The sequence below is a fragment of the Bradyrhizobium sp. genome (assembly GCF_016219575.1).
Classification (GTDB): Bacteria; Pseudomonadota; Alphaproteobacteria; order Rhizobiales; family Xanthobacteraceae; genus Bradyrhizobium.
Genome location: NZ_JACRMG010000008.1, coordinates 1 through 101,617, shown reverse-complemented (window position 1 = coordinate 101,617; position 101,617 = coordinate 1). Strand labels below are relative to the sequence as shown.

The following is a 101,617-nucleotide window of genomic DNA, read 5'->3' as shown; positions in this document are numbered from 1 at the left end:
ACCGTCTGCAATTCTCTCGCTGTCCCTTCGGAAGCCGGCCTGGCGGTCGCGCACTCCGGTCCGAATCTTGTCTGTATCCATTCATCGCAACCTCCTTGGCTGAAGTGTTGCGACGACCGGTTGAATCCGCCCAGTACGCCGGGGCCCGTCGGCTCAATCGCCGACGTCCCTGCGTACTGGATGCCCCGCTTTCGCGGGGCATGACGAGAGGAAAGAGGAAGACCATGAACGCGCCGCTCAAGCACACGGACGAAGCCGCCACCACTTTCGTGCGCCGTCACATTGGCCCCTCCCCGCGCGACATCGACGCGATGCTGGAGACGGTGGGCGCCAACAGCCTGACCGCACTGATGGACGAGACTCTGCCGGCCTCGATCCGGCAGAAGTCGCCGCTCGATCTCGGCCGCGCGCTCGGCGAGACCGAGGCGCTGGCGCATATGAGCGAGCTGGCGGCACAGAATGCGATGTTCACCTCGCTGATCGGCCAAGGCTATTCCGGCACGATCCTGCCTGCGGTGATCCAGCGCAACATCCTGGAGAACCCGGCCTGGTACACGGCCTACACGCCCTACCAGCCCGAGATCAGCCAGGGCCGGCTGGAAGCGCTGTTCAACTTCCAGACCATGATCTGCGACCTCACCGGGCTCGACGTCGCCAACGCCTCGCTGCTGGATGAGGCGACCGCCGCGGCGGAAGCGATGGCGCTCGCGGAGCGCCACTCGCAGGTAAAGGCGAAAGCATTCTTCGTCGACAGCGAGGTTCATCCGCAGACGCTCGCGGTGCTGCGCACCCGCGCCGAGCCGCTGGGCTGGCACCTGATCGTCGGCGATCCCCTCACCGATCTCGACAAGGCCGACGTGCTCGGCGGCCTGCTGCAATATCCGGGCACCAGCGGCGCGGTTCGCGACCTGCGTCCGGCCATCGCCACATTGCGCGCCAAGGGCGCGCTGGCGATCGTTGCCGCCGACCTGCTGGCGCTGACGCTGCTCGCTTCGCCCGGCGAGCTCGGCGCCGATATCGCGATCGGTTCGGCGCAGCGCTTCGGCGTGCCGATGGGGTATGGCGGACCGCACGCGGCCTATATGGCGGTGCGCGACGCACTGAAGCGCTCGCTGCCCGGCCGCATCGTCGGCCTCTCCGTGGATTCGCGCGGGGCGCCGGCCTACCGGCTGGCGCTGCAGACCCGCGAGCAGCACATCCGCCGCGAGAAGGCGACCTCCAACATCTGCACCGCGCAGGTGCTGCTCGCCGTGATCGCCTCGATGTACGCGGTCTATCACGGCCCGGCCGGGCTGACGCATATCGCGCGCGGCGTGCACCGCCGCGCCGCGGTGCTGGCGGCGGGACTGCGCAAGCTCGGCTTTGCGCCAAGGCACGAGGCCTTCTTCGACACGCTGACGGTCGACGCCGGCGGCAGGCAGGACGAGATCGTCGCCCGCGCGGCTTCCGAAAAGATCAATCTGCGCATCGGCGGCGGCGCGCTCGGCATTGCCGTGGACGAGACGACGACGGCGGGGATCGTCGAAGCGGTGTGGCGCGCCTTCGGCGGCACGTTCTCCTATGACGAGATCGAGGCGCAGGCGAGCGACGCATTGCCCGCCGAGTTGAAGCGGACGGGCGCGTTCCTGACCCATCCGGTCTTCCATGCGCATCGCTCGGAGACCGAGCTGTTGCGCTACATGCGCAAGCTCAGCGACCGCGACCTCGCGCTCGACCGCGCCATGATCCCGCTCGGCTCCTGCACCATGAAGCTGAACGCGACCACGGAGATGATCCCGCTGACCTGGCCGGAATTCGCCAGCCTGCATCCCTTTGCGCCGGCGGACCAGGCGAAGGGCTACCACGCGCTGTTCGCGCGGCTGGAAAAATGGCTCGCCGACATCACCGGCTATGACGCGGTGTCGCTGCAGCCGAATTCCGGCGCGCAGGGCGAATATGCCGGCCTGCTGGCGATCCGCGGCTATCACATGGCGCGCGGCGAAGGCCATCGCAGGATCTGCCTGATCCCCTCCTCCGCGCACGGCACCAATCCGGCCTCCGCCGCGATGGTCGGCATGGAGGTCGTGGTGGTCGCCTGCGATTCGCGGGGCGACGTCGACGTCAACGATTTGCGCGCCAAGGCGGAGAAGCATTCGAGAAATCTCGCGGCGATCATGATCACCTATCCCTCGACGCATGGCGTGTTCGAGGAGCACATTCGCGATATCTGCGACATTGTGCATGCGCATGGCGGCCAGGTGTATCTCGACGGCGCCAATCTCAACGCGCAGGTTGGCCTGTCGCGGCCCGGCGACTACGGCGCCGACGTCAGCCATCTCAACCTGCACAAGACGTTCTGCATCCCGCATGGCGGCGGCGGTCCGGGCATGGGGCCGATCGGCGTGAGGAAGCACCTCGCGCCTTTCCTGCCCGGTCACCCCGCAACCGACGGCGCGACGGCGCATCCGGTGGGGCCGGTGTCGGCGGCGCCATTCGGCTCGGCGTCGATCCTGACGATCTCCTACATCTACATCCTGATGATGGGCGGCGAGGGATTGAAGCGCGCCACGGAGATTGCGATCCTCAACGCCAACTACATCGCCGCGCGATTGCAGCCGCATTTTCCGGTGCTCTACCGCAACGCGCGCGGGCGGGTGGCGCATGAATGCATCGTCGATCCCCGTCCGCTGAAGGCGACCAGCGGCGTCACCGTCGACGACATCGCCAAGCGCCTGATCGATTTCGGCTTCCATGCGCCGACCATGAGCTTCCCGGTGCCGGGCACGCTGATGATCGAGCCGACCGAATCGGAATCGAAGGCGGAGATCGACCGCTTCTGCGACGCCATGATCGCGATCCGGCTGGAGATAGCCGAGATCGAGGCGGGACGATGGAAGGTCGAGGCTTCGCCGCTGCGCCACGCGCCGCACACGGTGCACGACATCGCCGACGATGCCTGGAACCGGGCCTACAGCCGGATCGAGGGATGTTTCCCGGCCGGCTCCTCGCGCACGGACAAGTACTGGTCGCCCGTCGGCCGCGTCGATAACGTCTATGGCGACCGTAATCTGGTGTGCTCGTGCCCGCCGGTGGCGGATTACGCGGAAGCCGCGGAGTGAAGTCAGGGCGCCACGAGCCTCCGGTTAGCTGAGTCCCAGCGCCAAAGGCAGTCGTTTGTCAATTCGGTGCCGCCCCACCAACGGTGGATGGGGTTGTGCCGGCCGAAATCGTCGGCGCCAGCAAGAATCGCGTTGCCGAGATCGGTCAATGCGAGCGTGCTGTTCTCGTAGCGCGTGAGGCGCTCGTTTGAGACGTGCATCGCGCCATCGAACGGGCCCTCGGTGAGACCCGAAACGGCGGGCTGCGCGCTGCGCGCCAAGCCGTCGAGCAAATTGCCCGCTTCCCAAAAGCCATATGTGATGCGTTCGTTGGGCCTCTCGTACTTGGGAAATAGGTCGTAGGGGTGCACGTAGCCAGATGCTAGCAGTTCCAGCATTCGCATTTCCGTCGCGCCAAGACCGGTCGTGCGGCCGGGCAGCTCTTCAAGAAGCGCGATTATCGTGTTGCGAAGTTGCGGAAGCGGACTCAAGTCTTGTGAAAGCAGGTTGAACCATTCGACAGGCGTTGGCGCACGCCACGCCGCCCAGGCAGTGGCTGCGAGTGCGAGGTCATCGGCATGGATAGACACGGCACGCGGTCGCTGCGCGATCCAATCCTCGGGGCGGTGATTATCGATCCGTGCGCTTTGGACCAACCGCAATCTGGAAGTAACGCTCGTATGAAACCTCAAGTGATCGAGCAGCCAGATTAGTTGTAATTGAGTGTTTGGCGCAGGATCGGCCCAGAGTTCGATTGCGTCAAAGCCCTCGCAGAACTCGATCAAACCAAGATTGCGTATCTCAGTCGCCGTCAGAGACCGTCCTTCCAGGCCTTCGGTCCAATGTTCGAAGACGCGCTTCGCCGGTCGCTGCGAAAACAGTGTCTTGAGACTGTCGTTCGACTTCAACTTTCCCCAGACGAAGTTACACCTGAACGCAACGACGCAATCGACAACGTCAGCGCACTTGTGTGCTCCCTCGGCAAGGTAATCAAATGTCAGGATCAAACGGGCCATAGCGCTTCCTTCACCCGCCATACTCACAAACAAAAACAAAACGGGCGCCGGAGACGTCGGCAACTCAACGTCCTCGGCGCCCGCCTGCCGTCATATCAAATCAGCGATCACTCCTCCGCCGGCTCCTCGCCGTCGGCGTCGGCTTCGCGTTCGCCGGCGAGAATCTGCTCGGCGATCAGGCCGGAGTTCTGGCGGATCGCGGTCTCGATCTTGGCGGACATGTCGGGGTTGGCCTTGAGGAAAGCCTTTGCGTTCTCGCGGCCCTGGCCGAGGCGCTGGCTGTCATAGGAGAACCAGGCGCCGGATTTTTCGACGATGCCGGCCTTGACGCCGAGGTCGAGGATCTCGCCCATCTTGGAAACGCCCTCGCCATACATGATGTCGAATTCGACCTGCTTGAAGGGCGGCGCCAGCTTGTTCTTCACAACCTTGACGCGGGTGGTGTTGCCGACCACCTCGTCGCGCTCCTTGATGGCACCGATGCGGCGGATGTCGAGGCGGACGGAGGCGTAAAATTTCAGCGCATTGCCGCCGGTGGTGGTTTCCGGCGAGCCGTACATCACGCCGATCTTCATGCGGATCTGGTTGATGAAGATCACCATGGTGTGGGACTTGTTGATCGAGGCGGTGAGCTTGCGCAGCGCCTGGCTCATCAGGCGGGCCTGCAGGCCCGGAAGCGCATCGCCCATCTCGCCCTCGAGCTCGGCCTTCGGCACCAGGGCTGCGACCGAATCCACCACCAGCACGTCGACCGCGCCGGAGCGCACCAGCGTGTCGCAGATTTCCAGCGCCTGCTCGCCGGTATCCGGCTGCGAGATCAGCAGCTCGTCGATGTTGACGCCGAGCTTGCGGGCATAGACGGGATCGAGCGCGTGCTCGGCGTCGATGAAGGCACAGATACCGCCCTTCTTCTGCCCTTCGGCGACGCAATGCAGCGCCAGCGTGGTTTTCCCTGAGGATTCCGGCCCGTAAATCTCGACCACGCGGCCCTTGGGCAGGCCGCCGACGCCGAGCGCAATATCCAGTCCGAGCGAGCCGGAAGAGATCGTCTCGATGTCCATCGAGCGATCGTTCTTGCCGAGCTTCATCACCGAGCCCTTGCCGAACTGCCGCTCGATCTGGGAGAGCGCAGCGGACAGCGCCTTCGACTTATCCATGGAAGAACCTTCAACGATACGCAGGGCCGGGACGGACATGGGCAGAGCTCCTTATGGCGGGATTCGGGCGGGACAAACAGCTGAGAATCGAGAACTTTTGGTTGTGGACGATCCGTACCACATTTGTTCTCTGTTCGCAATATGTTCTTTCTGTCCGGCCGCCGTCCACCCCCTCGCCGGCCGTCAAAATGGTTAGCGGTCCCTTTACGTAGAGGTTGGCGGCCCCTTTTGGTTCTCAGTCTGCGCCAGATCATTTTTTTCAGGCAGGACCGGCCTCAACCTGTCGCGATGACGCGGCGCGACTGGATGCACGTACTATCCTTGGTGGCCACGCTGGCCCTGGCCGTCGGCGCGATCTGCATCATGATGTTCGCGATGTGAGGCTGCGCGTTCACCGCGAACGCGCCGAGAAGTGGCGTAGAGCGGCATGCGCTCTCGTTCTCACGGCGCGGTTTCGCCTGAGTTCTGCAATCTCGTCGGCCCACTTCCTTGAAGAGGGCGCAGGGAAAGCCGGGTGCCGGCGGCACCCGCATCACCGTGTGCGAGATGTAGGCTTATGTCGCGCTCTCCCCGGGGAACGGCCTTTCTTGCCCCCGTTGCCTCGCCAGCACAGGCCGGCGGGGATAGACGCCAGGGTCGCGGCGCCAGGACCACACGATTTCGCCGTACGCTGCGGCGTTTTCGTCAGGTGAAGAACACCCGACGCTGCAGCGTCCATCGCAACCCGCACCAACGTTCCGTGACGACCGCGAAGCGTCCCCTCATGGTGGCGCGGGATGGGGCGGATATACTTCCGATTTGCGGAATAGTCAAGAAAACATTCGATTTAATCGAATTTTTCCTGGAAGCCGCTGATACCGCTCGCCGATTTCCGTTTTTCCGACCGGATCGGGCGAGCCCGACGCACGCGTCGGTGTGATCATGGCAGATCATCATTCCGTCAAACCTGCATGGCATCCTTCCTGCTTCTTCCGGGGCGGACGGAGGATGCATGAAAGAGGATCTGACCATCGTCGCTGCCGGCATCGTGGCCACGGGCCTGGCGATGTGGAGCGTTTGGGGCAATCCGCCCAAACATGGGGCACCCAGCGTGCTGGTGGTGCAGCGGCTGGACGCCGATCCCGACCTCAAGGCCGTCAGCGCGCGCAGCCCCTACATGCGCTCCGAGCGCTGAAACCGGCCGGATTGATGCCTTTTCAGCCCCTTTTCAATCCCTTGCCGACCCCTCGCCTACGTAAACATCCTTAGTTGCGGGGTGTTGCGCCCGGCTCGTATTTGGGGGAAATGAGCCGTCATATTATCTTCAAATGTCCGCGCACCGGCATGAACGTGCAGCACAGGCTGGACGAGGTTCCTGCCGACAAGGCCGAGGACGCCTACAGATCGGTCAATTGCCCGGCCTGCACGCTGACGCATTTCATCCATCGCAGGACCGGCAAGCTGCTCGGCGAGGCGTGAGCCCGGCCCTCGCCTGTCGCGGTCTGCCGGCTTGCGCTTCCTGCAACACCCTGCGACCAGGCCATCCGAGGACAAGAGCGCGCGAGCGCCTGACGTCGTATAGGCAGCGCGTGCGACACCGTTTCCCCGCACCTTGCCTAAAGTAGATGTTGCGTCGTCTGATAATACTACCTAAGCGAGTATTATCGGAAGATGTGAATGATTCACAAGGGCATCGAATTCACCGTCGTGGCGGCGGAAGCTCCGGGAATCTGGCGCTGGCAATTCACCATCAATGGCGAGACCAGGGGCGGCCGGACCGAAGCCCGGCTGGAACTGCTGGCGATCCGCCGGGTCAGGCTCAGGATCGACCGGGCGCTGAAACAGGCGCGCCGCCACGCCGATGACCCTGCGCCTTGAGCGGAGTTCTCCCCGCTAGAGCGTTTTCAAGCGAAGTGATACCGGTACGCGTGAAGAAAACGCGTCAAATCAAGAATCTAGAGCTTCGGTTCTGATTCAATCAGAACCGAAAATGGTCTAGTCGGCGCTGGCGAGCCGGCGCATGGTGAACTCGATCGCTCCGTCCGGCAGCTCGCGCCAGCGCTCGACCGAGCTCATATAGGCTTCCTTCGGGTAGCGGTTGAGAAAATCCCGCGCCCTCACGCGCGCCGCCTCGCGCGGCAGCGTAAAGGTCTCGCGCACGAAGCCGTCATCGGCCCGGCGGCGGCCAGCCATTCGGCTTGCGAGATCGCGCGGGCGAACCGCCATGCCGGGAACTCCGAAAAACAGGGATACGACAGGCTGAATATAGGGCTCGGAAAACCGCTTGCCGAGTCAGTTCGAGGTGCTGCCGGTCTTGGTCTTCGGCTTGGCGGGCGCGGCGGCCTTCGGCGCCTCGGTGCCGCGCACATTGCCCCAGGGGTCGCTGGAGGCCTTGGTTTCCGGAATCTTGCGCAGCGATTCCTTGTAGGCCTTTTCCCTGAGCGCCTCGGCTTCCCGCTCCTCCGGCGTCATGGACTTGAGTTCGGGGAACAAGTTGACGTTGGGCGTCTGCATCTGCGCGGCCGCAGGCCCGGCCAGCGCCACCACCACGCCCACCAACACGGCGCCAAGAATCCTCATCGCAAGTCCTCTCGTTTTCCGGCCCCAAGATACGGCCTTATAGCGGGACTTTTCAAGCAGTTGCGCTGTTCCCTTTGGCCCTGCGGCCCCTACAATGCGCTTCACAATCAGGCGAGGAAACATGCAGCAACAACACGGAGCCGAATTCGGCATCGCCGAGGCGCGGCGCATCCTGGGCGAGGTCTTTGCGCCCTGGGTTCTGGATCTCGGTCTTTCCGTCGAGGATTTCTTCTTCGAGCCGCCCGCAGGGGTGGCCGACTGGCAGCCCGGCGCGGTGCTGCGCATGCCCTTCTCGGAACGGATCTGCCGCCACGGCGGCGTCATCTCGGGCCAGGCGCTGATGGCCTTCGCCGACACCGCGATGGTGATCGCCAATCTCGCGGCCAACCGCGGCTACCGGCAGATGACCACGGTGGACCAGACCACCCATTTCATGCGCGCGGCCGCGGGCAGCGACGTGCTGGCGGATGCGCGCATCGTCCGCCTCGGCCGCACCATGAGCTTCGGGCGTGTGACGCTGAGCAGCGCTGCCGACAACAAGCCGGTGGCGATGGTCTCCAGCGCCTTCGCGCTGCTGGGCTAGGAGCGGCGCCCGCCTCCCGGACCATCATCGTAAACGAAGGCTGAAGGCGCAGCCCGGCCTGCCGAAGACCGGATTCAATCGTCCGTAATCCGGCAAGCCTTATCCTCGGGACCGTCGAGAGCTGTTTCGGATTTGCGACGATGATCGAGAAACGCGCCGCTCAGCGCCACAAGGTATTGAAGGGCGGGATTGTCGCCATCGACGGCGGCAGCATTCCCTGCACCGTGCGCAACCTGTCGACGGCCGGTGCGGCCGCCGACTTCACCCAGCGCGTGGACCTGCCGCCGACATTCACGCTTCTGATCGAGTGCGACCGGTTCGCGCGCCGCTGCCGCCCGGTATGGAGCAACGAGCGGCGCGTCGGCATGGCGTTCTGCTAGCGGAGCAACGACGCGAGGCGTTCGCGCGCGCGTCAGTAACCCCGCATGCGGCCCTGGCCATAGCTGCCACCGCCGCCGTAGTTTCCGCCGCCACCGTAGCTGCCGCCGTCGCGGTGACCGCCGCCACCGTAGCCGCCACCGCCGATGCCGACGCCGATTCCGATGGAGACCGGAGGCGGCCCCTGCTCGTACACCACGGTCGGCGGCGGACGGCGGACGACCACGACCTCGTCGACCTCGCGCACGGGCTTCGGCTTGCCGGCGCGCTTGGGCGGATCGTCGACCTTCTTGTTCGGAGTGACGTCGACCTTCTTCTGCTGCGGCTGCAACTGCGGCGCGGGCTGCGGGCCGCACGGACACATGTTGAGCGAGGCGTTCTGCACGGGGGTTGCGACCGCCGCCACGAATTCCGGACGGTAGCGCAGCCGCTCGATCATCTTGCGCGCGGTAATCGTGAGATCGCTGGCGGGATATTGCGCAAGGAAGGCGCTGTAGCCGGCCGCCGTGTTGATCAGCACGGCCCTGTTCCAGGCCACCATGCGGCGATGGCGGTCGAGCCAGTCCTTCGCCTGCAGGCCGCGCGTGGTGCCCGCATACATCACGGCGAAGGCTTCATAGGCTTCGTCGGAGCCGTCGGCCACGATGATCTCGTTGGCGGCCTCGACCGGCTTGCCCTTCAGCTCGCGCGTCCATTCCTGCACCGTCTTCTTCGCCGCGGCGAGCTTCGGGCCCGGCGTGGCGGGACCGATGAACTTGAAATCCTCCGTCAGCGACGAGGAATCCCACGGCGTCTGCCGGCCGTCGGTGGCCCTGTTCACGGCGACGCGCACGCGCTTGAAGGTTTCCTCGATCGGGATGTTCGGCTGCTTCGCCGCTTCCAGCAGCGCCGTCGTGTACGGGCTGTTGACGCCGTTGCCGTCCTCGGCGACCGCGCCGGGCGAGGTCGAGAACGACAGGAAGGTGCCGGGCACGCCGACCTTGGCATCGACGATTGCAAGGCCGCTGCCGGCGCTCTTGCCGAGTTCGGGGAACGGATTGTTGCGGCAGGAATCCAGCAACAGGAAACGCATCCTGCTCGGCACTGACGTCAGCGTGTTGAGGATGTCGTTGAGGCGCACCGCCTGCATCGGGATGTCGGCTTCGCGCTTCGGATCGATGTCGGTCGGGATCAGGAAGTTCTCGCCGTCGACCTGGATACCGTGACCGGCATAGAAAACAAGTGCGACGGTGTCGGGCCCCTTGGCCGCCACCTTGCCGGCAAAATCGGAGACCGCCGAGCGCATCTGGTTCTGCGTCAGGTCGGCGGCCGACGACACTTCAAAACCGGAGTCGGTGAGAAGCTGCGTCATCGCCCTGGCGTCGTTGCCGGGATTGGGCAGCGCCGGAACCGACTTGTAGGCGGATTGACCGATCACCAGCGCCATGCGGCTCTCGGCCCAGGCCGGAACCGACGTCAACAGGATCGTGGCTGGAATGATGACTTTGAAAAGCGAACGGCAAAACCCTCGACGAAAAGACATGGAGCGAAAAGACATGGGGTCGACCTCCCGGCATTGCAGGCTGCCGATTGGTCATGGCCCCGAATGGAAAGGTTCAACTGTGCGCCAGATCACGCAGGCGCGCCGCCACGCTGATTTGTCGCAGCTTCCGATCTTGCGGGGAACGCGCGGTCACTTCGACTTCTTCGCCGGTTCCGCCGGGCGCGCGCCGCTCCAGGGATCGTATTTCTCCTTGGGCTCGGGAATGCGGTCGAGCGCGGCCTTGTAGGCCTTCTCGTCGATCTCCGGCTTCTTCTCTTCTTTCTTCTCCTGCGGATTCGGCCGCTTGGCCTGCGCCAGCGTCTGCTGCGGCAATGCCGCCAATGCGCCGATCGCCAGCGCCACCGTGAAGATATTCGTCAGCCGCATGTCCCGCGCCCTGTTCCCATCGCCATTCCATTACCCAAAACGATAGCCGCTTGGTACCGCCTTCAGCAATTGTTGATCGACAATTGCGCCCCGGGGTTGCGCAAATTGACGGCAGAACGCCTAAATGTGGGTTCCGCGTGGGGACGAAGCGGGGTGGGATGCGGCGGATCATTGCAAGGGGTGCGTTGATGGCAGGCGCCGCGCTGGCGCTGTCCGCCTGCGGCTTTGCCGACATGCGCTCGCCGCTGCCGGAATTCATGCGAGCCAAGGCCTCCGATCCCGTCGCGCCGGAGCCGGCGCCTGATATCAGGCGGCTAATGCGCGAAAACCTGGAACAGGTCTTCACCTCGGCCTCGCAGCCGTCGCGCGTCCGCGTCTCCGCGCCACGGCGCGAACCGTCCGGCCCGAACTGGACCGCCTGCGTGAGAGCCGACCTCAATTCGGTGATGGGCAAACCGCTGGGTGCGCAGACCTACCGGCTCACGGTCGGCAACAACGCGATCGTCGATCGCCGCCGCGTCGAGGACGACGACAACTGCGCCTCCGAAACCTACGAGCCGATCTAGTTCCCGGAAAAATCCTGCCGGATTCGTTTTTCCTGGGAACCAATCGGTTCGGCAGCGCTTGCCGTGCCGAGGGCAGTTTCGGTTTCTGCAGGAGGACAAATGAGGACATTCGCAATCGCATTGCTGGCTGGCGCGGCAGCGCTGTCTGCGGGTAGCGCCCGGGCATCGGACGTTTACGTTTCGAGCGAATATGCCAATCCGTATCCGGTGCAGCAGGTCCGGCTCGTCTGCGACACCGACGGCAACTGTTATCGCAGCCGCAGCGGAGCCAGGGTGGTCGTGCGCGATTCCTACAATTACTATCAGCCGCGCGAGCGCTACTACGAGCGTCGCACCTACCATCGCCACTATGACGACACCCCGCGCGCGGGCGTCGGCATCCACGCGCCCGGCGTCAGCGTGGGCGTCGGCGTCGGCAGCGACCGCTGGTAAGCCGATAGCAACGGAAGCGCCGGGCCCTGCCCGGCGCTTTCTCCTTGCTTCGAGCTACAGGCAGCGCGTCGCTGCGCGTTCGGGGCAAAGTTTCAGCGCATTCGACAGCGTGAACAGGAAGCGCGCGCTTCGCGTCGAATTGTCCGGCGCGCGGTAGCCGAGCGGAACGGCGACGCCGAGATCGGCCTGCAGGTCGCCGACGAGGAACAGGCGCACGCCGCCGCCCGCCGAGGTCAGCGCGGTGCCGTCCCACGGACGCAGGCCGTCCCACCACACGAGCCCGCTGTCGACGAAGCTGTAGAGCTGGAAGCCGCTCCAGTACTGGTAGTTCAGCTTGCGGTCGTAGCGCAGCTCCAGCGAGCCGGCGATGCCGTTGTCGCCGCTGATCTCGGCCGCACCGTAGCCGCGGCCGAAGGCCAGGCCGCCGAGATAGAATTGCTGCGACAGATACATCGGACCCGAAGCCACCTGGCCGGCGGAAGCGAGCTTCACCGAGAACGAATCGTTGATCGTCTGGTAGCGCGTGAACCAGAAATTCAGCGCCGAGAATTTCGGCGAGGCGCCCCACACCGAGGTCCAGGCATCGCTCTTGTCGGAAGCGCCGAGCACGTCGAGGCCCTGCCGCCAGTTCACGGTGAGATAGTTGGTGCCGCCGAAACTGTCCTGCAGGCGATAATCCGCGTTCAGGCTGACGGTGCGGATGGCGTCATAGTACCAGGGCCCGAAGAAGTCGCGCTCCGACACGTTGGAAAAACCCGCAGCCAATGTCAGCGTCAGGGTCTGCTTCTGCGACTGCAGCGGAATGATGCTGGCGCGCAGCTCGAACGCCTCCGTCTTGGTGTTGTCGGAAAAAAGCCTGCGCCAGTCGCCGGGCCAGACCTCGCTGTAGAGGCCGGAGGCGCCGATGCGCAGGCCGTCGATGCCGACAGGCGTGTCGTAGGACAGCCGCGCAAAGCGCAGCTGGCGCGGGTCGCCGGGCGTGGTGGAGAGATTGAGCGCGAGCGTGTCGCCCGGCGCGATCAGGGAATTGTAGGCCGCGGTCGCATAGCTCTGCCACGGCCCCACCGCGGACGAGCCGAGATTGTCGACGCCGAGAAACGCATAGACATGCCAGGTCTTGACAGAGAGCACGAGGCGGAAATGTCCGCTCGCCGTGCCGATCTCCTCGAGCTGGGTGTCGGTGATGCGCACGCCGGGCCGCGCGTTGACCATCATCAACTGGCGCTCCAGCGTTACGAACCGCGACGGATGTTCTGCCAGGACGGGATGGAGCAGCGCACGGATGCCGAACTGCCCGGCGCCGTCGCCTTTCAGCTCGACATCGGTGATTGCACCTTCGATGACCTGGATGCGGACCGAGCCGCCTGCAATGTCCTGCGGCGGCACGATGGCGCGGCTGAGGTGAAAGCCGGCCGCGCGGTAGATGTCGCCGATCCCGGTCGCGATCTTCGCGAGGTCGGCCTGCGACACCTTCTTGCCGATAAAGGGGTGCCATGCCCCGGCGAGCTGGGCAGGCGCGATCGCGTTTGCACCGGTTAACGAAATGTTAAGCAGCACGAACAGCGGTGTCGGATCGGCTGCTGCCTCCGATCGTGCGACACGCGGTACCGCGACGCCGCGCCGGCCATCGGAGCCCTGTTCAGATTCCTGCGCTTCAAAACGCCGCTCCGTCTGCCGGACATCGAAGCCGGGCGAACCGCCTTGCTGGGCGTGCGCCGATACCGAAAGAGCGAACAGGCCGAGCACAAAAGCGAACGCAGCTCCGTAGTTCCACGGAGACGACGCAGCTCGATCCTCATTGATCCTCAGGCCCATGATTCTTAATAGTTTTTTATGGTCAATGAACCGTTAAAGACTCGCGCGCCAAAAGGCAGTTCCAACTCACTCAATTTTGAAACTTTCCTCCTAGGCTGAACCTCGAATTTTCAGGCTGAGGGAAAGTGTCATGCGTAACGCAATCGGAATTTCTCGTGCCTTCGCGACCGCGATTGCCATGGTCGTCGCGTCGACCGCCTTCGCTGCCGATGACGGCACCTGGTCGGTGAAGAAGTCTTCCGGCGACGTCTGGATGGGCAGTACATCGGGTGTGCAGCAGGCCTCGGTGAAAACCGACGAGGTGCTCAAGCCGGGCGACACCATCCGCACCGGACGCAACGGCCGCGTGCTTCTCGCCCGCGGCGAGGAGAGCATCCTGATTGCGCCGAACACGGTGGTCGCCCTGCCCCAGGAAAAGAAGGAAGGACTGTCGACCACCATCAAGCAGCAGGCGGGCTCGATCCTGCTCGAGGTCGAGAAGAAGAATGTCAGGCATTTCGAGGTCGAGACCCCCTACCTCGCCGCCGTCGTCAAGGGCACGCAGTTCCGCGTCACGGTGAACGCCTCCGGCGCGACCGTCGACGTCGTCCGCGGCCAGGTCGAGGTTGCCGACTTCAAGACGGGCCAGATTGCGCAGATCATGCCCGGCCAGCACGCCACCGCATTCTCGCACGGCAATGCCGGCCTCTCGCTCGGCGGCGCCGGCACGCTGCAGCCGATCCAGCATGGCCAGCCGCGCGCTTCCACCATCGATCGCGTGCCCGTGCCGCGCAACGGCCTCTCCGCACCCAACAAGCCCGGCTCGGCATCGCTGCAGCCGCATCGCCACGGAGCCGGCGCACCCAAGCCCGGCGTGACGCGGATTTCGTCCTCGCTCGGCGAGGTGAAGGTGAACGTCCACCGCGTGACGCATGGACTTGCGCGCAATTCCGGCGCAGCGCCGGGCATGCGAAGCGCCGCCAATCGCGATACCGCAACCGTGTGGGGCTCCGGCGATAGCGGATCGAACGGCAGTACCGGCCAGAGTTCCGGCAACGGCAACGGCGGCGGCGCAGCCGGCGCAGCCGCATCGTCCGTGTCGTCGACCGTTGCGGCCGTCGTGGGCTCCGGCACCGGCGGCGGCAATGGCAATGGCAATGGCAATGGCAACAACGGCAACGGAAACGGCAATAACGGAAACAACGGCAACCACGGCAACGGCAATAACGGCAACGGAAACGGCCGCAAGAAGTAGCAGAGGACGCGCGGCGAACTGAACTCGCCGCACGGGGGACGGGGGACAAGGTGAAGAACTATCGACCGCACATCTTGGTCGCAGTCGTGCTGGCGATCGCACTCCTGACCAACTGGCCGGGCACGGTGCGCAACGTGCTGGCCGATCTGCGCTTCGCATGGCAGTCGCGTGCGGCGACCGGCGATGTCGTCGTGATCGCCATCGATGCCCCCTCGATCGAGCGGATCGGCGTCTGGCCCTGGCCGCGCCGGCTTCATGCCGAACTTCTGCAGCGGCTCGATGCCGCCGGGATCAACGACGTCGCCTTCGACGTCGATTTCTCCACACCTTCGGATCCGGCGTCCGACCGCGCCTTCGTCGAGGCGTTGCGCGGCGCCGGCGGATCGACCGTGCTGCCCGCCTTCAAGCAGCCTGGCGCCGACGGCACCACCTATTTCAATCGCCCGCTGCCGCAGTTCCGCGACCAGGCCTGGACGGCGGTCGTCAACGTCGCGGTCGAGCCGGACGGGCTGGTGCGCCGCTATACTTTCGGCCAGAAACTCGACGCCGAATTCCTGCCCTCGATGGGCGCCGTGCTCGCCGGGCAGTTCGACGCCAACAGCCCCTCCTTCCTGATCGACTTCAGCATCCGCTCCGCGACGATCCCGAAAGTTTCCTTCATCGACGTGCTGCGCGGCGACGAGGCGACGCTGAAGCGGCTGAAGGGCAGGAAGGTCATCGTCGGCGGCACCGCGCTCGAGCTCGGCGACCGCTTCTCCACGCCGAATGGCGGCATCGTCGCCGGACCGGTGCTGCAGGCGGTTGCGGCCGAATCGATCCTGCAGGGCCGCGTGCTGCACTGGACCTCCGCTACCGTGACTTCTGCCGGCCTGTTGCTGCTGGCGCTGGCGATGTTCCTGACCTGGCGCCGCTTCTCTGCCGGCGCGCGCGCAGCGGCTCTCGTCGTCTCAGCGGTTGCAATCGAGGCGGCCGGCTTCGTGCTGCAGGCCAATTACCCGCTCGTACTCGACACCGCGCTGTTCCACATCGCCATCGTAGTCTACATCACTGCCGTCGCGCTCGACGAAATCGACATCCGCGCCCTGCTCGGTCGCGTCGCCGAGAGCCGTTTCCAGCGCATCGCGATGTCGCTCGGCGACGGGCTGATCTGCACCGACGCCAACTACCTGATCACGGTCTGGAACACCGGCGCGGACGCAATGTTCGGCTATCGCGCCGAGGACATGATCGGAAAGCCGTTCGAGGCGATCTGCGCCGGCAGCGGCAACGCATTGTCGATCAGCGAAGCCGCCCGTCATTCGCCCGGCACCGTCATCGAGTTCGACGGCCGGCGCAGCAACGGCGAGGTATTCCCGGTCGAAGCCAGCTTCTCCGGCTGGCAAGGCACCGAAGGCTATCAATATGGCGCGATCCTGCGCGACATCTCCGTGCGCAAGCGCGAGGCGGAGAGGATCCGCTATCTCGCCGAGCACGATACGCTGACGGGACTGGCCAACCGGAATACGCTCGATGCCAGGCTGGCGGCGATGATTGCGCGCGCCGAAGCCGAAGGCGGCGAGCTTGCGCTGCTGGTGGTCGGCCTCGACGGGTTCCAGCGGATCAACGACACGCTGGGCCATGCCAATGGCGACCTGGTGCTGCGCGCGGTCGCCGAGCGGCTGAAGCTGCATGTCGGCAGCAACGCCATTGTTGCGCGCCTCTCCGGCGACGAATTCGCCCTGGCGTACTGCTGCGCCGACATGGCCGAAAGTGTAGCCGCCCTTGCGGAGCGCATTCGCCGTGCCTTCGACGAGCCGGTGCAGGCAGCGACGCGGCCGTATCGCGTCAAGGTCTCGATCGGGGCCGCGGTGTATCCCGCCGGCGGCCGCACCGCGGATGAACTGCTCAGCAACAGCCACATTGCCTTCTACCGCGCCAAGGCAATCAAGCGCGGCGGCTATGTCGCCTTCGAGAACTCGATCCGGCAGGAACTGGAGCAGCGTCTGACGCTGGAACACGAACTGGCGCATGCCGCCGAACGCGGCGAATTCGAGCTGTTCTACCAGCCGCAGGTGCATCTCGGCGACATCGGGCTGGTCGGCGCCGAGGCGCTGATCCGCTGGCATCATCCGGTGCGCGGCCTGATCCCGCCCGGCGAATTCATGTCCGTCGTCAACAGCTCGGGAATTTCGGATCGCATCGCCGATTGGGTGTTGCAGACGGCCTGCCGGCAGGCGCGCGCCTGGGAACGCGCAGGCCACCCCCTGCGCGTCGGCATCAACCTGTCGCCGTCACAGTTGCAATCCGGCGACCTCGCAAGGACTGTCGCCGAGGTGCTGGCGGCGACCGGCGTCACGCCGTCGCTGATCGAACTGGAAGTCACCGAAGACATCCTGCTCACCGACGAGCAGCGCGTGCTCGATACCTTCCTGCGCATCCAGAAGCTCGGCGTGCGCCTGGTGTTCGACGATTTCGGCACGGGATTTGCGAGCCTGAGCTACCTGAAGAAATTCCCGCTCGACGGGCTCAAGATCGACCGCTCCTTCGTGCGCGACCTGCTGACCGATTCCGACGACGCCGCCATCGTCTCCTCGACCATCTCCCTCGGCAAGCAGCTCGGGCTTTCCGTGATCGCCGAAGGCATCGAGAACCGCGCCACCGCGGAACTGCTCGCGACCATGGGCTGCGAGGAAGGCCAGGGCTATTTCTTCGGCAAGCCGATGCCGGTCGCGGCGCTGGAAGAGCAGTTCGAGCAGTTCATGGCGGCGAAGCGAACGCCCGAAAAGGCCATCGCCTAAAGCACAGGCTCAGGCGGCGGCGCTCAGCTGCTTCTCGAACTGTTCGAACGCGGCGATCGCACCGGCGGCGTACATCAGCGAGGGACCGCCGCCCATGTAGACGGCCATGCCGAGCGCCTCCTCGACCTCCTGGCGCGTGGCACCCAGCTTGACGAGAGCCTCGGCATGAAAGCCGATGCAACCGTCGCAATGCGCGGCGACGCCGATCGCGAGCGCGATCAGCTCCTTGGTCTTCTTGTCCAGCGCGCCGTCGCGGGTCGCAGCCTGCGCCATCGCGGAGAAGCCCTGCATGGTGTCGGGGATGTCCTTGCGCAGCTTGCGCAGGTTGGCGGTGATTTCCTTGCAGATTTCCGGGTAATTCTTGTCCATCGTCTTCCTCTTCATGTGGTTCCGGTGTCGGCGGGTTGCGGCTCGGCAGGCGCACGCAGTGCTATGTAGATGGCCGGGATCACGAGCACGGTCAGCAGCGTCGACGAGGCGAGGCCGAACAGCAGCGAGATCGCGAGTCCCTGGAAGATCGGATCGAGCAGGATGGTCGCAGCGCCGATCATGGCAGCCAATGCCGTCAGCAGGATCGGCTTGAAGCGCACCGCGCCGGCCTCGAGCACGATCTCGCGCAGCGACCGGCCTTCCGCGCCGCTGTGGCGGATGAAGTCCACGAGCAGGATCGAATTGCGCACGATGATGCCGGCCAGCGCGATGAACCCGATCATCGAGGTCGCGGTGAACGGCGCTCCCAGCAGCCAGTGACCGATCAGGATGCCGATCAGGGTCAGCGGGATCGGCGTCAGGATCACCAGCGGCAGGCGGAAGCTGCCGAACTGCGCTACCACAAGCACATAGATGCCGAGGATTGCCGCGCCGAAGGCCGCGCCCATGTCGCGGAACGTCACGTAGGTGATTTCCCATTCGCCGTCCCACAGCAGCGTCGGACGCGACTCGTCGGCGGGCTGTCCATGCAGGCCGATCGCGGGCTTCGGCAGCTTGCCCCAATCATGGGCGTCGATGCGGTCGGCGACCGCCAGCATGCCGTACAGCGGCGCTTCGTAACGGCCGGCCAATTCCGCCATCACCATGTCGGCGAAGCGGCCGTCGCGGCGGAAGATCGCCGGCGTGCCGTCTTCCATGGTGGCCTTCACCACCTGGCCCAGTTCCACGACGGTCCTGCTTCCCGGCAGCGTGTTGGCCGGCACGGGCGTCGAGGCCAGTGCCTCGTCCCAGACCAGGCCCCGCTTCGGCAGGCGCACCGCGATCTCGATCGGATTGCGGTCCTCGCCGCGGTGCGAGTAGCCGATCGAGATGCCGCCGAACAGCGCCTGGATGGTATCGTAGACGTCGCGCTGCTCGACACCGAAGAATTCCAGCCGCTCCTGGTCGATCGACAGCCGCAGCCGCGGCCGCTTCTCGCCGATGGAATCGTCGATGTCGACGATGAAGGGCACTTCGGCAAATATCTTCTTCAGCTCGCCCGTGACGGCACGGCGCGTCGCGGCATCGGGACCGTAGATCTCGGCGAGCAGCGTCGCCAGCACCGGCGGCCCTGGCGGCACCTCGACCACCTTGATACTGGTGCCGGCCGGCACGTCGAGCGCCTTCAGCCGCTGCCGCAGGTCGAGCGCGATGTCGTGGCTCGCGCGCTTGCGTTCGCCGCGCGGTGCGAGGTTGACCTGCACTTCGCCCAATTCGGGCCGTTCGCGCAGATAATAATGCCGCACCAAGCCGTTGAAATTGAACGGCGCCGGCGTACCGGCATAGGATTGCAGCGACGTGACCTCCGGCAATTGCCGCGCGATCTCAGCGGCCGCGAACAGCGTGCGCTCGGTAGCCTCGAGGCTTGCGCCCTCCGGCAAATCGACCACGACCGCGATTTCGGACTTGTTGTCGAATGGCAGCAGCTTGACCGTGACCGATTTCGTCGCAAACAGCGTCATCGACAGCAACGTGGCAATGCCGACGCCGAGCAGGAATATCCAGGACGACCGCTTGCTGCTGACAATCGGGCTTGCGACACGCCGGTACAGGCGGCCGAGAATACCTTCGTCGTGGCCGTGCGCGGCGTGCGCGGCAGCCGGCGCACCCTTCGGCGCCAGGCGCAGCATCAGCCACGGCGCCACCACGACGGCGACGAAGAAAGAGAACAGCATCGCCGCCGAGGCGTTCGCCGGGATCGGGGCCATATAGGGGCCCATCAATCCCGACACGAACAACATCGGCAACAGTGCCGCGACCACCGTGAGCGTGGCGACGATGGTGGGGTTGCCGACTTCCGCGACCGCCTCGATGGTGGCCTGCAGGCGCGGCCTGGCGTCGCGCATGGCCCAGTGCCGTGCGATGTTCTCGACCACGACGATGGCGTCGTCGACGAGGATGCCGATCGAGAAGATCAGCGCGAACAGGCTGACGCGGTTGATGGTGTAGCCCATCAGGTTGGCCGCGAACATCGTCAGCAGGATCGTCGTCGGGATCACCACGAAGGTCACGACCGCCTCGCGCCAGCCGATCGCAATCGCGATCAGCACGACGATCGAGATCGTCGCCAGGCCGAGATGGAACAGCAGTTCGTTCGCCTTCTCGTTGGCGGTCTCGCCATAGTCGCGGGTGACCGTGACCTGGACGTCGTCGGGAATCAGGCGGGATTTCAGCCCCTGGAGTCGCTGTGCGATATCGGCCGAGACCACGACGGCATTGGCGCCGGCGCGCTTGGCCAAAGCGAGACTCACCGCGGGCGCCCGCGCCCATTGTCCTTTCGCCTCGCGCGCGTCGTTCCAGACCCGGTGCTCGGTCGCGCTCGGGCCGATCACGACCGAGGCGACATCCTTGACGTAGACCGGCCGGCCGTCACGGGTGGAGATCAACAAGAGGCCGATGTCGGGAACGCCGCCGAGCGTCTGACCCGCGGCGACGTTGCGCACCGTGCCGGCATCGCGGACCCGGCCCGCCAGGAAGGAACGGTTGGCGTCCCTGACCTTGCCGACCAGCTGCTGCAGCGTGACGCCGAACAGCGCCAGCTTCTCCGGGTCCGGCTCGACCCTGATCTGCTGAGCGCTTCCGCCGGAAATATAGGTGAGCCCGATGCTGTCCACCTTCATCAGTTCGGAACGCAGCTTGTCGGCAAGCTCGAACAAATCCTTGTCGGTCCAGCGCTCCGCCGCTTCCGGCTTCGGCGACAGCGTCAGGACCGTCACGGCGACATCGTTGATGCCGCGGCCGACGATCAGGGGCTCCGGAATGCCGACGGGGATGCGGTCGAGATTGGCGCGAATCTTCTCGTGAACGCGAAGGATCGCGTCCTCGGCCTTGGTGCCGACCAAGAAGCGCGCGGTCACCATCGCGCGGTCGTCTTCGGTCTGGCTGTAGACGTGCTCGACGCCGTCGATCCCCTTGACGATGGACTCCAGCGGCTTGGTGACGAGCTCGACCGCGTCGGGTCCGCGCAGCCCGTCGGCGTTGACGCGGATATCGACCATGGGAACGCTGATCTGCGGCTCCTCCTCGCGCGGGATCACGACGACGGCGATGAGGCCGACGGCAAGCGCAGCGAGCAGGAACAACGGCGTCAGCGGCGAGGCGATCGTCGCCCGGGTGAGCCGGCCGGAAATTCCGAGATTCATGGCCGCACCAATTGGTCGCCGGCCCCAATGCCCGACAGGATCTCGAGCCCGTCCGGAAGCGAGGGCGACGGCAGTTCGCGGCCGCGCTGCACCGGGACATCGATGGTCCGGCCTGGCTGCACCAGGCTGACATAGTCGATTCCAAACCGGGTCTTCACATAACCGGCGGGAATCACGAAGGCCGGTCGCGAGCCGCCGGAAACCCACACCCGCAGCCGGTCGCCAACGAAATATTCGCCGAGCCCCTCGACGCTCGCGTCCGCAATCACCCTGCCCTCCTCGATCTGCGGATAGACGAGATCGATGACGCCCCATTTGGGGGAATTCTCGCCGAGCTCGGCGCCATCGACACGAATCCGGTCGCCGGTCTTCAGGAAGCGCGCGTGCCGCTCGGGCACCCGCAGCCGCAATTTGAAATTCTGCTGTGCAACGGTGACGACGGGATCGCCCGGCAGGACGACGGAACCGACGGTGACCAGCTTCTTCAAGACCCGCCCGTCGGACGGCGCCAGCACCTGGCCCTCGCTGAGTTGCTGGTTGACGACCGCGCGCTCGGCGGTCTTCGCGCGCAGGCCGTTCTCAGCGACGTTCAGCGCCGTGCGCGCCTCGTCGAGCTTGACGCGCGGCAGCGTACCGCGCTCGACCAGCCCCTCGATGCGCGTGAAGTCGATCTGCGCCTGGTTTGCCTGCGCATGCAGCGCCTCGATCTGCGCGTCCAGCGACTTCATCTGCAGCACCAACTTCTCGTCGCCGATCGCCGCGATCGCCTGCCCCCGTGTCACGCGGTCGCCTTCCCGGACATTGAGCTGGACAACGGTGCCGCCGATACGCCCGCGTGCCGGCACCACGCTGATGCTCTCGACCGTCGCGAACACCGCCTTTTCGTCGGCAATTTGTTGCCGCTCCACGGTCAGCGTCTCGGCGGCGGCGGCAACACCCGAAGGCAGGCCGGCGGCCGCGAGAGCCGCCTGCAATGCCAGGAACCTTACGAAGCGTGCAGTCATGGGAACCTTTCCACCGCGTGGGGCGGCGCCAGATCGGCATTTCATTGGCATTGCCGCAGCCGGCGTTGATCTCGCTCAACACGCCGCTGCGCGGGCGCCAATAGGTTTACTTTGTCCTTGCGGACTTCGGGGCGCAGAACACCTGATAGAGAGTCTTCAGGATCTCGCGCGCGGGCTCGCTGGCGATCGAATAGTAGATCGTCTGCGCATCCCGCCGCGCCGACACCAGGCCATCCTTGCGAAGGAGCGCCAGATGCTGCGACACGGTGGAATCCCGCAGATTCAGGAAGGCGGCCAGTTCGCCGACCGACCGTTCGCCGTCGATCAGCTGGCAGATGATCAGGAGCCGGTGCCGGTTGGAGAGCGCCTTGAGAAGATCGCTCGCCTGATCGGCCGCCCGCTCCATGATGTCGCTATTTATTTTCATACTTGCGTATATACGATAGTTCGCATATATAGTCAAGCACTGCATGACAGACTCAACATCGCCAGGATCGAGGAAGTCAGGACCGGCACATGAGCGAGACGCACCAGATCGTTTGCGGGCATTGCGGGCGGATCAACCGCCTGCCGGCCGCGCGTGCGCCGCAGGGCGCGCGCTGCGGCGCCTGCCACCAGCCGATCTTTACCGGACACCCCCTGGAGGTCGATGAGGAAGGTTTTGGACGCCACGTCGCCAACAGCGATATTCCGCTTCTCGTCGACATATGGGCGCCGTGGTGCGGTCCGTGCCGCGCGATGGCGCCGATGTTCGAGCGCGCGGCTCGGCAGCTCGAGCCGAACGTCCGGTTGCTGAAACTCAATTCCGATTCCGCTCCTGCCCTGTCCTCGCGGCTCGGCATCAGCGGCATACCCACCCTGCTCCTGATGCGCGGCGGCAAGGAGATCGCCCGGCATGCCGGCGCGATGGACGCCCGCAACATCGTCGCGTGGACCGAAGCAGGCCTGTCCCGATCGTAGTCATCCAACCCACAAGGAGTCTCCCATGAATGTCGATAAAGCCGTTCTCGCCTTTGCAGGATTTGTCGTCCTGCTCGGCCTCTCGCTCGGTTACTATGTCAACGCCTACTGGTACCTGCTGACGGCGTTTGCCGGGCTCAACATGTTCCAGGCATCGTTCACGGGCTTCTGTCCGGCGGCGATGGTCTTCAAGAAGCTCGGGCTGCGCGACGGTTGCGCGTTCAACTGAGTGGCGCGGGGGTCGCGAGACCCCCTCGTCAGACAAGGATTTGTCCATGAGTTATCATTTTTCGAAGACCGTCAGCCTGCCGTTCGACAAGGCGGTTGAGGCCACTACTGCGTCGCTGAAAAACCACGGCTTTGGCGTGCTCACCCAGATCGACGTCAAGGACACCCTGAACAAGAAGATCGGGGTTGACTTCCGGCCGTATCTCATACTCGGCGCCTGCAACCCCAGGCTTGCACATGAGGCGCTTGCGCTCGAGGACAAGATCGGGACCATGCTGCCCTGCAACGTGGTGGTTCAGCAGCACGAAGGAGGAGCCGTCGAGATCTCGGCGGTCGACCCGGTTGCGTCGATGAGCGCGATCGAGAACCCGAGACTCGGCGCCGTTGCCGGCAAGGTCCGCGAACTGCTCAAGCAGGTCGTCGCTGAAATCGCCTGAGCAGACGGGCACCGGTTGCGGGAGATAACCCATGAGCGACGACACCTTCATCGAAGGCCCACTCTATGCGCCTCGCGCCAAGGTCTATCCGCAGGCCGTGCACGGCAGGTTCCGCCGCATCAAGTGGACGATCCTCTGCATCACGCTCGGGATCTACTACCTGCTGCCCTTCGTTCGCTGGGACCGCGGGCCCGGCTTGCCGGGTCAGGCCGTCCTGATCGATTTCCCGCACCGGCGCTTCTACTTCTTCTTCGTCGAGCTGTGGCCGCAGGAGGTCTATTACCTCACGGGCCTGCTCATTCTCGCGGCCATGATGCTGTTCCTGATGAACGCCGTGGCGGGCCGCATCTGGTGCGGCTACATGTGCCCGCAGACGGTCTGGACCGACCTGTTCTACGCGGTGGAGCGCTGGGTCGAAGGCGACCGGCGCGAGCGGATCATGAGCGACAAGCGCGGCTGGACGTTCAAGCACATCCGCCAGGTCGCGCTCAAGCACTTCCTCTGGCTCATGATCGCCTGGTGGACCGGCGGGGCATGGGTGCTCTATTTCGCCGACGCCCCGACGCTGGTGAAGGAGCTTGCGACCTTCCAGGCGCCCTTCATCGCCTATCTCTGGATCGGAATCCTCACCGCCACGACTTACGTCTTCGCCGGCCATGCCCGCGAGCAGATGTGCATCTACATGTGCCCGTGGCCGCGCATCCAGGCTGCGCTCACCGATGAATGGGCGCTCAACGTCACCTACAAGCTCGACCGCGGCGAACCGCGCATGTCGGTGAAGAAGGCCGAGCATGCGCGCGCCCACGGCGAGACGGTCGGCGACTGCGTCGATTGTCATCAATGCATCAACGTCTGTCCGACCGGCGTCGACATCCGCGACGGCATTCAGCTCGGCTGCATCCAGTGCGGCCTGTGCATCGATGCCTGCGATACCGTCATGAAGCAGATCGATCGTCCCACCGGACTGATCGGCTACGACACCGACGTCAACATGCAGCGGCGGCGCGAGGGCAAGGCCCCGCTCTACCGGCCGGTCCGCCCGCGCACCATCCTCTATGCCGTCGCCATCGCCATCGTCGGCGGCGTCATGCTGTATTCGCTGCTCACCAGAAGCACGATGGGCATCAACGCCCTGCATGAGCGCAACCCGCTGTTCGTCCAGCTGAGCGATGGCGGTATCCGCAACGATTACACCGTCCGTCTGCTCAACAAGGGCGCGGAGAGATCCTTCGCGATCGACGTCTCCGGACTGCAGGGCGCGCAGGTCCAGATTGCCGGCGTTCCGCGCCGGCCCGACGGCAAGTTGATCGTCGATGTCGGCCTGGACCAGACCCGCGAAGTCCGCCTGTCGGTGCAGGTCGATCCGGCCGCGATTCCGCAGAAGACCGTGGATATCGAAATCAGGGCGACCGACGTCGTTACCGGCCAGACTGCGACCGCGCGCGACCATTTCGTGCCTGGCGGGCGTTAGGCGGCCAATGCCGGTGCCGGCAATGTCCGGCGCCGGGAGGCCTCCCCGACGCGGTGATGCCTAACGAGCGGTTAACATTACCGCTCGATATCGATGGGGTTCCTCCCGGGTTTCTCCAAACTTTTCCGGTAGCTTCACGCCATCAGCGCTGACAAGACGGACGACAGGGGTCAACGACGTCCGCCCGTCGCGCACGGGGATTTTTTGGACGTGGCCGATATCGCCGATACAGCCCTGGTTCACCGCGCATCGAAGCGGGATGCCGCGACGGTGCGCGCCGCGCCGGCGCCGCTCGCAACCGTCAACGCCGATGCCTGGCGCATGCTCGCCGATCGCGCCATCGAGCCGAACGGCTATTACCTGCCCGACTGGGAGCTGGCGGTCGACGCATCCGCGCGCGGCCGCAGCAATGCTTCCGTGATTTGCGCCTGGCGCGATGCCCGCCTGACCGGTCTCCTGCCCGTCATTTCGGCCTGGCGCGCCTGGAAGATTCCGTTGCCGGCGCTGGTCAGCGCCGATCCCTATGGCACGCTGTGCACGCCGCTGCTCGATCGCGAGCTGGCCGAGCCTGCCGCGCTCGAAATCATGAGCCAGGCGCGCGCCGCCGGCGCCCATGCGCTGATTCTTCGCGCGGCGGCGCTCGATGGCCCCGCCATGAAGGCCTTCCGCGAGGAACTGCGCCGCGACGGCTTGCGTCCGGTCCTGCTGCAGTCGCATCTGCGTGCATCGCTGGATGCCACGCGCGACGCCGACGAATTGCTGCAGGAAGCGCTCGGCGCCAAGAAGCTGAAGGAGCTGCGCCGTCAGCGCAACCGGCTCGCCGACCACGGCGCGGTGCATTTCGACATTGCGCGCACGCCCGAGGACGTCGCCTCCGCGGTCGAGACGTTCCTGCAACTCGAAGCCAGCGGCTGGAAAGCCCAGCGCGGCACCGCGCTGGCGCAGGACCCGGGCGACGCCGCCTTCATCCGCCGCGCCACGGTGACGCTGGCCGCCCACGGCCAGTGCGAGATCGTCACGCTGCGCGCCGCCGACACGCCGGTTGCCGCCGGCATCGTGCTGCGCCACCGGGACCGCGCCTTCTTCTTCAAGCTCGGCGTCGACGAGCGCTTTGCGAAATTTTCGCCGGGCGTGCAGCTCACGCTGGAGCTGACGCGGCATCTCTGCGCCGATCCCGCCATCCGCTTCGCCGATTCCACCGCCGCGCCCGACCACCCCATGATCAATCCGATCTGGCGCGGACGCCTCGCCATCGGCGACGTGCTCATTCCGCTGCGGCGCCACGATCCCGTCGTTCCGCTGATTCGCGCCGCACTGGCGCTGCGCCAGGCGATTCGCGAGCCGGCCCGCCGCGCCGTTCGTTTCCTCCGGCAATGCCGGGAAAGCCGTCAGGAGAAGTCCGCATGAACACGACCACGGCGGTTGCCCCCGTCATCACCGCTTCCAACGACGCGCTGCGCCGCGACTTTCCGCTGAGGCCGTTCGCGATCCGCCACAAGCTTTCCGGCCATCCGCTGCTGACGCTGCCGCGCATTGCGCAGCTGGCGGCCGAGCTGCCGCGCGACCTCATCGAATACAATTCCGGCAAGGTCGCAATCAGCCAGGATCCGGACGCGATCCCCTCCGTCGATCTCGATCCGGTCGAGGTGGTGAAGCGCATCGAGACCGCCGGCGCCTGGATGGTGCTCAAGCGCGTGGAGAATTCGCCGGAATATCGCAGACTGCTGGAAGACACGCTGCTGTCGGTCGCCCGCGCCCGCGGCTTCAACAGCCTTCTCGATGCCGGCTTCGAGCAGGTCGAGGGATTCCTGTTCGTGTCCTCGCCGAATTCGACGACGCCGTTCCACCTCGACAGCGAGGACAATTTCTTCGTCCACATCCACGGCGAAAAGTTTTTCACCATCTACGACAACACCGACCGCGCCGTCGTCGACGACGACGAGATCGAGCGCTCGATGACCAAGCACCGCAACCTGAAATTCGACGAGCGCTTCGCGCCGCGCGCCACCGAATTCCATCTTTTCGCGGGCGAAGGCTGCTACGTGCCCTATCAGTGGCCGCACTGGGTGCGCACCGCCGGCACCTATTCGATCTCGATGGCGATCACCTGGAAGACGCGCGAGGTCCGCCGCAACAACGATCTGCACTTCTTCAATTCGTGGCTGCGCGGCATCGGCCTGCCGCAGAAGCCGCCGGGCCGGCAGCCGGCGCTGGACGCGCTGAAGCTCGCGCTCTATCGCACCGTTGCGACCGCAATCAGGCCGCTGAGAAGCTCCATGGCGATGCGCAAGGTGCTGCGCCGCATCGCGCTCGGCAAGAAGGCGAATTATTATCTGAAGGGGGCGTGAGCCCTACTCCGCCGCCTGCGCGTTGATCTCCGCCGAGACCTGACGGATCGCCCGCGCGAGCTGCTCGGCCGGCTGCGCGCCCGACACCGCGTATTTCTGCGCGAACACGAAGGTCGGCACGCCGGAAATGCCCTTGTCGGAGGCTTCCTGCGCCCAGGAGGAGATCAGCGCTACGTCTTCATCGGTGGCAAGGCGCCTGCGCACGTCCTCGGCATCGAGGCCGACATCGGCTGCCGCCTGCACCAGCACATTGGCGTCGGTGAGGTCGCCGCCGTCGCGGAAATAGAGCTCCATCAGGCGCTGCTTCATCTCGGCGGCCTTGCCCTGCTGATCGGCCCAGTGGATCAGCCGGTGGCAGTCGATGGTGTTGGGCTGGCGCTTGACCAGCTCGGGGCGATAGCTCAGCCCCTCCTCGCTTGCGGCCTGCACGACGCGGCCGGCGATGCCCTTGTAGGCCTCGACCGAGCCGAACTTGGCGGTGAGATATTCGTCGCGGCTGATGCCCTCGCGCGGCACCCAGGAATTGAGGAAGAACGGCCGCCAGCGCACTTCGACGGGCACATCGGGCACCAGCGCCAGCGCATCCTCGATGCGGCGCTTGCCGATGTAGCACCAGGGACAGACCACGTCGGAGACGATGTCGAGCTTCAGCGGCTTCAGGTCGCTCATGGCATTCTCCTGGACTTCTCCCGGCTGGAATGGAGCGCTGAACATAGCCCGATCCCGCGGCGGGACAAGGGCGGGGGCCGCATGGCCCACCCAACATAACCTCCGCGGTTATTGCGGGATTCGCGGAGCCGCCATAGCAATCGACCGACGAACGCCCAGCGGAGACGCCCATGACCGCCATTTTCAAGCCCGAAGGCCCCCTGTTCCGTGCTACCGAGCAGGCGGGAGGACCGTGGTCGCCGGACATGCTGCAAGGCAGCGCCACCACCGGACTGATGACGCGCGAGGTGGAGCGGCTGGCCAATGCCAGCGGCTTCGCGGTGCGCCGCCTCACCTTCGATCTCTGGCGGCCGGCAGGATTGCGCGCGTTCGGCGTGGCGAGCGAGATGCTGCGCGACGGCCGCAAGGCCAAGACGCTGCAGGTGCGGCTGATGGACGGCGACACCGAAATCGGCCGCTGCACGGCGCTCTTGACCGCGCAGGGCGGCGAGTCGCCCGCCGACCCCTTCGGCAAGACCGCGGCCGCCGATGCGCCGCCCGAGAGCGGCACGCCGCCGCCGGGCTTCGCGCAACGCTGGAGCAAATATTTCCAGAACGTCTCGGTGCGCCTGATCGAGGGCGCGCTGGAGAAGCCCGGCCCCGCGGCGGCATGGATGCGGCTCGACGTGCCCATGGTCGAGGGCGAGGCCAACACGCCGCTGTTGCAGGCGGTGCAGGCTGCGGATTTCTCCAGCGGCGTCGCGCAGATCGTCGACATGCGCGAATGGACCTTCATCAATCCCGAGATCAGCCTGTATTTCTTCCGGCCGCCCGAGGGCGAGTGGATCCTGATCCGCTCACGGACGCGAGTCGGCGCCAATGGCGCAGGGCTGACCACGGCGACGCTGAGCGACCGCCAGGGACCGTTCGCGGAAGTGATGCAGGCGATGAGCTTCGAGCGGCGCGAGGCGCAGGCTCAGGCGTCGTGAGCCGCTTCTTCGAGAACGGCCTGCGACGCATCGTCCGCCGGCATGAACATCTCCACGCGCAGTTCCTGCAACGTGATGTCCTGCGGCGTGCCGAGCGTGAGCACCGTGCCGATCAGGCCCACCGCGATGTCGCCCTTGCGCAGGCGCACCTCGCACAGCGGACCCGGCGTCTCGTTCTCGTCGAACTGGGCCGCCGGCAGATCGGGCAGCTTCAACAGCTCGCGCCAGGTCGATTGCAGCGCAAGATCGAGCGGCGCCGCCATCGCCTCGTGCCGCGCGCGCATCAGCAGCGCGGCGGCGACTTTCGGCCAGTTCTCGACATAGGGGCGCAACTCGTCCGGCGCGAGAAACATCCGCATGTGGTTGAGCGGGCGCTGCATGCGCGCCTCGCCCAGCAGCATCGTCATCAGCCGCGCCGCCGCGGCATTGGCCTGCAGCACGTTCCAGCGCCGATCGGTGACGATGGCGGGAAACGGCTCGTGTCGCTTCAACAGGAGATCGATCGCGCGCTTTGCGTCTGCGACCTCGGGCGCGGCCAGATCGCGCTCGCCATACTGCCGCGCAAAGCCGCCGGCCTCGAGCAGCGCGTTGCGGTCGCGCAGCGATAGATCAAGCGCGCCGGCCAGTTGCAGTAGGATATCGCGGCTGCCGACGGCCTTGCCGGTTTCGACGAAGCTCAGATGCTTGATCGAGATGCCGGCCTCGAAAGCAAGATCGGCCTGACTCATGGCGCGGCGGGTGCGCCAGCCGCGCAGGAGATCGCCGACGGGATTGCCGTGCGATTCGGATTTGGAGAGGCGCCTGTCCATGCGCGGATTATGCGAAAGCGCAACGCTGCTGTAAACGCGTCACTTTGCTGGAGCATGATCTCCGCGCAAACGCTTCGCGTTTGTCGCAGGGAAGACCGGTCTCCACTTCTCCGGATCGTGCTCAATCGCGCGGCTGCATCTCCTTCAGCCGCCGGGCGGTCAGTTCGTCCGCGGGGAAGAACGTCTCCAGCGCGAGCTCCGACAGCGTGACGTCGACGGGCGTGCCGAACACCATGGTGGTGGAAATGAAACTCAGCACCTCGCCCTGGTGACGGAGCTTGAAGGGGATCGCGACATTGTCCGCTGACACCGGCCCCGAACGCGCGGGCAGCGGATAGCTGCGCAGATCATTGTAGAGCCTGATCAGTTCGGGATCGGCGGTCGCCTCGCACTGGCGATGCAGCCGCTCCAGCAGATGCGCGGCCCATTCGCCGAGATTGACGGTGCGCGGGGCAAGCCCCTCGGGATGGAAGGCCAGCCGCAGGATATTGAAGGGCGGGCTGAGCAGCTTTGGCGGCACGCCTTCCAGGATCGGCGCCAGCATCCGGTTGGCCGCCACCAGATTCCAGTGCCGGTCATAGGCCAGCGCCGGGTTCGGCTCATGCGCCTTCAGGACGAGGTCGATCGCCTCGCGCGCCGACTTCAGCGCGGGATCGTCGAGCGCGCGTTGCGGGAAGGCCGGCGCAAAGCCGGCGGCGACGAGAAGCACGTTGCGTTCGCGCAGGGGCACGTCCAGTCGCTCCGCCAGTTTGAGCACCATATCGCGCGACGGCGCCGAGCGGCCGGTTTCCACGAAGCTCAGATGCCGCGCGGAAATCTCGGCTTCGCCGGCGAGGTCGAGCTGGCTCAGATGACGGCGCTGCCGCCATTCGCGCAGGTGCTCGCCAACGTGAAGCGGTCTTGCCGGTTCGGCCCGCGCCGCAGATGCATGTGCGTTCATGGTGGAAACCTACCATGCGAAATCAGCGCATTCCATTACGTGCGAGGTAATCGAAACGGCGCGGCCGGGCCGTCATCCTGGCCAACAAAGGCTTTCCACCTCCCCCACCCCCGAAAGCACAAGGAGAACTGCCATGATCAACCCGTCCTCGTTCCTGCGCCGCGCCCTGATTGCGGATGCCATCTTCAGCGGCGTCGCCGCGCTGGGTTTTGCCCTCGGCGCCGGCGCCTTCGCCCCGCTGTTCAACCTGCCCGAGATTTTCCTGCGTGAAGTCGGCCTGTTCCTGATCACCTATGCCGCCTTCGTCGGCTGGCTCGGCTCGAGGCAGACCCCGATGAAGGCGCTGGTGCTGGTGGTGATCGCAGGCAACGCCGCCTGGACACTCGGCAGCATTGCGCTGTTGTTCTCCGGCGCCGTCTCGCCCAATGCGCTCGGTATGGCCATGGTGGTGGCGCAGGCGATCGCCACCGGCGTGTTCGCCGAGCTGCAATTTATCGGCCTGCGCAAGAGCGGCGACACGGTCGCGGCGTAAGCCCGACCACGCTCGCCTAATGCGCCTGGCCGGCAACATCGGCGCGAAAACACGCATGAGCACTCGCAATTTTCCTTGCCAAGAGGCCTTGCGGCATCGCTTCATTTGCCACCGCAATTGCGCGGCTAGAACATCTTGGGGGAATCGTCATGAATCTCAGCGCGCCGACCCTTCCTGTCTTTATTGTCTCGGTCATCCTCGCCGTCATCGCCCTGCTGGTCCACTATGCCGGAGTGTCCATTCCATGGGCCAGCAAGCATGCGTTCGAGGTGCTGCTGATCGGCTACGCCGCCCTGTTCGCTGGAAATATCTTCAAGGGGATCTAGGCGATCGCTGCGGCGAGACGCCAGCATTGCCCGCATACGACACCATCCGGCGCCCCTGTTGAGCGCCGGACCGGTGTTGGGTTCAGGCTGAGGCGCGCTGCACGCGACCCTGCCCGTCGCTCGCGCGCACGGGGATCTGCGGCTGCACGGCATGGATCTTGTGCGATCCGTGTCCGTTCAGATGCGCGCCGTTCAGCGTCTTGCGCCCGGCCTGCTTGCGCTTGAGCTGGGCGTCCTTCTGCGCCTTTTCGCGCGCCTTCCGCGCCAGCTTCTCTTTTTCCTTCGCGAGCTTCTCGGCGGCCTTGCGCGCCTTCTTCTCGGCCTTTGCCTTCAGGCGCTGCTTCTCCGCCCTCGCCTCGGCGCGCTTCTTCGCACGCTTCTTCACGCAGGCGTCGCACTTGCAGCCGATCGGCTTCAGGTATTCCTTGAAGTAGTCGGTGCCGTAGTCGTAGTTGATCTCCTCGCCGGCCTCGATGTTCTTGATGGCGCGGATGAAGACCTTGCGCTTGCGCGGTTTGACGTCGGATTCCGCATTCGGCTTGCAGGCATGGTTGATGTAGCGGGCGATGTTCTCCCGCACCGAGCCGTCGATGGTCCAGCGGTTGGTCAGCTGGAACAGGTACTTGTTCTCGATCGCATCGTCCTTTTTCTTGTTGCAATCGAGCAGCGGCCCGAAATAGCGGATGATCCGGGTGCCCTTCTTGATCGGCCTGGTGGCGAAGAGGCCGAGCCCGGTGGCGGAGCGGCCGATGCGGTAGGGTTTATTCGACGAAATGGCAGGCATGATCGACTGAAAAACGCTTGTGCTGTCAGGTGTGTCGCGAAGCCACCCTTCTAGAACGATTCCGCTTCGCTGTCAGGTGTTTCCCGCATTGCGATTGAACCGTCCCCAGATTGCGAGCGTCTTACGGCATGAAACCCTGCAATGACGGGCCGGCCGATGCGGTGCATTCCCTCGACTGTCACAATTCTGGTCACCGCGCTGACGCTGCTTGCCGCCAGCGCTGCCCTGATTTTGCAATCGAATGCCGAAACAATCGGCAGCAGCTACACCTCGACCGCGCCCAGGGATTGCCGCGTCAGGAGCGCCGGCAATGGCGTCGACGACAGCACCGTCCGGGTCTGCCCGGGCAAGAACGGCCTGATCGTGCTGATTGCCGAGGATGATTTGCGCGAGACCGTCTCGGTCGGGCGCAACCGCCTCGGCGCCTCCCGGGAACCGGCGGCGCAGACCTGGTTCGGCCCGTTCAATTCGACCACCAATACGGTCGAATGGCGCGCCGCCAACGGCAGGCCCTATGCGACCATCCAGCGCTGGCACATCGCCGACAATGCCGACCCCGACAAGGACGGCCGGCCCATCGCCAAGCAGATGCTGGCGGTGACGCGGCTGTCGCCGGGCCCGGTCTGCCATGTCGCCTATGTCGACGTGGCCGCCAATCCCGACGCCAACGAACTGGCCCGCAGGGCGGCCGACGAACTCGCCCGCCAGTTCAAATGCGGCCAGGACAAGGTGAAGACCGTCGGCAACAGCGGCCGCGCGGTGGAGCTGGCGAGCCGCTGACTCTCTTTGACACGCCGGTGCTTCGCACCGGCTATGCCCCGACATGCCGGCGCTTCGCGCCTTCTATGCCGGCGGCCGCGGACCGGGGCTTTTCAGCATGGCCTCGAACAGCTGGTCCATCGTGGTGCCCTTGGGCAGCCGCCGCAGGATGTCGGACATGCGGTTGTCGAGCAGCAGCATGGTGAAGCCATGCACCATCGACCAGGCACGCGCGACCGCGCCGGCCTGTTGCAGCGACAGCGCCTCCGCCGCGATTTGTTCCTGGCGGCTGGCGCCGACCCCGCGGGCAAGGCCGGCGAATGCGGCGCTGGCGGCCTCGTGCAGCGCCGGCCGCTCCATGTCGAGCCGTTCGGTGCGGAACATTAGCCCGTACATGCCGGGATGGGCCTGCGCATAGGCGATGTAGGCCTTTGCGCTCGCCATCCCCTTCTCCTGCGGCGTGCCGGAAGCGTTCGCCGCCATCATCGCCGCGTTGAATTGCCGGTAGCCGATCGCTGCGAGTTCGCTGAGCAGCCCGGTGAGATCGCCGAAATGATGGGTTGGCGCGGCATGCGACACGCCCGCCTCGCGCGCCACCGCGCGCAATGTGAGGCCCGGCAGTCCGTCGCGTTCGAGCACTTTTTCCGCCGCCTGCAACAGCGCCTCGCGCAACGCGCCGTGGTGATAGGGCGAATCCCTGTCTGCGCGGTTGCGCCGCACCGCCTGTCTCACCGCCGCGGGCTTCGCTACACCGCGGGCGAGAGGACGATTCGCCTTGTTTTGACTTGGTTTTCTTGCCATGCGAATCCTTATATGTCGCAATTTTGACAGTGTAAAGATTTTACTTGACGAAAGCTGGCATGCGCACTACTCATATCTTTACGATGTAAAGATAAAGTGCTCAGGGAGTAGGCCATGCACGACCAGGTGACATCAAACGCGGCGCGGACCAATCTGGCGCCGATCCCGATGGAATGCGACGCGCCGTTTCTAAAGATCACCGGCGAGTTGCCGCGCGAGCTAAACGGCACGCTTTATCGCAATGGCCCCAATCCGCAATTCGACTCCCCCGGCGCGCACTGGTTCGTCGGCGACGGCATGCTGCACGCCTTCCATCTCGAGGACGGCCGCGCCAGCTACCGCAACCGCTGGGTCCGCACTCCCAAATGGCAGGCCGAGCACGATGCCGGCCGCGCGCTGTTCGGCGGTTTCGGCCGCAAGCTGCCGGGCACGCCCGCCGATGTCACCAATGACGGCGGCGTCGCCAACACCAACATCATCTTCCATGCCGGCCGCCTGCTGGCGCTCGAGGAAGGCCACATGCCGACCGAGATCGAGCCGGGCACGCTGAACCGGCGCGGCTATTGCGACTATAGCGGCGCCATCCAGGGCTCCTTCACCGCGCATCCCAAGATCGATCCGGTCACCGGCGAGATGGTGTTCTTCGGCTACAACGCCGCCGGCCCGCTGACGCCGACGCTGTCCTTCGGCTCGGTTTCCTCTGCCGGTACGGTCACGCGCTTCGACCGGTTCGACGCGCCCTATGCCAGCATGGTGCACGACTTCATCGTCACCGAGAACCACATGCTGTTCCCGATCCTGCCCATCACCGGCAGCATGGAGCGCGCCATGCGCGGCAAGGCGCCTTACGCCTGGGAGCCCGAGAAAGGCGCCTATGTCGGCGTGATGAAGCGAAACGGGGCGGCCAAGGACATCGTCTGGTTCCGCGCCGAGACCTGCTACGTCTTCCACATCATGAACGCCTGGGAAGAAGGCAACCGCATCATCGCCGATGTCATGCAGTACGAGGAGGCGCCGCTGTTCAACCATCCCGACGGCACGCCGACGGACCCGGTAAAGTCGCGCGCCCGCTATTGCCGCTGGACCTTCGACCTCGCCGGCAATACCGACCGCTTCACGCAAACCTATCTTGACGATGGCCTGACCGGCGAATTCCCGCGCGTCGACGATCGCCGTGCCGGATTGACGACCAGGCACGGCTGGTACGCCTGCGCCAATCCGGATCTGCCGATGTTCGGTGCGCTGTCGGGCATCGTCCATGTCGACGGCAGGGGCAAACGGCTCGGCAACTACCTGCTGCCGGCCGGCGATACCCTCTCCGAGCCGGTCTTCGTCGAGCGCGGCAAGGATGCGGCCGAGGGCGACGGCTGGCTGCTCGCGGTGGTCTGGCGCGCGCGAGAGAACCGCAGCGACCTTGCGGTGTTCAACGCACAGGATGTCGAGAGCGGCCCCGCGGCGCTGGTGCATCTCGGCCACCGCGTGCCCGACGGTTTCCATGGCAACTGGGTCGGCGCGATCTGACGCTCATCCACAGCCGCCCGTTATTGCGCCCTTTCCCCTTGTGGGAGAGGGCAAGAAGGACATCAGCCGCAAGTGCGCTTGGGTGAGGGGTTAGCTCAGCGGAAAGATTCTCGCGTGGATCGAGACCCCTCATCCGGCAGCCTTCGGCTGCCACCTTCTCCCACAAGGGGAGAAGGGGCAATGCTGCGCGCATCGCTGAACCGATGACGCATTGAGGGGAGCACACCATGCACGCGCCGTCCGTCACCGCCTTCTATCTCGCGATCCTCGCCCTCATCTACGCCGTGCTCGCCTTGCAGGTGGCGCGGTTGCGCCGGAACAATCGCGTGCTGTTCGGCGATGCCGACAACAGGCAACTGCGCAGCGCGATCCGCGTGCATGCGAACTTCATCGAATATGTGCCGATCATCGCCCTGCTAATTGCCTTGCTGGAAATGTCCGGCATGCCGGCGGGCCGCGTGCACCTCCTGATGGGCGGGCTGCTGCTCACCCGGCTGCTGCATCCGCTCGGCATGTATGCGCGGCCGGGCACCTGGCAGTTCAACGCCGGCCGGGTCTGCGGCATCCTGCTGACCATCGCCGTTCTGGTTTCCGCAGGGGTCGCCAGCGTGTCGCGCTTCTGGCCGTTCTGAACTCCCTTCTGCAACTCATTGCAAGACTATCGCTTTTCTGCATTCGATCATCTTATTTTGACAGTGTAAAGATTTCGCTTGACGATTTCCCTTCGTGTCCATAATGTATCTTTACGGTGTAAAGATTGCCTTGAGAGGCTGCCATGACGGTCTTCCTGATCCTCGCCCCCTACGGCGCGTTCGCCCTGCTGATGCTGGTGACCTCGGCCGCAATCAGCCTGTTCGTGTCCGCCGCGATCTGCGTTGCGGTGATCGGCTTCGATATCTGCCGCGGCCGCTCGATCAAGATCCTCGGCACCGGCTCGGTTCTCACTTTTGGCGCCACCGGCCTCTACGTCACGCTGGTCGATCCCGCCCTGAGCGCGTCCGCCGTGCGCTTTGCAGTCGATACCGGCATTTTCCTGGTGTCGCTGTTCTCGATCCTGATCCGCTACCCCTTCACGCTGCAATATGCGCTGGAAGCTGCCGACGCCGAGACGGCAAAGCTGCCCGGCTTCATCCGCTCCAACTATGTAATCACGGCGGCGTGGGCCGCGGCCATGGCCCTGATGATGATCGGCAACGCTGCGATGATCTACGTGCCGTGGCTGCCGTTCTGGGGCGGGCTGCTGGTTGCCTTTGCCGCCCGCAACTGCGCGATCTACTTCACCAACTGGTACCCGCAGCATCTCCGGGCGAAGTACGGCACGCCGCCGCCCGGTGCGCTGCCCCGCTCGCAGTGACGACGAGACCGTGCCGGATTGCTTTCCCGGCCCGGACCGCCTATCCAGCCCGCCTCGACGCGGGCCTCGAAAAATCAGGGTGTAGGGAAACACACGATGAAAGACGTATTCCGCCGGCTCGGCTCCGACTTCCTCTCCACCATCGTCTTCCTGGTGATCTATCTCGCCACCGACAACGTGATCCTGGCGACAGCCGTCGCCATCGTCGGCGCCATCGGCCAGGTGATCTGGTCGCGCATCAAGGGCCAGACGCTGGGTTACATGACCTGGGCCAGCCTTGGCCTGGTGATCGTGCTCGGCGGCGCCACCCTGCTCACCCATGACCCGCGCTTCGTGCTGGCGAAACCCGCAATCGGTCACGCCGCGATCGGCCTCATCATGCTCAAGCGCGGCTGGATGCTGCGCTACATGCCGCCGATCGTCAGCGAGACCATTCCGGAATACGTCACCTTCGCGGGCTACGCCTGGGCGGGACTGTGCTTCATGCTCGCCGCCGGCACCGTCGGCGTCGCCATGACCGGCGACATGAAGCTGTGGACCTTCTATGTGACGGTGGTGCTGGTCGGGGCCAAGCTCGCCGCATTCGCGATCCAGTATGTCGCCTTCCGCCTCTTGGTCGGCAGCCGCCTGCGCGCTGCCGCCCGCGCTTGATTCACGGCGTATCGAATTGACGCGTCAACAAATCGCGTCAAAGACCGTTGGGCTGCGCGATGTGATAGGATATAACCGCGCAACTGGAACACAAATTCGGGAGACCTTAATGGCCGTGGACGGAAACTGGAACATCACCCTCTCGACGCCGATGGGCGAGCGCAAGACGACGCTCACCGTCAAGACGTCGGGCGGCGCGCTCAACGGCACCCAGGGCGCCGACGGCAACTCGACCGAGATTTTCGAGGGCACGGCGAACGGCGACGACGTCGCCTGGAAGGTGTCCATCACCAACCCGATGCCGCTGACGCTGGCCTTCAGCGGCAAGGTCTCCGGCGACACCATGTCGGGCGAAGCCAGCATCGGCCCGATGGGCAGCTTCCCCTTCACGGGATCGCGGGCGTAAGCGCGCACGCGCCACATCCCAAGGCGTCATCACCGGGCTTGACCCGGTGATCCACGTCTTACTTTCCCTTAAAGCACTACAAAGACGTGGATGGCCGGGACGGGCCCGGCCATGACGAGGCATTGGCGGCCGGGCTCTGCCCGGCCATTTCATTTCGGCCGGCTGGGCACGATCGCGATCGGATTGAAGGTGTAGACCGCCTCGCCGTTCTGGTTATAGGCGGTCCATTTCACTCGGGCGACGCCGTGCGGCTTCGAGCGCGATGGCACCAGTTCCACCAGCTCCCCTTCGAGATGAATGGCGTCGCCGGGCCGCACCGGCTTCAGCCAGCGCAGTTCGTCGACGCCGGCGCCGAACAGCGGATGCGGCCCGAACGGCTTGCAGCTTGCGGCAAGCCGCATGGCGATCGCCGCCGTGTGCCATCCCGATGCGGCGAGGCCTCCGAGGATGGACTTCTTCGCCGCCTCCTCGTCGAGATGAAACGGCTGCGGGTCGTATTCCCGGGCAAAGCGGAAGATGTCGTCCTTCGACACCGTCACCGCCTCGCTCCTGAAGCGCATGCCGACCTTCAGGTCCTCGAACCACTCGACCATGCTGCCCTCGTTCCGGATTGAAGGGCGACCTAGCCCCACTGAGTCACTGGCCCCTCATGGTGAGGAGCGCGAAGCGCGTCTCGAACCATGAGGCCCGCCTTTGGCCTGCATCCTTCGAGACGCCCGCTCTGCGGGCTCCTCAGGATGAGGAGTTGGAGCGCTTACGCCGCTGCAGGATTAGCCCAGGTTCAATTCCCTAAAGAAGTCGTTGCCCTTGTCGTCGACGATGATGAAGGCCGGGAAATCCACCACCTCGATGCGCCAGATCGCTTCCATGCCGAGCTCGGGATATTCCACCACCTCGACCTTCTTGATGCAGTGCTCGGCGAGATTGGCCGCGGCTCCGCCGATCGAGCCGAGATAGAAGCCGCCATATTTCTTGCAGGCCTCGCGCACCGCGGGCGCGCGGTTGCCCTTGGCCACCATCACCATCGAGCCGCCGGCGGCCTGGAACTGATCGACGAAGGAATCCATGCGCCCCGCCGTGGTCGGGCCGAACGCACCCGAAGCATAACCTTCCGGCGTCTTGGCGGGACCCGCGTAATAGACCGGGTGGTTCTTGAAATAATCCGGCAGCGGCTCGCCCTTCTCCAGCCGCTCGCGCAGCTTGGAATGCGCGGAGTCGCGCGCCACGACCATGGTGCCGGTCATCGAGACCCGCGTCTTGATCGGATATTTCGACAGCGTCGCCAGGATTTCCTGCATCGGCTTGTTGAGGTCGATCTTGACGACATCGCCGCCCAGCGTCTGCTCCACCGCCGGCAGGTATTGCGCCGGGTTGTGCTCGAGCTCCTCGAGATAGACGCCGTCCCTGGTGATCTTGCCGAGCACCTGGCGGTCTGCCGAACAGGACACCCCGAGCCCGATCGGCAACGAGGCACCGTGGCGCGGCATGCGGATCACGCGCACGTCGTGGCAGAAGTATTTTCCGCCGAACTGCGCGCCCACACCGAGGCTTTGCGTCATCTTCAAGATTTCTTGCTCCATCTCGAGATCGCGGAAAGCGTTGCCATCTGCGGAGCCCTGGGTCGGCAGCGCGTCGAGGTAGCGTGCGGAAGCAAGCTTCACCGTCTTCATGCACAGTTCGGCCGAAGTGCCGCCGATCACGATCGCGAGGTGATAGGGCGGACACGCGGCAGTGCCCAGCGTCAGCACCTTCTCCTTCAGGAAGGCGAGCAGGCGATCCTTGGTCAGCACCGACGGCGTCGCCTGATAGAGAAAGCTCTTGTTGGCGGACCCGCCGCCCTTGGCCATGAACATGAACTTGTAGGCGTCGTCACCCTCGGCGTAGATCTCGCATTGCGCCGGCATGTTGTTGGCGGTGTTCTTCTCCTCGTACATCGACAGCGGCGCTACCTGCGAGTAGCGCAGGTTACGACGCAGATAGGCGTCGCGGGCGCCTTGCGACAGCGCGGCCTCGTCGTCGCCGTCGGTGATGACGTTGCAGCCCTTCTTGCCCATGATGATCGCGGTGCCGGTGTCCTGGCACATCGGCAGCACGCCGCCGGCCGCGATATTGGCGTTCTTCAGGAAGTCGAAGGCGACGAACTTGTCGTTGTCGCTGGCCTCCTTGTCGTCGAGGATGGCGCGGAGCTGCTTTAGATGCCCCGGCCGCAGATAATGATTGATCTCGCCGAAGGCCGCTTCCGACAGCGCCCGCAGCGCCTCGCGCGAGACCACCACCATGTCGCGGCCCAGCACCTTCTCGACCCGCACGCCCTCGCTCGTCACCTTCTTGTAGGGCGTCTCGTCCTTGCCCAGCGGGAACAAAGGGGTGTGCTTGTACGGCGGTACGGGCTTTTGCTGATCGGGAAAGGCGGTCGGGGCGTTCATGGCGAGTTCTCGGGGTTTTGGGACCGGGGCGGCCGCGGCGGCTGGCCCGGAGATAGAGCCGTTCTAAGCACTTTTCGGCCAAAGGGAAGGTTTTCAATGGCAAGGCGGCCATTCGTGGACCGTTACTTTCGTCGGTTTCCGCGCTAGAGAAGCCTGCCTTGCGCCCACCCTTTTCCCACGCTTCAATAGGCCCAAAGGGGCAATTGCACATGACATCACGACGACCGTTTCGCCGATCGATCTTCCTTGCCGCGGCCATTGCCTTGTTCGCCGCATTCGCCACCTCCCCCGCCCGCGCCGACCGCTGCGACGACAGCGCCAAGCAGCTGGCCAACCTGATCGACAAGCTGAAGGTCAACTTCAAGGCCGCCAACACCGTCTACATGACGCACCCGCAGGCCAAGGAACTGTCGGTGGCCTGCCGCGGCGACAAGTTCGCCATCGAGCTCTACGCCAAGGGCGACCGCAAGCCGAAGCCGGAATTCTTCGCCCTGGTGGGCGCCATGGCCGCGGCCGTATTCTCCATTCCCAAGGACGATGCCATGACCGGCTCCTCGCGCTGCCTCAAGCGCATGGGCCTGCTGCGCGGCGACAAGGTCACCATGCGCTTCCGCCGCCTCAACATGGAATGCCAGCGCAACAAGACCGAGGCCTGGATCGCCATCACCCGCGGCAAGGACGAGTGACCGCTCTGCCATACTGACGACACGACGCAGGTGCGCTATCGTCCGGTGCCGGGATTACGGTGAGGAGAAGCGATGGCCGACAGCAAGACGTTTACCGGGGGATGCCATTGCGGGCAGGTGCGGTTCGAATGCACCAGCGATCTCGCCATGGTCACCGCCTGCAACTGCTCGATCTGCACCAAGAAGGGCCTGCACTTCACCTTCATCCCGCCCAAGAGCTTCCAGCTCCGCGCCGGCGAGGAGAATTTGAAGGAATATCTCTTCAACAAGCACGCCATCCGTCACCAGCTCTGCCTGGACTGCGGCGTCGAGGTGTTCGCGCGCGGCACCAAGCCCGACGGAACCGAGGTGGTGGCGGTGAACGTCAGCTGCTTCGACAGCGTCGATCTGTCCAAGATCAAGATGACGCTGGTGGATGGGCGAAGCAGGTGATTCATCAACGTCGTTCCGGGCGATGCGCAGCATCGAACCCGGAACCTCGAGATTCCGGGTTCACGCTTCGCGTGCCCCGGAATGACAGCGATTACCCATCCAGCTCCTTGTACCTGCGGAAGATCCCCTGCTCGTTGAAGGGAATGCGGCGGTCGCTGGCGAGATAGGCCTTGATGTTCGGCCGTGCCGCGACGCGGTCGTGCAGTTCGACCAGGCGCGGCACCTCGCGCTCGAACGCCTTCATCCGCCTGGGGAAGGCATAGCGCAGTCCGGCGACGAGCTGGAACAGCGAGAGGTCGACATAGCTCGCCCTGCGCCCGGTGATGTAGGCACTGCCGCCCTGCTCCATCAGGCCCTCGAAATAGCCGAGATATTTCGGCACCCGCTCCTTCCAGAATTCTTCCGTTCGCTTCTTCGCCGGCGCCCGCTGATCCTCGTAGTAGAGCGAGGGGCCGAGCGGATGATGGGTGTCATGTATCTCCAGCACGAAGTCGGCAACGGTGAGCTGAAGCTGGTGCAGCCACAGTTTGCCGGCTTCCGCCTTCGGCGCCAGTCCGTGGCGGCTGCCGAGATAGAGCAGGATGTTCGCGGTCTGCGCGATCACGAGCTTTCCAGCCTTCAGGAACGGCGGCGCAAAGGGCGGCGTGCCCTTCTTCGCCTCCATCATCCGCATCATCGCCGACATGCCGCCGCCGTGGCGGGCGGCGTCGTCATAGGCGGCCCCGGCATCTTCCAGCGCAAGCCGGACATATTCGCCGCGTCCCTGGATCATCGGCCAGTAATAGAGCGCATATTTCATGGGCGTCTTCCCGCTTTCACAGCGTTAACAAACCGACAACAGGCGCAGCCGAGGCCGCCGGTTCCTTTGCGGTTCCCTGGCCGCATTCAATCAATTTCAACGCTAACTGGCAAAGGGGCGGCATTATTTCAGCTTGTATCCACCCCACCGCACAACCGATTAACCGCGCCCGCGTAGCTTTCCCCGACCAGGGGGAAGCGTGTCATGCGTGAGGCCGCCACTTACGCCTTCATCTATCACCAGCTGCTGGTGGTGCTGGCCGGTGCCGTCTGCCTGTTCGGCACCTGGGTCGGCATGCGCCATTTCGCCCGCGCCCGCGCCACCGAGGGGACCACCCGGGCCGGCTGGCTGTTCATGGCCTCCGTCGGCACTGGTGCGGCGCTGTGGGCCGCAACCTTCATCTCCATTCTCGCACTCGACCCGCAGCTTGCCAGCGGCTTCGAGCCGGTCGCCACCGGCGTCATGCTGGTCATCGCTATCGTCTCCTGCCTGATCGGGTTCGAGATCGGCAGCCGGCATTTCACGCTGGCGCCGGAAGCCGGCGGCCTCGTCATGGGCGTCGGCATCCTCGCCATGCATTTCGTCGCGGCAAGGGGTTGGCATGTCGCGGGCACCGTCAGCTGGAACGCCTACGGCCTTGTCCTCACCTTCCTGTTCGGCCTTGGCCTCAGCGCGCTCGCCGTCAACCGCGCCAATCGCCCGGTGACGCGCTGGTGCCGCCATGGCGCGGCGATCGTGCTCGCCTTCATGGTGTGCACCCTGCACTACACAATGATCGCCTCCGCCACCGTCACGCCGGACGCCGCGGCGACGTTGCCGTCCTGGCTGATCCCGGCGCCGACGCTCGCCATTGCCGTGGTCGGCGCGGTGCTGCTGGTGATGGGCTCGGGCTTTTCCACCTATGTCATCGACCTGCGCTCGCGCACGGAATCCGCCGACCGCATCCACCAGCTCTCCTTCAACGACGGCATGACCGGCCTGCCGAACCGCATTGCCTTCAACGAGCGGCTCGCCTTCGATGCCGCGGAAGCGCACGAGAAGGCGCACAAGCTCGCCGCGTTTTCCATCGACATCGACGGCTTCAAGGACGTCAACGATTTGTTCGGCCACGCCGCCGGCGACCTGCTGTTGATCGAGGCGGCGCACCGGATGCGCGGCGTGCTGGCGACGGGCGAATTTCTGGCGCGACAGAGCGGCGACGAATTTCTGGGCCTGCAGATGTCGGGCAACCATCCGCAGGACGCACAAGCCTTTGCCGAGCGCATCGCGGCGGTGTTCGCAACACCCTTCATGGTGCAGGAGCAGGCGGTCACCCTCACCGCCTCGATCGGCTACTCGATCTTCCCGACCGACACGCCCGAGCGCGACCATGCGCTGAGCAACGCCAAGCTCGCCATGTATCGCGGCAAGAGCAGGCAGCGCGGGCTGATCACGCGCTATCATCAGCAGATGGACGACAAGGCCCGCGCCCGCCGCGCGCTGGCACGCGACCTGCAGGGCGCAACCGAGCGCGGCGAGCTGCTGCTGCATTACCAGCTGCAGACCTCGCTGCACGACGGAAGAATCTGCGGCGCCGAGGCGCTGATGCGCTGGCATCATCCGAAGCGCGGCATGATCTCGCCGGCCGAATTCATTCCGCTCGCCGAGGAGACCGAGGCCATATCGGGCATGGGCGAATGGGCGCTGCGCAGCGCCTGCCGCGACGCCGCCGAGGGCAGGATTCCAGGCACCGTCGCCGTCAACCTGTCGCCGCTGCAATTCGAGCGCGACGATCTCGCCGAAACCATCCACGCCATCCTGCTCGAAACCGGCCTGTCGCCGAAGCGGCTCGAGGTGGAAGTGACGGAATCCACCGTGATGTCGGACCAGACCCGCGGCCTGCACATCCTGCGCAAATTGAAATCGATGGGCATTTCGGTGGCGATGGACGATTTCGGCACCGGCTATTCGTCGCTGGCGACGCTGCATGCCTTCCCGTTCGACAAGATCAAGCTCGACCAATCATTCGTGAAACGCCTGCCGGAAGATGCCGCGGCCGCCGCCATCGTGCGCACGGTGCTGGCGCTAGGCACAAGCCTCGGCATTCCCGTGTTGGCCGAGGGCATCGAGACCGAGGCGCAGTGGCAATTCCTCGCCCGCGAAGGCTGCGCCAAGGGTCAGGGCTATCTGTTCGCAAAACCGCAAAGCCTCGCGCAACTGCCGGCGGCGATCGCCGCCGCCGGACGTTTCGTGCGCGAGGAGGAACCGATGCTGTTCGACGCGCCGCGGCTGGCGGCAGCCGGTTAGTTCGCCGCGAAGCAATAGAACAGGCCGTCTCCGCCGGTGCTCTTGAGGTCGGCCTGCGAGCAACCGCCGTCCGGCCCGCGCGAGGGGTGCGACGCGTTCCAGGATTTCGAGGCGTCGTCATCGCGCAAGCCCATGCGGTCGGAATGGCCGACCATGGCCGCGCCCTGCGTGCTGCTCGTCCAGTTCTTGCACGTGCGGTCGTCGCCAGCGGCAAAGGCCGTGCCGTCCGGCTGCGATCCCGTCAACACGTCGTGCCGGTTCGGCGTATCGCCACGGCCGTTGATCACTTCGCCCTTCTCGGAAAGCACGGTCTGCTTGGTCAGATTGTTGGCCGCGCTGTGCAGGTCGGCGACGTCCTTGGCAACGACGGCGCCCTTGGCGTTCTGCCACGGCCCCTTGCCGATGCGGTCCTTGGCGTTGACTGCCGGCTGGCCGTCGGCCGCCTGCGTCGAGAGATAAGCGCGCCACGTCTTACCGCCGGCGCCCGCGGCCTGCGCCAGCGACTGGCAATGCCGGTCGGCGCCGGCAATGCCGCCGAGATCGCCGCCCTTGCCGGGGCCGTTGCTGGTCAGGAAGAAACTGGTGTCGGGCGATTGCGCCGAAACCGGCGGCGCCGCGACGATGGCGAGGGCGAAACAGACCGGCGAGACGAGTTTAGCGAACACACGCATGGAGTTCCTCCGCATTGTTCTTGTTGAACTGCAACCGGATCAACCCGGCACAGGCATCATTATTCCGCCTTCGCAACACAACGGCGAGGGCGCAAAACAAAAGCGCCGCGGCATCGGCCGCGGCGCTTTGCATTGTTCCGGTGTTGCGATCAGTTGGTCTGCTGGATCGCCGAGAGTTCCCAGTTGCCGCCGCGGTGCCGGACGAAGGTCCAGACCTCGGTGGCCTCGGCCGGCTGGTCGCTGCCGGCAATCATCTGACCATTGTTGTCGAAGGTCTTGTCGACCAGCGCGAAGCGCAGCGCCACCGTGGCGTAGTCGGCATCGCCCTCGCGCCAGGCTTCCGCGAGGTCGCCCTGCAACAGCTTGACGTTGCTGACCTTGTTGTGGGCGTTGCGCGCCTTGTTATCGGCGAGGTCGCGGGCGAAGTAGGACGCCATTTCCGGGGTCGTCAGCCGCTCGAGCTTGCCGACGTCCTCGTCCGACCAGGCGGCCTGGACTTCGCCGAGCAGTCGCTCGAACGCCTCATAGTCCTCCGGCTTGATCTCGAGCGGCGGGGCGCTCGAGCCGAGGCCGAAGCCCATGGCGCTGCGATAGTTGGCCTGCTGGGCCGGCGCGGGTGCGGGAGGCGCGCCCGTGCTGGCATAGGCCGGCGCGTTGCGGCGCTGCCACCACGACATCGCCAGCCGAACCACCAGGATGATCAGGCCGATCTGCAGGATCAGGCCGAGGATCGAGGCGAAGCCGCCGAGGCCGGAGAACAGGCCGCCGCCGAACAGCATGCCGAGCAGGCCGGCGCCGAGGAAGCCCGCGGCGAGACCGCCGAGCATGCCCATGCCTGGCTTGTTGAAGAAGCCGCCGCCGGTCGCCGCCGGGGCGCTCGGGCTGCCCGGCTGGGTCATGGTGCGGTTCATCGGTTGCGCCGTGCCCGGCGCCGTGGTCGTGGACGGAGGCGCGGAATAGGTTTTTGAGCCACGCGATCCCGAGCTGGAACCGCCGCCGACGCGGGCGTCAGCGTAGGAAGCTGCGATCACGGTGGGCAGTGCCAACGAAAGAACGACGGCGATCGCCTTGATCAAGCCGCGCGGACGCTGGGTGAATTTCATAGGAGTTTCCTTTGGATTCCCCGGCATGGGGAAAGCGCCCTTAAGATGGGCAGGGTTGCCTAAAAGTGAAGCCAATAAAGGGAACCGCGGCTGCGGCCCTCGGTCGCGGGGATGCGACAATTGCGCAGCATTATCCGGTATTTCCCGGATGCCGCCGCCTGCCCTACGACGCCGTCATCGTCTCCTTAACGGCCGCCACCAGTTGCGCCAGCGTGAAGGGCTTTGGCAGGAAGGCGAACTGTTGGTTTTCCGGCAGGCTCTTCTCAAAGGCGTCTTCCGCATAGCCCGACACGAAGATGATCCTCAGGTTCGGGTTCTTGGCGCGCATCTCCTTCAGCATGGTCGGGCCGTCCATCTCCGGCATCACCACGTCGGAGACCACGAGGTCCACCATGCCGTCCTTCTCGGCCAGCGCCTCGATCGCCTCGACGCCATTGGCCGCCTCGATCACGCTGTAGCCGCGCGAGCGCAGGCCCCGGGCATTGAGCGAGCGCAGGCCGTCCTCATCCTCGACCAGCAGGATGGTGCCCTGTCCCGTGAGATCGGGCTTCGGTTTTGCAGCCTCCGCCGCCGCGCCATTCGCTGCCTGCGGTTCGGGCTGCGCTTCCAGCTCGGGGCGATGCCGCGGCAGGAAGATGTGGAACGCGGTGCCCTTGCCGGCCTCGGAGTCGACATAGACGAAGCCGCCGGTCTGCTTGACGATCCCGTACACGGTGGAGAGGCCAAGGCCGGTGCCCTTGCCGACTTCCTTGGTCGAGAAGAACGGCTCGAAGATCTTTTCGATGATATCGGGCGGAATGCCGGTACCGGTGTCCATCATGTCGATGCGGACGTAATCCGCCACGGGCATGCCCTTGTAGGAGAGCTGCGCGGATTCATCGGCGCTGACATTGCCGGTCTTGACCGTCAGCGTGCCGCCGTCCGGCATGGCGTCGCGCGCGTTGACCGCGAGGTTGACGATCACCTGCTCGAACTGGGAGACGTCGACCTTGACCGGCCAGAGGTCGCGGCCGTGCACGAGGTCGAGCTTGACCTTCTCGCCGATCAGCCGGCGCAGCAGCATGGTGAGGTCGGAAAGCGCGTCGCCGAGATCGAGCACCTGCGGCCGCAGCGTCTGGCGGCGCGAGAACGCAAGCAGCTGCCGTACCAGCGTCGCGGCGCGGGTGGCGTTCTGCTTGATCTGCATGATGTCCTGGAACGACGGATCGGTCGGCTTGTGCGCGTTGAGCAGGAAGTCGTTGGCCATCATGATGGCCGAGAGCACGTTGTTGAAGTCGTGCGCGATGCCGCCGGCGAGCTGGCCGACCATCTCCATCTTCTGCGACTGGTTGATCTGGTTTTCCAGCGCGCGGCGCTCGGTGGTCTCCAGCAGGTAGACGATCGCAGCCTCGGTCTCGCGCTCGTCCCGCTCCACCGAGGTCACGAAGAACTGGCCCCAGCGCTCCCTCGTGCCGTCGAGCATCGCCTCGACGGGAGCGATGTCGCCCTGCCCTTCGGCGGCCTGGTTGATCGCGGCGATCAAGAGCCCGCGGTCGCGCGCGTTGACGGCACGGAAGATCGATTTCGAGGCAGCGCCGTCGCCGCCCAGGCTCTGCGCCAGCTTGGCGAAGCGCGCATTGGCGCGCACCACCGTGCCGCCGCGGTCGACGGTGGCGATCGCCATCGGCGTGTGGTCGAAGAAGCGCATGAATTGCACTTCGGCGGCGCGCTGCGGATCGGAATGCTCGTCGCGGGCGCGGCTGATCACCAGCGTGCGCGAGGCGCCCGGCGTGCCGTCGGCGCCGAAGGCAAGCTTGTGATAGAGCCGCACCGGCATGGTCTTGCCGTTGCGCATGCGCAGATCGATGTCGAAGACCTCGGTCTTTACTTCCCCCGGCGCCGGCACGATCGAGGTGAGCAGCGAGGCACCGTCGCCGGAAACGATGTCGGTGAGCTTCAACCCGCCCGAGCCGATTTCCGCGAGGTCGTGATCGAGCCAGTTCGCCAGCGTCGCATTGACATAGGCGATCTCGCCGGCGGGATTGACCGAGAAGAAGCCGCAGGGCGCGTGATCGAGATATTCGATGGCGTGCTGCAATTCCTGGAACACGTCCTCCTGCCGCTCGCGGTCGCGGGTGATGTCCGCGATCGACCATACCGCATATCTCGCAGCGCGCTTGACGTCGCCGAGGGGACGGACCCGCATGCGCAACCAGCGGCCCTGTCCGCCGTCGGTGCCGGCAATGCGGACCTCTTCCTGCTGGCGCTTTCCTTCACGCGCAGCCTTGAGAAGCCGGAAAACCGCCTCGGACACATCGGGATTGCCGATGAAGACGCGCTCGACGGGACGGACGTCCTGCGGGCTGGTGGCACCCGTTAGCGTCAGATAGGCCGCATTGGAATAGACCACATGCCCGCGCGGATCGGTGACCGCGAGCCCGTCATAGGCGTGGTCAGCGATGCGGCTGATGATGGGATTGTCGGCGTTGCGGTCGGCGAAGCGGATGATCCCGGCGGCAAAGGCGAACAGGTTGAACAACCCGACCATCGCGAGCACCGCGAGGATGCCGAGGATATAAGGCTGGGCATTGACGCGGCCGAGCGTCATCAGGGCCACCGCAACCCCGACCAGGGCAGCCGCCACCAGCAGCACCAAGATGATGCTGCCGCGCCGCGCCGGCTCATGGACGGCAACCGGCTCGGGCGGGGATTCGTTATGGGTCTCGGCGGACATATAAAGAGACACGGCCTGGCGCTTTTCGCTGATTCATTGAGTGCCTGAATCGGACCGGTAAACGCAAGCCCGTCAGGCAGTTATTCGGTGTTTTACCGGCACAATACCGTCTACGCGCATGATCCCGAAAAGTGGGAGCCGGTTTTCGGAAAAGATCATGCGCAAACAAAAAGTTAGATCGAGATGATGATTCGAAGAAACATCAGCTCGACCCCGCCTCAAGGCCGCGAGGAAAAGCCGCGCTTGAGCCGCATCACGAAGCCGATGATCTCGGCCACCGCATGATAGTGCTCGACCGGAATCTCCTCGTCGATGTCGACGGTGGCATAGAGCGAGCGGGCCAGCGGCACGTTCTCGACGATCGGGATGTCATGCTGCTTGGCGATTTCCCGGATCTTGAACGCGACATTGTCGACGCCCTTGGCGACGCAGACGGGCGCCGCCATGCCGCGGTCGTAGGCCAGCGCCACCGAATAGTGGGTCGGGTTGGTGATGACCACGCTGGCCTTGGGAACCGAGGCCATCATCCGCTTCTTCATCCGCTCCTGACGCAATTGCCGGAGGCGGCCCTTGATGTGCGGATCGCCTTCGGACTGCTTGTACTCCTCCTTGATCTCCTGCAGCGTCATCTTCTGCCGCTCGAACCACTGCCGGTACTGGAAGAAGTAGTCGGCGACCGCGACCGCCGCGAGCATGGCGACGACGGCACCGAGCAGATGCAAGGTCAGGCCCGTGGTCACGCCCATCAGCGCGGCCGGATCGAAATACACCATGGCTTCCAGCCGATGGCGCTCCGGCCACAGCACCAGCGTCATGACCGTGCCCAGCGCCACCAGCTTGAAAAGCCCCTTGGCGAAATTGGCCACCGCCTGCTTGCCGAAAATCCGCTTGAAGCCGGCGCCGGGCGAAATCTTGCTGAATTTCGGCTTGAGTGACTCGGTCGACCACACCAGGCGATGCTGGATCATGTTGCCGGCGATGGCAGCCAGCATCAGCATCAGGAAGGGAACACCGATCGCGGCGATCAGCGCGTACTCGATGTGCGCCAGCAGCGCCAGCAGCCCCGGCCCGTCGGTGCGGATCATCCAGGAATTGGCGACCAGATTTCGCATCGGCGCGAGAATGCCGGCGCCCATCGATCCCGAGAAGGTCGTCAGCACCAGCGTCGCGCCGCCGATGATGAACCAGGTGTTGACTTCCTGGCTCTTGACGACGTCGCCCTTCTCGAGCGCATCTTCGAGACGTTTTTGGGTAGGGTCCTCTGAGCGTTCGGTATCGTCCTCCGCCATCGGTCACCTCACCTGACGGGCGTGAGCTGCTGCATCACGCCGGTGAAGTAATCGAGGAAGGCACCCATCAGCGCCGATATCACCAGGGCGAGGATGAGGAAGCCCGCGAGGATCGACAGGGGAACGCCGACGAAATAGACCTGCATCTGCGGCATCAGCCGCGCCAGAATGCCGAGACCGATGTTGAAGACGAGACCGAACACCAGGAACGGCGCCGAGAGCTGCATGCCGATCTTGAACGCCCCGGCAAAGGCGCGCGTGGCCAGCGCAGCCACGTCGCCGCTCGGAAAGACCTGGCCGGGCGAGAAGATGCGGTAGCTCTCGTTCAGCGCCGCAATGACCAGGTGATGGCTGTCGGTGGCAAACAGCAGCGTCAGCCCGAGGATGGTGAGGAAGTTGCCGATCAGAAGCCCTTGCTGGCCCTGCGTCGGATCGATCGCGGTAACGAAGCCCAGTCCCAGTTGCTGCGCGATCACCGAGCCCGCCACCTGCAGCGCCGACAAGGTCACGCGCGCGGTCGCGCCCAGCACGATGCCGACGATGATCTCGTGCAGCATCAGCACCATGAGCGGCGTCAGCGAACTCATGTCGACCTGGTAGGCCGTGCGGTGCAGCGGCAGGATGATCAGCGTGAGCAGCAGCGCGATGGAGAGCTTGATACGCGTCGGGATATTGGTCTCGCCGAAACCCGGCAACAGCATCACCATCGCGCCGATGCGGGCAAACACCAGCATGAAGGTCGCGGCGAGCGCGGGCAGGACCGAGATGTCGACACGCATGACTCATGGACAGTGCATCATCCGCCGATGATTCGCGACGATATCCGCATCATGTGGCCGTGCATGGAATCGGCCATGAACGGCAGCGCCAGCAGGAGCGTCACGAAGATCGCGAGGATCTTCGGCACGTAGATCAGCGTCTGTTCCTGGATCTGGGTCAGCGCCTGGAACAGCGACACCACGACGCCGACCACGAGGCCGACCACCATCAAGGGCGACGACACCACCACGATGGTCCAGATCGCATCGCGCGCGACGTCGAGGGTTTCGGGGCCGGTCATTTCAAGCTTCCTTCCGCAATCCGCGTATCAACTGCATCGTCATTGCGAGGAGCGACAGCGACGAAGCAATCCATCCTTCAAGCCGCAGCATGGATTGCTTCGCTTCGCTCGCAATGACGGAACCGGCCATTCCTCAGTTTCCGTCAGATCGGCATCCGCATGATGTCTTCATACGACTGGATCACGCGGTCGCGCACCGAGACCAGGGTGGAGACCGCGACGTCGGTTTCCGCCACCGCCGTCACCACGTCCATCACATTGGCCTTGCCGGAGACCATCGCCATGGACTGCGCGTCGGACTTCTTGCCGGCATCGACGACGCTGCCGATGGCGTCCTTGAGCAGCGCGCTGAAGGACGGACCGCCGCCGGTCTCGGCTCCCTTCGCGGCGCCGGCGCCGGACTGGTCGATGATCTTGGCGAGACTGGCATAGGCGTTGGCGGCAACTGTCGGTGAAGCCATGTTTCAAACTTTCCTGTTCAGGCCTTGAGGATGTCGAGGGTGCGCTGGATCATCCGGCGCGTCGCGCTGATGATGTTGAGGTTCGCCTCGTAGGATCGCTGCGCCTCGCGCATGTCGGTCATTTCGACCAGCGGATTGACGTTGGGATACTTGACGTTGCCGGCCGCATCCGCCGCCGGATTGCCCGGCTCGTTCTTGACGCGGAACGCCGTCTGGTCGGTGCGCACCCGGCCGAGCGACACGGTCTTGGCATCGAGCGAGCGGTCGAGCGCGGAGGTGAAGCTCGGTATCTTGCGCCGGTACGGCTCGCCGCCCGATGTCAGCGCCGTCGAATCGGCGTTGGCGATGTTTTCCGAGATCAGGCGCATGCGGCCGGCCTGCGCGCGCAGGCCGGACGTGGCGATGCTCATCGATCTCGCGAAGTCGCTGGCGTCATTTGACATGGTGCGCTCCCTTTATCCCCGCGCCTCAGCGCTTGCCGATCGCGGTCTTGATGAGGCCGAGGCTGCGGCTGTAGAGCGAAGTCGCCGCCGCATAGTCCATCTGGTTGGCGGAGACCTTCAGCATCTGGTCCTCGAGGTTGACGGCATTGCCGGCGGGCCGAGTCAGGAACCCGCTCTTGCCGCCGTCATGCTTGAAGCTCGGCCCCGCATCGGAGGAGCCCAAGTGGCTGGCGCTGGTCCGCGCCATGGCCAGTGTCGCCGTGCCGGCGACGCTTCCGCCCTTCTGGTCGAACTGGGGTTCGACCAGGTCGCGCGGCCGGAAGTTCGGCGTCGAGGAATTGGAGATGTTCTCGGCGAGCACCCGCTGCCGCTCCTGGTGCCACTGCATCTTGGTGCGCAGCGCAGAGAGCATCGGCAAATCGTTAATGGCCATCGGCCTCTCGCTCCCCCGTTGCCCCAAGGCGGGACGCCCGAGGTAGGCAGAATTTGCCGCCGCTATGGTTAACAACCGGTTAAGAATCGGCCGGCAGGCGGGCGCAAAACGCCTGACTCCGCAGAGTTGCACCAAAGCAAGCGCATTTTCGCCACGAAAGCTGCGTTAACCAGCAATGGGCAATGCGCGCACGCGGATCAGAAGTCGTTTTGGTTCAAGCGATTCTTGGTCTATTAATTGAGCGGGCGGCAGGTTTTTGCCGTGGGGAATTAAGGAATAAGGCTGATCTCGGGCGTTGCTTTTGCCCGGTGCGGCTCGCTTTAGTTGTCCGCGTCGGTCGAGACCGGAGCTTGTGAAAGGCCAGTTGGCCGGGGACATCCATGTCGTCAAACTACCTGTTAGGTTTCCTCATCTTCGTCGGCGTCCTGGCGCTGATCGGTGGCGCCGCCTGGCTCGTCCGCCAATTTGCCAGCAACCGCCTCGGCGCCAGCACCGGCCGCGGACGGATGCCGCGGCTCGCCGTGATCGATGCCGCCGCCGTCGACGGCCGGCGCCGCCTCGTGCTGGTCCGCCGCGACAATATCGAACATCTGCTGATGATCGGCGGTCCCAGCGACATCGTGGTGGAGACCAACATCGTCCGCGCCATGCCGCAGCGCGACCAGATTCCGCAGCGCCCGGGTGCCGGCGAAGCGCCGCCGCGAATCGCGCCCTTGCCCGACACCGCCTGGGAAGGCGAGCCGGTCCGGACCGAGATGTTCGAGCATGTCGAGCCGCAGATGCCCGAACCGCCGCCGCGTCCGCCGCGCCCCTCCTTTGCCGACGAGGCCCGCCGCCGCGCGCCTGTGCCGCCGCCCCCGCCGCCGATGGAGCGACCTTCCGATCCGCTGGCCGGCTTCGCGCCCGAAGCGATGGGCCGCAGCGAGCCGCGCGCCGAACCGCTGCCGCCGCGCATGCCGCGTGGCGAACCGCCCATGCCGCGCAGCGAACCCATGCCGCGCAGCGAACCGATGTCGCGCAGCGAACCCATGATGCCGCGTCCCTCGCGTTCGCCCGAGCCGCCCAAGGCGCCGGTGCGCGAACGCGCCGCCGCGCCACCCCCGCCGCCGCCTCCTGCACCGCCGGCTTCCTCGGCCGACCAGAATCTCGCCGAAATGGCGCAGCGGCTCGAAGCGGCGCTGCGCCGGCCGGCAAGCGACAACGTCGCCCCGCCCGTGCAGCCGGAAGCGCCGCCCGCGCGGCCGTCGCGCAGCGAGGCCCCCTCGCCGGCGCCGCAAAAGACCAGCTTTGAAAATCTCGAAGACGAGATGGCGTCCCTGCTGGGACGGCCAAAGAATTCTACGTGAGGATCGCGGCCCTTCCGCGTAGAGTTTTTTCCCTTCCTGTTCTGATAGTCGCCGCCGGATCGCTGGCCGAGCCGGCGCTCGCGCAGGATATCAGCATCAATTTCGGCCAGGGTGGCGGCGGCGTCACCGAGCGCGCGATCCAGCTGATCGCGCTGCTGACGATCCTTTCCGTCGCCCCCTCCATCCTGATCATGATGACGTCGTTCACGCGCATCGTGGTGGTGCTGTCGCTCTTGCGCACGGCGCTGGGCACCGCGACTGCGCCGCCGAACTCGGTCATCATTGCGCTCGCAATGTTCCTCACCGCCTTCGTGATGGGGCCGGTGCTGCAAAAGTCCTATGACGACGGCATCAAGCCGCTGATCGCCAACCAGATCGGCGTCGAGGACGCGTTGCAGCGCGCTTCCGGCCCGCTGCGCATCTTCATGCAGAAGAACGTGCGCGAGAAGGACCTGAAACTGTTCATGGACATGTCGGGCGAGGCGCCGCCCGCGACGCCGGAAGACATGTCCCTGCGCATCCTGGTGCCGGCCTTCATGATCTCGGAGCTCAAGCGCGCCTTCGAGATCGGCTTTCTGCTGTTCCTGCCCTTCCTGATCATCGACCTCGTCGTCGCCTCGGTCCTGATGTCGATGGGCATGATGATGCTGCCGCCGGTCGTGGTGTCCTTGCCGTTCAAGCTGATCTTCTTCGTGCTGGTCGACGGCTGGTCGCTGGTCGCCGGGAGCCTGGTGCAGAGCTACGGCGGCGGGTAGACCGGACGCCAGGGCCTGGGACATAAAATCGCGAAAACAACCCCATGCAAAGTAGGGGCCCGCCGGCACACGGAACGGCTGGATCAGGCTGCGCGCTTCACTAAGATGCGGTGGACTTCATTTGGAGCCCGCGTCATGTCGCAGCCATTCGACCGATCCGCAGAAGACCTTGGCAACTCCATCCACCTCGAGCACGTCAACGTGCAGGTGCCGGACCAGCGGCCGGCCACGCTGTTCTACATCGCCGGGCTCGGATTGACCCGTGATCCCTATCTGATGGTGTCCGACAGCAACATGTGGGTGAATGTCGGCAGGAGCCAGTTCCATCTGCCGAGCGGCAAGGCGCAGGTGCTGCGCGGCCATACCGCGCTGGTCATCCCCGACCGCAAGGCCCTGCTCGGCCGGCTGACGTCCGTTGCGCCGAAGCTCGATGGCACCGCCTTCGCATTCCGCGAGCACAACGATTATGTCGAGGCGACCTGTCCCTGGGGCAACCGGCTACGCATCTACGAGCCCGATGCCGCGCGCTTCGGACCCATTGCGCTCGGCATTCCCCATGTCGAATTCGAGGTGCCGCCGGGGACCGCGAAGGGCATTGCGGCCTTCTATCCGCAGGTCATGGGCATACCGGCTTCGGTTGCGAACGGCGATGGCACCGTCGCGCGGGTGAAGGTGGGGAAGGAGCAGTATCTGCAATTCCGCGAGACCGATCGGGCGCACCCGGATTTCGACGGCCACCACGTGCAGATCTATATCGCTGATTTTTCCGGCCCTTACCGGCGCCTGCTCGAGCGCGGTCTGATCACGCGCGAGGACAACCAGTATCAGTACCGCTTTTGCGACATCGTCGACCCCGCCGACGGCAGGCGGCTCTTCACCGTCGAACACGAGGTGCGCAGCGCTACGCACCCGATGTACATGCGGCCGCTGGTCAACCGCAATCCGGCGCAGACCAACCGCACCTACGCCCATGGCCATGAACAAACGGCCTGGGCGATGGAGGTGGAACCGTATTGACGAGCAATAAGGGAACCGCGCCAACCGCGGCGGCAGATGGCGGCGGCTCAGGAGACCGCCGCGCTCACCGACGCTTCGTTGCCGGCCGGATCGCGCCCGCGTTGGGTGCGGCGGCGCAAATTACGCCGCGCCCAGATCCAGAGGCCCGTGGTCAGTAACGTCAGGAGCGCAACCGACGTGACGACATTGAGCGTGCCGCCGATCGTTGCCGACCAGTTTCCCTCATGGATCAGTCGTGGCCAGTTGCGGGGCAGCGCTTTCGTGCCGTCAGGCGTCACCGCATAGGCGCGAAGCTCGCCGCCGTCATAGATGCGCGCCATCGTGCCTCTGCCCCGGAGGCGGATCGACATAACGTTTGCGAGGTCGTGGGAATTTGCGACGATCTGCACCGCATCGACCATCGGCATCGGCCGGCCGCTCCCCTGCGCCATGCCACCCTGAAAGGTCAGGCCGAATGCCAGGCACAGGCCGGTCAATGGGCTCGCCAGGACGAGCGGAAGCGTGAACCAGGCCGCCCCCTTGTGCCAGCCGGACAGGGTGTTGCGCAGGCGCGGCAGTCCCATCAGGACGCCGATGCTCATGATTGCGACCAGCGCGATCGTCGATGATGTCACCAGCCAGGATTGCCCAAGCAGCTTTTCGTGCGTGACACGCGCCCACAGGAACAGCCCGGCCACAGCCGAAGGCGTAGCCACCGGCTCCCCGCTTGCGATCGACAGCGTACCGGCGCGTCGAAGCGTCAGGGTCTGCTCTGCGCTGTTGATCGAAATTCCCGTCGTCCTGCCTTCCGGATCATGGCGCTTGATGAGTTCGACAACCCGCGTCGCGTCGACGGATTGTGGCTTGATGCCGGCATGCTGCGCCATCGGCTCGAAGGAGAGAATCGTGCCGGTTACGATCAATGCAAGCAGCGGCAATGCAAAGATCAGCGTGGTCCAGCGGTGCAGCTTCAGAAGAATTGGCTTCGTCATCTGGTCCTCCGGCGCCGGCAGACACTGCACGCCGCCGCATCATGAGACAAATGACGGTTTGTCCATCTGGAAGATTCCGCGTTGACCGGGATCAAGTGCGACTGACGCGGCTTGGCTTGGTGGCCGCACGGTGAAGCTCACGCGGGCTGCGCGTCGCGCGCGCCGACATGCAACAGCTTCGCAATCTCAGGCCGGCAGGCGCCGCAATTGGTTCCGGCCTTCAGCCGCTTGCCGATCGCTTCAACAGAGTCTGCACCCTTGAGCGCTTCCGTGGCGATCTGGTTGCGGCCGACGCCGAAGCAGGCACAGACGACCGGCCCGATATCCTCGCGGGCATCGCTCGGCTGGCCCGCGAGCAGCGACATCCGCGCCGCCGGCGACAGCGGATCCTCCGCAAACAGGCTCGACAGCCAGGAGCGCGAGACCAGCCTGTGGTCGGGCGCGACGAACACGCACCCCTCCAGCGTGCCGTTCCGGACGGCGGCATAGCGATAACGCCCTGCCCCGGGATCGCGATAGGCGATCCATTCGATCTCGTCCTCGACCAGACCGAGTTGCTCGCGCGCCCAGTCGCGCCAGCTATCCGGCCGCTCGTCGAAGGCGAGTTCCATACGGAAGTAACGCTCCAGCCGCCCGCGCACCCAATAGCCGCCGGCCGGCGGCTCGATCTCCCGCCGGCTCAGGATGAAGACATGCCATTTCGGCAAATATGGCTCGGCCCGCACCGGCGTGTGTTTCAGTTCCGGCTGGCCGGAAATCGGATCGGTAGCGGGATTGACCAGCGCGTTGATGCGCGCCTCGCCGGCATATTCGCCGCTCCAGTGCATCGGCACGAACACGCAGCCGCGCCGCTGTTCCGGCATGACGGCGACGCGCGCCACCATCGCGCCATATGCCGACGTCAACCGCACCAGCGCGCCATTGTCGAGTCCCTCGCGGCGTGCGTCCTCGGGATGGAATTCGGCGCAGGGTTCGAACGTGTGCAGCATCAGCCGCGGCGACCGCGCAGTGCGCGTCATGGTGTGCCAGTGGTCGCGGATGCGGCCGGTGTTGAGCGCCAGCGGATAGTCGCGGCTGGTCGCATTCTTCGGCGCACGCGGCGCGACCGGCACGAAGCGCGCACGGCGGTCCGGCGTGAAGAACCCGCCGGCTTCGAACAGCCGCGGCGCACCGGTCGGAAACTCAGGCGTCACCGGCCACTGCACGGGCGCCAGCGCGTCATAGGCACGGTCCTGGATGGTTGCGAGCGCCGAGATGTCGAAGTCGCGGCTGCCTTCGTTCTCGAAGCCGGAGAGCCTGGCGTGCTCGCGGAAGATCTCCGCGACGTTGGCGTAATCGAAGCCGGAAAATCCCATCCGCTGCGCGACGTCGCAGATGATCTTCCAGTCCGCGCGCGCCGCGCCGGGCGCCGGCAGGAACGGACGCTGGCGCGAGATGCGCCGTTCGGAATTGGTGACGGTGCCGTCCTTCTCGCCCCAGGTCAGCGCCGGCAGCAGCACGCGGGCGTGCCGCGTGGTCTCGGTATAGCGCAGCGCATCCGACACCACGACGAGATCGCAGGCATCGAGCGCGGCGCGCGCGCGGTCGGCATCGGGCAGGCTCACCAGCGGATTGGTCGACATGATCCAGACCGCCTTGATGCGGCCGTCCGCGATCGCGTCGAACATGTCGACCGCCTTGAGCCCCGCCTTCGCGGCGACAACAGGCGACTGCCAGAAGCGCTGCACGATGTCGCGGTGAACCGGGTTGTCGATTTCCATGTGGGCGGCGAGCTGGTTGGCGAGCCCGCCGACCTCGCGTCCGCCCATCGCGTTGGGCTGGCCGGTGAGCGAGAACGGCCCCATGCCCGGATGGCCGATCCGGCCGGTGAAGAGATGGCAGTTGATGATGGCGTTGACCTTGTCGACGCCGCTGGAGGACTGGTTGATGCCCTGCGAATAGAGCGTGACCGTGCGCTCGGTCCTGATGAACCAGTCGAAGAAGCGTTCGACCGCGCCCTCGGCAAGTCCGCATATCTCCGCAGTCTCTGCCACCGTCTGCTCGCCGGCCGAAGCCAGGGCCGCGTCCATGCCCGAGGTGAAAGCGCGCACGAACGTGCCGTCGATGGCGTTGGCGCGCTTCAGCGCCGCCAGCAGGCCGTTGAACAGCACCGCATCGCTGCCGGGACGCAGCGGTAGATGCAGGTCGGCGCCTTCGCAGGTCGCGGTGCGGCGCGGGTCGATCACCACGACGCGGCAGGCCGGATTCTTCTCCTTCGCCGCCACCATGCGCTGGTACAGCACGGGATGGCACCAGGCCGCGTTGGAGCCGACCAGGATCAGGAGATCGGCCAGCTCCAGATCCTCATAACAGCCCGGCACCGTGTCGCTGCCGAACGCCCGCTTGTGGCCGGCGACGCTGGAGGCCATGCACAGCCGCGAATTGGTGTCGATATTGGCGGTGCCGACAAAACCCTTCGCGAGCTTGTTGACGACGTAATAATCTTCGGTCAGCAGCTGCCCGGAGACGTAGAAGGCAACCGAATCCGGTCCGTGCTCGCGGATGGTCCTGGCAAAGCCTTCCGCGACCAGATCGAGCGCGGCATCCCAGCTCGTCTCCTGCCCGTCGACGACGGGCGCAAGCAACCGCCCGTCGAGATCGACGGTATCGGCCAGGGCCGAACCTTTCGAGCACAGCCGGCCGAAATTGGCGGGATGCGTGGGATCGCCGGTGACGCTGACGTTGCCTTCCCTGTCCCGGCCGGCGATCACGCCGCAGCCGACACCGCAATAGGGGCACGAGGTCTTGACCGGCATATCCCCTCACCCGGTCAGGCGGCAGCGGTCTGGCGAACCGACAGCCACACGATGCCGTTCTCCACCTTGGCCGGATGGGAATGCGTGCAGCCCTCGTCGGGTGCGACCGCCTGGCCGCTTTCGAGCTCGATGACGAAGTTGTGCAACGGACAGGTCACGCGCTTGTTGTGCACGATGCCCTGCGACAGCGGCCCGCCCTTGTGCGGGCAGCGGTCGTCGAGCGCGAACACCTCGTCACTCTCGGTGCGGAACACCGCGATGTTGCCGCCTGCCGTGCGTACCACGCGCGAGCCGAGGCGCGGAATGTCCTTCAGTGCGCCGATTTCGATCCAGTTGCTCATGCGGGCTCCATTTCGGCCAGTTCGGCCATCGGCTTGAACTCGTTGCTGTCGACGCCGCGTCGCGCACGTGCCGCCCACGGGTCGTCCTGCGCGAATTGCTGCGAATAGGCAAAGCGGTCATAAAGCGCCTTGCGGTTGGCGAGATCGTCGACGACGGCTTTGCGGATCTGATCGAGCCCGACGCGGTCGCACCATTTGTACATGCGCTCCAGGTACCAGCCCTGCTCGCGGTAGAGCTGGGTCAGCGCGCCGATGACCGCGATCGTCTCCTCCTCGGTCGCGACCTTGCAGAGGTACTCGGTGCCCTTGATATGCAGGCCGGCAGCGCCGGCGAAATGGATCTCGTAGCCGGAGTCGACGCAGACAACGCCGACGTCCTTGCAGGTCGCCTCCGCGCAGTTGCGCGGGCAGCCGGAGACGGCGAGCTTCACCTTGGCCGGCGTCCACGAGCCCCACATGAACTTCTCGATCTTGACGCCGAGCCCGGTGGAATCCTGGGTGCCGAACCGGCACCATTCGGAACCGACGCAGGTTTTCACCGTGCGCAGGCCCTTGGCATAGGCGTGGCCGGAGACCAGGCCGGCGTCGTTGAGATCGGCCCACACCGCCGGCAAATCCTCCTTCTTGACGCCGAGCAGGTCGATGCGCTGGCCGCCGGTGACCTTCACCGTCGGAATGCTGAACTTGTCGGCGACGTCGGCAATGGCGCGAAGCTCGTTCGGCGTGGTTACCCCACCCCACATCCGCGGCACCACGGAGTACGTGCCGTCCTTCTGGATGTTGGCATGGACGCGCTCGTTGATATAACGCGACTGCTGGTCGTCCTTGTATTCGCCAGGCCAGGTCGAGAGCAGATAGTAGTTCAGCGCCGGGCGGCAGGAGTGGCAGCCGTTCGGCGTCTTCCACTCCATGAACTTCATGACTTCGGGAATGGTCTTCAGCGACTGCTCGACGATGACGCGGCGGACGTCGTCATGGCTGTGATCGGTGCATTTGCAGAGCGGCTTGACCTTCGGCGCGGCGGAATAGTCGCCGCCGAGGGTGAAGGCCAGCACCTGCTCGACGAGGCCGGTGCAGGAGCCGCAGGACGAGGACGCCTTGGTATGGGCGCGCACGTCGTCCAGCGTGAACAACTTCTTCTCGGCGATCGCCTTGACGATGGTGCCCTTGCAGACGCCGTTGCAGCCGCAGATTTCCGTGGCATCGCTCATGGCGGCGACCGAATTCTGGCCGGCATGGCCGCCATCGCCGAGATTGGCGGCGCCGAACACCAGCCGCTCGCGCATCGCCGAGACATCGGTGCCGTCGCGCAGATGCTGGAAATACCAAGGGCCGTCGACGGTGTCGCCATAGAGCACGGCGCCGACGATCTTCTTGTCTTTCAGGATGATGCGCTTGTAGACGCCGCGGTTGGCGTCCTGCAGCACGATCTCCTCCTTGTCCGGACCGGGCGCGAAATCGCCGGCCGAGAACAGGTCGATGCCGGTCACCTTCAGCTTGGTGGACGTGACCGAGCCGTCATAGGTGGCAAAGCCCTTCATCGCGAGATGGTTGGCGCAGACCTTGGCCTGGTCGAACAGCGGCGCCACCAGCCCGTAGCACTGGCGGCGGTGCTGCACGCATTCGCCGACCGCATAGATGCGGCCGTCATAGGTCTGCATGGTGTCGGAGACCACGATGCCGCGCTCGCAATAGAGGCCCGCCTTCTTGGCCAGATCGATATTGGGCTTGATGCCGACCGCCATCACGACAATGTCGGCGGGCAGCTCGGTGCCGTCCTTGAAGCGCACGCCGGTGACGTGATCCTCGCCGAGGATCGCTTCGGTCTGCGCCGGCATCTTGAACACCAGGCCGCGCTCTTCCAGCGACTTGCGCAGGAGACCACCGGCCACCGCATCGAGCTGGCGCTCCATCAGCGTGTCCAGCAGATGCACGACGGTGACGTTCATGCCGCGCTTCATCAGGCCGTTGGCGGCTTCGAGGCCGAGCAGGCCGCCACCGATCACCACGGCGTTGCGGCGGGAAGTCGAGGCCGCAACCATGTGCTCGACGTCCTGGATGTCGCGGAAGCCGATGACGCCCTTCAGCTTGTTGCCGGGGATCGGCAGCACGATCGGGTTGGAGCCGGTGGCGATCAGCAGGCGGTCGTAGGGAACGCGCGCACCATCTGACGTGACGACCTCGCAGGAGCGGCGGTCGATCATCGTGATGGTTTCGCCCTTGCGCAGCGTGATGCCGTTGTCTTCGTACCACTGCTCGGTGTTGAGCATGATGTCGTCGACGGTCTTCTCGCCGGCCAGCACGGGCGAGAGCAGAATGCGGTTGTAGTTGCCGTAGGGCTCGGCGCCGAACACGGTGATTTCGTAGAGATCGGGCGCGCGCTCCAGCAGCGTCTCGACGGTGCGGATGCCGGCCATGCCGTTACCGATCACCACCAGTTTCTGCTTCGCTAGTCTCTCGAGCATGGTCTGCCTTTCAAATTCCGACGGCTCCGCGCGACGACGCTGTCGTCGCACCGGTGACGAGTTGCATTCAGATGTTGTGAAGCCCGTCCGCGGGCGAAGGGAGCGTCGGCAGTGACGATCTCTGGACCCAAATATTCAAAAGCCGTGCCAGTCCTGCGGCAACAATTTTATCAGTTAAATCAATATCTTGCAGAATAGCCGTAGAATCACTGCCGGAACGCCTTTGGAAGCACCGCACAAAATTTCGCCCCGCCCGACCATCTCTTGTGCAGTCTGCGCGCACGCCTGCGCGTTAACCGAAATTAACCGCGCGAGCGCTGCGCGTGCTCCGCACGCAATGCCGCGCTCAAAAAAGCACCACGCTGCGCATTTCAGTGGCGCGACTTGCCGATGCGCCGCGCAATGCGTGCGCCTTGGGCATCGCATGCCGCCTGCAACGCCTTGCGACCATTGAAAAAGCACAGTGCTCAATGATGTGGCACGGCTCTTGCTAACTTCTGCACGACCGAGAGCGCCTCAAAGACGAGCCGACTCTCCTAATCATCAAAATCGATCCATCTGTGCTGTTCACTGTGCCATGCATAGTGGCGGCCAAGACGCGAGGCTGCCTGCAATGAAGTTTGCCGAGTTCAAGAAGGCGGGCCACTGGCCGACGCTGCTGGCTGCGTTCCTGTACTTCGACATCAGTTTCATGGCCTGGGTCGCGCTCGGTCCGCTGATGATCTACATCGCGCGCGACATGAATCTTGCCGTCAACGAGAAGTTCACCCTCGTTGCGATCCCGGTACTGGCCGGCGCGGTGCTGCGCGTGCCCATGGGCATCCTCGCCGATCTGATCGGCGCCAAGCGCACCGGCATCATCGCGCAAGCGCTCGTCATCGTCGCCACCGCCTGGGTCTGGTACTTCGGCCTTCCGACCAAGGATGCGATCATCGTGTTCGGCCTCGTGCTCGGCATCGGCGGGGCGTCCTTTGCCGTGGCGCTGCCGCAGGCGAGCCGCTGGTATCCGCCGCAATATCAGGGCATCGTCATGGGCATTGCAGGTGCCGGCAACATGGGCGTGGTCATCGACACGCTGCTCGCGCCCGTCATCGCCGAGACCTGGGGTTGGCAGGCCGTGTTTGCCGCGCTGCTCGTTCCGATGGTCATCATCCTTGCCTTTTATATCGGCGCCGCCAAGGACGCGCCGGGCGAACGCAAGCCGGTGTCGCTTGCCGCCTATGGCGCGCTGCTGCGCGACCCCGACAGCCGCTGGTTCTGTTTCTTCTACTTCATCACCTTCGGCGGCTTCGTCGGGCTCGCCAACGCGCTGCCGCTGTATTTCACGGTGCAGTATCACGTCTCCGGCGTCGCCGCCGGCCTCCTGGTCGCGCTGATCGTCGCCTTCGGCTCCGGCTTCCGGCCCGTCGGCGGCTTCATCGCCGACCGCATCGGCGGCATCCGCTCGCTCTCGATCCTGTTTGCCGTGGTGGTGGCGGCCTATGCCGTCATCGCCTTCATGCCGGAGGGACCGGCCTCGCCCGTACAGGGCGGCTGGTCGCTCACATCGATGCCGAAGATCGCCTGGGTCTCGGTGCTCCTGTTCTCGATCGGCGTGCTCGCGCTCGGCATGGGCAACGGCGCCGTGTTCCAGCTCATCCCGCTGCGCTTCCGCAACGAGATCGGCCTGATGACGGGCCTCGTCGGCTGCGCCGGCGGCATCGGCGGCTTCTTCCTGGCGCAGACGCTCGGCCTTGCGAAGGGATGGACCGGCGGATTCGGCGCGGGCTTCCTGTTCTTCGCCGTGCTGGCATTGCTTGGCTTCGTCGGACTTGCCATGGTCAAGGTCCGGTGGCGCACCACATGGGGAGCGGTCTCGGGAGCGCGGGTCTGACGCCCGCGCCGGGACCGGACAGGCCTTGCAGCAGATAACGATCGGTTCGCAGCGCAATCTCGGGGTTCGCGTCGGCTTCGTCAGCGAGACCGGCAAACGCCCCGCCAACGAAGATTATGTCGGCGCCTGCCTCGGCCAGGCGAGGCTGAGCAACCGCGACGTCGTCGCCGCCGTTGCCGACGGCGTCGGCGGCTACCGCGGCGGGCGCGAGGCTGCCGAGATCGCGGTGCGCTGTTTCATCGACGCCTATTATTCCCTGCCGGAGACGATGGGCGTGCGCCGCCGCGCCGCGCGCGCGCTGGAGGCCGCCAACAGCTGGATTTACGCGCAAGGCCACAACGACGAGCAGCTCGCCGGCATGAGCTGCGCGTTCTCCTCCGCGATCCTGTCGCGCCGCCTCTGCCATGTCATCCACATCGGCGACACCCGGGTCTACCGCCTCAGCGAAGGCCGGCTGGAGCGGCTGACCAAGGACCACATCGCCGGCCGCGGCGACCTTGCCCATGCGCTCAACCGCGCCATCGGTTTCGAGGATTTCGCCCGCTTCGACTACACGACCATCGGCTTGCGGCAGCACGACCGCATCCTGATCTGCAGCGACGGCGTGCACGGCTGGCTTTCCGACCACCGCCTGCAGGCCCTGCTCGGGGAGCGCACCTCGCCGGACGATTCCGCGCGCGCTTTGGTCGATGCGGCGCTCGATGCCGGCAGCAGCGACAACATGACGGCGCTGGTGCTCGACGTGCTCGACCTGCCGCCCGCCGACCGCGACGAGCTCACCCATTCGATCGCCACACTGCCGATCCTGGAATTGCCCTCGACCGGCGACGTGGTCGACGATTTTGCGCTCGGCGACGTGCTGTCCGACGGGCGCTACAGCCGCTTGTTCAAGGCAGTCGACCGCCGCCAGGGCCGGGACGTCGTGCTGAAATTCCCGCATCCGCGCGTGGCGAGCGAGGGCTCCTACCGCCTCGCCTTCGTCCGCGAAGCCTGGGTTGCCGCGCGCGTGCGCAGCCTGTGGATCGGCGAGATCATCGACGTGCCGGACGAGCGCCAGACCAGGCTTTATTCGGTGATGCCGTTCTACGAGGGCGAGACGCTGGAGCAGCGCCTCAAGCGCCCGCCGCAGCTGTCGCTCTCCGAAGGCACGAGCATCGCCACAAAACTTTCGCGCGCGGTGGCGACGCTGCACCGCGCCGGCATCATCCATCGCGACATCAAGCCGGACAACGTCATCCTGCTCGGGAACGGCGGACTGCGGCTGGTCGATCTCGGCGTGGCGCGCGTGCCGCTGCTCGAGGACTTTCCGGCCGAGGACATCCCGGGCACCGCGAGCTACATGGCGCCCGAACTGTTCGCAGGCCAAGCCGGCGACGAATTCTCCGATCTCTTTGCGCTCGGCGTCACGGTCTACCGCATGTTCGCCGCCGCCTATCCCTTCGGCGAGATCGAGCCGTTCTCGCGGCCGCGCTTCGGCAAGCCCGCGCCGCTGTCGCGCTACCGCCCCGACCTGCCGGCGTGGCTCGATGCCGTGATCGGCAAGGCGCTCGCGGTCGATCGCACCCAGCGCTTCGGCGACGTCATCGAATTCGCCCACGAACTGGAAAACGGCGCGACGTGGGCAAAGCCGGCAGCCAGCAACAGGCCCGCGCTCTACGACCGCAACCCGCTGCTGTTCTGGAAGCTGCTTTCCGCGGGCCTGATCGTGCTCGTCATCGTGCTGCTGGCGTGGCGATGACGGCTTTGCTCTGGCGGGGGCTGCCCATCGCTGCCAGCCGGAGTTGCATCGGCGATGCCAGCCGTCCCCCGCCGGAAGGCGGGATTGACTAGTATCGAACGCCCCTCCCATAATCCCCTGACATTGCGCATGTGCGGCAACGCACCAATGAAGCACGCGAATGATCGCGATCATTCGCTGACAATAAAGTGCACTGCGGGGTAACGGGCTTGTCGGCATCGCGACGTCCCATGTTCGGCGAGCAGCAGCGCTTCATGCTGCTCCTCATCGCTCCGGCAGCGCTGCTGATGCTGCTGTTCCAGGTGCTGCCGATCGTCATCGGCGCCAATGCCAGCTTTCGCGACTGGGCGCTCTACAATCCCAAGAAGACCTGGGTCGGCCTTGCGCATTATCACTCCGTGATCACGGATCCGGCGTTCCTCTACGTCGTGCTGCCCAACACCTTCATCTTCATGGTCGTCAGCGTGCTCGGCGCGCTGGTGACCGGGCTGGCCCTGGCGCTGCTGCTCAACCGCCCCTTCCCCGCGCAAAAGATCGTGCAGACCATCCTGCTGGTGCCGCTGATGGTGGCGCCGGTGGTTGCCGCGATCATGATCCGCTGGATCTTCAACGACCAGTTCGGCATTGCCAATGTGGTGCTGGAAGCAATCGGCCTCGACGGCCAGCCCTGGCTGGTGCAGCGCTGGAGCGCCTTTTCCATCATCGTGCTGACCGACATCTGGCTGTGGACGCCCTGGTTCACGCTGTTGCTGCTCGCCGGCTTGCAAAGCCTGCCCAGGGAACCCTTCGAGGCCGCCGCCATCGACGGCACTTCGGCCTGGCGCGTGTTCCGCTATCTCACGCTGCCGATGCTGCGGCCGGTGATCGTCGTCTGCGTGGTGATCCGCGCCATCGACGCCTTCCGCACCTTCGACATCGTCTGGACGCTGACCGGCGGCGGCCCCGGTCGTTCGACCGAGTTGTTCAGCCTCTATGCCTATGTGCTCGCCTTCCTCAATCTCGATCTCGGCCGCGGCTCGGCGGCGGCCATCGTCGGCGGGCTGATCATCCTCGTGCTCGGCGTGGTGATGTACCGCCTCGTCGACCGCATCGCGAGGGCGTAAGTCCATGCCGATGGTGACGCGCCCCGAATTCTTGCCCGGCCTGCCGAACTGGAGCCGCAGGACTTTCCTTGCGCTCGCGCTTGCCGCGATCTGCTTTGCCTTCGCCTTTCCGGTGCTGTGGCTGATCCTCACCTCGCTGCGGCCGGAATCCGGCGTCTACTACGTCCATCGCGGCACCGAATTCACCCTCGGCAATTTCAAGGACGTGCTGGGGCAAGAGCGCATCGTCGAAGCCTTCATCAACAGCGCCGTGATCTCGACGCTGGCGACCGTCTTTTCGCTGCTGGTGACGGTGTCGAGCGGCTACATGCTGTCGCGCTTCACCGGACCGGCGTCGCGCATCTGGTTCGGCACCATCTACGTATTCCGCTGCGTGCCCTATATCTCCTGGGTGCTGCCGCTCTACTTCGTGGTGCAGAGCTGGGGCATCTACGACACCTATGTCGGGCTGCTGCTGCCGCACATCGCCGTGCACATCTGCTTCTTCTCGTGGCTGATGAAGGGCTTTTTCGACGGCATCGATCCCTCGATGGAATATGCCGCCATGATCGACGGCTGCAGCCGCTGGGGCGCCTTCATCCGCGTCGCCATCCCCTCCGCGCTGCCCGCGATCTCGGCGCTCGCTGTGCTGTGCTGGCTGTTCACCTGGAACGAATTCCTGTTCGCGCTGATCCTGACCGGCAACCGCGTGCCCGTGATCACGGTCGTGATGGCGCAGTTCGTCACCGAAATGGGACTGCACTGGAACCTGATGGCGGCGACCGCCGTGATGGCGCTGCTGCCGGCCTTCCTGGTCGCGCTGTTCGGCCAGAAATACGTGATCCGGGGTTTGCGTATCTGACCAAGAGAGAGAGAGAGACGAAGACCGAGCAAACGACGATAACGAGGGAGTTGAGCCATGCAGGCAATGGCAAGATGGACGTTGGCGGCGGCAGCCGCCATGTTGGTCACGACTGCACAAGCGCAGGTGAAGGAATTGCGGATCGGCTACCAGCCGAGCCCGATCCAGGACTTGTCGATCGCCATGTTCGAGACCTGGGGCGCCAAGAACGGCGTCAAGATCGTCAAGGTACCGAACTCCTACGGCGTCTATGTCGAGAAGATGACGGCGTCGCTGACTTCCAACTCCGACCAGTACGACGTGATCTGGCACAATGACGACTGGGGCCAGACCTGGGCGCATCTGCTCGAGCCGATGGACGACGTCGACGCCAACAAATATGCCTCCAAGTGGAGCATGGCGCCGGTCGTGTTCGCCAATGCGCAGGGCCAGAACACCGTCGTGCCGATGGGCCAGACCTTCAGCGTGTTCTTCTACCGCGCCGACCTGGTCAAGCCTGAGGAAGTGCCGAAGACGCTGGATGAGCTCGTCACCCTGAGCAAGAAGCTGCAGGCCGACGGCAAGGTGAAGTTCGGCTATGTCGCCGGCATGTCGATGAACCACTCCTGGTTCAGCTGGTTCTGGTCGATGTGGGCCAACAATTGCGACGTACTGATGCCGGCCTACGAGCGCGACAACAAGAAGCTCGCCGCCGCCGGCTGGAAGTCGGGCCTGACCGAGCCCTGCATGCAGAAGAACGTCGAGTACTGGTGGGATGCGATCAACACCCACAAGATCGTGCCGCGCGGCATGCCCGCCTATGACCGCAACGAAGCCAATGCCATCTTCATGGCCGGCGATGCCGCGTTCACCGTCGCCGACACGCTGTGGTGGGGCACGTTCAACGACCCCAACAAGTCGAAGATCGCCGGCAAGGTCGCCGCCGCGCGCTTCCCGCTCGGACCGGACCGGCAGAAGCCGTTCGGCTGGGACGACATCTGGGGCTGGGCGATCCCGAAATCGATTCCGGAAGAGCGCAAGAAGCTCGCCAAGCAGATGCTGGAAGCGATGATGCTCGACAAGGAAGGCCAGACCAAGATGTTCAAGGCGACCGGTGCGCCGCCGCCGAACACGTCGTTCTGGCCGGAGATCGCCGCGCAGGATCCCTTCATGAAGCTGCTGAAGGAAGCGGTGCTGGATTCGCCCGACAAGGTGCGCGGCGCCTATTACTTCCCGCAATGGCCCGCCGTGCACAAGGCCTTCAACGACACCGTCACCAAGGCCGTCACCGGCAAGCGCGAGGACATTGCGAAGGTGCTCGCCGAAGGCGCCCCGCTCGTCAGCAAGGCGGCGCAGTAACAGACGCGAAGACCCGCCGCGCGTCCCGCGGCGGGCTCCCCGATTCAGGTCAGCAGGTCAAGTGACGAATGGCAGCGATCAGCCTCAGCAAGCTCAACAAGCATTACGGGTCGCTGTTTCACGCCGTGAAGGACGTCGATCTCGAAATCGCCGACAAGGAGTTCGTCGCGCTGGTCGGCCCGTCCGGCTGCGGCAAGTCCACGACGCTGCGCATGATTGCGGGGCTGGAGGACATCTCCAGCGGAGACATCCGCATCGGCGGCAAGCTCGTCAACCACCTGCCGCCGCGCGACCGCGACGTCGCCATGGTGTTCCAGAATTACGCGCTCTACCAGCACATGAGCGTCTACGACAATCTCGCCTTCGGCCTGCGCAACAAGCGCGTGGCAGAAGCCGAGATCAAGGTCGCGATCGGCCGTGCCGCCGACATTCTCGGCCTGCACGAACTGCTGCAGCGCAAGCCGAAGCAATTGTCCGGCGGCCAGCAGCAGCGCGTCGCCCTCGGCCGCTGCATCGTGCGCAATCCGCAGGTGTTCCTGTTCGACGAGCCGCTGTCGAATCTCGACGCCAAGCTGCGCGCCAGGATGCGCATCGAGATCAAGCGCCTGCATGCGCAGATCCCGACCACGTCGGTGTTCGTCACCCACGACCAGATCGAGGCGATGACGCTTGGCGACCGCGTCGTCATCATGCGCGACGGCCGCGTGCAGCAGATCGGCACGCCGCTCGCGGTCTATGAGAAGCCCGCCAACAAGTTCGTCGCCGGCTTCATCGGCGCGCCCGCGATGAACTTCGTCGACGTCACCGTGCGCCGGCAGGCCGGCGCCACGACGGTCGAGACCTCGGGCATCGAGCTGTCCGTCACTCCCGCCTGTGCACGCGCGCTCGAACCGCATGACGGCAGGCAGGTCGTCATGGGCGTCCGGCCCGAGCATCTTGCGCTCGGCGAGGCCGCGCCCGGATCCGGTTTCGACGCCCGGGTCGAAGTCGTCGAGCAGCTCGGCTCGGAAATCTTGCTGGAGACACGCGTCGGCAGCGATGCCCTAACCGTCGCCCGCGTGCCCGCCGAGACCAAAGTCGCCCCCGGCGACCAGGTCCGCCTCTCGGCGCAGCTCGGCCGGCTGCACTTCTTCGACCCCGCGACGGAGCTGCCGATTGCGGGCTGAGAGCGTGTAGGGTGGGCAAAGGCGCTACGCGCCGTGCCCACCTTCTTTAGAGCGGTGCAAGAAAGGTGGGCACGCTTCGCTTTGCCCACCCTGCAATTCCGCTGAGAGCCTCACGCCCTACTTCCCCTTGTCGCCTTCCGCGGCCGGATGCGCCGCAATCGCCGGGCCGCCGCCGAACAGGTTCGCGAGCTGCCGCGTGCGCCGCGTGTCGATGCTGACATAGGCGGTCATGCCGGCGCGCAAGGCCGGCTCGCCCGGCTGCTCGATCAGCCGCAGGCGGACCGGCAGCCGCTGCACCACCTTCACCCAGTTGCCGGACGCGTTTTGCGCCGGCAGCACCGCGAATTCGGCGCCTGTGGCAGGGCTGATGCTTTCGACCACGGCATCCCAGGTGACGTCGGGATGCATGTCGAGCACGACCTTGGCCTTCTGCCCCACCTTGACGTGGGTCAGCTCGGTCTCCTTGAAGTTGGCTTCCAGCCACGGCCTGCGGTCAGTGACCAGCGCGAACAGCGGCGTCTGCGGCTTGACCTGCTCGCCGAGCTGCAGGCGGAAATTGACGACGACGCCGGACTTCGGCGCCTTGATCTCGGTATAGGAGAGGTCGAGCGCGGCGCGGTCGCGCAAGGCCATCTTCTCGCGGACGGCCGCGAACGCATCGGTCGGCCGGTCCGGCTTGCCGCCGAGCGCCGCCTCCACCCGCGCGATGCGCTGATGCAGGACTGCCAGACGATCCTCGCCTTCCTGCTCTTCGCTGGTGACCCGTTCCAGTTGCGCCACCGAGGCCACGCCGCGGCCGGACAATTCGCGCTGGCGCCTTGCCTGGGTCCGCAGATATTCCAGCTTGTTCTCGGCCTCCTTAGCTTCGGCCCGAATCTCGCGCAGGTTGGCCTTCATCTGTTCGACCGCGGCGCGCGCGGAATCGACTTCCGCTTCCGCTTTCGCCAGCGCCAGCTGGTAGGTCGCGGGATCGAGGCGCAACAACACGTCGCCCGCCGAGACGGCCGTGTGATCGCGAACACGAAGCTCCATGATACGGCCCGGCACTTCGCTGGCGATCTGGGCGATATCGGCCTTGACGAAGGCATTTTCCGTCGACATGTGGCGGCCGCCCTGCAGCCAGAAGATCAGCGCGCCGACGATGACCAGCACGGGCACGCCGATGAGCGCCAGCCGCTGCATCCGCTTGCTCATGGCGCAGCCCTGCCGTTGTGCCGGCTCGCGCCGTTCAGCCCGCGCTTCCGGCCATTCGACGCCGCACTTGCCGCCGGATCATTTCCATCCGCCGACACCAGCGTTGTCTTGATGCGCTGCAGCAGGTCCATCAGCAGCTTGCTTTCCCGCGCCGAGAGATCGGCAAGCGCTGCGTCGACCGTCTCCTCGGCCACGCGCCAGATGCGCTTGTGCACCCGCTCGGCATCGTCGGTGAGGTAGACCCGCTTGACCCTGCGGTCGTCGCGCGCGGTGCGGCGTTCCACCCAGCCATTGGCGACCAGGCGGTCGATCATGCGGCCGGCGGTCGCCTTCTCCACTTCCATCATTTCGGCGAGTTCGGACAGCGAGGCTCCCGGGCGACGGTGCAGGCGGGTCAGGACCAGCCATTGCGCGCGGGTGATGCCCATCTGCCGCACCCGGCGGTCGAATTCCGTCCGCAGCAGCCGGGCCACGTCGGAGATCACGACGCCGATATATTCCTCGGTATTCGGCATGAGGCCGTTGTCTCCGCCCTTATTGGTAAGCTAGGTTATCATTATTGGTAAGCTAGGTTATTATCCGGCCGGCAATCAAGGAAAAACGCCTTGAGTTCTGTGAGTCCCACAGAGGAAACAGCCGCAGGCATGACGCCGGCGCAGCGCTATCTGACGCTGGCGACGGTCGTTCTCGGCTCCTCGCTGTACGGCACGGCGCTGCTGACAACGTCAACAATCCTGCCTCAAATGCAGGGCGCGCTGTCGGCGACCCAGGACGAGATCGCCTGGGTGATGACGTTCAACATCCTCGCCACCGCCGTCGTGACGCCGATGACGGGCTGGCTGGTCTCGCGCTTCGGCACCAAGCGGGTGATGATCTGGTCGATCGCCTGCTTCACGGCCGCCACCATGCTGTGCGGGATGGCGCAGTCGCTGGAAATGCTGGTGCTGTGGCGCATCCTGCAGGGCGGTGCCGGTGCGCCGGTGATACCGCTGTCGCAGACGATTCTGTTCGACACCTTCCCGCGCCGCCAGCATACGATGGTGATGGCGATCTTCGGCATGGCGGTGGCGGTCGCGCCGGCCTTCGGCCCGGTGTTCGGCGGCTATCTTTCCGAGATGCACAGCTGGCGCTGGTCGTTCTACATGCTGGTGCCGATCGGCATCGCCTCCACCGTCGGCATGGCCCTGACCTTGCCGGCCGACAAGCTGCTCAGCAAGGTGCGCTTCGACTGGACCGGCTTCATCGCGCTCGCCACGGCGCTTGCCGCGGTTCAGCTCGTGCTCGCCCGCGGCGTCCGGCTCGACTGGTTCGAGTCGACCGAGATCGTGGTCGAATGCCTGGTCGCGGCGATCGCCTTCTACGTATTCCTCGTGCACAGCCTGGGCGCCAGCCATCCCTTCGTGAACCTGAAACTGCTGTCGGACCGCAACTATGCCATCGGGCTTGCGCTGGTGACGATCTACGGCATGCTGAATTTCACGCCGATGGTGCTGCTGCCCCCTCTCCTGCAGCAGCAGGCCGGCTTTCCCGACATGCTGGTCGGACAGGTGATCGGAAGTCGCGGCGTCGGCATGCTGGTGGGCTTCATGACCGCCGGCTTCATGAGCCGGATCGATCCACGCATCAGCATGGCCTTCGGCTTCGGCCTGCAGACCGTCGCGGGCTTGTGGATGCTGACCTTCGATCTCAACGTGACGATGGAGATTCTCGTCATCAACAGCGCGATCCAGGGTTTCGCCGTCGGCGTCGTCTGGGTGCCGATCACGGTAGTCGCCTTCGGCACGCTGGAGGCAAAGCATTACGCCGAGGCGTCGTCGATCTTCCATCTGCTGCGCAACATCGGATCGAGCTTCTTCATCTCGCTGTCGATCGCCGAGATCGTGCGCACCACGGGCGCCAATTACAGCCGCATGACCGAGATGATCACGCCCTACAACCGCGCGCTGGCGATGCCAGACGTGACGGGCGGATGGAATTTCGACACCGTGCAGGGCCTTGCCCGGATCGCCAGGGAGATCGGACGGCAGGCCACCATGATCGGCTATCTCAACGCCTTCATGATGTACACCGTGGCCTCGGGGCTCGCGGTCGTGTTCGCGCTGCTGGTCAGGGGCCGCAAGGCGGCGTGAGGCGGCCGACGCCGCGAAGGTGAGTTAGTCGGGATATTTTCGAAGTTCAGGGTTCCATCTCTTGGCGACCACGCGGTCGCCAATCGTGAAACGCATGAGGTCTTCTCCAACCTCCAGCGGTCCCTGATAGGTGCTTTGTGTCCGTGACAGGAGCTCACGCACCTCCGTCCCGAGAAGCACGATGTGCGAATAGGCAGCGAGCTTCGGCTTCACACGCGAAAAAACCGTCCCGGCTTCCTCGGGCGATGTGTGATGAGCCGCGATCGGCTTGAGCTGCGGCAATCTTGCCATTTGCTGCGACATCGCAAAGACTTCGTGTATCAAGAGATCCGTTCCCGTCGCATGCGTGATCAGGTTTTCGTCGAACTTCGTGTCACCTGAAATCGTGACCGACCTTGCGCCGTAGTCGATCCGATAACCCACGGATGGCTTGATCAGGTCGCCGTGGTCGACCGCAAACGCGGTGACCTTGACGCCGGCTTCGTCAAACACGACGCGGTCTCCGTGAAAGTCCCGCACCTCGATCTGCGTGGCAGCTGCAGGGATATGTTCGTCCGCTTGGCGGATGCGAACGTCATCGGAGAACGCCTCGGCGAGGCCTTTGGCAATCTTCGCCGCTCCGCTCGGCGCGGTCGTCCCGTCTGATGGCCCCCACAGCCGCATTGCTTTGGCGCGAGATCCGAACGGTCCAAACATGTATCCCGTCATCCAGAGATCAGGCAATCCTGCGACATGGTCTGAGTGATAGTGGGTCAGAAATACGGCATCGATGCCGTTGCCGGACGACATGCCCAATTGAAACAGACGCACCGTAACGCCCCGCCCGGCATCGAAAAGCAGATTTAGCCCGCCGGCTTGAACCAACGTTGCCGGCCCGAAACGCGCGGGACTCGGCAGAGGCGCACCCGTACCGAGCAACGTCACGACAATGTCCTTGGACATCGGGGGCTTGTCTTCAGCCGCCGCGTCGCCGCAGATCGAAGAGACTGATGCCAAAATCGCCGCGACACCTGCCAGAATGCGTTGCCGCGTTGTCGTCCCGCCACTTGCCGCCATTGAGTACAATTCCCTTGCTGAATCGCGTCGGTCGCGCGTGTCGGATCGGCGCAAATCGGCGCGCGTGTCCTTTGGCGGGATAGCAAACAGCTGCCTTCAGCCGGCGCGCTTGTATATTTCAGCCATCCGGGGAAAAAATGTTATCCCAGTCGCCGACAAAATGACTCGGTCCGACGCCGACCAATGCGTGGCATTCGCGGATGAAATGCGCCTGATCGAAATATCCAGCTTCGTGAATAATGCCGGTCCACGGTTTCGTCGGTTCGTCGCGATGGGCCGTCAAGGCTGCATCAAACCTGACCGTACGCGCGTAAAGTTTGGGAGAAAGACCCACTTGAGTGGTGAACCGCCGCTGGAAATGGCGCGCGCTCAGGCCCGATTGCTTCACAAGGTGGTCGATACGGATGCGACCGCGCGATCCCAGCAGAAGACGGGAGGTATAGTCGATCCCATCGTGAGCAGAACTGTCATCCTGCATCGTCCCGAACCAGCGTTCTGCAGCGGCTACCCGCGAGGCAAAGTCCCCTGCTGAACGTACGGCGTCGCTCAGCAGCTCCGCGCGCTTGCCGAGAACGTCGCGGCCGGGGATGCCTTCATTGACGAGTGACGTCATGTCAATGCCGACGAGGCGACTGAGCGCAGCCGGCTGAAGCAGAATGTTGAAGATGTGGACTTCCCCTGACATGTAGAGCTGGATGCGACGCGACCCTTGCGGACCGACTACGACCGTTTCGGGGGCCGTCTGCAGGGGACCTCCATCAATTCGGAGACGGAATGGATCGCCCAGATAAATGTCGATGATCTGGTGGGGCCGCGCTGTCAGCGGCCACGTCAGCCCTTCGGGGCCCAATGTTACGCGTCGCTCCTCGAACGAGCGAACGATGCTCCGAAGCGCGGGATGAGGGATCCTTCGTCTGACATCCATCGACGGCCTCCCGTTCGGCGCCACCGCAAGGCCTTGTGTCCGGGGATCTGCATATTATCACAAACAGGCTTCGGCGCTGGGCGATCAACCGCGTCGACGGGCCTCGGCTATCGGATCAGCCGTGTCCTATCCCTTGAAATCGTACTGCTTGCTCAGATGGTCCCCTATCTGCACCAGCATGGCGACGCATTCGGGATAGCCCGGCTTGGCGACCGTAGCCTCGTCCGCCTTGGCGCGGAATTCCCAGCTGTCGCCGTCGCGCAGCACGGAGATGACGATGCCGTCGGGGCAGTCGGCGTGCACCTTCAGTTCGGCGCGCGCCATCGCGATCAGTTCGGCTTCGGTCTTCAACGGCTTGCTCATGACATCTCCCCGGCATTGACGCGGCGTAACTTGCCGGTTTGCCGCGCCTCTGTCGAGAGCACCGAGCGCCCTACCGGCGGACCGGCAGAACCTGCCTCAGCCCGACGATTTCGGGCAAGGAACCGGTTGCAACCGGATCGCCCTTCGCCGTCTCCGGCGGCAAAGGCGCCCGTGCGGTCATATCGGGGAAGCGCCCTCACTCCGCCGGTCAGGCCGCCTTCGGCTTGTTCACGGTCTCGATGCGATCGAGAATCTTGCCGAGATCGCGCTTTGCGACTTGAACATCGTAATCGGTCTGCAGATTGAGCCAAAGCTGGGCCGTTGTGCCGAGCGCCTTGCCAAGCCGCAGCGCCGTATCGGCCGTAATGCCGGTCTGCTCGCTCGCGATCCGTTCGATCCGGGTTCGGGGCAAGCCGCACACCTTGGCAAGGGCGCCCGCCGACATTTTGAGCGGGACGAGGAACTCCTCCCGCAGAACTTCACCGGGATGCATGGGCTTGAGCTTCTTGGTCATTGCGGCGTCCCTCTAGTGGTAGTCCACGACTTCGACTTCTGCCGGACCCTCCGGCGTCCAAACGAAGCACACCCGGAATTGGTCATTGATGCGGATCGAGTGCTGCCCCCGGCGATCCCCGGCGAGAGCCTCGAGGCGATTGCCGGGAGGCGACCTCAAGTCACCGAGATCGCCTGCGGCATTGAAGTAGCGTAATTTTCGGCGCGCGACTTTGACCAGATCGGCCGGAAAGCCCTTCGGGTTCTCGCCGTTGAAGACAGCTTCGGTGATCTTGTCCCGGAAGCTCCTGATCATGGACCATATGTATCATTCACTGATATGGTCAAGTCGTCGCGCATCTTCCAATGATACGCCGCCGACAACTTCTCGATATCCCGCTACACGCGTTAGGCTGCCCTCCAATGAGAAGTGGCGCGATCGTGCCCTACCGCCGGACCGGCAGAACCTGCCTCAGCCCGACGATTTCGGGCAAGGAACCGGTTGCGACCGGATCGCCCTTCGCCGTCTCCGGCGGCAACGGGGCGCGTGCGGTCATATCGGGGAAACGCGCCCTCATCTCGCGCAGGAAGCCATCCAGCGTGTCGACGCTCGCCGCCATCTTGGCGATCTCGGCGAATTCGGCGCTGTTGCCGTTGGCCGGCTTGCTCGCGGTCTCGAAGGCGAAGCGGTCTGCCTCCCCGCTCATCAGGGGCGCATATTTCTCGCGGAAGCGCGCCAACCCGATGGCGTCCTCGGCGAGCGCATAGCCCACCACCGCGCGGATGATGTCGCTCTTCTCGCTGGAATTCAGCGGTTTGAAATCGCGCCAGCGGTCACCGTAATAGAGCTCGATCTGCTCGGCCGACTCGCGCCAGTGCCGCGACGCCCAGTAGATGTCGGAGCGCAGCCGGACCGCCTCGCGTCCGCCGATGTTGGAGATGATGTCGAGCGCAAGATCGTGCCGGCCGACGTCGCTCTGCGCCCGCGCCTCGAGCAAGAGCCGCTGCTGGCGCAGCTCGCCGGAGAGATCGGCGATGCGGGTGCCGCGCAGCGCCGAGATGGCGCGGTCGGGCTTGCGGTTGGTCAGATACACCATGGCAAGGCGGGCGGCGACCTGCGCGCGCGCCGCGCCCTCGAGCCGCTTGTCGATCTGGTACTGCAGCAGCTCGGCGGCCTGGTCGAGCAGGTCGATCGCCACCAGGCGGTCGGCCAGCTTGCGGATCATCTCGTCGCCGCGCCGGCCGATCGGGGTCAGCTCGCGGAACTCGTAGAACATCGCCAGCGCCTCCACCGGCGGCAGGTCGTCGCCCTTCGGCGTCAGAAACAGCTCGGTGAACAGCGCCGACGCCATGTCCTGCGCCTGGCGCGCCACTTCCGAATTCGGCTGCAGCCGCGTCGCGGTCCGCACCGCCGTCAGCGCCTCGCTGTAGCGTGCGTTCTCCGCATAGATGCCGGCGATGAGCTGCAGCGCCTTCACCTCGACCGCGTCGCCGCGCCAGATCACCGACAGCGTTTCCAGCTCGCGCAGCGCGTCGGCCTGGGGGATCTCCTCGCGCTTCTGCCGCAGCATGACCTCGCGCAACTTGGCTTCGGCCGCGGATTCCCGGTCGGAAGACGAGATCGCGGTCCAGTAGTCGTTCATGGCGTCGCGGTCGTAGCCGAGCGCTTCGGCGAGCCGCCCGCGCAATACCGACACCGCCGGCCGCAATTCCTGGGGCACGCCGACCACGTCGAGGTCGCTGCGGCGGCGCGCCGCGCCGGCAAAATCCTTGACCTCCAGCGAGGCGCGCATCGCATCCATCACCACGATGCGCTGCAGTTCCGGCGGCAGCGAGGCGATCGCGAACTCGACGTTCTTGAATTTTTCGCGCGCTTCCGCCCATTTGGCCTGCCGCGCCTTGGCGAGGCCCTGCCACAGCTGCGAGTCGTAATTGTTGCCGATCACGGGATTGGCGAGGTCGTGCAGGCCGGCGGTCGGACGGCCGATCAGGATGTGCGCGACCGCACGCAGCAACAGCGCGCCCGGATCTTCGAAGCCCGGCTTGGCCTCGTCGAGCACGAAATCTGCCATGCCCTTGGCCTCGTGATACATGCCGCGCGCCATGTAGAAGCGCGCCAGATCCATGCGCGCCCGCTGCTTTTGCTCGACCGAAATCGTCGCGCTGGCCGCGGCCCGCATCAAGGCGTCCTCCCGCGCGATGAAGGGCCCGGCCTGGTTCTTGCGCCACTCCTCGATGTCGAAGGGCGAGCGTGCCGCGGTCGCAGCGCGCTCCGCCGCCACGTCGGCCGACGACAGCGTCAGCCCTCCGGGCTTGCCGAGCCTGATCTTGTCGGTGGCGATCTCGGCGGTGACGTCGTCGGAATTCGGCCGCACGGCGACTCCGTGGATCGATTCCAGCAGCGTCAGCTCGACGAAATCCTGGCGCTTGATCAGGCCGCGGATCGGCGGCAACGCGGTGACGACGAACAGGGTATCGCCGGCATCGGGGTCGCTGAACTTGTGCAGCATGCCGGGATTGGCGAGCGGCACCGAGACGTTGGCGAGCGAGGGTTCGGTGATGTTGCGCACCGCGACCAGCGGCAGCGACGGCGCATGCATGGTGTCGGCAAAGGTCAGCGTCCATTTGGTCCCGCCGCCGCTCTCCTCCCCGGACAGCGAAGGCAATTGCGGGCGGTTGAGGCGGATACGCACGGCCTGGCCCTGCGGGATCGACAGGCTGTTCACCTCGGCGACCAGCGCGCCGCCCTTGCTGCGGATGGCATCGATGTTCACGGGATCGGCGGTGTCGAACACCAGCCACACCGTATCGGCGCGGCGGAACAGCGCCGCCGGGGTCGTGGCGGCAAAGGCAAAGGTGACGCGTAGCCCGTCGGCGTCGCGCTGGGCCGCGACGGAGGCCGCCTTGGTGCCGGCAACGACGGGCGGGCTGGCCGGCGCCGCGGCCGCCGGCATCGTCTTCGGCGCTTCCGCAGCTTGCGGTTTCCCGGCCTTCGGGGCCGGCGGACTGGCCGCTTCGGTGGCGGTCGATTTTTCGGGCACGGCCGCCGCAGCGGGACTTGCGGGCTCGACGGGCGCGGCCGGGCTCGCAGCGGCTTGCGGCTTTTCCTGCACGGCGGCCGGTGCCGGATTTGCGGCCGCTTCGCTCTTGATGTCGATCCTGGCCTGTTCGGCGATCGTCTCCGAGGTCGGCTGCGGTATCTCCGCAGGCGTGATGCTGGTCTGCGGTTCGGGAGTCTCCTGCTTCGCCGGAGCCTCCTGCGCGGGCTTCATTGCAGCCAGCGGTGCTGCGGCCGGCGCCGACGGCGCCGGGGCGCGCGTCTCGGATGACGCTCTGGCCGGCGCGGCGGGCATCTTGTCCTGCTGCTGGAAGGCGACGTCGATGATGTAGCTCTTCTCCTCGCGGAACGAATGCACGTCCACGTCGCCGATCAGCTCGGCCTCGACCACGCTCTTTTCGCCGTCGATGCGCTGGTTGATCGAGGCAACGTTCGGAGGGGCAGCGACCTTGGCGTCCGCGAGATCGAACGTCAGCGGCGCATTGAACAGCAGCGACAGCTTCTGCTCGTTCAGCACCGAGGAGACGCCGACGCCGTCGGGCATCTCGAAGATGAAGCGGACGAAGGTCGGCTGCACCGACGTCTTGACGCGCACCGGCGGCCGCTTGCGCGCAATTTCATCGGCCTTCTGCTGGCGCAACGCACGCTCGGCGGCGCGGGCGCGCTCGGAGAGTTCGCGCACGACCTCGATCGGCAAGGGCGGCGGCGCCCCGGTCCAGGAGTCCGGCAGCAGATCCACGAACAGCCGCTCGCCGGCGGTCATGGTGTTGATGGTCACGCGCCGCGCCAGCGACAGGCGGATCGCCGCCCCGTCGGGATCGATGCGGGCGGAGGAGACGTAGGCGGGAACGGCATCGCCGAGCTTGCCGACCGGAATCGCGACCGGCCGCTTGAAGCGGATCACGATGATCTGGCCCGCCGCCGTCACCTGCGACTCGATGTCCTCGGCAAGCTTGATCGTGAGACGGGCATAGCCCTGATTGGCCTGCAGCACCGCCTCGCCCCGCACCGGCTCGGCCTGGCCGAAGGCGCTCGAGGCAGCACACGCGACCGACACGGCCAGCGTGAGCGACAACAGCCGGCCGCGGCAGCACCGGGCGATCCCCGCCGCGGCGCGGCGGAGTGAGCCAAACTGATGCCTTCGCGCCAGGCGTTTCATCGGCGTCAACGGTCCGGTCGGCGGACGGATTCCGCCGGTTGCGACTGTAGAATTGGCGGGCTTAAGGGTCTGTTAATTATGCGCGTTAATTGGTCTTTTGGTTCAGCATCTTGCCCTCGATCTTGGGCAATTCCGCCGCCTTGTTGCTGTCGCCGCCGGCGCGGCGGGCCAGCTCCACCGTGAGCCGTTCGGCGGCTTCCGGCTGCATCAGGCCCATGATGTCGCTCATCTTGCGCGGGGCGATCTGGGAGGCGATGTCGAGCAGCACGCCCATCTCCAGCCGGTCGAACACCTTGGCGGCGTCCTTCGGCTTCATGCCCTCATACATCGTGATGATGCCCTTGAAGCGCGCGGCCTCCTGCTCGTTGCGATTGCCCGCCGCGGTGCCGATGCGGCCCTCCACCGCCTTCAATTCCTCGACCTTGCTCTCGATGCGCTTCTCGGCCGCCTTCAACAGGCTCTCGCGGATCTCGATCTCGCGGGCGCGCTGCTCGAGCTCCTGGCGGCGCGTCTGCAGCCGCTCGAGGATCGCGCGCTCGGATTCCGACACCCGCGGGCTCTGGTCGGGAAACACCACGACGCCATCGGGCTTGGAAGGCGCGGTGGCGGGCGCGGCGGGTTTCGGCGGCTCTTCCTTCTTGGCCGCCGCCGAGCCCGTGATGTCGGCCGGGTCGTCCTTCGGACCGCCGGGATAGTTCAGCATCTCCTGTGCCCAGGAGGCCTGCTTCGTGGCCTTGGAACTCGGCTGGTAGTCGAACACGTAGCCGCCCTCGAGCACGAGGCCTGCGACCTTCAGCACCACGAGGCCGAAGATCGCGACCAGCACGACCGGAATGACGCGGATGTCGCGAAACGATTTCATGCAGCGAGGCCGTTAGCCCTTCGGCGTTCGGAGAAGGCCTGCGCCGCCTCGGCGACCGCCCTTGCGGACGACGACCTCGGCGCGGCGGCGGGTGCCGCTTCCTGCGGTCCGGACGGCGGCCGCGCCGCGGCGGCGATCCGCGACACGCGGCGGATCACCGCGTCGCCCTCGGCGAGCTGCTGCTTGAGATGCGCCGACATCTGGGTCGCCGCCGTGAGCTGGCTGCCGAGATTTTCGTTGACGTCGCGGACCGTGTGCTTGAGCCCGCCGATCGCGCGCTCGGCGATCTCGGTGGCGGTAATCAGCTCGCCGATCGTCGCCTTCAGCGAATGCTCGTCCGCCTTCAGCCGCTGCAGCCGCTTGTTGAGCAGGATGCAGTAGCCGATGGTGAGCAGCAGCAGCACCGCCACCAGACTCTCGATCGCTAACCCCAGGGCATGACTCATTGTGCCTCCAACATCTTGGTTTGCTCGTCGGCCTTCTCGAACATCGCAAGCGTGGTCTGCGGCTTGCGCAATTGCTTCGTCACCCGGATCGCGACGCGGTCGCCGACCCGGCCCATCCGCCCCTCGGTCAGCGTGACGTTGCCGCAGCGCACGGTGACCAGCGCGTCGGCCTTCATCTCCAGGGGCAGCGTGTCGCCGACCTTCAGCGTCATCAGCTGCTTCAAGGGAATGTCGGCCTCGTAGAGCACCGCATCGACGGAAATCTCCGCCTGCGACACTTCGGTGGCGAAATGCCCTTCCCAGATCGGGTCGCGGCCGAATTTTTCGCCCATGAACATCTGCAACAGAACGTTGCGGATCGGTTCGATGGTGGCATAGGGCAGCAGCAACTCGATATTGCCGCCGCGTTCTTCCATGTCGATGCGCAGCCGCACCAGGATCGCGGCATTCGCAGGCCGGCTGATCGCGGCAAAGCGCGGATTGGTCTCCAGGCGGTCGATGCTGAAGGTGACCGGCGACAGCGGGCGGAACGCCTGCTCGGCATCGGCGAGCACCACCTCGATCAGCCGCTTCACCAGGTTGGTTTCGATCGTCGTGTAGGGCCGGCCCTCGATGCGCAGCGAGGTCTGGCCGCGGCGGCCGCCGAGCAGCACGTCGATGATGGAATAGATCAGGCTGGAATCGACGGTGGCGAGCCCGAAATTCTCCCATTCTTCGGCCTTGAACACGCAGAGCACGGCCGGCAGCGGAATCGAGTTCATGTAGTCGCCGAAGCGCACCGAAGTGATGCGGTCGAGCGAGACTTCGACGTTGTCGGAGGTGAAATTGCGCAAGCTCGTCGTCATCAGCCGCACCAGGCGGTCGAAGACGATTTCCAGCATCGGCAGGCGCTCATAGGACACCATCGCCGAGTCGATGATGGCGCGGATGCCGGAATGGTCGTCGAGGTTGATCTCACCGGCGGTGAAGCCGAGCAGATTGTCGATTTCCTCCTGCGAGAGCACGCGCTCGCCGGAGTTCTTGGTGTTGCCGAAGTCGCGGCCGCCGTCCTCGACCATGGCGGCCCATTGCAGCGCCATGGTGCCGGATATTTCGTTGGCGGCTGCTGCCTTTTCGGCCTCTGCGGGATCCTCGGAGTCCAGCGACGCTTCCCATTGCGCGGCAATGGCGTCCTGGTCCATTTGGTCGTTGCCAGCCATGGCTAAGAGACCCGCCCCTTCACTGGATCACGATTTCCTTGAACAGCACCGCGCTGACCTGCTGCGGCGCCACCGCCGCATTGACGCGGCGGGTCAGTTCTTCCTTGAGGCGGAACAGCCCGGCCGATCCGTTGAGGTCGCCGGCGCGAAGCTCGCGCATGTAGGTCTGGAAGATGTCGGAGACGCGCGGCATGCTCGGCTTGATCGCCTCGATCTGCTTGTCTTCCTTCACCTCGAGGACGACCTTGATCTTGAGATATTGCACCCGCTCGCCGGGCAGGCTGACGAGGTTGACCATGATCTCCGGCACGTCGACATAGGACGGCGGCTTGGTCGCCACCGCTTCGGCCTTCTTCTCGTCGCCGGGGCCCCTGGTCATCATCATCCAGCCGCCGATGCCGGCGCTGATGATGACGAAGAAGCCGGCGGCGGCGATGATCAGCTTGAGCTTGCCCTTTTTGGACGGTGCGGCCTCTGCAACCTCGGTTGCCGCGCCGCCTTCCGCTTCATTGTCCGCCATGGCCCCCGCCCCATCTGTCCCGGGAAGAGCGCGAAAGTGCTGCCAGCCGATGGCCGTGACGCGATACGAATGCCGCCGGCGCAAATGCGCCCCTGATGCCGGCAACGCTAGGGTAATAATGGTTAACGGTTTCTTTCTTTTGCCCGGCGACTAGGAAAAATCTGCCGGGCAAACATGGTCAACAAGACCTTTCTGCCGCATCGGCGGCACCCCGGCAAATCTCTCAAGATTCTGAAATAACTGCGTTTTCCCGATTGGCACGGCTTTCGCTGAGGGGAAGGCGAACCCTCCGTGGCTTGGGAGAGCCGTCAGCGGGTTCGTTCGGTCCGCAAGCTGCGTTTGGGAGAACCGGCGGGGCGGATCACATCAAGGGGAGATTCCACCGATGGAGAATACGCTTCTCATCGGACTTTCGCGGCAAGTGACGCTGGAACGGCAGATGGACATCATCGCCAACAACGTCGCCAACGTGAACACCAACGGCTTCAAGGCCGACCGCTCGCTGTTTCAGGAATACCTGATGCCGACGGCGCGCGAGGACAATTTCATCGCCGCGCGCGACCGCCGCATCAGCCACGTGCTGGACCGCGCCACCTTCCACGACTTCGCGCAGGGCTCCGCCGACCAGACCAAGAACCCGCTCGACGTCGCGATCGGCGGCGACGGCATGTTCGTGGTGCAGACCCCGGCCGGCGAGCGCTACACCCGCGACGGCTCCTTCCAGATCAACAACCAGGGCCAGCTGGTCACGGCTTCCGGCTACCAGGTGCTCGGCAACAACGGCCCGATCACCTTCCAGCAGACCGACAAGCAGATCAACATCGCCAAGGACGGCACCATCACGGTGCTGGAAGGCACCAACCGCATCGACTCGATCCGCGCCAAGCTGCGCATCGTCGGCTTCTCGCAGCCGCAGCGGCTCAGGAAGGAAGGCTCCAACCTGTACTCGCTCGGCGAGGGCAATGCCGCGCAGGCCGACACCACGTCGCAGCTGCACCAGGGATTCGTCGAACGCTCCAACGTCAATGCGATCACCGAGATGAGCCGGATGATCGAGGTCAACCGCATGTACACGCAGATCGCGGGGATGCTGCAGCAGCAGCACGACCTGCACCGCACGGCAATCGACAGACTCGCCGAAGTGCCGGCCTGATAGGGAGAAACCCAGATGCGCGCAGTCATCACAGCAGCGACCGGCATGGCGGCACAGGAACTCAACGTTCAGGTGATCTCCAACAACATCGCGAACCTCCGCACCACCGGCTACAAGAAGCAGCGCGCGGCGTTCCAGGACCTGATCTACGACCATGTGCGCCGCGTCGGCGCGCAGGCCTCCGACCAGGGCACCATTCTTCCCGTCGGCGTCGATCTCGGCGGCGGCGTCAGGACCGTCGGCACGCCGCGGCTGATGGGCCAGGGCACGCTGCTGCCGACCGGCAACGAGCTCGACATCGCCGTCCGCGGCGAAGGCTTCTTCAAGATCCAGATGCCCGACGGCACCTATGCCTATACCCGCGACGGCTCCTTCATGATGGACGCGCAGGGCCGCATCGTGAACGCGCAGGGCAATCCGGTGCAGCCGACCATCACCATCCCGAACAATTCGTCGGGCCTGACCGTCAACGCGCAGGGCCAGGTGTCGGTGACGCTGCCGGGCTCGACCACGCCGACCGTCGCCGGCCAGATCGGCCTGACGCGCTTCATCAACAAGGCCGGCCTGAAGCCGATCGGCGACAATTTGTTCCAGGACACGCCCGCCTCCGGCGCGCCGCAGGACGGAATCGCCAACACCGACGGCTTCGGCGACATGCTGCAGTCCAACCTCGAGCAGTCCAACGTCGAGGTCGTCACCGAAATCTCCGACCTGATCGCGGCCCAGCGCGCCTACGAGATGAACGCCAAGGTCGTCTCCGCCGCCGACCAGATGCTGCAAGCCACCACCCAGATGTTCCGCTGAGGAATGATGGTCATGATCGTGCTTAAACTCGCTCTCTCCGCTCGGCACACTGAGCCCTCTCCCCCCTTGCGGGGGAGAGTTGGAGAGAGGGGTAAGCCCCAACGGCAGTCCCCGTGTGGCCCCCTCTCCCTAACCCTCCCCCGCAAGGGGGGAGGGAACCCTCGCAGGGTGCCGCGTGGCATTATGGCTGTTGCGCTTGCGGCCGCCGCCCTGCTCGCCTGCGCGACAAGTGCCTTCGCGCAGGACAAGAGCGACGCGATCGCCTCCCCCACCTTGCGCGCCAATGTCATCGTGACTTCCGACATCGTGCGGATCGGCGACGTCATCGACAATGCGGGCGCCGCCGCGCGTATTGCGATCTACCGCGCGCCCGATCCCGGCACGACCGGCACGCTGCAGGTCACCCAGATCATCAACACGCTGCGCGCCCACCAGGTGATCGGCGTCGACACCCAGAACCTGCGCGAGATCTCGGTGACGCGACAGGCGCGCAGTTTTGACGTCGCCGATATCGAGCAGGCCGTCGCCCGCGCGCTGGAGCGCCGCAATGGCCTGGGCGATGCCGCCAACATCAGCCTCACCTTCGACCGCGCGCCCGGCGACATCCGCCTCGATGCCGCCAACTCCGGCGCGCTGAACCCGGTCGCGGTGCGCTACGACACGCGCAACAACCGCTTCGACGTGACCTTCGAGATCGCCAACGAAGCCGGCCTTGCGCCGACCAAGCTGCGCTTCTCCGGCACTGCGGTCGAGACCGTGGAAGCCGCCGTCCTGGCACGCAGCCTCGAGCGCAACGAGGTGGTGAAATCCTCCGACGTGCTGATGGAGAAGCGGCCGAAGGCCGAGGTCGGCCCCGACGTGCTGACCCGCGACCGCGCGGTCGGCATGCAGGCGCGCCGCCAGCTTCGCGCGGGACAAGCGCTGAAGGGCGCCGATGTTTCGAAGCCCGACCTCGTGCAGCGCGACCAGGGCGTGACGCTGATCTACGACACTCCGGGCGTCCATCTCACCGTGCTCGGCAAGGCGCTGGAGGCCGGCACCGAGGGCGACGTCGTCAACGTTTTGAACCTGCAATCCAAGCGCACGGTGTCCGGCATCGTGGTCGGCCGCGGCCGCGTCGCCATCGTGGTCGCCGGGCGTCCGGAAAGCGCGCAGGCCGCCGCACAGCAGAACGAGCCGCCGAAACTGCAAGAGAAACTGCAAGACAAGCTACAGGACAAGCTATCCGACAGCACCTCCTCGCCCGGCGCGGCGCCTGCCGCGACCGCCAATTCTCTTGCCAACGCCCGAGCGCAGGCCGCGGCCAAACCCGAGTAATGTAGATGTCCCGCATTCAAGGTATCCGTCTCGTCAGGCTCGCCGCGCTGTTTGCGATGACAGCGCTCGCCGGCGGCTGTTCCGCCATCGACCGCCTGTCGCAGATCGGCGAGCAGCCGAAGCTCACCGCGATCGAGAACCCGACCGCGCAGCCCGGCTACAAGCCGGTGCAGATGCCGATGCCCAAGCCCGAGGTCGCCTCCTACAACGCCAACTCGCTGTGGCGGAACGGGTCCCGCGCCTTCTTCCGCGACCAGCGCGCCGCGCGCGTCGGCGACCTCCTGACCATCACCGTCAACATCACCGACAAGGCGAACCTCTCCAACGAAACCCAGCGCAGCCGCACCGCGAAAGAGAATTCGAACATCACCGACTTCATCGGCGCCAAGACCATCACGCAGTCCAACAAGATCCTGCCCGGCAACCTGCTGGCGACCGACTCGACCTCGTCGGCCGATGGCAAGGGTTCGGTCAACCGCCAGGAGTCCTTGACCACCAACGTCGCCGCCGTGGTGACGCAGGTGCTGGCCAACGGCAATCTCGTGGTCGAGGGCAAGCAGGAAATCCGCGTCAACTTCGAGATCCGCGAGCTGATCGTGGCCGGCGTGGTGCGGCCGGAGGACATCCAGAGCGACAACACCATCGATTCCAGCAAGATCGCGCAGGCCCGCATCGCCTATGGCGGCCGCGGCCAGATCATGGACGTGCAGCAGCCAAGATACGGCCAACAGGTGGTCGACGTGATCCTGCCGTTCTAGTTCCCGATCTCAACGAGCTCCCACACTTTGTCGCGAACCTAGGCGCAACGAAGTGTTCCAACGCGGCCTCCGGTAGCTCCCCTGCCGGAGGCCGTGGCGTTGTTTCTCTTCCAAACGGCATCCACCCAGGGTTTTATTTCGGACACATTTCCTCTAACCTCAGCTCTCATAGCGCAAATTTCCGATAGTTAACATTCCAGCCGAGAGACTGACACGGGATGCTTGAAGAGCAGTTACTTGAAGAATTTGCTGAACGGCTTCGCGATGACGCGAAGAATAAAGCTTCCGATTTCGGATCGGACATACCTCTGCCATTCGATGCAGCCATCGCGGAAGCTATGCTTGGCTATCTTGAAGACGCCGGTATGGTCGGCGATCATGAACTCTGCACGTACGAGGATACAACTGGACAAGGCCGCTGCAGGATCGTTGGCTACTCCCTACCAGAAGGGTCAACGCGACTTGAGCTATTTACCAGCCGCTATGTGGACGAGGGCGCAAACCTAAACGACCGAGAATTGGGTCGACTCACTGGCCAAGCTGCAAAATTTTTCGATTGCGTGAGCAGAGGAGATCTCGCGCGCTTCGCAAAACATCCTGCTGCGGCTGAGGCGGCTGATTATATTCACAGGAATCTCGATCAAGTCGACGAAGTGCGAGTCTACGTTCTCACGAACGCGACGGTTCGAGCGCGGGCAATAGACGAAATCGAAATCCGCAAACGACGGATCGAATTTTCGGTCTGGGACCTCGAACGTCTTCATAGAGCAGTAGGCGAAGAAGTCACGCGAGGACGTATCGAAGTCGATTTCGAAGATCTTCTGGGGAGACCGATTCCCTGCCTAGAGATGAAGCCTCACCCGAAAGAGTATCAGACGTTCCTACTAATTTTGCCGGGAAAATTGCTGTATGAACTCTATGAGAAGTTTGGCCCACGCCTGTTCGAATTCAATGTTCGATCTTTCCTGCAGGTAAAGGGGGCAGTGAACAAGGGATTGCGAGACACCATAAAGAATGCGCCAGAAATGTTCTTAGCGTACAACAATGGACTTACTGCTACTGCTGACGAAATCGATGTCGGCATCTTTCGCGGAGAAAAAGTAATTCGATCTCTAAGGGGATTGCAAATCGTAAATGGGGCACAAACGACTGCGAGCATTCACCGCGCAAAACGCAGCGACAAGCTGGACATCAGCAAGGTTTCCGTATCTTTGAAGTTGACACGCGTCGAGCCATCAAAACTAGCAGAATTTGTCCCTTTAATTTCGAAATACGCAAACACACAAAATCCAGTTCAGATGGCCGACCTGTCCGCGAATAGTGAGTTTCATATTCGCTTGGAAAAACTCGCCGAAAGAATCTGGTGCCCAGGAGAAGAAAGCCGCTGGTTCTATGAGCGCGCACGAGGTTCCTATCAAGTTTCCCGCATGCGTTTGGGAGCCACGCCCGCTCGCCGAAAGGTGTTCGACAATCTTTGCCCAAGGTCGCAACAATTCGGCAAGACCGAGCTTGCGAAATACTGGATGTCAAGATGGTTGCATCCGCACGTCGTCAGTAAAGGCGCACAGAAGAACTTTAACGCATTCATGGCCGAACTTCAGGACCGGTACCCTTCCGACTGGCTGCCTGATGATCAATTTTTCGAGGAAACGGTAGCCATCGCCCTTCTGTTCAGGGCAACACGAAGCTCCGTTCGAGCGGCCGGCATCAAGTCCTATGCTGCGAATGTCGTAACGTATTCATTGGCGAAACTCTTTGACCAGCACGGCGCGGCCAAGCTTGCCATCAACAGGGCCCGCGATAAGAGGGTCGCCGATGCCCTTAGAACAGAGGGGTGGAAAGTCGTCAGGGTTTGGGAGCACGAGATCAAGGCCGATCCGGAGAAGATTGCAGCTCGAGTGCGGCGCATCGTAAGAAAGCCCGACGGCCGTGGACGCAAACCGTAAATCAGAACTAAGAGCAACTAATCTTTTGGTTGATGCGATCTACGAAGGTGGACGCAACGGCAATGCCTCCGACGATCCTCTGCCCCACCTAGTCGGAGTCAGCAATCAAGGTGGCTTCCGATACATCGGGACGAAGGAGGTGCCAAAGCTGGCCGTACTAACCCTTACAACGAAGGAGTTAGACTGGCCAGACAATCTCGACAGGGAAACCGGCGTATTCACCTACTTTGGTGACAATCGCAAACCGGGACACGAACTCCATTCGACTCCGAGGTTCGGTAACTTGTTGCTCCGCGACATGTTTGAAAGAGCGCATGGCCAGAGAGACGATCGGGCTGTAGTGCCTCCCGTGTTGATTTTCTCTAATACTGGAACATTCCGGGACGTCGAATTCCTCGGACTTGCTATTCCAGGCGCTGAGGGCTTGGACTCGAACAGCGATCTCGTCGCACTTTGGCGAATGAAGGACGGCAAGAGGTTCCAGAACTATCAAGCGAAATTCACGGTGTTGGATTGCCAAGTCGTTCCGAAATCCTGGATCGAAGACGTCAAGGCCGGTCAACCGTTCTCGACGAACTGTCCGACCGCCTGGAGGATTTGGGTGGACAAGGGCGTGCGGCGCCCCCTCAAGGCGCCGCGGGTACTTGAGTATCGCAGCCCGGCAGAACAGCTTGCCGAAGATGCATCAGGCCGCGCAATTATTGCTGCAATCCAGACTCATTTCTCGGAAGACCATTTCCGGTTTGAGGCTTGTGCCGCGAAAATCGCCGAGATCATGCTTCAAAATATTGCATCCATCGACCTCACCCGTCGTGTCCGTGATGGGGGGCGCGATGCAATCGGGCAGTACCGGATAGGTTCCGGGCCATCTTCAGTGCTGGTTGACTTCGCTCTCGAAGCCAAATGTTACAATGATTCAACCTCTGTCGGCGTCAAGGATCTGTCTCGTTTGATTTCGCGGCTCCGCCACCGGCAATTTGGCATTCTTGTTACCACTTCACATGTGGCAACACAGGCCTATCAAGAGATCAAGGCGGATCAACATCCAATCGTTATCATTGCTGCGCGGGATATTGTTAGACTTCTGAAGAACGTGGGCATTGCAGATCCCAACGACCTTCAAAAATGGCTTTCTGCTTTCTAGCAGCAAGGCTAAGCCATTTCTGGTTCCCAGAATCACTTGTCAACCCCCTAAAATCAAGAATATATTTCGCTTTACCAGAAGAGCGGTTTCTGCCAACCATCCCACCTCGCGCCGGATGGAGGGACGTATCATGATTGTCACGGCACGTTGGCGCGGGATGCGGTGGCCGTTGCGGCGTCAGGTGGGCTTGCTCGCCAGGCGAAACGCTCGCAGCGGACGGCGAAATCGTGTGGTCCTGGCGCCGCGACCCTGGCGCTACGTTGGCGGCAAGTGTGCCGCCGACAACGGGGACAAGAAAGGCCGCTCCCCGGGGAGTACGTATAAGCCGTAAAGCCATTGCGCGGGGAAAGCCGGGATGTCCTGGCTGTACCTGTCAAACCCGTGTGCGTTGTTGCTTCCTTTTGCACACGGTGCTGCGGGCGCAGTCGGCGTCCGGCTTTCCCTGCGTCCTCTGTCTTCCAGGGGGCACAAAGAAGGCAAAACCCCGGGCGCATCGCGCCGCGGGAATGATGCGTCATGTCCTCCGCTGCCTGACTATCAAATCAGGGAGACACGGGCGTCTCTTACGTCGTCATGCCCGGGCTTGAGCGCGAAGCGCGTCTTCGCGCAGGTGTCCCGGGCATCCACGTTCTCCCCTTCCTGCCGGAAACAAAGACGTGGATGGCCGGGACAAGCCCGGCCATGACGAAGGACGCAATTTCGCTATCGCTCCTCGCAATGACGGAAACGGCATTGAACCTCCCCGCGCCCCGCCGCCACCAAGCGGCAGACCACAAGACCCGGCCTCCCCATGCTGAAGGCATTGCTGATATTTCCCCTGCTGGCGGCGATCCTGGCGGCTTCGCCCGCCATCGCCGAGCCGTGCAAGGATTTTCCGGCGCGCACCGGCCTTGCCGCAGCGCTGCGACTGGCGGCGGAGGCGCACCCGGTGCATGTGTCATTCGACAGCAGGGCCCTGGGCGTCACCATGCCCGGCTGGCTTGCGGCGCAATACGAGCGCGAGATCACCATCGTGCTGCAACACCAGTTCGACGCCCTGGTGGTGAAGGACGACGGCTTCGAGGTCGGCCTGTGGTTCAAGCGCCGCTACGCGCGGCTGGTCGTGCCCTTCGCCGCGGTGAAGGGAGTATGGGACAATGGCGAGTTGAAGTGCGGGGAACAGCAGACTTAGGCCGCGACGCGCGCGGGCTCCTATGCCCGTCATCGCCCGCGAAAGCGGGCGATCCAGTATTCCAGAGACGTCAGTGATTGAATCGAGAAGTCTCAGCGTACTGGATACCCCGCTTTCGCGGGGTATGACAGTTCACTGCGCGGCTACACGCGAGCGCCCTCACGCAAACGTCGCTTCCACCGTGCCCAGCCCTTCCAGCTCCATCCGCACATGATCGCCGGCGGCAAGCCACACCGTCTTGACCAGGCTTCCCGTCAGCACGATCTGCCCGGCATGCAGGCCCCTGCCCTCGGCGGCGAGATGATTGGCGAGCCAGGCGAGCGCGTTGTGGGGATGGCCGAGCACGTCGGCGCCGGTGCCGCGGCCGGCATCCTTGCCGTTGATAATGGCGCGGCCGGTCACCTTCAACAGATCCGGCGCGCTGTTGCGGTCCACCGGCTGGCCGAGCACACAGCCGGCGGCGAAGAAATCGTCCGCCACCAGCGTCGGCGCGCCCAGCGTCTCCCATTTCACATAGCGGTCGTCGACGATCTCGATCGCGGGGTAATAGGCCTCGACCGCCTCGCCCATCCATTCCGCCGTGAACGGCTGTTCGGCTGGCGACAGGTCGCGCGCCAGCTTCACCGCGATCTCGCATTCGACGCCGACGCGGACGTAGTCGGAGGCGGCGAGCTTGACGCCGCTGTCATGCACGACCTTCTCGAACACCCCGCCGCCGCAGGGATGCGGGATATCGAGATATTCCTGCATCACCTTGCTGGTGCAGCCGATCTTGTAGCCGACCAGCGCGCCGACCTGCGGGCGCATGAGATCATGCAGCGCGCGCTGCACCTTGTAGCCTTCGGCTTCATCGGCGGGAACGCAGTCGGCCGGCAGCGCGGCAAGCGGCGCACGGCTGCGGCGGGCGGTGGCAATGAACTTGGCGGCCGCGAGAATCCTGTCCATCGGCGGCTCCTCTATCCCCTCATGGTGAGGAGCGCGGTACGCGCGTCTCGAACCATGAGGCCCGGCTGGTGGCCTTCATCCCTCGAGACGCAGCGGAGTTTATCATCGGGCGCGCGTGCGCGCGACCCGGTGGCGCTCCTCGGGATGAGGGTCCGCCAGCTACTCGTCCCGGTACACCTTCTCGCGCTTCTCGTGGCGCTCCTGGGCTTCCACCGACAGCGTGGCGATCGGGCGGGCCTCGAGGCGCTTCAGCGAGATCGGCTCGCCGGTCTCCTCGCAATAGCCGTAGGTGTTGTCCTCGATGCGCTGCAACGCCGCGTCGATCTTGGAGATCAGTTTGCGCTGGCGGTCGCGGGCGCGGAGCTCAATGGCGCGGTCGGTCTCGGAGGAGGCGCGGTCGGCCAGATCGGGGTGGTTGACGTTCTCCTCCTGCAGCGCCTGCAGGGTGAGCTTCGACTCGCGCAGGATCTCGTCCTTCCAGGCCAAGAGCTTGGCCCGGAAGTAATCCTTCTGCCGGTCGTTCATGAAAGGCTCTTTTTCGGAAGGCCGGTAGTTTTTCAACTTTTCCAAGGTCAGCCCATCTCGTTTGGCGGACGGCGAGGGTCCCTCCGCGGGCCGCCTTATATAGCGGCGGGATGTCACACACAATACGATCCCGCAGCCAAGGCGGACCCCCCCCAAAGCCTTGCACAGGCAAAGTTATCCGTTCCGGCCGGGAGCGGCCCTTTCGGCTCAATAGCCGACCGTAAAGCGCTTGCGGAGATGGGCCGGGCGCTCGATTTCGTCGGCGAGTGCAACTGCGAAATCCTCGAAACTGATCCAGCTCTTGCCGTCGGCGGCGGTCAGGAGCTGGTCGGTTCCGAGCCGGAACCGGCCGGTTCGCTCGCCCGGGGCAAACAGGGCCGAGGGCGACAGGAAGGTCCAGTTCAGCTCCTTTTCCTGCCGCAGCAGGTCGAGGAAGGCCGCGCCCTTCTCGGCCTCCGCCTTGTACTGGGCCGGGAAATTGGGCGTCGTCACCAGCCGCACGCCGGGGGCCACCTCCAGGCTGCCGGCGCCGCCGACCACGAGGTAGCGACCGATGCCGGAGGCCTTGGCTGCCCCGATCAGCTTCTGGGGATCGCTGGCGAGGAAGTGGATCGAGGAAATCGCGGCGTCATGGCCCCGGAGCAGCTGAGCGAGCCCGGCCTCGTCCGACGCATCGCCCTTTGTGGGGACGACGTTGGCGAGCCCTTCGATCTTCTCGGGGTTGCGGGCGATGGCGGTGACGGCGTGGCCACGGCGGGCGAGTTCGGCAGTGATGCGCGAGCCGGCGTTGCCGGAGGCGCCGATGACGGCGATCTTCATGGGTGGTCTCCATTGGGATTGAGGTTGGTTTCCAATGGTGACTAGATATCGAAAAGAGTGTAGATGTTAAGAGAGCACTTCAACCTCACCAGATAACGCCGGAGTAACCGATGAAGCCCAACGCCTATTCGGCCGATTGCCCGACGCGGCAGATCCTCGATCGCGTCGGCGACAAATGGGCCGTGCTCATCCTGCTTCTCATCCGTCACGAGCCCATGCGCTTCAATGCGTTACGCCGCACCATTGAAGGCATCTCGCAGAAGATGCTGAGCCAGGTTCTCAAGTCACTCGAACGCGACGGCCTGATCCGCCGCCGCGCCATCCCGACAGTTCCAGTAACGGTTGAATATTCGATCACGCCGCTCGGCGCGACGCTCGCCACTGCGGTCGATCCGCTGCGCGACTGGGCCGAGCGCTATCTGAAGGAAGTGCTCGCCGCCCAGCGCCGCTACGACGCGCAAAAAGCCGCGAAGGCGGCGTGAGGGAATGGCGTCGAGAATTGTCCAGGCTGCGTCCCCACCCTCACCTGTCATGGCCCGCTTCAAGCGGGCCATCCAGTACGCCGCGGCCTCTCGGCTCAAGCATAGGCGTCTCTGGAATACTGGGTCGCCCGGACAAGCTTGGCGATGACATCTGGGAATGAGGAGAGATAGCGGACCTAAACCCGCCCGGCCTTGGCGAGCTCGACCTCGACGCGGAGTTCGATCTCCGACAGCACCGCGTCGAGGCCGGGATCACCGGAGGACGACTTCAGGCTGGCGGCGGCATCGCGCAGCCTGCTCACGGTGGACGGTTCGAGATTGCCCATCAGCAGTCCGATCTTGAGATCGTCGAGCACGTCGAGCGCGCCGCGGCCGCGGACCACCGAGCGCTTGCGGCGCTCGACCGGATCCTCCTCGACGCCCTGCAGCGCGAGCAGCGCGTCGATATTGGCGGCGGCCTTCGGCGGCGCTGCGGAGCGCGTCTCGGGCGCGGCCGCAGCATCCGGCAGCGAGAAGCCGGTCGAGGAAGTGCGGCGCGCGTTGGCCGCCGGGGTGCCCAGCGTCGTGCCATTCGGTCCGTAGATGCGCATGATCGAGGTCCCGCCACGAAAGCCTTGGCGGAACCATCGCCCCGTCATGGTTAACGATGCGTAAATGCCCCGGCAAAATCTGCCGCACGCGGCAGTTTCGCTTCGCTTGGCGTGAACGCGAAGTTGCGCGCGGCCAAAAAATTTCGAACGAAATCAATCGATTGAGTCCGAAGCCGCTGATGGCACGGCGCTCGCATGGTGAATGGCGGAAGGCGCGTCATGGGAGTGTCGCGCAGTCCCGGAAATTCAAGGGGAGTGGTTGGGATGCCCGGCATCCGGAAGGCAAGACTGATTTGGGCGGCCGGTGCGTTCGTCGCGCTGGTGCTGTCGGCGTGGCCCGCCGGCGCCACGTCGCGGATCAAGGATCTCGCCAACATCGAGGGCGTGCGGCAGAACCAGCTGATCGGCTACGGCCTCGTCGTCGGCCTCAACGGCACCGGCGACACGCTGAACAACATCCCCTTCACCAAGCAGTCGCTGCAGGCGATGCTGGAGCGCATGGGCGTCAACATCCGCGGCGCCACCATCCGCACCGGCAACGTCGCCGCCGTCATGGTCACCGGCAACCTGCCGGCCTTCGGCACCCAGGGCACGCGGATGGACGTTACCGTCTCCGCGCTCGGCGACGCCAAGAACCTCACCGGCGGCACCCTGCTCGTCACCCCCCTGTTAGGTGCCGACGGCAACGTTTATGCCGTGGCACAGGGCTCTGTCGCGATCTCCGGCTTCCAGGCCGAGGGTGACGCCGCCAAGATCGTGCGCGGCGTGCCGACGGTCGGCCGCATCGCCAACGGCGCCATCATCGAGCGCGAGATCGAGTTCGCGCTCAACCGCCTGCCCAATGTGCGGCTGGCGCTGCGCAACGCCGACTTCACCACCGCCAAGCGCATCGCGGCTGCTGTCAATGACTTCCTCGGCGTCAAGACCGCCGAGCCGATCGATCCCTCCACCGTGCAGCTCTCCATTCCCTCCGAATTCAAGGGCAACGTCGTCGCCTTCCTGACCGAAATCGAGCAGCTGCAGGTCGACCCGGATCTGGCCGCCAGGATCGTGATCGACGAGCGCTCGGGCGTCATCGTGATGGGCCGCGACGTCCGCGTCTCCACGGTGGCGGTCGCGCAAGGCAATCTCACCGTCACGATCTCCGAAAGCCCGCAGGTCAGCCAGCCCAATCCGTTCTCGCGCGGCCGCACCGTGGTCACGCCGCGCACCAATGTCGGCGTCGTCGAGGACGGCAAGAAGCTTGCGGTGGTCAAGGACGGGGTCTCGCTGCAGCAGCTCGTCGACGGGCTCAACGGGCTCGGCATCGGCCCGCGCGACATGATCAGCATCCTGCAGGCGATCAAGGCCGCCGGCGCCATCCAGGCCGATATCGAGGTGATGTGATGGCTGGCGGCATCATCAACTCGATCACCACCTACGCGCATCCCCTCACGGTCAAGCGCCCCGACACGCAGCTTGCGGAGGCGCTGACCAAGGTGCCGGAGGCGACGCAGAAGAAAATCCGCGGCCAGGCCCAGGACTTCGAGGCGATGTTCCTCAACTCAATGTTCTCGCAGATGACCAGCGGCATCAAGGGCGAAGGCCCGTTCGGCGACACGCCCGGCACCGGCGTATGGCGCTCGATGCTGACCGACGAATACTCGAAATCCTTCGCCAAGGCCGGCGGCGTCGGCATTTCCAACGACGTGTTCCGCACGCTGATCCTGCAGCAGGCGAAGCGCGGCTGATCCAGGGGGATTTGACATGAACCAGCAACCGCAAGCCAAGGTGCCGCCTCCCCGGGCCCCGATCGCGACGCCGGCGGATGCGCGCAAGCTCGCCGAGGAGATGCTGGAGGTGATGAGCAAGCTGCTTGCCGTCGTCGAGCAGGAGACCGAACTGGTGCGCGCCGGCAAGGTGCGCGAGGCGATGCGGCTGGAGCAGCAGAAGTCCGCGCTCACCGGCCGCTACGTCACCGCGGTCGAGACGCTCCGCGTCGCGCAGAAGCACCTCGCGCAAGTCGCGCCCGACCTGCTTGCTTCATTGAAGCGCCATCACGAAACTTTCCGCGCCATGCTGCAGATCAATCTCACCGTGCTCGCCACCGCGCACGCGGTGTCGGAAGGCATCGTGCGCGGCGTCAATGCCGAGGTGCAGCGCCGCAACATGCCGAACGCCTATACCGCCGCCGGCCAGAGTGCATCGCCTTCGCCGCGCCAGGTCAGGCCGCTCGCCGTCAGCCGCTCGCTGTAATCGTACAATTTGAAGCAAAATTCCGCGCCGCCGTCAGCGCGGAATTCATCGCGTTTTCTAACCGCATATTGAGAGACGGCCTGCCATATTGCTCCCCGGGAAGGGTTGGGATTTGACTCTAGGCGCACCAGGAGGGAGCCATGAGTACGGATTTCAGCATCAAGCCGGTGGGGGCGCCGGTTGCAGCGCCGATTGTTCAGCCGATCAGTGAAGCGGCGGAGCAAGCGGTTGCGACCGAGTTGCCATCGAGCCAGACCGTCACCGCGGTCGAGCCCGGCCCTGCCGTGCGCAAGGATATCAGCGTGGTGTCGCGTTCGGTGTCGAACCAGGTGGTGATCGACCGCGAGGCCGCCTCCATCGTCTATCAGGTGGTCGACAACCGCACGAGCCAGGTGGTGAAGCAGTTTCCCGAGGAAGCCGTGCTGCGCCGCCGCGCCTATTTCAACACGCTGGATTTGACCCGGTCGGGCCCCAACCGGATGCGGGCGACGGATCGTTCGGCCTGAAGGCTCGTTGCCGGCGGATAATGTCGGCCGAAAAGCCGCTCCCGGTTTCCGGGAGCGCTATTTGTTGCGCGCGGCGATCGCCTGGTCGAGATAGGTCGACCCCGTCGCGGGATCGGTGACGACGTTCTTGACCAGCGCCCTGTTGTTGCCCTGCAATTGAAACTTGGTGTCGCCGATCCTGAACGCGCCATCCTTGATCAGCACCTGCTGATATTTGTTGGTGGAGCCGGAGCTGTACTGCACCTGGGCGCGGAAGCCGTTGACCTGCGACACCTTGATGGCGAACGTCTTGCTGTCGGGGTACTTGCCGGTCCAGCTGCCCTCGTAGATGGCAGGATCGACCGCCACATAGGGCGTCTTCGACGGCACGTTGAGTCCTGCGGCCTTGTAGCTGGCCATCAGGATCGCCATCATGTCCGCCATTGGCCGCTCCCGAAGCGGTAGTTCTCAGCCGCGGCCGGCAAGGCCGGCGGCGAGGTTGCAGTTGATTTCGATCAGCGACTTCAGCTTCGCCGGATCCGGATTGAGCTGCATCTCGACGGTCTGCTTCATGACGAACACGCCGATATTGGCGATGTTCTGGCGCACCTCGAGCGGCTGCTGATTCTCCTCGGCCGAGACGGCGCTCATGAAGATCGACCACAGGCGGCGGTTGAACAGCAGCGCATTCTCCATGTCCTTGCCCGGACCCTTCCAGTTGGTCTGCACTTCCTGGAGCTGCCGTGCCGCCTTCAGCAGCGCCTGCGCCTCGATCTCGCGGGGGGAAGAGGTCGTTTGGGACGTACGAGCATAGGCCTGGGCAGCGTTGGACATTCAGTAACCTCAATGGGAGCGGGGCGCGATCCACCGCATGATTCGAAAAACTGCCCAACTTTCATACAGGTAGGGCCTTTAAATATGGTTAGCGCCGGTTACCAATTGTGACGGAGTTGGGCAAAATCGCAAAAAACAGGCACGCCCTGCCCGGCCGGCGTCCTGCAGAAAACGGAAACGGCGGGGTTTCCCCCGCCGTTCGCTAGACTTGAGACTACGCCGCTTAGCGGGTCGACAGCGCCTGGCTGTTGGCCGCTTCCTCGTTGGTGTCGGCCAGCGTCAGGTTGGACGAGCCGGTCTGCAGCACGTTGATCAGGTTCTTCGAGAAGTCCTGGCGGATCTGCACGATCGACAGGTTCGAACCGAAGGCCGACGCCTGCGAGCGAAGCTGGCTGCTCGCAGCCTGCAGGCCGCTGACCACCGTGTTGACGGAGTCGTTGTCCTTGAAGTCGCCGGTGTTCAGCGTCGCAAGGCCGAGGCCCGCGGCATTGAAGTTGACACCGAGGATCGACAGCGTGGACTTGCCGGTCTCGTTGAAGGTCAGCTTCAGCGTGTCGCCGGTGAGCAGGTTGACGCCGTTGAACGAGGCATCCTGTGCCGTGGTCGTGATCTGGTTCAGGATGTTGTTGTACTGCTCGACCAGGTTGTTGCGGGCGGCGGTCGCCGTCGCATCAACCACCGGTGCGCCGCCGGCCGCGCCGAAGAACAGCTGGCCGGAAGCCGCCGCGGTGCCGGTGATCGTGCCGATCGTGGCGGAAGCCGCATCGTTGGTGGTGGTGATGGTCAACGTACCGTTCTGCGCCAGCGTGGCCTGCAGGTTATTGGAGGCCAGCGCCGCGTTGAGCTCGTTCAGCGTGTTGACGTGACCCGGACCCGAGCCGCCGAAGGTGACGTTGGTCGCGGTGCCGCCGCCGGTCGAGGCGATGGCCAGCGTCAGCGTGTTGAGCGGGGGCAGACCGGTGCCGCGGGCCTGGCTGACTCCGGTGCCGAGGCCGAGCGCGGCAAGCGCGGCGGCGTTCGACGAGGAGATGCTCAGGTCCGAGGTGGCGCCGGTGTGGATCTGCAGCGCACCGCCCGCAACCGTCGACGAGCTCGGGGTCGCACCCGACAGCGCGTCGAACTTCTGCAGCAGCTGCGTCACGTTGTCGGTGACGTTGATCTGGTTGTTGCCGGTCGCGCCCGACGCCACGAAGGTGATGTTCTGGCCGTTCACCGTGATGGTGTCGCCCGCCGCGAACGCCGCGCTCAGGGCATCGGACGAGGTCGAAGCCGCACCCGACAGCAGCGTCGCGCCGGTGATGGCGGAAGCGCCGCCGGTGGAGTTGCGCAGCACCTGGTTGCCGGTCAGGCCGTTGAGGCCGAGCTTGGCCAGCGTCGAGGTCGACGAGCCGACGAAGGAGATGTCGGCCGTGGTCGAGGTCTGCAGGCTGACCTGGCCCGAGCCGTTGACGGTGGCGGTGCCGCCGGTGGCCTGGTTAACCGCGGTCAGGATGTCGTTGATCGTGCCGGTCGAGATGTCGATCGACAGGTTGTTGCCCGCGATCGAACCGGTGTTGCCGCCGCCGGAGTGGAACGTGACCGTCTTGTTGTTGATGATCAGGTAATCCGACGTGGTGAAGGCATTGCCGCCGATCAGGGCGTCGGCGCCGCCGGCCACCTGCGGGCCGGTCAGCTTGGTCGCCGCGGTGATGTTGGCCGAGTTGTTGACGATGCCACCGCCGCGGTTGGTGGTGGAGATGCCGAGCGCGGTCGCTGCGGCGCCCGCGGTGACGGTGACGTCGGTGCCGGTGCCGGTCGTGATCGTGATGTTGCCGGTGCCGTTGACGCCGACGGTAGCGGTGCCGCCCGCCGCGGTCTGGATCGCGGTCAGGATGTCGCCGAAGGTCGAGGTGGTGCCGGCGCCGAGGCCGATCGTGGTGTTGCTGCCGACCGTGGTGGTGGAGGTCGCAGCCGCACTGAAGGTGACGGTGTTGCCGTTCACCGTCAGGGTCTGGCCGGACAGCGCGGTCAGCACGGCGGTGGCCAGGTGCGTACCGGCGGCGTTGTCGAGCGACAGGCCGGCAGTGGCGGCGGCCGCCGCGTTGTCCTGCAGCGCGACCGAGCCGGTCGAGTTGGTGCTGGTGTAGGCGGTCTGGTTGGTGGCGACCTTGGCCGCGCCCAGCACGGTGTTGGCGGAGTAGACCGGGAGCTGGTTGTTGTTGACCGCGCCGCCGGCGAAGGTGGCGTCGATCGGGGCGCCGGTGCCGAGCAGGTTGCCCGCGGTGGCGCCGTTGATGGTGACGCTCACGCTGGACTTGGCGGAGTAGCCGACGGTGGCCTGCAGCGCCTGGGTGGCGACCGACTTGGCGCTGTCGACCAGCTTCTGCAGCGAGG

103 protein-coding genes are annotated in these 101,617 nt (G+C 64.9%); 51 read left to right on the top strand and 52 right to left on the bottom strand.

Features of this window, described 5'->3' with window-relative positions:
* Positions 1-224: 224 nt before the first annotated feature.
* A complete protein-coding gene (gene gcvP, locus HZB49_RS05135; RefSeq protein ID WP_291609428.1) occupies positions 225-3,098 on the top strand; it encodes an aminomethyl-transferring glycine dehydrogenase in 2,874 nt (957 codons plus the stop codon).
* A 2-nt stretch (positions 3,099-3,100) separates the two neighbouring features.
* Here gcvP and HZB49_RS05130 read toward each other — a convergent pair whose 3' ends face one another.
* Positions 3,101-4,093, bottom strand: coding sequence for a hypothetical protein (locus HZB49_RS05130; protein ID WP_291609427.1), 993 nt, complete (start codon positions 4,091-4,093; stop codon positions 3,101-3,103).
* A 107-nt stretch (positions 4,094-4,200) separates the two neighbouring features.
* Positions 4,201-5,289, bottom strand: a complete 1,089-nt coding sequence (gene recA, locus HZB49_RS05125) for a recombinase RecA (RefSeq protein ID WP_291609426.1) — start codon at positions 5,287-5,289, stop codon at positions 4,201-4,203.
* A 189-nt stretch (positions 5,290-5,478) separates the two neighbouring features.
* On the opposite strand from recA, the gene HZB49_RS05120 reads away from it, so the two are divergent.
* The 4 genes from HZB49_RS05120 (at position 5,479) to HZB49_RS05105 (ending at position 7,107) form a co-directional block, all read left to right on the top strand.
* Positions 5,479-5,631: a hypothetical protein gene (locus HZB49_RS05120; RefSeq protein WP_291609425.1), complete on the top strand. Its 153-nt coding sequence runs from the start codon at positions 5,479-5,481 to the stop codon at positions 5,629-5,631.
* Between the two features lie 610 nt (positions 5,632-6,241).
* Positions 6,242-6,424 (top strand): hypothetical protein, encoded by a 183-nt coding sequence (locus tag HZB49_RS05115; protein WP_291609424.1) that lies wholly within the window; start codon positions 6,242-6,244, stop codon positions 6,422-6,424.
* A 110-nt stretch (positions 6,425-6,534) separates the two neighbouring features.
* Positions 6,535-6,708: a hypothetical protein gene (locus HZB49_RS05110; RefSeq protein WP_291609423.1), complete on the top strand. Its 174-nt coding sequence runs from the start codon at positions 6,535-6,537 to the stop codon at positions 6,706-6,708.
* Positions 6,709-6,906: 198 nt separating this feature from the next.
* Complete coding sequence (locus tag HZB49_RS05105; protein ID WP_291609422.1) at positions 6,907-7,107, top strand: hypothetical protein; 201 nt, start codon at positions 6,907-6,909, stop codon at positions 7,105-7,107.
* A 117-nt stretch (positions 7,108-7,224) separates the two neighbouring features.
* Here the strand turns inward: HZB49_RS05105 and HZB49_RS05100 are convergent, their stop codons facing one another.
* Complete coding sequence (locus HZB49_RS05100) at positions 7,225-7,455, bottom strand: hypothetical protein (protein WP_291609421.1); 231 nt, start codon at positions 7,453-7,455, stop codon at positions 7,225-7,227.
* A 66-nt stretch (positions 7,456-7,521) separates the two neighbouring features.
* Entirely contained in the window at positions 7,522-7,809 is a 288-nt protein-coding gene (locus HZB49_RS05095) for a hypothetical protein (RefSeq protein WP_291609420.1), read from the bottom strand.
* A gap of 121 nt (positions 7,810-7,930) precedes the next feature.
* Between HZB49_RS05095 and HZB49_RS05090 the strand changes: the two genes are divergently transcribed.
* Positions 7,931-8,392, top strand: a complete 462-nt coding sequence (locus tag HZB49_RS05090; RefSeq protein ID WP_291609419.1) for a PaaI family thioesterase — start codon at positions 7,931-7,933, stop codon at positions 8,390-8,392.
* A 140-nt stretch (positions 8,393-8,532) separates the two neighbouring features.
* Positions 8,533-8,772 carry a PilZ domain-containing protein gene (locus HZB49_RS05085; protein ID WP_291609418.1) on the top strand — a complete coding sequence of 80 codons (240 nt, stop codon included), beginning with the start codon at positions 8,533-8,535 and terminating at the stop codon, positions 8,770-8,772.
* 32 nt (positions 8,773-8,804) lie between these two features.
* On the opposite strand, the gene HZB49_RS05080 is transcribed toward HZB49_RS05085, so the two are convergent.
* Positions 8,805-10,292, bottom strand: a complete 1,488-nt coding sequence (locus HZB49_RS05080; RefSeq protein ID WP_291609432.1) for a caspase family protein — start codon at positions 10,290-10,292, stop codon at positions 8,805-8,807.
* A gap of 150 nt (positions 10,293-10,442) precedes the next feature.
* Positions 10,443-10,679, bottom strand: coding sequence for a hypothetical protein (locus HZB49_RS05075; RefSeq protein ID WP_291609417.1), 237 nt, complete (start codon positions 10,677-10,679; stop codon positions 10,443-10,445).
* Between the two features lie 188 nt (positions 10,680-10,867).
* On the opposite strand from HZB49_RS05075, the gene HZB49_RS05070 reads away from it, so the two are divergent.
* Positions 10,868-11,245, top strand: coding sequence for a hypothetical protein (locus HZB49_RS05070; RefSeq protein WP_291609416.1), 378 nt, complete (start codon positions 10,868-10,870; stop codon positions 11,243-11,245).
* Between the two features lie 99 nt (positions 11,246-11,344).
* Positions 11,345-11,677, top strand: a complete 333-nt coding sequence (locus HZB49_RS05065; RefSeq protein ID WP_291609415.1) for a hypothetical protein — start codon at positions 11,345-11,347, stop codon at positions 11,675-11,677.
* Between the two features lie 54 nt (positions 11,678-11,731).
* Here HZB49_RS05065 and HZB49_RS05060 read toward each other — a convergent pair whose 3' ends face one another.
* Positions 11,732-13,492, bottom strand: coding sequence for a ShlB/FhaC/HecB family hemolysin secretion/activation protein (locus HZB49_RS05060; protein WP_291609414.1), 1,761 nt, complete (start codon positions 13,490-13,492; stop codon positions 11,732-11,734).
* Positions 13,493-13,622: 130 nt separating this feature from the next.
* Between HZB49_RS05060 and HZB49_RS05055 the strand changes: the two genes are divergently transcribed.
* Both HZB49_RS05055 and HZB49_RS05050 read left to right on the top strand, forming a co-directional pair.
* Entirely contained in the window at positions 13,623-14,726 is a 1,104-nt protein-coding gene (locus tag HZB49_RS05055) for a FecR family protein (RefSeq protein WP_291609413.1), read from the top strand.
* A gap of 50 nt (positions 14,727-14,776) precedes the next feature.
* Positions 14,777-17,503 (top strand): EAL domain-containing protein, encoded by a 2,727-nt coding sequence (locus HZB49_RS05050; RefSeq protein WP_291609412.1) that lies wholly within the window; start codon positions 14,777-14,779, stop codon positions 17,501-17,503.
* Between the two features lie 9 nt (positions 17,504-17,512).
* Here HZB49_RS05050 and HZB49_RS05045 read toward each other — a convergent pair whose 3' ends face one another.
* From HZB49_RS05045 to HZB49_RS05030, 4 genes are all read right to left on the bottom strand, one after another.
* Positions 17,513-17,872 carry a carboxymuconolactone decarboxylase family protein gene (locus tag HZB49_RS05045; protein ID WP_291609411.1) on the bottom strand — a complete coding sequence of 120 codons (360 nt, stop codon included), beginning with the start codon at positions 17,870-17,872 and terminating at the stop codon, positions 17,513-17,515.
* Positions 17,873-17,883: 11 nt separating this feature from the next.
* Positions 17,884-21,114, bottom strand: coding sequence for an efflux RND transporter permease subunit (locus tag HZB49_RS05040; RefSeq protein ID WP_291609410.1), 3,231 nt, complete (start codon positions 21,112-21,114; stop codon positions 17,884-17,886).
* Positions 21,111-22,118 (bottom strand): efflux RND transporter periplasmic adaptor subunit, encoded by a 1,008-nt coding sequence (locus tag HZB49_RS05035; RefSeq protein ID WP_291609409.1) that lies wholly within the window; start codon positions 22,116-22,118, stop codon positions 21,111-21,113. The genes HZB49_RS05040 and HZB49_RS05035 overlap by 4 nt, the downstream gene beginning before the upstream one ends.
* Before the next feature lie 106 nt (positions 22,119-22,224).
* A complete protein-coding gene (locus HZB49_RS05030; protein WP_291609431.1) occupies positions 22,225-22,524 on the bottom strand; it encodes a metalloregulator ArsR/SmtB family transcription factor in 300 nt (99 codons plus the stop codon).
* 110 nt (positions 22,525-22,634) lie between these two features.
* Between HZB49_RS05030 and trxC the strand changes: the two genes are divergently transcribed.
* The 6 genes from trxC (at position 22,635) to HZB49_RS05000 (ending at position 27,562) form a co-directional block, all read left to right on the top strand.
* Positions 22,635-23,078 (top strand): thioredoxin TrxC, encoded by a 444-nt coding sequence (trxC, locus tag HZB49_RS05025; protein ID WP_291609408.1) that lies wholly within the window; start codon positions 22,635-22,637, stop codon positions 23,076-23,078.
* A 25-nt stretch (positions 23,079-23,103) separates the two neighbouring features.
* Positions 23,104-23,307 carry a DUF2892 domain-containing protein gene (locus HZB49_RS05020; protein WP_291609407.1) on the top strand — a complete coding sequence of 68 codons (204 nt, stop codon included), beginning with the start codon at positions 23,104-23,106 and terminating at the stop codon, positions 23,305-23,307.
* Between the two features lie 46 nt (positions 23,308-23,353).
* Positions 23,354-23,743: a DUF302 domain-containing protein gene (locus HZB49_RS05015; RefSeq protein WP_291609406.1), complete on the top strand. Its 390-nt coding sequence runs from the start codon at positions 23,354-23,356 to the stop codon at positions 23,741-23,743.
* 31 nt (positions 23,744-23,774) lie between these two features.
* A complete protein-coding gene (ccoG, locus tag HZB49_RS05010) occupies positions 23,775-25,214 on the top strand; it encodes a cytochrome c oxidase accessory protein CcoG (protein ID WP_291609405.1) in 1,440 nt (479 codons plus the stop codon).
* A 210-nt stretch (positions 25,215-25,424) separates the two neighbouring features.
* Positions 25,425-26,621, top strand: a complete 1,197-nt coding sequence (locus HZB49_RS05005) for a GNAT family N-acetyltransferase (protein WP_291609404.1) — start codon at positions 25,425-25,427, stop codon at positions 26,619-26,621.
* On the top strand, positions 26,618-27,562 hold the full coding sequence (locus HZB49_RS05000) for a cupin-like domain-containing protein (protein WP_291609403.1): 945 nt from the start codon (positions 26,618-26,620) through the stop codon (positions 27,560-27,562). The genes HZB49_RS05005 and HZB49_RS05000 overlap by 4 nt, the downstream gene beginning before the upstream one ends.
* A gap of 3 nt (positions 27,563-27,565) precedes the next feature.
* On the opposite strand, the gene HZB49_RS04995 is transcribed toward HZB49_RS05000, so the two are convergent.
* The gene (locus HZB49_RS04995) at positions 27,566-28,231 is read right to left on the bottom strand and encodes a DsbA family oxidoreductase (RefSeq protein ID WP_291609402.1); all 666 of its coding nucleotides are present in this window, start codon (positions 28,229-28,231) and stop codon (positions 27,566-27,568) included.
* A gap of 170 nt (positions 28,232-28,401) precedes the next feature.
* Between HZB49_RS04995 and HZB49_RS04990 the strand changes: the two genes are divergently transcribed.
* Positions 28,402-29,199, top strand: a complete 798-nt coding sequence (locus tag HZB49_RS04990) for a thioesterase family protein (RefSeq protein ID WP_291609401.1) — start codon at positions 28,402-28,404, stop codon at positions 29,197-29,199.
* On the opposite strand, the gene HZB49_RS04985 is transcribed toward HZB49_RS04990, so the two are convergent.
* Both HZB49_RS04985 and HZB49_RS04980 read right to left on the bottom strand, forming a co-directional pair.
* Positions 29,187-30,008 (bottom strand): helix-turn-helix transcriptional regulator, encoded by an 822-nt coding sequence (locus HZB49_RS04985; protein WP_291609400.1) that lies wholly within the window; start codon positions 30,006-30,008, stop codon positions 29,187-29,189. The genes HZB49_RS04990 and HZB49_RS04985 overlap by 13 nt on opposite strands.
* 121 nt (positions 30,009-30,129) lie before the next feature.
* Entirely contained in the window at positions 30,130-30,948 is an 819-nt protein-coding gene (locus HZB49_RS04980) for a helix-turn-helix transcriptional regulator (RefSeq protein ID WP_291609399.1), read from the bottom strand.
* Between the two features lie 133 nt (positions 30,949-31,081).
* Between HZB49_RS04980 and HZB49_RS04975 the strand changes: the two genes are divergently transcribed.
* Positions 31,082-31,480, top strand: a complete 399-nt coding sequence (locus HZB49_RS04975) for a hypothetical protein (RefSeq protein WP_291609398.1) — start codon at positions 31,082-31,084, stop codon at positions 31,478-31,480.
* A gap of 149 nt (positions 31,481-31,629) precedes the next feature.
* Positions 31,630-31,806: a hypothetical protein gene (locus tag HZB49_RS04970; protein WP_291609397.1), complete on the top strand. Its 177-nt coding sequence runs from the start codon at positions 31,630-31,632 to the stop codon at positions 31,804-31,806.
* An 82-nt stretch (positions 31,807-31,888) separates the two neighbouring features.
* On the opposite strand, the gene HZB49_RS04965 is transcribed toward HZB49_RS04970, so the two are convergent.
* On the bottom strand, positions 31,889-32,590 hold the full coding sequence (locus HZB49_RS04965; protein WP_291609396.1) for an SET domain-containing protein: 702 nt from the start codon (positions 32,588-32,590) through the stop codon (positions 31,889-31,891).
* Positions 32,591-32,731: 141 nt separating this feature from the next.
* On the opposite strand from HZB49_RS04965, the gene HZB49_RS04960 reads away from it, so the two are divergent.
* Positions 32,732-33,370, top strand: coding sequence for a hypothetical protein (locus HZB49_RS04960; RefSeq protein ID WP_291609395.1), 639 nt, complete (start codon positions 32,732-32,734; stop codon positions 33,368-33,370).
* 63 nt (positions 33,371-33,433) lie between these two features.
* Here HZB49_RS04960 and HZB49_RS04955 read toward each other — a convergent pair whose 3' ends face one another.
* Positions 33,434-34,150: a WHG domain-containing protein gene (locus tag HZB49_RS04955; RefSeq protein ID WP_291609394.1), complete on the bottom strand. Its 717-nt coding sequence runs from the start codon at positions 34,148-34,150 to the stop codon at positions 33,434-33,436.
* 114 nt (positions 34,151-34,264) lie between these two features.
* Here HZB49_RS04955 and HZB49_RS04950 point away from each other — a divergent pair, with 114 nt between their 5' ends.
* The 5 genes from HZB49_RS04950 (at position 34,265) to HZB49_RS04930 (ending at position 38,082) form a co-directional block, all read left to right on the top strand.
* The gene (locus tag HZB49_RS04950; protein ID WP_291609393.1) at positions 34,265-35,671 is read left to right on the top strand and encodes a carotenoid oxygenase family protein; all 1,407 of its coding nucleotides are present in this window, start codon (positions 34,265-34,267) and stop codon (positions 35,669-35,671) included.
* Positions 35,672-35,898: 227 nt separating this feature from the next.
* Complete coding sequence (locus HZB49_RS04945; RefSeq protein WP_291609392.1) at positions 35,899-36,303, top strand: MAPEG family protein; 405 nt, start codon at positions 35,899-35,901, stop codon at positions 36,301-36,303.
* A 143-nt stretch (positions 36,304-36,446) separates the two neighbouring features.
* Positions 36,447-37,025, top strand: a complete 579-nt coding sequence (locus HZB49_RS04940; protein ID WP_291609391.1) for a hypothetical protein — start codon at positions 36,447-36,449, stop codon at positions 37,023-37,025.
* A 96-nt stretch (positions 37,026-37,121) separates the two neighbouring features.
* On the top strand, positions 37,122-37,676 hold the full coding sequence (locus tag HZB49_RS04935) for a septation protein IspZ (RefSeq protein WP_291609390.1): 555 nt from the start codon (positions 37,122-37,124) through the stop codon (positions 37,674-37,676).
* Positions 37,677-37,785: 109 nt separating this feature from the next.
* On the top strand, positions 37,786-38,082 hold the full coding sequence (locus HZB49_RS04930) for a hypothetical protein (RefSeq protein ID WP_291609389.1): 297 nt from the start codon (positions 37,786-37,788) through the stop codon (positions 38,080-38,082).
* Between the two features lie 149 nt (positions 38,083-38,231).
* Here HZB49_RS04930 and HZB49_RS04925 read toward each other — a convergent pair whose 3' ends face one another.
* The gene (locus tag HZB49_RS04925; RefSeq protein ID WP_291609388.1) at positions 38,232-38,675 is read right to left on the bottom strand and encodes a MaoC family dehydratase; all 444 of its coding nucleotides are present in this window, start codon (positions 38,673-38,675) and stop codon (positions 38,232-38,234) included.
* Between the two features lie 177 nt (positions 38,676-38,852).
* Entirely contained in the window at positions 38,853-40,508 is a 1,656-nt protein-coding gene (locus HZB49_RS04920; protein WP_291609387.1) for a fumarate hydratase, read from the bottom strand.
* Between the two features lie 209 nt (positions 40,509-40,717).
* Between HZB49_RS04920 and HZB49_RS04915 the strand changes: the two genes are divergently transcribed.
* Together HZB49_RS04915 and HZB49_RS04910 are read left to right on the top strand one after the other, a co-directional pair.
* Positions 40,718-41,194, top strand: a complete 477-nt coding sequence (locus HZB49_RS04915; RefSeq protein ID WP_291609386.1) for a hypothetical protein — start codon at positions 40,718-40,720, stop codon at positions 41,192-41,194.
* Between the two features lie 72 nt (positions 41,195-41,266).
* Positions 41,267-41,626: a GFA family protein gene (locus HZB49_RS04910; protein ID WP_291609385.1), complete on the top strand. Its 360-nt coding sequence runs from the start codon at positions 41,267-41,269 to the stop codon at positions 41,624-41,626.
* 91 nt (positions 41,627-41,717) lie between these two features.
* On the opposite strand, the gene HZB49_RS04905 is transcribed toward HZB49_RS04910, so the two are convergent.
* Entirely contained in the window at positions 41,718-42,425 is a 708-nt protein-coding gene (locus HZB49_RS04905; protein ID WP_291609384.1) for a glutathione S-transferase, read from the bottom strand.
* A 204-nt stretch (positions 42,426-42,629) separates the two neighbouring features.
* Between HZB49_RS04905 and HZB49_RS04900 the strand changes: the two genes are divergently transcribed.
* Entirely contained in the window at positions 42,630-44,711 is a 2,082-nt protein-coding gene (locus HZB49_RS04900) for an EAL domain-containing protein (RefSeq protein ID WP_291609383.1), read from the top strand.
* Here the strand turns inward: HZB49_RS04900 and HZB49_RS04895 are convergent.
* From HZB49_RS04895 to flgB, 10 genes are all read right to left on the bottom strand, one after another.
* Complete coding sequence (locus HZB49_RS04895; protein WP_291609382.1) at positions 44,708-45,382, bottom strand: lectin; 675 nt, start codon at positions 45,380-45,382, stop codon at positions 44,708-44,710. The two genes, HZB49_RS04900 and HZB49_RS04895, sit on opposite strands and share 4 nt — an antisense overlap.
* Before the next feature lie 149 nt (positions 45,383-45,531).
* A complete protein-coding gene (locus tag HZB49_RS04890) occupies positions 45,532-46,485 on the bottom strand; it encodes a Tim44-like domain-containing protein (RefSeq protein ID WP_291609381.1) in 954 nt (317 codons plus the stop codon).
* Positions 46,486-46,648: 163 nt separating this feature from the next.
* Positions 46,649-49,198, bottom strand: coding sequence for a cell cycle histidine kinase CckA (gene cckA, locus HZB49_RS04885; RefSeq protein ID WP_291609430.1), 2,550 nt, complete (start codon positions 49,196-49,198; stop codon positions 46,649-46,651).
* 218 nt (positions 49,199-49,416) lie between these two features.
* Complete coding sequence (flhB, locus tag HZB49_RS04880; RefSeq protein ID WP_291609380.1) at positions 49,417-50,487, bottom strand: flagellar biosynthesis protein FlhB; 1,071 nt, start codon at positions 50,485-50,487, stop codon at positions 49,417-49,419.
* 8 nt (positions 50,488-50,495) lie between these two features.
* Positions 50,496-51,266 (bottom strand): flagellar biosynthetic protein FliR, encoded by a 771-nt coding sequence (fliR, locus tag HZB49_RS04875; RefSeq protein ID WP_291609379.1) that lies wholly within the window; start codon positions 51,264-51,266, stop codon positions 50,496-50,498.
* A gap of 17 nt (positions 51,267-51,283) precedes the next feature.
* Complete coding sequence (fliQ, locus tag HZB49_RS04870; RefSeq protein ID WP_291609378.1) at positions 51,284-51,547, bottom strand: flagellar biosynthesis protein FliQ; 264 nt, start codon at positions 51,545-51,547, stop codon at positions 51,284-51,286.
* A gap of 1 nt (position 51,548) precedes the next feature.
* Entirely contained in the window at positions 51,549-51,677 is a 129-nt protein-coding gene (locus HZB49_RS04865; protein ID WP_291609377.1) for a hypothetical protein, read from the bottom strand.
* A 13-nt stretch (positions 51,678-51,690) separates the two neighbouring features.
* A complete protein-coding gene (fliE, locus tag HZB49_RS04860; protein WP_291609376.1) occupies positions 51,691-52,008 on the bottom strand; it encodes a flagellar hook-basal body complex protein FliE in 318 nt (105 codons plus the stop codon).
* A 17-nt stretch (positions 52,009-52,025) separates the two neighbouring features.
* Positions 52,026-52,451: a flagellar basal body rod protein FlgC gene (gene flgC, locus HZB49_RS04855; protein ID WP_291609375.1), complete on the bottom strand. Its 426-nt coding sequence runs from the start codon at positions 52,449-52,451 to the stop codon at positions 52,026-52,028.
* 25 nt (positions 52,452-52,476) lie between these two features.
* A complete protein-coding gene (gene flgB / locus HZB49_RS04850; RefSeq protein ID WP_291609374.1) occupies positions 52,477-52,884 on the bottom strand; it encodes a flagellar basal body rod protein FlgB in 408 nt (135 codons plus the stop codon).
* A 380-nt stretch (positions 52,885-53,264) separates the two neighbouring features.
* Between flgB and HZB49_RS04845 the strand changes: the two genes are divergently transcribed.
* From HZB49_RS04845 to HZB49_RS04835, 3 genes are all read left to right on the top strand, one after another.
* Positions 53,265-54,230 (top strand): flagellar biosynthetic protein FliO, encoded by a 966-nt coding sequence (locus HZB49_RS04845; protein WP_291609373.1) that lies wholly within the window; start codon positions 53,265-53,267, stop codon positions 54,228-54,230.
* On the top strand, positions 54,227-54,985 hold the full coding sequence (gene fliP, locus HZB49_RS04840; protein ID WP_291609372.1) for a flagellar type III secretion system pore protein FliP: 759 nt from the start codon (positions 54,227-54,229) through the stop codon (positions 54,983-54,985). The genes HZB49_RS04845 and fliP overlap by 4 nt, the downstream gene beginning before the upstream one ends.
* Before the next feature lie 135 nt (positions 54,986-55,120).
* On the top strand, positions 55,121-56,002 hold the full coding sequence (locus HZB49_RS04835; protein ID WP_291609371.1) for a hypothetical protein: 882 nt from the start codon (positions 55,121-55,123) through the stop codon (positions 56,000-56,002).
* A gap of 47 nt (positions 56,003-56,049) precedes the next feature.
* On the opposite strand, the gene HZB49_RS04830 is transcribed toward HZB49_RS04835, so the two are convergent.
* The 4 genes from HZB49_RS04830 to nirB form a co-directional block, all read right to left on the bottom strand.
* Positions 56,050-56,973 carry a PepSY-associated TM helix domain-containing protein gene (locus HZB49_RS04830; RefSeq protein WP_291609370.1) on the bottom strand — a complete coding sequence of 308 codons (924 nt, stop codon included), beginning with the start codon at positions 56,971-56,973 and terminating at the stop codon, positions 56,050-56,052.
* Between the two features lie 137 nt (positions 56,974-57,110).
* Positions 57,111-59,768 carry a nitrate reductase gene (locus HZB49_RS04825; RefSeq protein ID WP_291609369.1) on the bottom strand — a complete coding sequence of 886 codons (2,658 nt, stop codon included), beginning with the start codon at positions 59,766-59,768 and terminating at the stop codon, positions 57,111-57,113.
* 14 nt (positions 59,769-59,782) lie between these two features.
* The gene (gene nirD / locus HZB49_RS04820; RefSeq protein WP_291609368.1) at positions 59,783-60,109 is read right to left on the bottom strand and encodes a nitrite reductase small subunit NirD; all 327 of its coding nucleotides are present in this window, start codon (positions 60,107-60,109) and stop codon (positions 59,783-59,785) included.
* A complete protein-coding gene (nirB, locus tag HZB49_RS04815) occupies positions 60,106-62,574 on the bottom strand; it encodes a nitrite reductase large subunit NirB (protein WP_291609367.1) in 2,469 nt (822 codons plus the stop codon). Before nirB ends, nirD begins: the two co-directional genes overlap by 4 nt.
* A gap of 613 nt (positions 62,575-63,187) precedes the next feature.
* On the opposite strand from nirB, the gene HZB49_RS04810 reads away from it, so the two are divergent.
* From HZB49_RS04810 to ugpC, 6 genes are all read left to right on the top strand, one after another.
* Entirely contained in the window at positions 63,188-64,447 is a 1,260-nt protein-coding gene (locus HZB49_RS04810; RefSeq protein WP_291609366.1) for an MFS transporter, read from the top strand.
* A gap of 25 nt (positions 64,448-64,472) precedes the next feature.
* Positions 64,473-66,185: a bifunctional protein-serine/threonine kinase/phosphatase gene (locus tag HZB49_RS04805; RefSeq protein ID WP_291609365.1), complete on the top strand. Its 1,713-nt coding sequence runs from the start codon at positions 64,473-64,475 to the stop codon at positions 66,183-66,185.
* 209 nt (positions 66,186-66,394) lie between these two features.
* Positions 66,395-67,288 (top strand): sugar ABC transporter permease, encoded by an 894-nt coding sequence (locus HZB49_RS04800; protein ID WP_291609364.1) that lies wholly within the window; start codon positions 66,395-66,397, stop codon positions 67,286-67,288.
* A 4-nt stretch (positions 67,289-67,292) separates the two neighbouring features.
* Complete coding sequence (locus HZB49_RS04795; protein ID WP_291609363.1) at positions 67,293-68,129, top strand: carbohydrate ABC transporter permease; 837 nt, start codon at positions 67,293-67,295, stop codon at positions 68,127-68,129.
* A 57-nt stretch (positions 68,130-68,186) separates the two neighbouring features.
* Complete coding sequence (locus tag HZB49_RS04790) at positions 68,187-69,467, top strand: extracellular solute-binding protein (RefSeq protein ID WP_291609362.1); 1,281 nt, start codon at positions 68,187-68,189, stop codon at positions 69,465-69,467.
* Between the two features lie 68 nt (positions 69,468-69,535).
* Entirely contained in the window at positions 69,536-70,633 is a 1,098-nt protein-coding gene (gene ugpC / locus HZB49_RS04785; RefSeq protein ID WP_291609361.1) for a sn-glycerol-3-phosphate ABC transporter ATP-binding protein UgpC, read from the top strand.
* 117 nt (positions 70,634-70,750) lie between these two features.
* Here the strand turns inward: ugpC and HZB49_RS04780 are convergent, their stop codons facing one another.
* Complete coding sequence (locus HZB49_RS04780; RefSeq protein WP_291609360.1) at positions 70,751-71,827, bottom strand: HlyD family secretion protein; 1,077 nt, start codon at positions 71,825-71,827, stop codon at positions 70,751-70,753.
* Entirely contained in the window at positions 71,824-72,342 is a 519-nt protein-coding gene (locus tag HZB49_RS04775; RefSeq protein ID WP_291609359.1) for a MarR family transcriptional regulator, read from the bottom strand. Before HZB49_RS04775 ends, HZB49_RS04780 begins: the two co-directional genes overlap by 4 nt.
* A gap of 99 nt (positions 72,343-72,441) precedes the next feature.
* Between HZB49_RS04775 and HZB49_RS04770 the strand changes: the two genes are divergently transcribed.
* Entirely contained in the window at positions 72,442-73,956 is a 1,515-nt protein-coding gene (locus tag HZB49_RS04770) for a DHA2 family efflux MFS transporter permease subunit (RefSeq protein WP_291609429.1), read from the top strand.
* Between the two features lie 24 nt (positions 73,957-73,980).
* On the opposite strand, the gene HZB49_RS04765 is transcribed toward HZB49_RS04770, so the two are convergent.
* From HZB49_RS04765 to fliL, 10 genes are all read right to left on the bottom strand, one after another.
* Positions 73,981-75,012, bottom strand: coding sequence for an MBL fold metallo-hydrolase (locus HZB49_RS04765; RefSeq protein WP_291609358.1), 1,032 nt, complete (start codon positions 75,010-75,012; stop codon positions 73,981-73,983).
* Positions 75,013-75,130: 118 nt separating this feature from the next.
* Complete coding sequence (locus HZB49_RS04760) at positions 75,131-75,937, bottom strand: helix-turn-helix domain-containing protein (protein WP_291609357.1); 807 nt, start codon at positions 75,935-75,937, stop codon at positions 75,131-75,133.
* A gap of 126 nt (positions 75,938-76,063) precedes the next feature.
* Positions 76,064-76,300, bottom strand: a complete 237-nt coding sequence (locus HZB49_RS04755; RefSeq protein ID WP_291609356.1) for a hypothetical protein — start codon at positions 76,298-76,300, stop codon at positions 76,064-76,066.
* 208 nt (positions 76,301-76,508) lie between these two features.
* Positions 76,509-76,814 (bottom strand): HigA family addiction module antitoxin, encoded by a 306-nt coding sequence (locus HZB49_RS04750; protein WP_291609355.1) that lies wholly within the window; start codon positions 76,812-76,814, stop codon positions 76,509-76,511.
* A 12-nt stretch (positions 76,815-76,826) separates the two neighbouring features.
* A complete protein-coding gene (locus HZB49_RS04745) occupies positions 76,827-77,108 on the bottom strand; it encodes a type II toxin-antitoxin system RelE/ParE family toxin (RefSeq protein WP_291609354.1) in 282 nt (93 codons plus the stop codon).
* A gap of 130 nt (positions 77,109-77,238) precedes the next feature.
* Positions 77,239-81,009 (bottom strand): tetratricopeptide repeat protein, encoded by a 3,771-nt coding sequence (locus HZB49_RS04740; RefSeq protein ID WP_291609353.1) that lies wholly within the window; start codon positions 81,007-81,009, stop codon positions 77,239-77,241.
* A gap of 85 nt (positions 81,010-81,094) precedes the next feature.
* Positions 81,095-81,871 (bottom strand): flagellar protein FlbB, encoded by a 777-nt coding sequence (locus tag HZB49_RS04735; protein ID WP_291609352.1) that lies wholly within the window; start codon positions 81,869-81,871, stop codon positions 81,095-81,097.
* The gene (locus HZB49_RS04730; RefSeq protein ID WP_291609351.1) at positions 81,868-82,317 is read right to left on the bottom strand and encodes a DUF6468 domain-containing protein; all 450 of its coding nucleotides are present in this window, start codon (positions 82,315-82,317) and stop codon (positions 81,868-81,870) included. Before HZB49_RS04730 ends, HZB49_RS04735 begins: the two co-directional genes overlap by 4 nt.
* Positions 82,314-83,516 carry a flagellar motor switch protein FliM gene (gene fliM, locus HZB49_RS04725; RefSeq protein WP_291609350.1) on the bottom strand — a complete coding sequence of 401 codons (1,203 nt, stop codon included), beginning with the start codon at positions 83,514-83,516 and terminating at the stop codon, positions 82,314-82,316. Before fliM ends, HZB49_RS04730 begins: the two co-directional genes overlap by 4 nt.
* A 19-nt stretch (positions 83,517-83,535) precedes the next feature.
* Complete coding sequence (fliL, locus tag HZB49_RS04720) at positions 83,536-84,036, bottom strand: flagellar basal body-associated protein FliL (RefSeq protein ID WP_291609349.1); 501 nt, start codon at positions 84,034-84,036, stop codon at positions 83,536-83,538.
* Between the two features lie 385 nt (positions 84,037-84,421).
* On the opposite strand from fliL, the gene flgF reads away from it, so the two are divergent.
* The 7 genes from flgF (at position 84,422) to HZB49_RS04685 (ending at position 92,329) form a co-directional block, all read left to right on the top strand.
* Positions 84,422-85,189: a flagellar basal-body rod protein FlgF gene (flgF, locus tag HZB49_RS04715; RefSeq protein WP_291609348.1), complete on the top strand. Its 768-nt coding sequence runs from the start codon at positions 84,422-84,424 to the stop codon at positions 85,187-85,189.
* A 15-nt stretch (positions 85,190-85,204) separates the two neighbouring features.
* Positions 85,205-85,993, top strand: coding sequence for a flagellar basal-body rod protein FlgG (gene flgG, locus HZB49_RS04710; RefSeq protein WP_291609347.1), 789 nt, complete (start codon positions 85,205-85,207; stop codon positions 85,991-85,993).
* Positions 85,994-86,176: 183 nt separating this feature from the next.
* Positions 86,177-87,310 carry a flagellar basal body P-ring formation chaperone FlgA gene (flgA, locus tag HZB49_RS04705; RefSeq protein WP_291609346.1) on the top strand — a complete coding sequence of 378 codons (1,134 nt, stop codon included), beginning with the start codon at positions 86,177-86,179 and terminating at the stop codon, positions 87,308-87,310.
* 5 nt (positions 87,311-87,315) lie between these two features.
* Positions 87,316-88,068 carry a flagellar basal body L-ring protein FlgH gene (flgH, locus tag HZB49_RS04700; protein WP_291609345.1) on the top strand — a complete coding sequence of 251 codons (753 nt, stop codon included), beginning with the start codon at positions 87,316-87,318 and terminating at the stop codon, positions 88,066-88,068.
* Between the two features lie 218 nt (positions 88,069-88,286).
* Positions 88,287-90,014, top strand: coding sequence for an AIPR family protein (locus HZB49_RS04695; RefSeq protein ID WP_291609344.1), 1,728 nt, complete (start codon positions 88,287-88,289; stop codon positions 90,012-90,014).
* A complete protein-coding gene (locus HZB49_RS04690; protein WP_291609343.1) occupies positions 89,998-91,158 on the top strand; it encodes a restriction endonuclease in 1,161 nt (386 codons plus the stop codon). Before HZB49_RS04695 ends, HZB49_RS04690 begins: the two co-directional genes overlap by 17 nt.
* 790 nt (positions 91,159-91,948) lie before the next feature.
* Positions 91,949-92,329 carry a ClpXP protease specificity-enhancing factor SspB gene (locus tag HZB49_RS04685; RefSeq protein ID WP_291609342.1) on the top strand — a complete coding sequence of 127 codons (381 nt, stop codon included), beginning with the start codon at positions 91,949-91,951 and terminating at the stop codon, positions 92,327-92,329.
* Between the two features lie 159 nt (positions 92,330-92,488).
* Here HZB49_RS04685 and HZB49_RS04680 read toward each other — a convergent pair whose 3' ends face one another.
* The 3 genes from HZB49_RS04680 to HZB49_RS04670 all read right to left on the bottom strand — a co-directional run bounded on the left by HZB49_RS04680 (position 92,489) and on the right by HZB49_RS04670 (position 94,618).
* The gene (locus HZB49_RS04680) at positions 92,489-93,274 is read right to left on the bottom strand and encodes a fumarylacetoacetate hydrolase family protein (RefSeq protein WP_291609341.1); all 786 of its coding nucleotides are present in this window, start codon (positions 93,272-93,274) and stop codon (positions 92,489-92,491) included.
* Between the two features lie 159 nt (positions 93,275-93,433).
* Entirely contained in the window at positions 93,434-93,799 is a 366-nt protein-coding gene (dksA, locus tag HZB49_RS04675) for an RNA polymerase-binding protein DksA (RefSeq protein WP_291609340.1), read from the bottom strand.
* A 207-nt stretch (positions 93,800-94,006) separates the two neighbouring features.
* Positions 94,007-94,618 (bottom strand): NAD(P)-dependent oxidoreductase, encoded by a 612-nt coding sequence (locus HZB49_RS04670; RefSeq protein WP_291609339.1) that lies wholly within the window; start codon positions 94,616-94,618, stop codon positions 94,007-94,009.
* Positions 94,619-94,728: 110 nt separating this feature from the next.
* On the opposite strand from HZB49_RS04670, the gene HZB49_RS04665 reads away from it, so the two are divergent.
* The gene (locus HZB49_RS04665; protein ID WP_291609338.1) at positions 94,729-95,100 is read left to right on the top strand and encodes a helix-turn-helix domain-containing protein; all 372 of its coding nucleotides are present in this window, start codon (positions 94,729-94,731) and stop codon (positions 95,098-95,100) included.
* Between the two features lie 176 nt (positions 95,101-95,276).
* Here HZB49_RS04665 and HZB49_RS04660 read toward each other — a convergent pair whose 3' ends face one another.
* The gene (locus HZB49_RS04660; RefSeq protein ID WP_291609337.1) at positions 95,277-95,690 is read right to left on the bottom strand and encodes a flagellar assembly protein FliX; all 414 of its coding nucleotides are present in this window, start codon (positions 95,688-95,690) and stop codon (positions 95,277-95,279) included.
* Between the two features lie 264 nt (positions 95,691-95,954).
* On the opposite strand from HZB49_RS04660, the gene HZB49_RS04655 reads away from it, so the two are divergent.
* The 4 genes from HZB49_RS04655 to HZB49_RS04640 all read left to right on the top strand — a co-directional run bounded on the left by HZB49_RS04655 (position 95,955) and on the right by HZB49_RS04640 (position 98,431).
* Positions 95,955-97,076: a flagellar basal body P-ring protein FlgI gene (locus tag HZB49_RS04655; protein WP_291609336.1), complete on the top strand. Its 1,122-nt coding sequence runs from the start codon at positions 95,955-95,957 to the stop codon at positions 97,074-97,076.
* Positions 97,076-97,420: a flagellar assembly peptidoglycan hydrolase FlgJ gene (gene flgJ, locus HZB49_RS04650; protein WP_291609335.1), complete on the top strand. Its 345-nt coding sequence runs from the start codon at positions 97,076-97,078 to the stop codon at positions 97,418-97,420. The genes HZB49_RS04655 and flgJ overlap by 1 nt, the downstream gene beginning before the upstream one ends.
* Positions 97,421-97,436: 16 nt before the next feature.
* Positions 97,437-97,925, top strand: a complete 489-nt coding sequence (locus tag HZB49_RS04645; protein WP_291609334.1) for a hypothetical protein — start codon at positions 97,437-97,439, stop codon at positions 97,923-97,925.
* A gap of 140 nt (positions 97,926-98,065) precedes the next feature.
* Positions 98,066-98,431, top strand: a complete 366-nt coding sequence (locus tag HZB49_RS04640) for a hypothetical protein (RefSeq protein ID WP_291609333.1) — start codon at positions 98,066-98,068, stop codon at positions 98,429-98,431.
* A gap of 57 nt (positions 98,432-98,488) precedes the next feature.
* Here the strand turns inward: HZB49_RS04640 and HZB49_RS04635 are convergent, their stop codons facing one another.
* The 3 genes from HZB49_RS04635 to HZB49_RS04625 form a co-directional block, all read right to left on the bottom strand.
* A complete protein-coding gene (locus tag HZB49_RS04635; protein WP_291609332.1) occupies positions 98,489-98,854 on the bottom strand; it encodes a hypothetical protein in 366 nt (121 codons plus the stop codon).
* A 24-nt stretch (positions 98,855-98,878) separates the two neighbouring features.
* Positions 98,879-99,244 carry a flagellar biosynthesis regulator FlaF gene (flaF, locus tag HZB49_RS04630; RefSeq protein WP_291609331.1) on the bottom strand — a complete coding sequence of 122 codons (366 nt, stop codon included), beginning with the start codon at positions 99,242-99,244 and terminating at the stop codon, positions 98,879-98,881.
* A 223-nt stretch (positions 99,245-99,467) separates the two neighbouring features.
* The coding region (locus tag HZB49_RS04625; RefSeq protein WP_291609330.1) for a flagellin at positions 99,468-101,617 on the bottom strand (2,150 nt) is incomplete at its 5' end.

What these genes read in the sequence shown, in the direction of transcription:
- gcvP (WP_291609428.1), top strand. Translation starts at nt 225, where the DNA reads ATGAACGCGCCGCTCAAGCACACGGACGAAGCCGCCACCACTTTCGTG.
- HZB49_RS05130 (WP_291609427.1), bottom strand. Translation starts at nt 4,093, where the DNA reads ATGGCCCGTTTGATCCTGACATTTGATTACCTTGCCGAGGGAGCACAC.
- recA (WP_291609426.1), bottom strand. Translation starts at nt 5,289, where the DNA reads ATGTCCGTCCCGGCCCTGCGTATCGTTGAAGGTTCTTCCATGGATAAG.
- HZB49_RS05115 (WP_291609424.1), top strand. Translation starts at nt 6,242, where the DNA reads ATGAAAGAGGATCTGACCATCGTCGCTGCCGGCATCGTGGCCACGGGC.
- HZB49_RS05110 (WP_291609423.1), top strand. Translation starts at nt 6,535, where the DNA reads ATGAGCCGTCATATTATCTTCAAATGTCCGCGCACCGGCATGAACGTG.
- HZB49_RS05105 (WP_291609422.1), top strand. Translation starts at nt 6,907, where the DNA reads ATGATTCACAAGGGCATCGAATTCACCGTCGTGGCGGCGGAAGCTCCG.
- HZB49_RS05100 (WP_291609421.1), bottom strand. Translation starts at nt 7,455, where the DNA reads ATGGCGGTTCGCCCGCGCGATCTCGCAAGCCGAATGGCTGGCCGCCGC.
- HZB49_RS05095 (WP_291609420.1), bottom strand. Translation starts at nt 7,809, where the DNA reads ATGAGGATTCTTGGCGCCGTGTTGGTGGGCGTGGTGGTGGCGCTGGCC.
- HZB49_RS05090 (WP_291609419.1), top strand. Translation starts at nt 7,931, where the DNA reads ATGCAGCAACAACACGGAGCCGAATTCGGCATCGCCGAGGCGCGGCGC.
- HZB49_RS05085 (WP_291609418.1), top strand. Translation starts at nt 8,533, where the DNA reads ATGATCGAGAAACGCGCCGCTCAGCGCCACAAGGTATTGAAGGGCGGG.
- HZB49_RS05080 (WP_291609432.1), bottom strand. Translation starts at nt 10,292, where the DNA reads ATGTCTTTTCGTCGAGGGTTTTGCCGTTCGCTTTTCAAAGTCATCATT.
- HZB49_RS05075 (WP_291609417.1), bottom strand. Translation starts at nt 10,679, where the DNA reads ATGCGGCTGACGAATATCTTCACGGTGGCGCTGGCGATCGGCGCATTG.
- HZB49_RS05070 (WP_291609416.1), top strand. Translation starts at nt 10,868, where the DNA reads ATGGCAGGCGCCGCGCTGGCGCTGTCCGCCTGCGGCTTTGCCGACATG.
- HZB49_RS05065 (WP_291609415.1), top strand. Translation starts at nt 11,345, where the DNA reads ATGAGGACATTCGCAATCGCATTGCTGGCTGGCGCGGCAGCGCTGTCT.
- HZB49_RS05060 (WP_291609414.1), bottom strand. Translation starts at nt 13,492, where the DNA reads ATGGGCCTGAGGATCAATGAGGATCGAGCTGCGTCGTCTCCGTGGAAC.
- HZB49_RS05055 (WP_291609413.1), top strand. Translation starts at nt 13,623, where the DNA reads ATGCGTAACGCAATCGGAATTTCTCGTGCCTTCGCGACCGCGATTGCC.
- HZB49_RS05045 (WP_291609411.1), bottom strand. Translation starts at nt 17,872, where the DNA reads ATGGACAAGAATTACCCGGAAATCTGCAAGGAAATCACCGCCAACCTG.
- HZB49_RS05040 (WP_291609410.1), bottom strand. Translation starts at nt 21,114, where the DNA reads ATGAATCTCGGAATTTCCGGCCGGCTCACCCGGGCGACGATCGCCTCG.
- HZB49_RS05035 (WP_291609409.1), bottom strand. Translation starts at nt 22,118, where the DNA reads ATGACTGCACGCTTCGTAAGGTTCCTGGCATTGCAGGCGGCTCTCGCG.
- HZB49_RS05030 (WP_291609431.1), bottom strand. Translation starts at nt 22,524, where the DNA reads ATGGAGCGGGCGGCCGATCAGGCGAGCGATCTTCTCAAGGCGCTCTCC.
- trxC (WP_291609408.1), top strand. Translation starts at nt 22,635, where the DNA reads ATGAGCGAGACGCACCAGATCGTTTGCGGGCATTGCGGGCGGATCAAC.
- HZB49_RS05020 (WP_291609407.1), top strand. Translation starts at nt 23,104, where the DNA reads ATGAATGTCGATAAAGCCGTTCTCGCCTTTGCAGGATTTGTCGTCCTG.
- HZB49_RS05015 (WP_291609406.1), top strand. Translation starts at nt 23,354, where the DNA reads ATGAGTTATCATTTTTCGAAGACCGTCAGCCTGCCGTTCGACAAGGCG.
- ccoG (WP_291609405.1), top strand. Translation starts at nt 23,775, where the DNA reads ATGAGCGACGACACCTTCATCGAAGGCCCACTCTATGCGCCTCGCGCC.
- HZB49_RS05000 (WP_291609403.1), top strand. Translation starts at nt 26,618, where the DNA reads ATGAACACGACCACGGCGGTTGCCCCCGTCATCACCGCTTCCAACGAC.
- HZB49_RS04995 (WP_291609402.1), bottom strand. Translation starts at nt 28,231, where the DNA reads ATGAGCGACCTGAAGCCGCTGAAGCTCGACATCGTCTCCGACGTGGTC.
- HZB49_RS04990 (WP_291609401.1), top strand. Translation starts at nt 28,402, where the DNA reads ATGACCGCCATTTTCAAGCCCGAAGGCCCCCTGTTCCGTGCTACCGAG.
- HZB49_RS04985 (WP_291609400.1), bottom strand. Translation starts at nt 30,008, where the DNA reads ATGGACAGGCGCCTCTCCAAATCCGAATCGCACGGCAATCCCGTCGGC.
- HZB49_RS04980 (WP_291609399.1), bottom strand. Translation starts at nt 30,948, where the DNA reads ATGAACGCACATGCATCTGCGGCGCGGGCCGAACCGGCAAGACCGCTT.
- HZB49_RS04975 (WP_291609398.1), top strand. Translation starts at nt 31,082, where the DNA reads ATGATCAACCCGTCCTCGTTCCTGCGCCGCGCCCTGATTGCGGATGCC.
- HZB49_RS04970 (WP_291609397.1), top strand. Translation starts at nt 31,630, where the DNA reads ATGAATCTCAGCGCGCCGACCCTTCCTGTCTTTATTGTCTCGGTCATC.
- HZB49_RS04965 (WP_291609396.1), bottom strand. Translation starts at nt 32,590, where the DNA reads ATGCCTGCCATTTCGTCGAATAAACCCTACCGCATCGGCCGCTCCGCC.
- HZB49_RS04960 (WP_291609395.1), top strand. Translation starts at nt 32,732, where the DNA reads ATGACGGGCCGGCCGATGCGGTGCATTCCCTCGACTGTCACAATTCTG.
- HZB49_RS04955 (WP_291609394.1), bottom strand. Translation starts at nt 34,150, where the DNA reads ATGGCAAGAAAACCAAGTCAAAACAAGGCGAATCGTCCTCTCGCCCGC.
- HZB49_RS04950 (WP_291609393.1), top strand. Translation starts at nt 34,265, where the DNA reads ATGCACGACCAGGTGACATCAAACGCGGCGCGGACCAATCTGGCGCCG.
- HZB49_RS04945 (WP_291609392.1), top strand. Translation starts at nt 35,899, where the DNA reads ATGCACGCGCCGTCCGTCACCGCCTTCTATCTCGCGATCCTCGCCCTC.
- HZB49_RS04940 (WP_291609391.1), top strand. Translation starts at nt 36,447, where the DNA reads ATGACGGTCTTCCTGATCCTCGCCCCCTACGGCGCGTTCGCCCTGCTG.
- HZB49_RS04935 (WP_291609390.1), top strand. Translation starts at nt 37,122, where the DNA reads ATGAAAGACGTATTCCGCCGGCTCGGCTCCGACTTCCTCTCCACCATC.
- HZB49_RS04930 (WP_291609389.1), top strand. Translation starts at nt 37,786, where the DNA reads ATGGCCGTGGACGGAAACTGGAACATCACCCTCTCGACGCCGATGGGC.
- HZB49_RS04925 (WP_291609388.1), bottom strand. Translation starts at nt 38,675, where the DNA reads ATGGTCGAGTGGTTCGAGGACCTGAAGGTCGGCATGCGCTTCAGGAGC.
- HZB49_RS04920 (WP_291609387.1), bottom strand. Translation starts at nt 40,508, where the DNA reads ATGAACGCCCCGACCGCCTTTCCCGATCAGCAAAAGCCCGTACCGCCG.
- HZB49_RS04915 (WP_291609386.1), top strand. Translation starts at nt 40,718, where the DNA reads ATGACATCACGACGACCGTTTCGCCGATCGATCTTCCTTGCCGCGGCC.
- HZB49_RS04910 (WP_291609385.1), top strand. Translation starts at nt 41,267, where the DNA reads ATGGCCGACAGCAAGACGTTTACCGGGGGATGCCATTGCGGGCAGGTG.
- HZB49_RS04905 (WP_291609384.1), bottom strand. Translation starts at nt 42,425, where the DNA reads ATGAAATATGCGCTCTATTACTGGCCGATGATCCAGGGACGCGGCGAA.
- HZB49_RS04900 (WP_291609383.1), top strand. Translation starts at nt 42,630, where the DNA reads ATGCGTGAGGCCGCCACTTACGCCTTCATCTATCACCAGCTGCTGGTG.
- HZB49_RS04895 (WP_291609382.1), bottom strand. Translation starts at nt 45,382, where the DNA reads ATGCGTGTGTTCGCTAAACTCGTCTCGCCGGTCTGTTTCGCCCTCGCC.
- HZB49_RS04890 (WP_291609381.1), bottom strand. Translation starts at nt 46,485, where the DNA reads ATGAAATTCACCCAGCGTCCGCGCGGCTTGATCAAGGCGATCGCCGTC.
- cckA (WP_291609430.1), bottom strand. Translation starts at nt 49,198, where the DNA reads ATGTCCGCCGAGACCCATAACGAATCCCCGCCCGAGCCGGTTGCCGTC.
- flhB (WP_291609380.1), bottom strand. Translation starts at nt 50,487, where the DNA reads ATGGCGGAGGACGATACCGAACGCTCAGAGGACCCTACCCAAAAACGT.
- fliR (WP_291609379.1), bottom strand. Translation starts at nt 51,266, where the DNA reads ATGCGTGTCGACATCTCGGTCCTGCCCGCGCTCGCCGCGACCTTCATG.
- fliQ (WP_291609378.1), bottom strand. Translation starts at nt 51,547, where the DNA reads ATGACCGGCCCCGAAACCCTCGACGTCGCGCGCGATGCGATCTGGACC.
- HZB49_RS04865 (WP_291609377.1), bottom strand. Translation starts at nt 51,677, where the DNA reads ATGGCCGGTTCCGTCATTGCGAGCGAAGCGAAGCAATCCATGCTGCGG.
- fliE (WP_291609376.1), bottom strand. Translation starts at nt 52,008, where the DNA reads ATGGCTTCACCGACAGTTGCCGCCAACGCCTATGCCAGTCTCGCCAAG.
- flgC (WP_291609375.1), bottom strand. Translation starts at nt 52,451, where the DNA reads ATGTCAAATGACGCCAGCGACTTCGCGAGATCGATGAGCATCGCCACG.
- flgB (WP_291609374.1), bottom strand. Translation starts at nt 52,884, where the DNA reads ATGGCCATTAACGATTTGCCGATGCTCTCTGCGCTGCGCACCAAGATG.
- HZB49_RS04845 (WP_291609373.1), top strand. Translation starts at nt 53,265, where the DNA reads ATGTCGTCAAACTACCTGTTAGGTTTCCTCATCTTCGTCGGCGTCCTG.
- HZB49_RS04835 (WP_291609371.1), top strand. Translation starts at nt 55,121, where the DNA reads ATGTCGCAGCCATTCGACCGATCCGCAGAAGACCTTGGCAACTCCATC.
- HZB49_RS04830 (WP_291609370.1), bottom strand. Translation starts at nt 56,973, where the DNA reads ATGACGAAGCCAATTCTTCTGAAGCTGCACCGCTGGACCACGCTGATC.
- HZB49_RS04825 (WP_291609369.1), bottom strand. Translation starts at nt 59,768, where the DNA reads ATGCCGGTCAAGACCTCGTGCCCCTATTGCGGTGTCGGCTGCGGCGTG.
- nirD (WP_291609368.1), bottom strand. Translation starts at nt 60,109, where the DNA reads ATGAGCAACTGGATCGAAATCGGCGCACTGAAGGACATTCCGCGCCTC.
- nirB (WP_291609367.1), bottom strand. Translation starts at nt 62,574, where the DNA reads ATGCTCGAGAGACTAGCGAAGCAGAAACTGGTGGTGATCGGTAACGGC.
- HZB49_RS04810 (WP_291609366.1), top strand. Translation starts at nt 63,188, where the DNA reads ATGAAGTTTGCCGAGTTCAAGAAGGCGGGCCACTGGCCGACGCTGCTG.
- HZB49_RS04795 (WP_291609363.1), top strand. Translation starts at nt 67,293, where the DNA reads ATGCCGATGGTGACGCGCCCCGAATTCTTGCCCGGCCTGCCGAACTGG.
- HZB49_RS04790 (WP_291609362.1), top strand. Translation starts at nt 68,187, where the DNA reads ATGCAGGCAATGGCAAGATGGACGTTGGCGGCGGCAGCCGCCATGTTG.
- ugpC (WP_291609361.1), top strand. Translation starts at nt 69,536, where the DNA reads ATGGCAGCGATCAGCCTCAGCAAGCTCAACAAGCATTACGGGTCGCTG.
- HZB49_RS04780 (WP_291609360.1), bottom strand. Translation starts at nt 71,827, where the DNA reads ATGAGCAAGCGGATGCAGCGGCTGGCGCTCATCGGCGTGCCCGTGCTG.
- HZB49_RS04775 (WP_291609359.1), bottom strand. Translation starts at nt 72,342, where the DNA reads ATGCCGAATACCGAGGAATATATCGGCGTCGTGATCTCCGACGTGGCC.
- HZB49_RS04765 (WP_291609358.1), bottom strand. Translation starts at nt 75,012, where the DNA reads ATGGCGGCAAGTGGCGGGACGACAACGCGGCAACGCATTCTGGCAGGT.
- HZB49_RS04760 (WP_291609357.1), bottom strand. Translation starts at nt 75,937, where the DNA reads ATGGATGTCAGACGAAGGATCCCTCATCCCGCGCTTCGGAGCATCGTT.
- HZB49_RS04755 (WP_291609356.1), bottom strand. Translation starts at nt 76,300, where the DNA reads ATGAGCAAGCCGTTGAAGACCGAAGCCGAACTGATCGCGATGGCGCGC.
- HZB49_RS04750 (WP_291609355.1), bottom strand. Translation starts at nt 76,814, where the DNA reads ATGACCAAGAAGCTCAAGCCCATGCATCCCGGTGAAGTTCTGCGGGAG.
- HZB49_RS04745 (WP_291609354.1), bottom strand. Translation starts at nt 77,108, where the DNA reads ATGATCAGGAGCTTCCGGGACAAGATCACCGAAGCTGTCTTCAACGGC.
- HZB49_RS04740 (WP_291609353.1), bottom strand. Translation starts at nt 81,009, where the DNA reads ATGAAACGCCTGGCGCGAAGGCATCAGTTTGGCTCACTCCGCCGCGCC.
- HZB49_RS04735 (WP_291609352.1), bottom strand. Translation starts at nt 81,871, where the DNA reads ATGAAATCGTTTCGCGACATCCGCGTCATTCCGGTCGTGCTGGTCGCG.
- HZB49_RS04730 (WP_291609351.1), bottom strand. Translation starts at nt 82,317, where the DNA reads ATGAGTCATGCCCTGGGGTTAGCGATCGAGAGTCTGGTGGCGGTGCTG.
- fliM (WP_291609350.1), bottom strand. Translation starts at nt 83,516, where the DNA reads ATGGCTGGCAACGACCAAATGGACCAGGACGCCATTGCCGCGCAATGG.
- fliL (WP_291609349.1), bottom strand. Translation starts at nt 84,036, where the DNA reads ATGGCGGACAATGAAGCGGAAGGCGGCGCGGCAACCGAGGTTGCAGAG.
- flgF (WP_291609348.1), top strand. Translation starts at nt 84,422, where the DNA reads ATGGAGAATACGCTTCTCATCGGACTTTCGCGGCAAGTGACGCTGGAA.
- flgG (WP_291609347.1), top strand. Translation starts at nt 85,205, where the DNA reads ATGCGCGCAGTCATCACAGCAGCGACCGGCATGGCGGCACAGGAACTC.
- flgA (WP_291609346.1), top strand. Translation starts at nt 86,177, where the DNA reads ATGGCTGTTGCGCTTGCGGCCGCCGCCCTGCTCGCCTGCGCGACAAGT.
- flgH (WP_291609345.1), top strand. Translation starts at nt 87,316, where the DNA reads ATGTCCCGCATTCAAGGTATCCGTCTCGTCAGGCTCGCCGCGCTGTTT.
- HZB49_RS04695 (WP_291609344.1), top strand. Translation starts at nt 88,287, where the DNA reads ATGCTTGAAGAGCAGTTACTTGAAGAATTTGCTGAACGGCTTCGCGAT.
- HZB49_RS04685 (WP_291609342.1), top strand. Translation starts at nt 91,949, where the DNA reads ATGCTGAAGGCATTGCTGATATTTCCCCTGCTGGCGGCGATCCTGGCG.
- HZB49_RS04680 (WP_291609341.1), bottom strand. Translation starts at nt 93,274, where the DNA reads ATGGACAGGATTCTCGCGGCCGCCAAGTTCATTGCCACCGCCCGCCGC.
- dksA (WP_291609340.1), bottom strand. Translation starts at nt 93,799, where the DNA reads ATGAACGACCGGCAGAAGGATTACTTCCGGGCCAAGCTCTTGGCCTGG.
- HZB49_RS04670 (WP_291609339.1), bottom strand. Translation starts at nt 94,618, where the DNA reads ATGAAGATCGCCGTCATCGGCGCCTCCGGCAACGCCGGCTCGCGCATC.
- HZB49_RS04665 (WP_291609338.1), top strand. Translation starts at nt 94,729, where the DNA reads ATGAAGCCCAACGCCTATTCGGCCGATTGCCCGACGCGGCAGATCCTC.
- HZB49_RS04660 (WP_291609337.1), bottom strand. Translation starts at nt 95,690, where the DNA reads ATGCGCATCTACGGACCGAATGGCACGACGCTGGGCACCCCGGCGGCC.
- HZB49_RS04655 (WP_291609336.1), top strand. Translation starts at nt 95,955, where the DNA reads ATGCCCGGCATCCGGAAGGCAAGACTGATTTGGGCGGCCGGTGCGTTC.
- flgJ (WP_291609335.1), top strand. Translation starts at nt 97,076, where the DNA reads ATGGCTGGCGGCATCATCAACTCGATCACCACCTACGCGCATCCCCTC.
- HZB49_RS04645 (WP_291609334.1), top strand. Translation starts at nt 97,437, where the DNA reads ATGAACCAGCAACCGCAAGCCAAGGTGCCGCCTCCCCGGGCCCCGATC.
- HZB49_RS04640 (WP_291609333.1), top strand. Translation starts at nt 98,066, where the DNA reads ATGAGTACGGATTTCAGCATCAAGCCGGTGGGGGCGCCGGTTGCAGCG.
- HZB49_RS04635 (WP_291609332.1), bottom strand. Translation starts at nt 98,854, where the DNA reads ATGGCGGACATGATGGCGATCCTGATGGCCAGCTACAAGGCCGCAGGA.
- flaF (WP_291609331.1), bottom strand. Translation starts at nt 99,244, where the DNA reads ATGTCCAACGCTGCCCAGGCCTATGCTCGTACGTCCCAAACGACCTCT.